Below are 114,110 nucleotides of genomic sequence, written 5' to 3'. Positions count from 1 at the left end.
GCGCCCGAACATCGCGTGGTTGGGGCCCAAGGGCTATACCGAGCTGCCGCTCTATGCCGGCGGCTGGGACGCGGCCTTGATGCCCTTCGCGATCAACGAGGCGACGCGTTTCATCAGTCCCACCAAGACCTCGGAATATCTGGCCGCGGGGCTGCCGGTCGTCTCGACCCCGATCGTCGATGTGATCCGCCATTATGGCGAGGTGGCGGGCGTGTTCGTCGCCGATGGTACGGAAGCCTTTGTCGACGCATGCGACCGGGCGCTGGCGCTGGCGCTGCGCGGGCAGGGCGAGGCATGGCGGTCCGAGGCCGACGCGCTGCTTGCCGAGCAGAGCTGGGATCAGGTCGCCGCGCGGATGCTGGGCCTGATCCTGCAGGTCGCCGAACCGGACAAGCCGCTGCGCAAGCCGGTTCGCAGCACGCGCTTCGACTATCTCGTGGTCGGCGCCGGCTTTGCCGGATCGGTGATGGCCGAGCGGCTGGCCGCCGATGGCGGCAAGCGCGTGCTGGTGATCGACAAGCGGCCGCACATCGCCGGCAACGCGTTCGACCATCGGGACGAGGCAGGCATCCTCATTCACCAATATGGGCCGCATATCTTCCACACCAGCAGCGCGGATGTTTTCGACTATCTGTCGCGCTTCACCGAGTGGCGCCGGTACGAACATCGCGTGCTGGCGGAGGTGCGCGGGCAACTGGTGCCGATCCCGATCAACCGCACGACGCTGAACAAGCTGTTCGGCCTGTCGCTACTACAATATGGATCAGGTGGTCGGGCAGGCGCTCGCCACCTATCGCCGCCATATCGCGGAGGAACGGGCGGCGGAGCCGGTACAGGCCGCGGCGCTGGCGGAGTAGCGGTCCCTTGCTCCCCTCCCGCAGGCGGGAAGGGAGCGAAGATCAGGCTGCCTTCGCTGCGTCGCCCGGCTTGGCGCCGGGCTGTCTGCCGGAGGCGATCTCGATGATCGGCCAGTGGGGCGCCTTGTCGTCCAGCGCGCGCAGCAAGCGGAGGAACTCTACCTCGGTATCGTCGTAGGGGACGTCGCCGACGTCGAAAATGTCATGAAACCACTTGTCCTTCAGGCCCGCCAGGTTCGGGTTTTCCCACGCCGCCCAGGGCAGGCGGGTCTGCGTCTTGCCGCGCATCAGGCCCCAGCAGAAGGCGCCGACATTATGCTCGCGCGCCACCGGCAGGATAGCCTCGAACGTGCTCCCTGCCGGGCGCGCCATGAATTCGGTGCACCATATCGGCCGACCGAAGACCTTGAGCCAGCCGATCCGCCGGGCGAAATCCTCGGCCGTGCCGTAGTTGTGGAACGAGATCACGTCCGACAGTCCGGTCTGCGCCTGCTGCAACGGGGTGAGCAGATCGGGCGACGACCAGTCGCCCAGCCAGATGCCGCTGGTGAGCGGCTGGACCGGGCGCATGCTGCGCGCCCAGGCGAAGGCGTCGACGAGCACCGGCAGGACGAGGTCCGCCTTGGCGTTCAGCGCACCGGCGTCGCACAGCGACACCTCGGGCCCGTTGTCGGGCTCGTTCCAGATGTCCCAGGCGAGCACCCGCCGGTCCTTGCGGAACCGCCCGACCACGCCCTTGATATAGGCCTCCAGACGCTGCCGCTGGGCGGGATCACGCAGCGCGGGGATGCCCGGCGACTGCACCCAGCCCGAATTGTGGACACCCGGCGTCGGCGTCGGCTGGGGGTCCAGCGCCGGATCGGGATGCCAGCAGCTGTCGAACAGCACCAGCATGACCCGGATGCGGAAGCTGTCCGCCACCGCCAGCATGGTATCGATCCGGTCGAGAAAGCCGTCGGGATCCTCGGCCCAGAGCAGATCGTGCAGATAGACGCGCACGGCGTTCATGCCGACATTGGCGGCCAGCGCCAGCTCGGCGCGGATCGCTTCGAGGTCGAACGTGTCCGCCTGCCACATCTCCAACTGGTTGATCGCGTTCGAGGGAGTGAAATTGCAACCCATCACCCAGGGCTGGCGAGCGAACCACGCCGTTGCCTCTGCTTCCGTCCAGCGCCCGACCATGGCCTCACACTCCGTCACCGGCTTTACCGACATCTCGTTCCAACCCTCGATAACAACTTGGTTTTTATAGGCGGAGAAGGGAATTGCGGATGTACCCGCTACGCGCTTCTTCGGAGGGGGCGGGCAAGGGTTTGCGACGAGCGGAGTGCGTCGGCTAATCCATGTTGGGTGCCCCCCCGCCGCATCCCATTGTTCTTGCAGCCTTTGAGGGGCCCGATTCCACCACTTGAACTCTGGGGCGGGGCCGAATGCACCGTCAACCGCGTCGGCGATCGGTTCCGCGATCAGGCCGTGGAAACCGGCCATCACGATCGGCTGGACGATATCGATCGGATCGCCGCGCTCGGCGTGCGTGCGGTTCGGTTTCCGGTGCTGTGGGAGCGGGTGTGCCCCGAGGATCCGGCGGTGTGCGACTGGGCGTGGAGCGACAGCCGACTTGCGCGCCTGCGGGGCCGGGGCATGCGGCCGATCGCGGGGCTGGTCCATCACGGCAGCGGGCCGCGGCGCACCGACCTGCTCGATCCCGACTTCGGCGCGAAGCTGGCCGACTATGCCGCGCGCGTCGCCGAGCGCTATCCCTGGATTGAGGACTGGACGCCGGTCAACGAGCCCCTGACTACCGCGCGGTTCGCGGCGCTCTACGGGCATTGGTACCCGCATGCCCGCATGGAGGGCAGCTTCTGGCGGGCGCTGGTGCACCAGGTGGAAGGCGTGGTCTGCGCGATGCGCGCGGTGCGCGGGGTGCGGCCGGACGCGCGGCTGATCCAGACCGACGATCTCGGCAAGACCTATGGCACGCCGCGCACCGAGGCGCAGCTGGTCCACGACAATCACCGCCGCTGGATGGGTTGGGATCTGCTCTGCGGCCGGGTGATGCCGGGGCATCCGCTATGGGATCGGCTGGCCGGCTTCGGGCTCGCCGCCAAGCTGGAGAGGCTGGCGCAGCATCCGTGTCCGCCGGACCTTATCGGCATCAACCATTATCTCACCAGCGATCGTTTCCTCGACGAGCAGATCGCGAGCTACCCGGCCGCGATGCGCGGCGGCAATGGCCGGATCGCCTATGTCGATACCGAAGCGGTGCGGGTGCTCGACCCTGCGCCGGACGGTCTTGCCACGGCGCTGGCCGAGGCCTGGGCGCGCTATCGCATCCCGCTCGCGGTCACCGAAGTCCATAATGGCTGCACCCGTGAGGAGCAGGTGCGCTGGATGCGCGACGCCTGGGCAGATGCCGAGGCGGCGCGCGCGGCGGGGATCGACGTGCGGGCGGTCACCGCCTGGTCGCTCTTCGGTGCCTCGGGATGGAACACGCTGCTCACCACGCCCGGCGTCTACGAACCCGGGGTGTTCGATCTGCGTGGCGGCGGGCCGCGGCCGACCGCGATGGTCCCGCTGCTGCAGGGACTGGCCAGCGGCGAACCACCTGCCCATCCCGCGATCCAGGGGGAGGGCTGGTGGCGACGCGATCTGCACGCTGGGGCAGGCGCTGGCGCGAACCTGCGCCCTCCGCGACCTGGCTTTCGTGCTGACCGACCGGGCCATGCTCGACCTGAGCGACGGCGCGTCGATCGCGGCGGCGCTCGACGCGCATCGTCCCTGGGCGGTGATCAACGCCGCCGGCTGGGTACGGGTCGACGAGGCCGAGGATGCGGAAAGCGCCTGCTTCGCCGTCAACTGCGTCGGTGCAACCGGACTCGCCATCGCCGCGTCCGCGCGGGGGATCCCCACGGTCAGTTTCTCCAGCGATCTGGTGTTCGACGGAACCCGCGACCGCTCCTACACCGAGGCAGACACCTGCGCGCCGCTCGGGGCCTATGGTCGCAGCAAGGCCGCGATGGAGGCGGCGATCGGCGCGTTGGCGGGGCAGAATCTGATTGTGCGCACGGCGGCCTTCTTCTCTCCCTGGGGCCAGCACAACTTCGCCGTGCATGCGGTGGAGGCGCTGGCGGCGGGCCGGCGCTTTGCCGCGGCCAAGGACCAGATCGTGTCGCCCGCCTATGTACCGGACCTGTGCAATGCGGTGCTCGACGAACGGATCGGCGGGACCGACGGCATCCTGCACGTCGCCAACCAGGGTGCGGTTCACTGGGCGGACTTCGCGGTTGCGGTGGCGGAGGCCTGCGGGCTGCTGGCCGCGCTCGTCGACCCGGTGCCGGGGGCGGTGTTCGGGTGGAAAGCGGCCCGCCCACCCCATGTTCCGCTGGCCAGCCGCTGCATGCCCTCGCTCGAATCGGCGCTGCAGGCCTTTGCCGCGTCTCCGGAAGTGCTGGAGCGGATCGCGCGGGCGGGGCAGTCGGCGAAGGCGTTGCAATCGGCCTGACGCGCCGGCTCCGGAACAGCCCCTCTTGCGCTGCGCTGCCGGAGCGCCGATGTTGGCGCGGGCAATAAACAACCACGAGATCATCCCACATGCATCCGCTTTCCGGTCAGATGACCATCGATCCCGTTACCGGCGCACTCGTTCCCATCGTTATCGAGCAGTCGAGCCGCGGCGAGCGCAGCTTCGACATCTATTCGCGCCTGCTGCGGGAGCGGATCGTGTTCGTGACCGGCCAGGTCGAAGACCATATGGCGTCGCTGATCACCGCCCAGCTGCTGTTCCTTGAATCGGAAAATCCGAAGAAGGACATCTGGATGTATATCAACTCGCCGGGCGGCGTCGTCACGGCGGGCATGGCGATTCATGACACCATGCAGTACATTCGTCCGCGCGTCGGCACGGTGTGCATCGGCCAGGCTGCGTCGATGGGCTCGTTCCTGCTGGCTTCGGGCGAGCCTGGCCTGCGCGTGGCGCTGACCAATGCCCGCATCATGCTCCACCAGCCTTCGGGCGGTGCGCAGGGCATGGCATCGGACATCGAGATTCAGGCCAAGGAAATCCTGCGGATCCGCGCGCGCATGAACGCGCTGTATGCAAAGTACACCGGCCAGCCGATCGAGAAGATCGAGACGACGATGGACCGCGATTCGTTCTTCGAAGCCGAGGAGGCCAAGGCCTTCGGGATCGTCGACGAGGTGTACGAGAAGCGTCCGGTGCCGAGCGAGGATGCGGCAGCGGCAAATTAAGACTATAAGACTATCCTCGACCGCCTGACGATTCCCGGTGCATGGAACGTCAGGCGGGCGGGGCGATTATGGATTGCCGGAACTTCGCCTGCGTGTAGGATAGCAGGCGAGCGTAGCGCGCCAGGGGCGCGAAGGATGGATTGAATGACCAAGCTCAGCGGCGGTGACTCGAAGAGCACGCTCTATTGCTCCTTCTGCGGCAAGAGCCAGCACGAGGTGCGCAAGCTCATCGCCGGCCCGACCGTATTCATCTGCGATGAGTGCGTCGAGCTGTGCAACGACATCATCCGCGAGGAAACCAAGTCCTCGCTGGTGTCCAAGAAGGACGGTGGCGTCCCTTCGCCGCAGGAAATCTGCGACGTGCTCGACGATTATGTCATCGGGCAGAAGAAGGCGAAGCGCGTCCTATCGGTGGCGGTGCACAACCATTACAAGCGGCTCAACCATGGTGCCAAGGGTGCCGATGTCGAGCTCGCCAAGTCGAACATCCTGCTCGTCGGCCCTACCGGCTGCGGCAAGACGCTGCTGGCGCAGACGCTGGCGCGCATCCTCGACGTGCCGTTCACCATGGCCGATGCCACCACGCTCACCGAAGCCGGCTATGTCGGCGAGGACGTGGAGAACATCATCCTCAAGCTGCTTCAGGCCTCGGACTACAATGTCGAGCGGGCGCAGCGCGGCATCGTCTATATCGACGAGATCGACAAGATCAGCCGCAAGGCGGAGAACCCGTCGATCACCCGCGACGTGTCGGGTGAAGGCGTGCAGCAGGCGCTCCTGAAGCTGATGGAAGGGACCACCGCGTCCGTTCCGCCGCAGGGTGGCCGCAAGCATCCGCAGCAGGAATTCCTGCAGGTGGACACGACCAACATCCTGTTCATCTGCGGCGGCGCCTTTTCGGGCCTTGAGAAGATCATCGGCGACCGTCTGCAGGGCAAGTCGATCGGCTTCGGCGCGCATGTCGCCGCACCCGACGAGCGCCGCACCGGCGAGCTGCTCCGCCAGACCGAGCCGGAAGATCTCCTGAAGTTCGGCCTGATCCCCGAATTCGTCGGTCGTCTGCCGGTGATCGCGACGCTCGAAGACCTCGACGTCGAGGCGCTGATCAAGATTCTGACCGAGCCGAAGAACGCCCTGGTCAAGCAGTATCAGAAGCTGTTCGACATGGAGGCGGTCAAGCTCGGCTTCACCGACGACGCGCTCACCGCCGTCTCGAAGAAGGCGATCGAGCGCAAGACCGGTGCCCGCGGCCTCCGCTCGATCCTCGAAGGCATCCTGCTCGATACGATGTTCGACCTGCCCAGCATGGACGGCGTCGACGAGGTCGTGGTCGACAAGGACGTGGTCGAGGGCCGCAAGGAACCGGTGCGCATCTACGCGAAGAAGGAAAAGACCGGCAGCGCCGCCTGATCCGATGGCGCGGCCGATCGCAACCCGTTCGGCCGCGCACGAAGACCGCGCGGGCATCGCTGCGATGCTCGGGCGGGCCTTCGCCGAAGATCCTGTCTTCGCCTATATTTTTCCGGACAAGGAGACGCGGCAGCGCCAGTTGCCGCGTCTTTTTGCATTGCTGGTCGAGTCCGATCTGAAGGGCGGCTATGGTGTGCTGGCGGGTGATGGCGCGGCGGTGACGCTGTGGCGGAATCCCGGGCGGGCGCAGGTCGGCTGGCTGGAGATGATCGCCAGCGCGCCGGGTCTGGTGCGTGCGCTTGGCGGTTCGCTGTTCCGGGCGCTGCGGGCGAGCGGCGCGGTCGAAGCGCATTTTCCGGACGAGCCCTTCCACTATCTCCACATCGCCGGCTGCGATCCGGCCGCGCAGGGGCAGGGGTTGGGCGGCGCCGCGATCCTGGCCGGGCTCGCTGCTGCACCGCAGGGCATCGGCTGCTATCTGGAAACCGCGACCGAGAGCAATCTCGGCCTCTACCAGCGTTATGGTTTTGTCGTGACCGGTAGCTGGCGGGTGCCGGACGGGCCGCCGCTCTGGTCGATGCGACGCGCAGCCGACTGATCACAGGGCTCCGCCGCCGATGCAAGCGGCGGCAGCGCACAGGCAGAGGTGGCAGCTCAGAAGAGCCCGGGTACGAACCGCTTCACGCGGGCGGCATAGGCGTCATACTGCTCGCCGAACCGGGTCCGCAGCAGGCGTTCCTCCTCCTCGACCCGGATCCAGGTGCCGATGGCGAACAGCGGCAGGGCAAGGACCAGCCCGCGCCAATGGCCGAAGGCGACCGCCATCGCCAGCAGCATCGCCAGCAGGCCGGTGTAGATCGGGTGGCGGATCGTCGCGAAGGGACCCCAGGTGACGAGGAGATGATCTGCGCGCGTCCGTGCAGCGAAACTCCAGTTGCTGCCCATCGCCGCGGCTGCGGACAGGAACATGGCGATGCACGTCCCCACGAGCAGCGCCACGGCCACGGCCTCGCCCAACGCTGCCGCGGATCCGGGGTGGAGGATCGGCCGCAACGGGCCCACCGCGACGAGGAAGAAGGCGACACCCTGGATCAGGATGCCGAGCCGCGAACGGCTGCCGATCTGTGCACCGGCTTCGCGGACCCGACCGCGACGCCAGCGCACGAACAGCAGGGCCGCGACGAAGCAGACCAGGCCGAGGAGCAGCATGACCAGGCCCGGGGTTCCCACCGGCGCAGGAGCGACGAGGCCGCTCATCGCTGCTGCATCCAGCGCTGGATGGCGTCCACCGATTCCGACTGGCGCAGGATGTGCGCATCGGGATCGAGGACGACATGCGCGGCTGCCGGCACGGCCAGCGTCGCGCTGCCGCCAGGCATCGCCACCTTCTGCAGCTTGCCGTCGATCGACACGTCGACCGGCAGCGGGAAAGGCTTGGTGGAGGGCGTCTTCCAGCGCAGCGTCAGCGTGTCGCCGCGTCGCTCGCTCACCAGCTCGGGCAGGCCTGCCCCGTAGAGGTAGACATCGAAGAACCATTGCAGGTCCTGACCGGTGACCTGCTTGGCAATCGCTATATACTCGGGGGTGGTGCCGAAGCGCGGCTTGAAGTTGCCGGGCTTGGGATCGGGCCGGCCATAGACGATCCGGCGGGTGATCTCGAAGAACTGCTGGTCCCCGATCAGGTAGCGCAGCGTGTGGAGGACCCAGGCGCCCTTGTAGTAGATGTCCTGGCCGGGACCGCCCTTGTCGTCCTCATACACTTCTTCCTCGGTGCGGATCTTGCCCGAGACGATCGGCGCCTTGTTGCGGATGGCGAGACGATACTGGTCCATCATCGTGGCGTAGCGGGCATCGCCCTCGCGCCATTGGCCGTAGAGCGGCTGCATATACTGGGTATAGCCTTCGTGCAGCCAGTAATCGTCCCAGTTGGCCGCAGTCAGCTGGTTGCCGAACCACTCATGGCCCAGCTCGTGCTGGAAGATCTCGTCGAAGCCCGACGGCGTCTTGCGATAGTTGTTGCCATAGGCGTTGATCGTCTGGTGCTCCATGCCGAGATGCGGCGTCTCGACGACTCCAAGCTTCTCGTCGCCGAAGGGGAACGGCCCGATCATGCTTTCGTAGAAATCGACGGTGGGGGCGAATTCGGCGAACAGACCCTTGGCCTTCTCCTCACGGCCCGGCAGGTACCAATAGTGCAGCGGGATGGTGTTGCCGAAGCGGCTTTTATACTCGGCGGTCAGCTCCTGATAGGGCGCGATATTGAGCGCTACGTCATAGGGATTGGGACTTTTCGCGCGCCAGTGCCAGGTGGTGCGGCCATCGGCGAGCGTCTCCACCCGCAGCAGCTTGCCGTTGGACGGGGCCTTGAGACCGGCCGGCACGGTGATGTGCAGATCGACCAGCGCCGGCTCGCCCTGCGGGAAATCGAGGCAGGGCCAGAACAGATCGCAGCCATAGCCCTCGGCGGTGGTGGCCACCCAGGGCTTCTTCTCGCCGGGCGTTGTCGCCCAGACCAGGCCGTCATCCCAAGGTGCGCGGACCGCTACATGCGGGGTGCCGCCATAGCGGATCTCCGCTGTCACCGTATCGCCGGCCTTGAGCGGGCGGGGCAGGGTGACGGACAGGCGGCCTTCCGGATTGCGCCACTGATCGGGCTGAAGCGGCTTGCCGTCGATCCGGATCGCGCGCACCGGCAGGTTCCGGTCCAGGTCGATCTGCAGGATCGATTGCGGCGCGCTGGTCCGCAGGGTGAGCGTGGCGGTGCCCTGGAGCGTGTAGCGCGACGGGTCTACCTCGATAGCGAGATCGGCATGTTCCAGGCGGAGCGCGGCGCGGGCCGGATCGATCGGCCCGCCCGAGGCCTGCGTCGTCGGCGTGATCGGCGGTTCGCCGCGCTTCTGCGCCTGCGCGCCGCCTGTCATTGCTGCCATCGCAGCCATGACAAGTGCGATCCTCGAAATGTTCAAAGCGACCCCCGAAATGCTTTGTCTCTATGGTGCACCGCCGAATCGACTGACGTCACGCGCTCATGATACCCATGCTGCCCGGGGAAGCGAGGGGGTGGATCGCCCGGCGCCCGCAGGCGTTTTCCACTGCAATCTCGGTTAATGCCCGTACGCGATTGATGCGTTCGTTTCAGGCCCCATATATAAGGGCTATGATGCCCCTGCGTGGGGCGGACCCGGAGTTTTCATGAAGCAGTCCTATCCCGTCCTTCCGCTTCGCGACATCGTCGTCTTCCCGCACATGATCGTGCCGCTGTTCGTCGGTCGCGATAAGTCGGTCGCGGCGCTGGAAGCGGCGATGGCTGCCGACAAGGAGATCTTCCTCGTCGCGCAGCTCGATCCGGCCGAGGACGATCCCGGCCGCGACGATCTCTATGATACCGGCGTTTCTGCCGAAGTGCTGCAGCTCCTCAAGCTGCCCGACGGCACGGTTCGCGTGCTGGTCGCGGGCAAGGAGCGCGGCAGCCTGACCTCGATCGAGGAAACCGGCGCCTATCTCACCGCCCATGTCGAGCCGGTGGAAGAAGGCGACGCGTCGCTTGAAGCCGCACAGGAAGGTGTCGACGAGGCGGTTTCCAAGCTGACGCCTGAAAATCTCAGCCCCGAGCTGAAGGCGCTGATGCGCTCGGTCGTCGACCAGTTCGAGAATTACGCCAAGCTCAATCGCAAGCTGCCGGCCGAGACCGCCGTGCAGCTGGGCGAGCTGGAGGATCCGTCGCGCCTCGCCGATGCGGTCGCCGCCAACATCTCGGTCAAGGTCGCCGACAAGCAGTCGCTGCTGGTCGAAACCGATCCGCAAAAGCGGCTCGAGATGGTGTTCGCCTTCATGGAGGGCGAGTTGGGTGTGCTGCAGGTCGAGAAGAAGATCCGCAGCCGCGTCAAGCGCCAGATGGAGAAGACGCAGCGCGAATATTATCTCAACGAGCAGCTCAAGGCGATCCAGCGCGAGCTGGGCAATGAGGGCGAAGAGGGCGAGGGCGACGAGGTCGCCGAACTTACCCAGAAGATCGCCACGCTCAAGCTTTCCAAGGAAGCGCGCGCGAAGGCGCAGGGCGAGCTGAAGAAGCTCAAGACGATGGCGCCGATGTCGGCCGAGGCCACCGTCGTGCGCAACTATCTCGACGTGCTGCTGGGCCTGCCCTGGGGCAAGAAGTCCAAGCTGAAGAAGGACATCGCCGAGGCGCAGGGTGTGCTCGACCAGGACCATTACGCCCTGGAGAAGGTGAAGGACCGGATCGTCGAATATCTCGCGGTCCAGGCGCGCACCAACAAGCTGAAGGGGCCGATCCTGTGCCTCGTCGGCCCGCCGGGCGTGGGCAAGACCAGCCTGGGCAAGAGCATCGCCAAGGCGACCGGTCGCGAGTTCATCCGACAGTCGCTGGGCGGCGTGCGTGACGAAGCCGAGATCCGCGGCCATCGCCGCACCTATATCGGCTCGCTGCCGGGCAAGATCGTGTCGAACCTCAAAAAGGCCGGCACCGCGAACCCGCTGTTCCTGCTCGACGAGATCGACAAGCTCGGCCAGGACTTCCGCGGCGATCCGGCCTCGGCGCTGCTCGAGGTGCTGGATCCGGAGCAGAACAGCAAGTTCAACGACCATTATCTGGAGATCGACATCGATCTTTCGGACGTGATGTTCGTGTGCACCGCCAACTCGCTCAACCTGCCGCAGCCGCTGCTCGATCGCATGGAGATCATCCGGCTGGAAGGGTACACGGAAGACGAGAAGGTCGAGATCGCCGAGCGCCACCTGATCGCCAAGCAGATTGACGCGCATGGCCTGAAGGAGGGCGAGTTCACGCTTACCAACGAGGGTCTCCGCGACCTGATCCGCTACTACACCCGCGAGGCGGGCGTACGCACGCTGGAGCGCGAGGTCGCGAAGCTCGCCCGCAAGAGCCTGCGCAAGATCCTCGAGGGCAAGGAGACCCAGGTCACCATCACCCCGGAGAATCTCGCGGACTATGCCGGCGTGCGGAAGTTCCGCTTCGGCGTGGGCGAGGAGGAGCACCAGATCGGTGCGGTCACCGGCCTCGCCTGGACCGAGGTGGGCGGCGAGCTGCTGACCATCGAGAGCGTGACCGTGCCCGGCAAGGGCGCGATCAAGACGACCGGCAAGCTCGGCGACGTGATGAAGGAATCGGTGGAAGCCGCGTTCAGCTTCGTTCGCGCGCGCAGCCCGAGCTACGGCATCAAGCCGAGCCTGTTCGCGCGGAAGGACATCCACGTCCACCTGCCCGAAGGCGCGGTGCCGAAGGATGGTCCGTCGGCGGGCATCGGTCTGGTTACCTCGATCGTCTCGACGCTCACCGGCGTGGCGGTCCGCAAGGACGTGGCGATGACCGGCGAAGTGACGCTGCGGGGGCGGGTGCTGCCGATCGGCGGCCTCAAGGAAAAGCTCCTCGCGGCGCTGCGCGGCGGTATCAAGACGGTGCTGATCCCGGAGGAGAATGAGAAAGACCTCGCCGAAATTCCTGCGAACATTCGCGAAGGTCTGGAGATTGTCCCGGTTTCGCACGTCGACGAGGTTTTGCGGCTTGCATTGACCGAGCCGCTTACCGCAATCGACTGGTCGGATGCGGACGAACTCGCTACCCAGCCGCCCGCCGGCGTGCCGGCGATCGGAGATGCTTTGCATCATTGACATTTCGTAACTTTTCTGACGCAATTCCGTCCGAAAGGCTTTGACTCCGGCGGCTCGCCCGTGCTCACTGGCACGTCAAGCGCAGCCGCCGCGACTCATTCGGCTATCCATCATAACCAACGCGGTATCCCGCACGATTTCAGGGGGTTTGCACCAGCATGAACAAGCAAGAGCTGATCGGTCAGGTCGCTGACGTATCGGGCCTGGCCAAGGGTGACGCGATCAAGGCCGTCGAAGCGGTATTCGACGTGATCACCGCGTCGCTCAAGAAGGGGGACGAGGTCCGTCTCGTCGGCTTCGGCACCTTCTCGGTCAGCAAGCGCAAGGCCTCGACCGGCCGCAACCCGCGCACCGGCGAGGAAATGACCATCAAGGCCTCGAACCAGCCCAAGTTCAAGCCGGGCAAGGTGCTGAAGGACTCGGTCAACTAAGCATCAAAAAATTCGGGCGAGGGTGTGAAACGGGGCTGGACAGGCCGCCAACCGCACCGTAAAGGCCCGCTTCCCGTTTCGGCCGACACGGTTTTCACCGCCAGGCCAATGGGCGCGTAGCTCAGTGGTAGAGCACTGTGTTCACACCGCAGGGGTCGCTGGTTCAATCCCAGCCGCGCCCACCATGTAGAGAAGCCCGTCGGACCCCGGTTCGACGGGCTTTTTCGTTGTGCGCTGCAGCAGGGCGCGATAGGCGCTTTACTACACCCGATCGCCGGACCCTACCGATCCCTGCGCCGGGCGTGCAGAGGAGGCGGTTTCGATGTTGTGGGCAGGGGCGACCATCGCGGCGGCGGCATTCCAGGTGGCGCGCAATGCCTTCCAGCGCGGCATGATGGCGTCGAGCGGCCCCTGGGGCGCGACGCTGGTGCGGTTCCTGTTCGGCCTGCCATTCTCGGTCGCGCTGATGCTCCTTGCCCTGCTCGTCGCGGGCCCGGCACAGCTGCATCCCCAGTTCGGCCTGGCCTTTTGGTGGCCTGCGCTGCTGGGCGCCCTGGCGCAGGTGCTGGCCACCGCCGCGCTGCTCCAGGCGATGCACCACGCCGGCTTCGCCGTCGGCACCGCGCTCCAGCAGAGTTCAGTGCCGCTCGCCGCACTCGCCGGGCTGATCGTGTTCGGCGACACGCTGAGCGTGGTCGGGTGGGTGGGCGTGGCGGTGACGACCGCGGGGCTTGCGGTACTGGTCTGGCCGCGGGACGTGGGCGGCCAAGGGCGTCTGCTGCCGGGTGTGGTGTTCGGCACGCTGTCGGGGCTGCTCTTCGGGCTGGCGCTGAACGGCTTCCGTCACGCCGGTCTCGCGCTTGAGCCGCGTCATCCGTTCTTCGCGGCAATGACCAGCGTGACCCTGGTGCAGGCGGTGCAGACGGCAGCGCTGGTGCTGTTTCTGCTGTGGCGGGATCCGGCGGCGCTACGGGCGGTGATCGCCGGCTGGCGAGGGTCGCTGGGGGCAGGGCTGTTCGGGGCGCTGGCCTCGTCGGGATGGTTCTTCGCGCTCAACCTCGCACCGGCCGCCGCGGTGCGGTCGCTCGGCGTTGTCGAGATGCCGATCGCCGCGGTCGCGGGACACCGCCTGTTCCGCGAGGCGCTGAGCGTGCGCCAGGCCATCGCCGGCCTGGCCGTGTGTCTTGGCGTGGTGCTGACGGCAGGCCTGTAGGCGACCGCCGTCCCGCGGCGGTACGGCTGGCGGCGCTGTCTTTTAGCTGTAACGCAAACGTCTCCGATCTGACTTGGACGTCGCATGCGGGCGTCATGTGTCGCGCCTAGCTGCCGGGCTGCGGCCGACGGGGGGAACTGCCGAGTCGATCCCGCACCGAATCGCATTCGCGCACAAGAACCGGCGTCGGCCGGAACGGAGACATTATGGCCAGCTTCAAACGCGTTGCCCTTATTCTAATGACGAGCTGCGCGGGTGCCGCGCTTTCGGCCTGCGACGGCGCGAACGACATCGCTTCGCCGGGTACCGGCGGCAACGTCATCATCAACAATCCCGCGCCGACCCCTGCGCCGACGCCGACGCCGACACCCACGGCGACGCTGGTCACCGCGGCCACCGGCTGCCCGACGATCGCCGACCCCAAGGGGCTGACCGACGACGGCACGATCACCGGCCCGACCGGCACCTGGCGCGTGTGCACGCTGCCCTCGATCGTATCGAGGAGCATCGAACTGCCGAAGATCGCCGGCCTGCTTTATCAGATTAAGGGTCGCGTCGACGTCGGCTGCGACGGCGGCTTCTCGGCGCCGACCAGCGGTGCGCCGCGCGCCAGCTCCACCGTGGGCTGCACCGCCGCCAACGGCTTCAGCCTGAACGGCAGCGGCCAGCTGACCGCGGACACGGGCGTCACGCTGACGATCCAGCCGGGCGTCATCATCTTCGGCGGCACGGGCACCTCCTGGCTGGCAGTCAACCGCGGCAACCGCATCAACGCGACCGGCACCGCCAGCGCGCCGATCATTTTCACCAGCCGTGACAACGTGCTGGGCATCAACAACGATTCGTCCTTCGGCCAATGGGGCGGCGTCGTGCTGCTGGGCCGCGCGCGCATCACGGACTGCAACACCGGCACCACCGCCGCCGGCACGTGCGAGCGCGCAACCGAGGGGTCGGCCGATCCGGCGGTCTTCGGTGGCAACGACGACAGCTACAATGCCGGCACGATGAAGTACGTCCAGATCCGCTATTCGGGCTATGTGCTCGGTGCGGATCGCGAGCTGCAGGCGCTGACCACCGAAGGCACCGGCAGCGGTACCACGCTCGACTATATCCAGAGCCACAACAGCTCGGACGACGGCATGGAGTTCTTCGGCGGGTCGGTGCGCTTCAAGCACTATATCGCCACCGGCGCCGATGATGACAGCCTCGACATCGACACCGGCCTGCAGGGCTTGTTCCAATATGTCCTGCTGATCCAGCGCCCGGGCAAGGGCGATACGCTGATGGAAGTCGACAGCAACGGCAACGAGGGCGACACGCCGCGCCAGAACACCAAGATCGCCAACTTCACGGCGATCCAGAGCCAGCTGAGCAGCGACAACGAAGCCAATGGCCAGGCCTCGATCCTGCTGCGCGGCAATGCGGACCTGACGCTGATCAACGGCCTTGTGATCTCGCCGAACAACGAGTGCCTGCGCATGAACGGCTCCGGCGCGACCCCGGCGACGCTGGTGGCCCGCTCGGTGGCGTTCCAGTGCAATGCCACCAAATATGTCGGCACCGGCACCTACAATGTAGCAGCGGTGACGGCGGCATTTGGCGCGGGCGCGAACAACAACACGGACAGCTTCATCAACACGCTGGCCACCCTGTTCGTGAACGGCACCGCGGAAACCGCGGTGACCGCGACCGACCCGAAGACGCTCGACTCGACCGGCTTCTTCGACACCACCACCTGGATCGGCGCCGTCCGCAACGCGCAGGACACCTGGTACGCCGGCTGGACCTGCAACTCGGGCTATGCCGCGTTCGACAACACGAGCGTGACCAGCCGTTCGTGCACCTCGCTGCCGACCAGCTGAGGCCAAGCCTGACCTGACCGGGGGGCGGGGCGTGGCCATCACGGGCACGCCCCGCCCTTTGCCGATAAAAGAACTAGGGGTTCACGATGACCAAGTCGTTGGGGCTTGCCAGCCTGCTGCTTCTCTCTTCCGCGCTCGTCGCGCCCGCGATCGCTTGCGCCCAGACCGCGCCCGTGCCCTCCGACCCGCAGGCGAGCCCGGCCACCGCCGCCGCTGCCCCGGAGGCGCAGCAGGAGGAGACGCCGGACGTTTCCGTCCCCGGCGAGATCGTCGTGACCGGACGGCGCGTGAACCTCACGCGCGATATCCCGCAGGTCGTCTCGGTGCTGTCCGCCGCCGATATCCAGCGGACGGGCGAGGGCGACATCGCCGGCGCGCTGGGCCGCGTCACCGGCCTCAGCGTGGTCGGCAACGGCTATGTCTTCGTGCGCGGCCTGGGCGATCGCTATTCGCTGGCGCTGCTCAACGGCTCCCCGCTGCCGAGCCCCGAGCCGCTAAAGCGGGTTGTCCCGCTCGACCTGTTCCCGACCAACGTCGTGTCCTCGTCGCTGGTCCAGAAGAGCTTCTCGGTGAACTATCCCGGCGAGTTCGGCGGCGGCGTCATCAACCTCACCACCAATGCCCTGCCCAAGCAGGGCTTCCTTACCGTGAGCGGCGGCATCGGCGGCAACAGCCGTGCGACCGGCCAGCTCGGCTATGTCTATGCCGGCGGCGGGCATGACTGGACCGGCTTCGACGACGGCAGCCGCGCCATCGCCCCCGCGCTCCAGGCCTATTTCGACAGCGGGGCGCGGCTGAGCTCCGGCACGGTCGATGGCGGGGCGATCGCCAAGCAGCTGGTCAACGGCAGGAACGCGCTGCTCCAGCGGAACCTCAACCTGCCGCCCAACTGGTCGACGAGCCTGTCCGCCGGCAAGTCATGGGACGTGGGCGACACCACGGTCGGCGTGATCGCCACCGCGGGCTACAGCAACAAGTGGAACGTGCGCGACGCGGTTCAGCAATACTCGATCACCCAGGACCTGTCGGTGCTGGAAAGCGATTTCCGCCGCGTGCTGACCGACAATCGCGTGGTGCTGAACGGGCTGGTCGGCCTCGGCTTCGAGTTCGGCGACAACAAGCTGCGCTGGACCAACGTGTACATTCGCGACACGCTGAAGAACACCCGGCTCGGCATCGGCAAGCGCGGCGGCAACGAGATTTCCGAGTTCCAGCAGCAGGATACCCGCTGGTTCGAGCGCCAGCTGGTCGATACGCAGCTGGTCGGCGAGTTCAAGCTGACCCCGACGCTGAGCCTCGATCTGCGCGGCAGCTACGCCAATTCCAAGCGCAAGTCGCCGAGCGAGCTGTTCTTCGAATATATTCGCACCAACGTCGATGCCGATCCCTATGGGAAGTTCTTCATCAATCGTCTCAACAACGGCAATGGCGGTGACGCGACGGTCAGCTATTCGGACCTCAACGAGAATCTCTACTCGGCCGGTGCGGACCTGACCTTCAAGCCGATCCCCGATCTGAGCCTGTCGGCCGGCTACAGCTACCTCAAGACCAAGCGGTTCAGCGCGCGCCGTGATTTCCAGTTCAGCGCGCCCAGCAGCTTCCCCAACGGGGTGGCGATGCTGCGGCCGGACCTGCTGCTCGGCAGCGCGATCATCGACTATTACAAGATCGCGCTGGTCGAGACCAACGAGGGCAATCCGGCGTTCAACGCCGCGCTGCGCAACCATGCCGGCTACGGCCGTGCGGTCTATCAGATCACGCCCAAGCTCTCGATCGACACCGGCCTGCGCTACGAGACGGCAAAGGAGACGGTGACCCCCGCGCAGGTGTTCAAGACCCCGGGCGCCAGCACGGCGGGCACCAATCTCGACAACAACTACTGGCTGCCGGCGGCGACGCTGACCTGGCAGTTCGAGCCGAAGATGCAGTTCCGCCTCAACGCCTCGAAGACGATCGCGCGTCCGCAGTTCCGCGAGCTGATCTACCAGTTCTATTTCGATCCCGAGACCAACCGCCAGTATCAGGGCAACCCGCTGCTGCAGGACAGCACCCTGTACAATGGCGAAGGCCGGTTCGAATGGTATATCGGCAACGACCAGCGCGTGTCGGCGGCAGCCTTCTACAAGCGGATCAACAAGCCGATCGAGACCTTCATCACCGGCAGCGACGTGCTGGTGACCAGCTTCGCCAATGCGCCCAAGGCCAATCTCTACGGCGCCGAACTGGAAGCGCAGAAGACGTTCGGGCTTGCCGACTGGCTGGGCGGCGCGTTCTTCACCGATCGCAGTCTGCTGGTGATCGCCAACTACACCTTCACCAAATCCAAGCTGCAGGTGAAGCAGGGCGACCGCACCGCGGTCTATGCCGCCTCCTCGACCAACGCGACCGACTATTTCCGCGACGGCGCCTCGCTCACCGGCCAGTCGGACCATCTGGTCAACCTGCAGCTCGGCATGGAGAAGGACGGGCTGCTCTCGCAGCAGACCTTCATCCTGTCCTATGCCAGCAAGCGCGTGACCAGCCGCGGCCTCGCCAACCAGAGCCAGCCTGACGTGTACGAATATCCGGGGTTCAACCTGGACTTCGTCGCGCGCCAGGGGGTGATGGTGGCCGGCCACCAGCTCGACCTGAAGCTGGAGGCGCGCAACCTGACGGGGCGCCTCTACAAGGAACTGCAGTCGAACGGCACGCGCACCGTGGTGTATAATCGTTATTCGCCGGGGACGACGGTGCAGCTGTCGCTCTCGACGACCTTCTGACGAAAAGGAAAGGCGAGGGGCCCGCCGCCGCACCGCCGGCGGACGGGCGCCCCGCTCACCAGCCCCAGGGCCGTTCGCGGAACCACTGGGTGATGACGTATTTGCACCCGGCGCGGACCTTCATCGCATGGTGGATGGTCGCGGGGTTTACGGTACCGTCGGGGCGAAGGTTGTTCCAGGCGAGCAGCTTGCCCGCCTCGGGCTGGACGATCTTGTCGATCGCCTTGAAGCGGGTGGCGCCGCCGGCCTCCACCTCGTTGAGATAGAGCATCACCGTCCAGGTGCGCTGACCGGCGACGCTGCAATATTTGTCGAAATCGACGCTGCCGGGATCGAAATAGTCGGTGTGCGCCTTGAACTCCTGGCCCACCGCGTAGCGCTGTCCCTGCATCGGCTCCGCATGATCGGGGTCGAGGCCGATCAATTCCAGGATGCGCGCCTTGAGGTCGATCGCCAGCGGATCCTCCGCCGCCAGGTCGCAGGTCTCGCTGGTGCGGAAGGCATAGTCGTCGCCGGCATTGGCGAGCGTGGAGGGGCGCCGATGTTCGTCGATTCGCGCCATCAGTGCCGCGCACTGCCCGGAATCGAGGAAATTGCGCGCCATGAACAAGGCGACCTTGGGGCTCGGCACCTTCTGGATGCCAGGATAGTCGAGAATGCGCTCGACAACGGGCTCGGAGGGGTGGCCGCTGCCGAGATGGGGGAGGGATACTGGCTGCATGGCGTGCTTGTGCCAAAGCTCGCCGGCTCTCGCCAGCATGACCCGTAACGGTCATGAAAATGCAGCCGATCTGTCATCAAGGGTGCGTAGCGCTGGGCGGCCCAACAGGGGGGACGAGGCGTGCAGATTGAGGCCGAACGGCATGTGAAGGGGCGGGCGGCGTCGCCATCGGCTCCGGCGGGGCTGCTGGACGCGCTGCTCGGCGACGCCGCGGCGGGCCAGGCCACCCATATCCATATCGAGACCGGACCGGCGGGAGCCGCGATCGCGCTGCGGGTTGCGGGGCGGATCCAGGCCCATCGCGCGCTGCCGCCGGAGCAGGGCGCGGCACTGGTGCAGGAGATCGGCGTGCGCGCCGGGGTGGCGCTGCCACCCGCCCAACCGGCGCGGGGCGAGCTGCGCTGGGGCAAGGAGCAGCTGTCGGCTGCGCTGCTGCCGATCCTGGGGGGGGTGCGCGTGGTGCTGCAGCGTACGCCGGACCGCACCGAGCATCGCGAGCTCGAGGCGCTCGGCATGCGGGCGGCGCTGGCGCAGGAGGTGCGCGCGGCATTGGCGCATACCGGGCTGGTCCTGGTCGCCGCGCCGCCGGGGCACGGCCGCAGCAGGACGCTGCGCACCCTGTTGGGGCTCGCCGCACATTCCGGCCGCCCCGGTCTGGCGGTGGTGCGGGCGGACGCGGACGGGGTGCCGGGCGTGGCCTGGCTGCGGGCCGGCGAGATCGGTGCGGCCGAAGCGCTTCGGGCCGGCGCGGTGCAGGACGTGGACGTGCTGCTGCTCGATTCGCTGGAGGATCGCGCGGCGGCGGCAGCGGCAGCGGACGCGGCGGCCAACGGGCGGCTGGTGCTCGCCGGGATCGAGGCGAGCGATGCCATCGCCGCGATCCAGCAGATGCGCAGCTGGCGGGTGGAGGCGTTCCAGCTCGCCTCCACGCTGTCGCTGGTGCTGGGCCAGCGGCTGGTGCGACGCCTGTGCGCATCGTGCCGCGAGCCCGTGCAGGCGACCGGCTCGGTCTCGGCGCTCCTCGGCTTCGATCCCGGTGCGATCGTCTATGCCGCGGTCGGCTGCGCGGTCTGCGACGGTAGCGGCTTTGCCGGGCGGACCGGGGTGTTCGAGGCGATTCGCGGCGACGCGACGATTCGGCGGCTGGTCAACGATGGCGGCGACGCGGCGATTCTCGCGCGCCACGCCTTCGTCACCATGCCCAATCTGGGCTCCGCCGCCCGTGCGCTTGCCCGCACCGGGGTGACGACGCCGGAGGAGGCTGTTAGAATTTCCCGCGGATGACGCGTAAGGATCTTGCGCTCCGCTTCGGAGCCCGCTAAGCGCGCACTCCTTCACGGCGACCATAGCTCAATTGGTTAGAGCGCTGGTTTGTGGTACCAGAGGTTGCGGGTTCAATTCCCGTTGGTCGCCCCACTTTCCCCCTTCATCACAGCGCGGATCCATCCATGATCACCGACTGGGGCTTTCCAGATTTCGACGACCACGAGGGCGTTCACCTCTTCTCGGATCGGGCATCGGGCCTTAGCGCGATCATCGCCGTCCACTCGACGGCCCTGGGCGCCGCTGCCGGCGGCGTGCGCTTCTGGCATTATGCCGATCACCGCGCCGCGATCACCGATGCGCTCCGCCTCTCGCGCGGCATGAGCTACAAGAACGCCATGGCCGATCTGCCGATGGGCGGCGGCAAGGGCGTGATCCTCGCGGACAAGCCGGGCGCGGAAGTGACCCAGGCGCAGCTGGAAGCCTTTGGCCGCGCGGTCGAATCGCTGAACGGCCGCTATGTGACGGCCGAGGATGTCGGCATGTCCGAGGCCCGCATGAAGGTCGTCGCGACCCAGACCAAGCACGTCTCCGGCCTGCCGGTGGCGGCGGGCAGCGCGGGCGGCGATCCGGGCCCGGTGACGGCGCGCGGCGTCTATCTCGGCGTCAAGGCAGCGGCGAAGCGCGGCCTCGGCGTCGACTCGATGGCCGGCGTTCGTGTCGCGATCCAGGGCGTCGGTTCGGTCGGCGGCGGGCTTGCCCGGCTGCTGGCGGCAGACGGCGCCAAGCTGATCCTGGCCGATGTGAGCGTGGACCGCGCCAAGGCACTTGCGGCCGAACTGGGCGCCGAGGCGATCGACGCCGATGCGATCCTGACCCACGAGGCGGACATTCTCAGCCCCTGCGCGCTGGGTGCGATCCTCACCGAACAGTCGATCGAGGCGCTGAAGGTGCGCGTCGTCGCCGGTGGTGCGAACAACCAGCTCGCCACGCGCGAGGACGGCCACCGCCTGCACGCGCGCGGCATCGTCTATGCGCCGGATTACGTGATCAACGCCGGCGGCATCATCAACGTGGCGCTCGAATATCTGGGGCAGGGTGACCGCTCCGAGGTGGACGCCCGGGTCGAGAAGATCCCGGTGCGCCTCAACCAGGTGTGGGACGAAAGCGCCGCGACCGGCGATCCCTCGAGCGAAGTCGCCGACCGGATCGCCCAGCGCCTGATCGGCCGCTAATCCAAGGACCCTCCCCATCGCGGGGAGGGTCTTTTGCTATCAGAGCCACCCCGCCGTCTGCGCCGCGAGCCACAGGCCGATCGCGACGAACAGCATTGCCGCGATGCGGTGCACGGTGGTCAGCGGCACCCGCTCGATCACCGCCTTGCCGAGGAACACCGCCGGGACATTGGCGAGCATCATCCCCAGCGTCGTGCCCGCCGTTACCGGCAGCACCGCATGGAAGCGCGCGCCGAGCGCGACCGTGGCGACCTGGGTCTTGTCGCCCATCTCGACCAGGAAGAAGGCGATCGCGGTGGTGAGGAACGCGCCGAACCGGGCGGGCCTGGGCGCTTCGTCTTCGTCGAGCTTGTCCGGGATCAGCGTCCACAGCCCCATCGCGACGAACGAGACGGCGATCGCGTAGCGGAACCACGGGCTGTCGAGCAGCCCGGCGACTTCGGCACCGACCAGCGCGGCGAGGAAATGGTTGGCGATCGTCGCGGCGAAGATGCCGCAGATGATCGGCACCGGCTTTTTGAAGCGGGTGGCGAGCAGAATGGCCAGCAGCTGGGTCTTGTCGCCGATTTCAGCGAGCGCGACCACCGCGGTGGAGGTGAGCAGGGCTTCCAAGAAATTCTCCGGGGCCGGGCGGGCACGAATCCAACGACATCGCATCTCCCCGCCCGGCACGAGCGGAGATGCGACGCCATTGGTCTCGCCCGAACCTTGCGGCTCCGCCTGCGCCATGGCCTCTCGACCAAGTATGTTGACGCGGGCGCCCGGTGCGCGCGGCACCGGCTGGCTACTCCCCAGATGACAGGGGCGGGGTAGCCGGACCTGCTTGGCTTTGCAACCCCATCCGCTGCAAGGCCAACGTGCGTGGAATCCCTGCTTGGATTCCCGCGAAAGCCGGCTAATTCTCCTCCCGTGCCGATGCTCCATGCCCTCGCCAACCCGGCGCGTTTCCTCAAGATCGCCCGACCGCTGACCCCGGCCCTGTTCTGGGTGGGGCTGGCGCTGACCCTGTTCGGCGCCTGGGCGGGGCTGACCCAGACGCCTGCCGACTATCTGCAGAAGGACAGCGTCCGCATCCTCTACATCCATGTGCCCACCGCGTGGCTGGGCATGGGCGGGTGGAGCGGGCTGGCGGCGGCGTGCCTCGCCTATCTGATCTGGCGGCATCCGCTGGCGATCGTCGCCGCGCGTGCGATGGCGCCGGCGGGCGCGGTGTTCGCCGCGATCTGCCTGATCAGCGGATCGATCTGGGGCCGCCCCACCTGGGGCACCTGGTGGGAGTGGGACGGGCGGCTGACCAGCATGCTGCTGCTGTTCTTCATCTACATCGCCTGGATCGCGCTCGCCCGTGCGGATGCCGAACGGAGCGGCGACGGGCGCATTCCGGCGCTGTTCGGCGTGGCCGGCACCGTGCTGCTGCCGATCATCCGCTATTCGGTGGTCTGGTGGAACACGCTCCATCAGGGCGAGAGCATCGGGCTGACCCGCAGCAGCATCGATGCCTCGATGCTGTGGCCGCTCTGGTTCACGCTCGCAGGATTCAGTCTGTTGTTCGGCGCCATCGTGCTGATGCGGATGCGCGCGCTGCTTGCCCAGCAGAAGGTAGAGGCACGGCTGCGGCGGAGGGCGGCGCAATGAATCACTGGTGGTTCGTCACCGCCGCCTATCTGGTGGCGGCACTGGGCACCGGCGGGCTTGCCGGTGCCAGCTGGTGGGCGATGCGCCGCGCCGAGGCGGCGGCCGACGCGCTGGGGCGCCGCGCGTGAAGGCAAAGCATCAACGGTTGACGCTGGCGTTGCTGGCGGTTGCGGCGATCGTCGGCGCGGCGCTGCTGGCGCTCTCCGCGCTCAAGGACCAGGCGGCGTTCTTCTATGCGCCCGGCGATGTTGCGGGAAAGCCGCTGCCGCTGGGCAAGGCGGTGCGTCTGGGGGGCATGGTGGAGAAGGGTTCGATCGTTCGCGCCGGGGACGGCGTGTCGATCGCGTTCAAGGTAACCGACGGCAAGGCGATGGTGCCGGTGCGCTTTCGCGGGGTGACACCGGACCTGTTCCGCGAAGGATCGGGTGTGGTCGCCGAGGGGCAGTTCCAGCCCGATGGCAGCTTCGCCGCCGACAATCTGCTCGCCAAGCATGACGAGCGCTACATGCCGCCCCAGATGGCGGGGAAGATGCACAAGAGCGAGTCGCTGGAGCCATGATCGCCGAAGCCGGGCTCGCGGCGCTGTGGCTTGCCACTGCCTTCGCCATCGCGCAGCTGCTGCTGGGTGCCGCCGCTGCGCGTGCGGGCGATCCTGGCGCGATGCTGCCGGGGGTGCGCAAGATCGCGCTGGTCCAGGCGCTCTTCGCGCTGGCCGCGTTCCTGATCCTGATCTGGCTGTTCGTCACCTCGGACATGTCCGTCCTGCTGGTGGCGGAGAACAGCCATTCGCAAAAGCCGATGCTGTACAAGGTCGCCGGCGCCTGGGGGAACCATGAGGGCTCGATGCTGCTCTGGGTCACCGTGCTGGCGGTGGCGGGTGCCGGCGTCGCGCTGTTCGAGCGGCGGCTGGTGGCGGAGACGCTGGCGGCGACGCTGGCCGCACAGGGCGCGATCGCGATCGGCTTCTACGCCTTCCTGGCCTTCGCCTCGAACCCCTTCGCGCGGCTGAACCCGGCGCCCGCGGACGGGCAGGGGCTCAACCCGCTGCTCCAGGACCCCGGCCTCGCCTTCCACCCGCCCACGCTCTATCTCGGCTATGTCGGGCTGTCGGTGGCGTTCAGCTTCGCGGTCGCCGCGCTGCTGATGCGCGATGTCGGCCCGGCCTTCGCCAAGGCGATGCGGCCCTGGGTGCTCGCCGCCTGGATCTTCCTCACGATCGGCATCACCGCCGGCAGCTACTGGGCCTATTACGAGCTTGGCTGGGGCGGCTGGTGGTTCTGGGATCCGGTGGAGAACGCCTCGCTGATGCCCTGGCTGGCGGCGACGGCGCTGCTCCACTCGGTCAATGTGCTGGCGACCCGTGACGGCCTGCGCGCCTGGACGCTGATGCTGGCGGTGGTGGCCTTCTCGATGTCGATGGTCGGCACCTTTCTGGTCCGCTCGGGCATCCTGGTCAGCGTCCATGCCTTTGCGGTGGATCCGACGCGCGGCAGCTTCCTGCTGGCGCTCCTCGGCCTCTATATCGGCGGGGCGCTGGCGCTGTTCGGCGCGCGCGTGGGGACGGTGACGCAAGGCGCGACCTTCCAGCTGGTCAGCCGCGAGGCGGCGCTGGTGCTCAACAACCTGCTGCTCAGCGTCATCCTGGGGATCGTGCTGATCGGCACCCTCTACCCGCTGGTCGCGCAGGCGATGGGCGTGCAGCTCTCGATCGGGGCACCCTTTTTCGAGAAGACCGCGGTGCCGATCGCGCTGTTCCTGATCGCGGGCACGGCGGCGGGGCCGCTGCTGCGCTGGCGCAGGGATTCGGCGCAGGCGCTGCTCGGGCGTCTGACCATCCCGGTGGCGATCACCGGCGTCGCCTTTGCCCTGTTCTTCGCGATGAGCGGTTTCACCTCGCCGATTGCGGTGCTGGCGCTGGCGCTTGCCCTGGGGCTCGCGGCCGCCAGCATCGCGCCGCTGTGGAAGCGCACGCTGCGCCGGACGCCGCTGCCGATCTACGGCATGGTCGTCGCCCATCTCGGCATCGCGGTGAGCCTGGCGGGCATGGCGGCGGACACGCTGTTCAAGCAGGAGCGGCTGGCGGCGGTCGCCATCGGCGACAATCTCACCGTCGGCCCGTTCAAAGTCACGCTGGCGGAGGTGCGACCGACCATCGGGCCGAACTGGTCGGCAATGGAAGCGCGGCTGCAGGTGCAGCGCGGAACCGGTCAACCGTTCGAGCTGCTGCCCCAGCAGCGCTTTTTCGCCAATCCGCCGACCAACACCAGCGAGGCGGCCATCGCCACGCTGTGGGACGGGCAGGTCTATACCGTGCTCGGTACGGCCGATGCCTCGGGGCGCTGGCAGCTTCGCCTGTGGTGGAAGCCGTTCGCGACGCTGATCTGGGCAGGGGGCGGGCTGATCGCGCTGGGCGGGCTTCTCTCCCTGCTCGGCCGGGTGCTGCGTGCCCGGCGGGATGCACGCGCACAGGAGGAATGGGCATGAAGAAGCTGCTGATCTGGCTGCCGCTCGCCCTGTTCCTGCTGGTGTTCGCGCTGGTGGTGAACGGGCTGATCGAGCCGAGCGATCGCATCGTCCGCTCCGCCATGGTGGGCAAGCCCCTGCCGGCGCTGCATCTGCCGCCGATGCTCGCCGACCGGCCGGGGATCGACACCAAGACCTGGCCCAAGGGCAAGCCGCGGCTGCTCAACGTCTTCGCCAGCTGGTGCATTCCGTGCGTGGCAGAGGCGCCGCAGCTGATGAAGCTGAAGGCGGCGGGCGTGCAGATCGATGCGATCGCGGTGCGCGACACCAATCCCGATGTGCTGGCCTTTCTCGCCCGCAACGGCGATCCCTATGCCCGTATCGGCGATGATCGCGCCATGCGGGCACAGCTGTCGCTCGGCTCGTCGGGCGTGCCGGAGACCTTCGTGATCGATTCCCGCGGCGTGATCGTCGACCAGCATGTCGGCGACATCCGCGAGGAAGACGTGCCCAAGCTGCTCGCCGCGCTGGAGAAGGCGAAATGAGGCGGGCGCTGGTCCCGCTCGTGCTGGTGCTCGCCGGCGCGGCACAGGCGGATTCGACCCTGCCGGCCTCGCCGCTCGCCTATACCCAGCTTGCCGATCCCGACCAGGAAGCGCAGGCCAAGGCGCTGATGGAGACGCTGCGCTGCCTGGTCTGCCAGGGCCAGAGCATCGCCGACAGCGATGCCGACATGGCGGGCGAGATGCGCGCGCTCGTCCGCCAACGGATTGCCGCCGGAGAACGCCCGGCGCAGGTCCGCAAATGGCTGATCGAGCGCTATGGGGATTATGTGACCTATGACCCGCCGCTCAGCTGGGTGACGGCGCCGCTCTGGATCATGCCGCTGCTGCTGCTCGGGCTAGGGGTGCTGCTCGCGCGGCGCCTGTTCCAGCGGAGGGCCGCATGATGGGGTGGCTCGTCTTCGGCGTCTTCGCGGCGGTGGCCATCGGGCTATTGCTACTCATTCGCTTTCCCTGGCGCTTCTGGACGGTGCCGGCGATGGCGCTGATGCTGGCCGCCGCGGGCTACGCCTGGCAGGGCCAGCCGGGCCTGCCCGATCACCCGGTGCAGGGCGTCGCCAGCGTGCGTCCGCTTGATCCCGATCTGGTTGCGGTGCGCGAGGGGCTCTTCGGCCGGTTCAACTTCGACTATAGCTATTTCATGGCGGCCGACGCGATGACCCGCGCGGGCGCGCCGCAGCTGGCCTCCACCATCATGCTGGGGGCGGTGCGCAAGGCGCCGGGCGATGCGGGGCTGTGGGCGGGGCTGGGCCTGGCGCTCACCGAGCATGACGGCGACCAGCTGTCGCCCGCGGCGAAGTTCGCGTTCGACAAGGCGGCGACGCTCAATCCCAGTCATCCCGGGCCGCCCTTCTATCACGGAATCGCGCTGGCGCGGTCGGGAGACGTGGCGGGGGCGAGGGCCGAATGGGGCAAGGCGCTCCAGCTGCTGCCCAAGGATGCGAGCTACCGCGACGGCATGGTCGCGGTGATGCTGAAGCTGGACCCCGGCCTGGCTGCCGCCGCCGCTGCCGCCGGATCGGCGCGGCCGGAAGCGCCGAACACCCCCTGATCCCCGAAACCGCTCTATATTGGGACGAGGGGCCGCCCGCGCGCGGCAATCGCTCGTGCGAGCGGAATCAGGGATCCGAGCCATGCATATCGTTTGCGGCAGCGCTGCCGAGCTTCTCGCCCAGGAGGCGGTGGCGGTGGATCCCGCCGCCTGATCCCAGGCGGAGGAGATGCTGTGGATCATGCTCGAGGACCTGCTGAAGCCGGAGGACCGGCCCGAGCTGTGGTCGGCCTTTCCGCAATTCCTCGCCGCCCTGCCGCTGTTTTCCACGGTCGTACGCGAGGTGCACAGCCGCGTGCTTGCCGGTGCGGCCAGCATCACCCGGCCCGTCGCGGTGGCGCTCGATGTGGTGCTGTCGATGTGCGATGCCCAAGAGAATGCGGCCTCGAACGCGCTTGCCCGACTGACCGAGCTTTATACCGCCGAGAACGGGTCGACGATGGTCGAGGGGGCGCTGTTCCACGTCCACGGGCTCCTCGATCCCGAAAACCCCAAATATCGTCTGGAGGGGCGGTTCTGCAGCAAGCCGTTCGTCGAGCTGCACGTGCTGGAAGGATCGACCCACCAATGCTGCGCCAGCTGGCTGCGCAAGTCGGCGGGCGATCTGACCGGCGCCGACTGGCAGGAGGTGTGGAACTCGCAGGCGGCCGAGGAAGTGCGTGCCAGCATCCACGACGGCAGCTTCCGCCACTGCAACAAGATGGGCTGCCCGGCTATCCAGTCCGGCACGCTGCCCACCAAGGAAGACGCGGCGGCGGAATGGCCGACGCTGTCAGCCTGGACGGGGCGTCGAAGGACACGCACGAAGCGCTGCGCCGCGGTTCGCGCTGGGAGGTGATGGAGGAAAATCTCCGCTTCGCCGCCGATCTCCATGCGCAGGGGCAGGTGGACCGGCTGTTTCTCACCTTCACGGTGCAGGCGGAGAATTTCCACGAGATGGGGGAGATGGTGACGCTGGCCGACCGGCTGGGTGCCACGGGCGTCTATTTCGGCAAGATCACCAATTGGGGGACCTTCTCGCCGCGGGACTATGCCGCCAAGGCGGTGTTCCTGCCGAGCCATCCGCAGCACCGCGCGTTCCTGGTGGCGATGGCCGATCCCCGGCTGCGGTCTCCCAAGGCCAATCTGAACAACCTGGTCGATTATCTGCCGGAGCATCAGGCGCGCGCCGCCTGAACCGCGTCCGCCGCCCTGGATCGTTCCTCCCGGGCGACGCGGCGGTACTCAGCCTGCCCAGGCCTCGAAGGGCAGGTTCAGCGCGTCGGCCACCGCCCGGTGGCGGATCTTGCCGCCCGAGACGTTGAGGCCGTTGGCGAGGTGGCGGTCCGCCGTCATCGCCGCTTCCGCGCCCTGGTTGGCCAGCTTCAGCACGAAGGGCAGCGTCGCGTTGTTGAGCGCGAAGGCCGAGGTGCGGGCGACCGCGCCGGGCATGTTGGCGACGCAATAATGGATCACGCCGTCGATCTCGAACACGGGATCGTCATGGGTGGTCGCGCGGCTGGTCTCGAAGCAGCCGCCCTGGTCGATCGCGATGTCGACGAGAACCGAACCGCGCATCATCGTCTTCAGCATGTCGCGGGTGACGAGCTTCGGCGCCGCCGCGCCCGGCACCAGCACCGCGCCGATCACCACCTGCGAGGTGCGCACCGCCTCGGCGATCGCGGCCTTGCTGGCATAGGCGGTCTTGATCTGGCTGCCGAAATGCATGTCCAGCTCGGCGAGGCGCTCGTTGTTGATGTCGTAGATCGTCACGTCGGCGCGCTGGCCGGTGGCCATCTGCGCGGCGTTGATGCCAGAGACGCCGCCGCCGAGGATCGCGACCTTGCACGGGGCCACGCCGGGCACGCCGCCGAGCAGTTCGCCGCGGCCGCCCTGTTCCTTTTCGAGATAGTGCGAGGCGACCTGGACCGACATGCGGCCGGCGACTTCGCTCATCGGCTTGAGCAGGGGGAGAGCGCCCGAGTTGGACGTGACCGTCTCATAGGCGATGCAGGTCGCGCCCGATGCCATCAGGCCCTCGGCCTGCGGCTTGTCGGCAGCGAGGTGGAGATAGGTGAACAGCAGGTGGCGCGGCTCCAGCAGCGCGATTTCCTGCGCCTGCGGCTCCTTCACCTTCACGATCATGTCCGAATTGGCGAAGACCGCCGCCGCGTCCGGCGCGATCTGCGCACCGACGGCGGTGTAGGCGTCGTCGTCGAAATCGATGCCCATGCCGGCCTTGGTCTCGACCAGCACGCTATGGCCGGCATGGACCAGCTCGGCCACCGAGGACGGGGTCAGGCCGACGCGATATTCGTGATTCTTGATTTCCTTGGGCACGCCGATGCGCATGGGAACTCTCCTAGCTTTTGTGAGCGCAGCGTATCGCATCCTGGGGGCGTAAATCCCTGCAAAGACGTGCAGCGCAAAGGCGGCCGGGTGCATGGATCTTGCGTTTTGGTCCTCGTTGCGCGCATTCCATGCGAGATGGATCGAATCGACACAGCAATCCTCAAGCTGCTGGCAGCCGATGCGCGCGCGCCGGTGAGCCAGGTGGCGAGCGCCGTGGGACTGTCGCAATCGGCCTGCACCCGGCGTATCCAGGCGCTGGAGGCGAACGGGCTGATCCGCGGCTATGGCGCGCGGCTGGACCATCGCCGGCTCGGCTTTCGGGTGACCGCGCTGGTCGACATCACGCTGGGCACGCAGAAGGAGGAGGATCTCGCCCAGTTCGAATCGGCGGTCGGCCGAATCGATGGGGTGGTGGAATGTGCGCTGGTATCCGGCGGGCAGGACTATCGCCTGAAGGTCCTGTGTCGCGATCTCGACGATTACGAGCGCCTGCACCGCGAACAACTCGGCCGGCTCCCGGGCGTGGTGACGATCAACAGCAGTTTCGTGCTGCGCGACGTCTCCACCAGGGGCGAGGCCGATGCATTGTTCGGTGCCGCGCGGGCATGATCTACCAATTTTGGAACAGGCGGGCCGCTGATGCGTCTTTGGGCGCTGACACGCTTGTTGATAGGGCATGTTGCGCATGCTAACGGCCCGCATCCTGATGATGATGAGAACACAGGTCTCTATGGCCAGGTCGGTTCGCTCCCTTCAGCGTCAGTCGCGACGGTGAACACCGCCGCGACCGGAGACGCTGCCGCGCTCCTCCCCGATTCGGAACCCCAGCACGGGCATGGCCATGGCCAGGATCCGACGTGGAAACTCGCGCTCGGTGCCATCGGCATCGTGTTCGGCGACATCGGCACCAGCCCGCTCTATGCCTTTCGCGAAACCTTCGCGAACGAGCATCACGAACTCCCGCTCGATACCCCGCATGTGCTGGGTGCGATCAGCCTGATGTTCTGGTCGATGATGGTGGTCGTGACGCTGAAGTACGTCACGATCATCATGCGGGCGGACAACAAGGGCGAAGGGGGCAGCCTGGCGCTGCTCGCGCTGATCTCGGGCCGGGGCGGCCAGCGCCGCTGGACCCAGGGGATCGTGCTGCTCGGCGTGTTCGCCACCGCGCTGTTCTATGGCGATTCGATGATCACGCCGGCGGTGTCGGTGTTGTCGGCGGTGGAGGGGCTGGCCGTCGCCGCACCCGGTTTCCACCGGCTGGTCGTGCCGATCGCCGTCGTCATCCTCGTCATGCTGTTTTCTATCCAGCGGACCGGCACCGCGCGCGTCGGCGCGTTCTTCGGGCCGGTGATGATGGTCTATTTCGTCGTCATCGCGACGCTGGGCGTACTCAGCCTGGTGCAGACGCCCACCGTGCTCGAGGCGCTGTCGCCGCACCACGCCGTGCATTTCTTCACCCTGGATCCGCTGCGCGCATTCCTGGCGCTCGGCTCCGTCGTGCTGGCGGTGACCGGGGCGGAGGCGCTGTATGCCGACATGGGCCATTTCGGCCGCAATCCGATCCGCGTCTCCTGGCTGTGGTTCGTGCTGCCGGCGCTGATGATGAACTATATGGGGCAGGGCGCGCTGCTGATCCGCGACGCGGAGGCACTGCGCAGCCCCTTCTATCTGCTCGCCCCCGAGGCGCTGCGGCTGCCGCTGGTGGGCCTTGCCACCGCTGCCGCGATCATCGCCAGCCAGGCCGTGATCTCGGGGGCCTTCTCGGTGACGCAGCAGGCGATCCAACTCGGGTTCGTGCCGCGTCTCCGCATCGACCATACCAGCGCATCGACCGCGGGGCAGATCTACATCCCGATCATCAACTGGGCGCTGATGGTCATGGTGATCCTGCTGGTGCTCAGCTTCCAGACCTCGTCGAACCTGACGGCGGCCTATGGCATCGCCGTGACGGGCGCGATGCTGATCGACAATTGCCTGCTGGCGGTGGTGCTGTTCAACCTCTGGCACTGGAAGAAGCGCTACGCGATCCCGCTGCTGGCGATCTTCTTCGCGGTCGACCTGGCCTATTTCGCGGCGAACCTCACCAAGGTGCCGGACGGCGGCTGGTTCCCGCTGATGGCGGGCTTCCTGATCTTCACCCTGCTCACCACCTGGGCGAAGGGCCGCAAGCTGATGATCGCCCGGCTGCGCGAGAGCGCGATGCCGATCCAGATCTTCATCGAATCGGCCGCCAATGCCGCTACCCGCGTGCGCGGCACGGCGGTGTTCATGACCTCGACGCCGGACGGCGTGCCGCATGCGCTGCTGCATAACCTCAAGCACAACAAGGTGCTGCACGACCGGGTGATCCTGCTGACCGTGAAGATCAGCGATGTGCCCTATGTGCCGGAGGAGAAGCGCATGGTGGTGGAGGATCTGGGCAAGGGCTTCCATCGCATGATCCTGTACTATGGCTTCATGCAGGAGGCGGACGTGCCGGCGGCGCTGAAGGCGGTCGACGCCTGCGGGGCCGAGTTCAAGATGATGGAGACCAGCTTCTTCCTCGCGCGCCAGACCCTGCTGCCGTCGTCGCGGCCGGGGATGATGATCTGGCGCGAGAAGCTGTTCGCTTGGATGCTGCGCAACGCCGAAAGCGCGATGGAATTCTTCCGTCTGCCCACCAATCGCGTTGTCGAGCTGGGCAGCCAGGTCGAGATTTGAGCGGGGCGCCGGCCCCGCTGATCGTGACCGCGCTGTTCGGACGCGGCGACCAGGCCTGGTTCGATTCGCTGCGACGTGCGCATTTCCCGCCCGAGCGGAACCAGCTCGATGCGCACCTCACGCTGTTCCACCACCTGCCGCCGTCGGTCGCGCCGGAGCTGAAGCACCGCCTCAGCCAGGAGACCCACGGGGTCCGGGCGCCGCCGGCGCGGGTGAGCGGACTCATGTCGCTGGGGCAGGGGGTCGCCTACCGAATCGAGGCGCCCGCGCTGGACGCGATTCGCCAGGGCCTTCTCGACGCGTTTGCCGTGCTGCTGACACCCCAGGACGCAGGCCGCTGGCGCCCCCACGTTACCGTCCAGAACAAGGTGCGTCCGGTATTGGCAAAGGCACTGCTGCGCGCGCTGGAAGCCGATTTCTCACCGAAAACCGTGGAAATAGCGGGGCTTGCGAGCTGGTGGTATCGCGGCGGCCCGTGGGAATTGCATTCGCGTCACATGTTCGCTTGACGGATCGAGCGCACCGACATAGATGGCCCACCTCGCTTCGGGGCGGAGTAGCTCAGTTGGTTAGAGCAGCGGAATCATAATCCGCGTGTCGGGGGTTCAAGTCCCTCCTCCGCTACCATCCCCAAGCCTTTGATTTAGCCGGTAAATTTCCGAGTTGAATGAGGGGGTCTGGGCGACGCGATTGCGCCAGTTGGGCGTTTAGTTGGGAAAATCAGCCGCTTTCGAGCTTCCGAATGGCCGATTCCGCCAGTGCGGGATCGCGGCTGAGGTAGTGCGAATCGAGGATCTGGTGGACGTCGCGCAGCGAGTGCCCCGTCACGGTTCCGATCTCGGGCGGCGTCGCTCCGGCCAATGCTAGTCGCGTCACCGCCGTGCCGCGCAGATCGTGGAAGGTCACGCCCTCAACTCCGGCCGCGATGCACGCCTTCCGCCAAGAGGCGCGGAAGCCGCTCTCCGTCCACGCGGTGCCGCGTTCGGTGAGCAGGATGTGCTCGCCCGCCGCCGGGCCGCGCGCGTCTCTCAGGGCATCCAGGCGCGCCTTTAGCGGGGCTCCCACGGGGATAACCACTCGCGTGCCGGCGTGGCCACGTTTCCGCCGAATTGTCTTCCGCTGGATCAGGCGCAGCGTCTTGCCGTCATACGCGCCCCAGGTGAGCGCCAGCAGGTCGCCTTGCCGCTGTCCGGTCCACAGGCCCTGCGCAGCGCCAGCGGGGGCATCCTACGCGCGCCCATCGGTTTACGCCCGAGCCCCACGTCTCATTGCAGAATCGTGACAAAATTAGCACGCTCACAGAATTTGCTGGTCCTACCCGGTCGCACCCTCTTCACGAGAGCTGATTTATACGATTATTGGGCGCTTGTGACTAGGGTAAGGGAAGGGACACCCATGAAGATCAACGGCGCGGTAAAGGCCGCGGCGAGCCTGCTTGCGATTGCGATCGCAAATCCGGCGTTCGCGCAGACGAATGCCCAATTGCAGGACGCCGTCACGCCGCAAGCGTCAGCCGCCGACGATCAAGATACGGCCGAAATTGTCGTCCAGGGCTATCGCGCTTCGCTGCGCACCGCGCTGCAATCGAAGCGCGATGCAGATCGCGTGCAGGAAACGCTCTCGGCCCAGGATCTCGGCAAGCTGCCCGAAGCCTCGATCGCCGAGTCTCTCGCCCGCCTGCCCGGCCTCGCCACCAACCGCGATCGCGGCAACGGCACGCAGATCTCGATCCGCGGCATGGGCCCCAACCTCGTCAACACGCTGCTCAACGGCCGCGAGGTCGTCTCGGCGGAAGCCAACCGCAACATCCGCTATGACGACTATCCGACCGAGTTGCTGAACGGCGCCTTCGTCTACAAGTCGCCGACCGCGTCGCAGGTCGAAGGCGCGATCGCCGGCCAGGTGAACCTGCAGACCGTCCGCCCGCTCGATTTCGGCAAGCGCGCGATCGCGATCAACCTGCGTGCGAGCTACAACGACCTCGCGCCCGACATCGCCGATGCCAAGCCCTGGGGCTATATCGGCAGCATCAGTTACGTCGACCAGTTCTTCGACAACACGCTGGGCGTCGCGCTCGGCTATTCGGGCCGCCGCCAGGCGAACGCGACCGCGCGCACCAACGTGTTTCGCTACACCAACAGCTTCGCCGACCTGAATGGCGACGGCAGGGGTGCGGCCGGCAACAGCGGCGCGCAGGACAACATCCCCTATGGCTATGAGGCGCTGGTCCGCGGCGGCGACGACATCCGCCACGGCGCACTCGCTGCGGTGCAGTGGAACCCGGGCCACGGCCTGTTCGAGCTGAACGGCGACTTCTTCTACAGCCATGTGAAGTTCACCGAGACCCAGCGCGGTCTTCGTGCCGAGGGCCTGCCCTTCGGCAACACCTTCTCCCGGCCCACCGTGGTCGACGGCAACGTCACCGGCATCACCGCGACCAACACCGGCGTCGATTACGGCCTCGGCGTGCGCAACGTGAACGAGAGCTTCTTCTTCACCGACGACCTGTACGCGGGCGGCCTCAACGGCAAATGGTCGAAGGACGGCTGGACCGGCATCCTCGACGCCGGCTATTCGACCACCCATCGCAGCCAGCAGTTCCTGACGCTGCGCACCGAATTTTCGGCGACCGCGAATGGCTTCACCTTCCAGGATCGCTGGGGTGTCGCCGGCACGTTCCTTGCCACGCCGGGTCAGGCGGCGAACTTCAGCTTCAACCGCTCGCTGACCGATCCGAACGTCAACCGGATCTCCGAATTTCAGATCCCGACGAATGGCGGCGGCGCGCCGCTGATCAACGACCACCTCTGGACGCTGAAGGGCGAGATCCAGCGCGAGTTCGACGGCGGCTTCGTCAAGCGGGTGATCGGCGGCGGCCGGTTCACCGATCGAGACAAGGACTATACCCAGCGCACCCAGTTCGGCTTCATCGATGCGGCCAACCGCGTCGCGATCCCGTCGAACCTGATCAACGGCACCGTCACCTTCCCCAGCGGCTTCGGCGGCGTGCCGCAGACGCTGTCGATCGACATCCCGGCCGCGATCACCCGCTATTTCGGCACGCTCGATCCGCAGCAGAGCTTCTTCGACCAGTCGTCGAGCTGGAAGGTGCGCGAATCGACCGTCGCCGCCTATGCCCAGGCCGATCTGGAAGGCACGCTGTTCGGCATCGCGGTCACCGGCAATGCCGGCGTGCGGATGGTGCACACCGACACCAGCTCACGCAGCACCCAGATCGACGGCCAGGGTGCGGTGGCCATCGCCACGCCGGTGCGGTTCGACAACGCCTTCACCGACTGGCTGCCCAACCTCAACCTCAACTTCAAGCTGACCGACAAGCTGCAGATGCGCTTCGGCGCCAGCAAGGCGATCGCGCGCGCGCCGCTCGACGATCTGAACGCGGGCGTGGGCGTGTTCACCAGCGGCGGCGCGCCCTCGGCCACCGGCGGCAACCCGCTGCTCGAGCCGTTCCGCGCCAAGCAGCTCGACCTCACCTTCGAATGGTATTTCGATCGCGACAGCGCGCTGACGATCTCGGGCTTCTACAAGGACCTCGACACCTTCATCGCCACCCAGACGACCACCCGCAACTTCACCGATGCGGGCGGCAACATCGTCCAGGGCACCTTCACCCAGCCGATCAACGGCCAAGGCGGCACGATCAAGGGCGTGGAAGTCGCCTTCCAGAAGACGTTCAGCTTCCTGCCGGCGCCGTTCGACGGCTTCGGCACCTATCTCAACTATTCGTACACCGACAGCGACATCACCGTGCAGGAACGTGACAACGCCATCGGTGCGACGGCGCTGCCCGGCCTGTCGAAGCATGTCGGCAACGCCTCGCTCTACTACAGCAAGCATGGATTCGAGGCGCGGATCGCTTATCGTTACCGCAGCAACTATGCGACCGAGCTCGGCGATACCGATCGCCTGCTCTACACCCGCAACGAAGGCGTGCTGGACTTCCAGACCTCGTACAAGTTTCAGAACGGTCCGCTCAGGAACGTCGAGCTGCTGTTCCAGGCCAACAACCTGACCGACGAGCCGTTCGAGACCTATTATGGCGATACCCGCCTGCAGGGCCGCTACGAACGCTTCGGTCGTCGCTTCCTCGCCGGTATGAGCTACAGCTTCTGATGCTGGGCCAGCTTCTCGCCGCTACAGCCCTCGCCGCCGGTGCGCCGGCGGCGAAGGACGACACGCTCTATCTGGGCGCGGACCTCAGCTATGTGAACGAGATGGAGGATTGCGGCGCGGTCTATCGGAATCGCGGCAAGCCCGTCGATCCGTTCGCGCTGCTGAAGGCCAAGGGCGGCAACATCGTCCGCGTGCGGCTGTGGAACGCGCCCGACTGGACCCGCTACAGCAACTATGACGACGTCCTGAAGACGATCCGCCGCGCCCATGCGGCGGGTCTCAAGGTACTGCTCGACTTCCATTATTCGGACGACTGGGCAGACGGCGAGAAGCAGCGCCCGCCCGCCGCCTGGGCCAAGCTCGATACCGATGCGCAGGTAAAGGCGGTCTACGACTATACCCGCGAGATCCTGGGCAAGCTAGCAGCACAAGGCCTGATGCCGGACATGGTGCAGGTCGGCAACGAAACCAATCCGGAGCTGATGGGCGGCGTGATCGGCGAGGCCATCCACTGGGAGCGCAACGCCAAGCTGTTCAACGCCGGCATCAAGGCGGTGCGCGACGCGGGCAAGGCCAGCGGCACCCGGCCGAAGGTGATGCTGCATATCGCCCAGCCCGAGAACGTGATGCCCTGGTTCGACCAGGCGACGATGGCGGGGGTGCTCGATTACGACGTGATCGGCATCAGCTATTACCGGAAATGGTCGAAGCTCGGCATCGACGGGCTCGGCATGGTGATCGCGGCGGCGAAGGATCGCTACAAGGCGGACGTGATCGTGGTGGAGACGGCCTATCCGTTCACCAATGACGGAGCCGATGCATCGCCCAACCTGCTCGGCCCCGACACGCTGATCCCCGGCTATCCGGCGACGCCGGACGGCCAGCGCCGCTACCTGATCGACCTGACCCAACAGGTGGTGACCAGCGGGGGCATCGGCGTGGTCTATTGGGAACCGGCTTGGGTTTCCACCCCGTGCAAGACGCGCTGGGGCACCGGCTCGAATTGGGAAAACGCGGCGTGGTTCGATCTCAAGAAGCACGAGGCGCTGCCCGCGTTCGATTTTTTGCGACATGCCTATCGGCGGGCGCAGAAGTAAGCTGTTTGCGCGCGGGGTTCCGCTGGCGCACCACAGCCGACCAGCGGGACTGCGTTCGGGTCTGTGCTGCGATGTGCTGCTGCCCGATGGAGAGCACCGTAGCTTCTGCACCTCGTCGGCCTTCGGCGGAATGAGCCCTTCCCGCCGCGGCCGAGGATTGACCGGCTGTTGTCGACTGTTGTCGATTTTTCGCGACACCGTCCGGCCATTCCGGCTACGCCGTTCGAAGTTGAGCGGCTGGTGCGAGGGCCATCTTAGATGACGACCTGAGACATCGGACAACCGCGGAATGGCCGACGGCCTAAAGCGGAGGAACCGACTCAAGTCTGAAACTCCAGCTTGATGGCGGTAGTGAAACCGCTGCGATCGTCCAGCTTGTGGCACGCCTCCTCCACAAGCCATGGCTGCATGTCGATGTCTGCCTTGAAGCCTTCCGCCTTGGCGGGCAGCTCTGGCGAAATGTCCCCGCGCCCGAGCGCAAGAATAAGGTCCAGGCTGCGCGGCGCGCGGCCGGCGCGCCTCGGCCTCGCTGGCGTAGACGCGGGAGAGCTTCCGCTCCGCGCCGTCGCCGCTGCCCACCTCCACCTTCTTCTTCCGCGCGCCCTTCCGATCGTGCCACTCGGCGACCACCTTGCCGACCGTCTCGCGCTTCTCGACGCGATAGCTGTGCCGATCGCCGTCGCGGCGGCGGATGGTGATGGCAGGCAGGGGCTTGCCGGTCGCGGTGATGCCGGCGCCGATCGGCGCGAAGATCAGGCACCCGGCGTTGATGGTCGCGACCGCGTCGTGTTCGCGCGCCAGGCGGCGCAGGAAGGCGATGTCGCTCTCGCGCTCCTGCGACAGCGCCTTGACCGCGACCGAGGCAAGCGCGGGCGTCCAGCCTGTTGCGGCCCGCCACCGCCCCCACGACGGCGCCAATCGTCGTGGCGTGCCAGCTCTGTTCGCGGCGGGTGGTAAGGCTGCTGGCGAAGTCGGCCGCGCTGGCCTTGATGACGACGGTGTCCGGCGGCCCGGAATGCTTCACCTCGTCCACCTTGAACCGCCCCTTGTCGACCAGGCCGATGGCGACGCCGTCGCCGGCCTTCCAGCCAAGCTGGACGGCGAGCACGGCGCCCTCGGTCGGCAGGGCGAGCCTGCCGTCGCTGTCGTCGAGCACCAGGTCGAGCTGGTCGGCGCACCGTGACCGGTGATCCTTCTCGTGGTCCAGCACCATCCGCACCGCGCGGGTGCGCACCTAGGGCGTTTTCACCTTGAGCGAAGACGCCCTAGGTTTTCGATTGCCGCATTTTCCGAGTCGTTGACCGTAAACGGTCAACTTGAAAATGCTCTAGGGCGAGAACTTGTTCGTCGTCTTGCTCGTCATAGACCCTTCCTCTCAGGCGTTGGGGCCTCCGACAAACCTGGCGCGGTTCACTTTCTGGTTCCATGAATACGACGCTGAGCGACGTGGTTGGGGCGATGTTGATCATTCCAAATTGTGGATCCACCGCCTAGCTTCGAAGCCTGCGGATCAGCCACTCCCACTGCTCCTCGGTACTCGGGACGCGGTTGGGCACAGTCGGTTCCTGGGCGCGAGCGACGGCGCGAGCCTGTTAGCACGGAGCTAACGCTTTTTTCCCATTATGCCTTAACAAGCCTGGCGCTATCCGCCTTTCCTAGAACATTGGCAGGGGAGACAGGCGTGCCGCTCGACAGGCGCTCCGGCGGCAGTTCGTCCATGGTTCGGGAGGAATGGTCGCGATGCCGTCGCTGAAGACGGTGCCCGCGCGAGATGTACGCCTGGGCATGTTCATCCACGGATTCGAAGGCTCCTGGTGGGAGCATCCCTTCTGGCGATCGCGATTTCTGCTGACCGATCCCCAGGACCTGTTGAAGCTGCGCCAGTTCCGCGGCGGGGTGATTGTCGACCTGGAAAAGTCGGAAGGGGCAGGCCATCCGGCCGGGGGGCCGGACGAGGGCCCCGAACCTGGCGAGGAGGCGGAGGCGCCTGCCGCGGCCAGCCCGGCGCTTCCCCGCGTCCGATCCACGGCTTCCCTGGGCCCGGCCGAGCTGCAGGCGCAGGAGGCGGAGGCCGCCAAGCTCGTAGCCGGCGCGCTGGATACGGTGCGGGGAACCTTCGACGATGTTCGGCTGGGTCGGGCGGTGTCGCAGGAGAAGATCGCGCGGCTGGTCGACGACATCGCCGCCCAGCTCGATTGCAACGCGCCGGCGCTGCTCCGCGTGCTTCAGCTGAAGAGCAAGCACCAATATACCTATCTCCACTCGGTCGCGGTGTGCACGCTGATGGTCAACCTCGCGCGGCATCTGGGGCTAGACGATGCGCAGGTCCGCGCGATGGGGCTTGCCGGCCTGCTGCACGATGTCGGCAAGGTTGCGATCCCCGATGCGGTGCTGGACAAGCCCGGCCGTCTCTCGGCCGAGGAACTGGCGCTGGTGCGCACCCATCCCGAGCAAGGTGCGGCGCTGCTCCGCGAGGATCCCACCATTCCGCCGCTGGCCGTGGAAGTGTGCCTGCACCATCACGAGCGCTGGGACGGCGCGGGCTACCCGGACCGCCTGGGCGGCGACGCGATCAGCCTGCCCGCGCGGATGGGAGCGATCTGTGACGTCTACGACGCGCTCACCTCACACCGCGCGTACAAGGGCGCCTGGTCGCCCACCCGCGCGCTGGGCGAGATGTGGGGGTGGGAGGGCCATTTCGATCGCGCCCTGCTGTTCGCCTTCATGCAGAGCATCGCGCTCTATCCGCCGGGCATGGTGGTGCGGCTGGCATCTGGTCGGCTGGCGGTGGTGCTCGACAATGGCAGGCGCGTTTCGCGTACCCGGCTGCTCGTCTTCTACGATGCCGTCCAGGGGACGAGCCTGCCGCCCGCCGTGCTGGTACTGGAGGGGGGCGAGGATGACGACGGCATCGTCGGGTTCGAGCGGGAAGAAGCGCTACCGGTGCCGGTCCCTGCGATGAACATCCAGCCGCCGGCGATGACGCCGGAGTCCGGCGCCATGCATTAGGCATAATCCCTGAACGGTACACTGCCGAAGATCGTCTATAACGAAAACAGGAAGAGGGTGATCTGAACGGAGTTGCGTTGATGCGTATGTTGCAGGAATTGCCGCCCGAGTTGGTCGAAGGCCGTGGCGTGGATCCGGCTGCGTCGCGCAGCCTGCTGCTGATGGCGATGGGCAGCGTGTTGTTCTGGGCCAGCGTGGCAGTCTGGATTCTCCGCTGAGCACCCCACCCAAGTTCGCCTTCGTGGCGGTACAGCTTTTCCGTTCCGGCACGGCGTTGCACCAATAGCCCGCGTCGCCATGTTGCTTCCGACGATGCCCTGTCCCTAGAAGCGGTATCGAAGATTCGTCGGAAAGCAGAGCATGACCGCCACCCATTCTACTCGCATGTTGATCCTGGGCTCGGGCCCCGCCGGCCTTTCGGCCGCCATCTATGGCGCGCGCGCCGGCCTTGCCCCCATCGTCGTCCAGGGCATCCAGCCCGGTGGCCAGCTGACCACCACCACCGATGTCGAGAATTATCCCGGTTTCCGGGAGGTCATCCAGGGCCCGTGGCTGATGCAGGAGATGCAGGCCCAGGCCGAGCATGTTGGCGCGCAGATGATGTGGGACACGATCGTCGAGGTCGACGTAACCCAGCGCCCGTTCCGCATGGTCGGCGACAGCGGCACCGTCTATACCGGCGACACGCTGGTGATCGCCACCGGCGCGCAGGCGCGCTGGCTCGGCCTCGATTCGGAAGAGCTGCTCAAGGGCAAGGGCGTCAGCGCCTGTGCTACCTGCGACGGCTTCTTCTTCCGCGGCAAGAAGGTGGCGGTGATCGGCGGCGGCAACACCGCGGTCGAGGAAGCGCTGTACCTCACCAACCACAGCCATGACGTGACGCTGATCCACCGCCGCGATACGCTGCGGGCCGAGAAGATCCTGCAGCAGCGCCTGTTCGCCAACGAGCGGATCACCATGGCGTGGAACAAGGAAGTGGTGCGCTTCATCGGCGGCGGCCAGCCCGAGGGCCTGGTCGCCATCGAGCTCAGGGACACGGTGACCGGCGCGCTTTCGACGCTGGAGGTGGACGGCGGCTTCGTGGCGATCGGTCATCATCCGGCAACCGAGCTGTTCCGCGGCCATATCGCGCTCGACGACGACGGCTATATCCAGGTCGAGAAGGGCACCACCAACACCAGCGTGCCGGGCGTGTTCGCCTGCGGCGACGTGATGGACAAGCACTATCGCCAGGCGATCACCGCTGCCGGCACCGGCTGCATGGCAGCGCTGGATGCCGAGCGCTTCCTCGCCGCGGCGGACTTCGAGACGGTCGCGCAGGCGGCCGAGTAAACGTCCCCCCGGCGTGACGGATCAGGGCGCTCGCTGCTCGGCGAGCGCCTCGATCACCCGCTCGTACAGCCAGGCCTTGTCGGCGGTGCCGGCGAAGACATGGCTGGCGGTATCGAACTGCTTGCGGCGGATGCGGGTGCCGGCGGCCGACAGGGCCGGCTTGTGCAGCGCATCCGCGAATGCCGCTGCGACCGTGTCCCGCGTCGCGAGCAGGACCGTGATCGGCACGTCCGCGTTCGTGAGCGCGGCTGCCAGCTCGGGAACGATGCTCTTCGTCGGCTCGTCGCGGCGCGCGCTGACGCGGCCGATCATCCGCCCCATCCAGCCGCGAGCGGGCGGCGCGTCCGCCGCCGGCTCCTCGGGAACGACAGACGGGCCGGTGGTCACCGGATTGGCCAGCAGCAGCGCATCGATGCGCGTCTGGCCGTGGAAAAGCGCCAGCGCCGATGCGGCGTCCCCATTGCCGAACGCCACCAGCCGGCGAAGCTGTGCCTCGCGCCGGAAGGTGGCGGCGGCCGCGGCGATGTCCGCTGCGCTGCCGAGAAAGCCTTCATTCGCGCCCGCCGAATCGCCGACGCCGCGCCGATCGAAGCGAAACACCGGATAGCCCGCCGCCGCGATCCGATGCGCCAGCTGGGCCATGCTGCGGTGCGGACCGCTGCGAATCTCGTTGCCGTTGGAGACGATCAGCAGGCCGGTATTGCCGGAGGCGCTGTCCAGCGTGCCGACCAACAGGTCCCCCAGGCACGGAAAGCCGATCAGGCTTCGCACGCACGCACCCAGGCGGCGAGGTCGTCGGCGAGCAACGCGGCGAGCGCGAGGTCGTTGTCGGGCGTGGCGTCGCGCCATAGCGGTCGGCCGGGCACGCGGTGGTCTGCCGGGCGCGTATCGCCGTCCAGGCGGACGGTGCGGGCCGGCTCGATATGGCAGTCCGGCAGCTCTTCCAGAAAGCTGTCCGGAAGGCGGTGGCCGCCATAGCCGGGCAGGTCGCCGTGGCGGTGGAGGCGGCGCAACGCCTTCAGCAGTTCCTCGCCGGTCTGGGGTGCGAAATGCCAGCGCCTGCGAAGCGCGACACTGCCGTCGAGCAGCGCACCGCTGCGAATGGCCATCGAATAGGCGCGGCCCCCGGCGGTGCGGGCGGCGGCGGCAAGGCCCGCGCGGAGGTCGGAAAGCGCGATGCGCTCGCTGGGGATCAGGCTTTCCCCGGTGCCGGGAAGTTCGGGCAGCACCCCGGCGATGCCGTGTTCGGCAAGCCCGCGCAGGATCGCCACCGCCAGCGCGCGCATGCGGTTTGCCTCCTCGAACAGGGGGAGCGCGACCACGACGACCGGGCCACTGCCGGGCCCGAAGCGCAGCATCGCTTCCCGGCCGCCAGCCCAGTCATAGGGTTCGATCACCCCAGCGCCTTCTGCGCCGCGAAGCGGGTGAGGGTGCCGAAGCTTTCGAGCATCTCGCCATCGACCTCGTCGTCCTCGATCAGGATGCCCAGGCGATCCTCGATCTCGGTCAGCACGCCCGCGACGGCCAGCGAATCCAGTTCGGGCAGGGCGCCGAACAGCGGCGTATCGGCGTCGAACGCCGCCACGCGATCGTCGCTCAACCCCAGCACGTCGCGCAGCACGCCGCGGACGGTGGTTTCGATGTCGAGCATGGCTTCAGGCCGCAATGAGGATCCCCTGCATAAAGTTTTGCGCTTCCGTAAGGCTTGGCGGCGGCGCTGCCAAGACTATGGGTGGTGGCATGATCGCGCTGGATCCCACCCCGCATCTTATAGACGCGCTGCCGCTGCGTGGCGCGCCGGACGCCGTTGCTTTGGAAGACAAGGCCGGAGCGCTCACCTATGCCGCGCTGGAGGCGGCGGTGGGCGGCATCGCGCATGCGCTGGCCGCGCACGGGCTGCCGCCGGGCGAACGCATGGCGAGCTGGCTGCCCAAGACGCGCGCCGCCTGCCTCCTGCCGCTCGCCGGGCCGCGCGCCGGGTTGGTGCATGTGCCGATCAACCCCGCGCTCAAGCGGGCGCAGGTGGCGCATATCCTGGAGGATAGCGGCGCACGGCTGCTGGTCACCCAGAAGGCGCGGTTGGCGGCACTCGCGCCGGGCGACGTCCCCGCCGATTGCCGGGTCGTCACCGAGGAGGAACTGGCCGGCACCGACGCTGTGATGCCGCCGGCCGGCGGTGACCCTGATGCGCTGGCGGCGATTCTCTACACCTCGGGCTCGACGGGGCGTCCCAAGGGGGTGATGCTCAGCCACGCCAATCTCTGGCTCGGGGCGATCAGCGTCGCACACTATCTGAAGCTCACGTCCGCGGACCGGGTGCTCGGCGTGCTGCCGCTGAGCTTCGACTATGGGCAGAACCAGCTCTTCTCGACCTGGGCGGCCGGTGCGCGCGTGGTGCCGCTGGACTATCTCACCGCGCGTGACGTGGTGAAGGCCGTGGAGCGCTTCGCGATCACCACGCTGGCCGGGGTGCCGCCGCTCTGGGTGCAACTGCTCGAGGCCGACTGGCCGACGGATATCGCAGGGAAGCTGCGGCGGCTGACCAATTCCGGCGGCGCGCTCACCCGGCCGCTGGTGCGGGACCTGCGCACCCGCTTCCCGGGCGCGGACCTTTATCCCATGTATGGCCTGACCGAGGCATTCCGCTCCACCTATCTCGATCCCGCGCTGGTCGATACGCGCCCCGAATCGATCGGCAGCGCCATTCCCTTCGCCGAGATCCTGATCGTCGATGCCGAGGGCAGGCGGGCCGTGCAGGGCGAACTGGTGCATGCCGGGCCGCTGGTCGCCAAGGGCTATTGGCGCGATCCGGAACGGACCGCGCGCCGCTTCCGGCCTGCGCCGGTCTTTGCCGAGCATCCGGGCATGGCGGTCTGGTCCGGCGACACCGTGGCGGAGGACGAAGACGGGCTGCTGCGCTTCGTCGGCCGTGACGACGAGATGATCAAATCCTCGGGCAACCGGATCAGCCCGACCGAGATCGAGGAAGCGGTGGTCGCCGGCGGCGAGACGAGCGAGGCGGTGGCATTCGGCGTCCCCGATCCCAGGCTGGGGCAGGCAATCCTGGTCGTCGCGCGGGGGGACGGCAGCCGGGAGGAGGAATTGCGCGCCCGGCTGCGGCGGGAACTGCCGAGCTTCCAGCAGCCCGCACGCTATGTCTGGCGCGACCGCCTGCCCCGCAACGCCAACGGCAAGCTCGACCGATCCGGGCTGAAGACGGAGATCCTATGAACGCGAAACCGATCGGCCCCATTCCGGCCGACTATGCCGGGCAGCCGGTGCTGCAGGTCGCCGGCCGCACCGCCGCCGACTGGGTAGCGACGGGGACGCCGCTGTATCTCTATGATTTCCTTGCCGTGCAGGCCCGGATCGCGCGCTTCCGCGCGGCGATGCCGACGCGGGTGGCGCTGCATTATGCGATCAAGGCCAATCCCTTCCCGCCGCTGATCGCTGCGATCGCGCCCAAGGTGGACGGCATCGACGTCGCCTCGTCGGGCGAGATGGACAAGGCGCTGGCCGCGATGTCGGCCAGGACGATCAGCTTTGCCGGGCCGGGCAAGCGCGACGCGGAGCTGGCGGCGGCGATCCGGGCCGGGGTGACGCTCAACCTCGAATCCGAAGGCGAGGCCGGACGCGCGCTGGCGATCGGCGAGCGGCTGGGCATCACCCCGCGACTCGCCGTGCGGGTGAACCCGGATTTCGAGCTGCGCGGATCGGGCATGAAGATGGGCGGGCGCGCCTCACCCTTCGGCATCGACGCGGCGCGGGTGCCCGCGCTGGTCCGGCGGCTGATCGCGGCGGGGGCCGACTGGCGCGGCTTCCACATCTATGCCGGGTCGCAGGCACTTTCCGCCGAGGCGGTGATCGAGACGCAGGCTGCCACCATCGGCCTCGCCGCGCGGCTGGCCGAGGAGGCGGGGGCGCTGCCGCCGCTGGTCAATCTCGGCGGCGGCTTCGGCATTCCCTATTTCCCGGGCGACCTTCCGCTGGACTTGGAGGCGGTCGGCGCCGCGCTGGCGGGCGAACTGGAACGGCTGGATACGCATTATGCGATCGAGCTGGGTCGCTGGCTGGTGGGGGAAGCAGGCATCTATCTCGCCCGCGTGATCGACCGGAAGGAAAGCCAGGGGGAGACCTTCCTGGTGGTGGACGGCGGCCTCAACCACCATCTCGCCGCGACCGGAAATTTCGGTACGGTGGTCCGCCGCAACTATCCGGTCGCGGTGGCGCACCGCATGCAGGATACGGCGGAGGAGGTGGTTACCGTCGTGGGGCCCTTGTGCACCCCGCTTGATCGGCTGGCGGATCGCGTGGCGCTCCCGCGCGCCGAGCTGGGCGACCTGATCGCGATTTTCGCCTCGGGGGCCTATGGCGCCAGCGCCAGCCCGCAGGGGTTCCTGGGTCATCCGCCGGTGCGCGAGCTTCTGGCAGGGGTCTGACGCCTAACGCTAAATTTACGCGTCCTGCGCCATAGCGGACCAACCGGCAGCGGCGTGCGGCATCCCCGCCTGCTGCCGTTTGGAGGCAAGCGAATGGCGGGTTCAGGACGGTTCAAGGCGGCGGCGACGCTGGCGCTGGCGGCATTGCTATCGGCATGCGGCGGCCAGGGCGCACGCCCCGAGCTGCCCGCCGCCGGCTTTGTCGGCGCGAAGCAGGCACCGAGCGACGAATACGTCATCGGCCCGCTCGACCAGCTGAGCATCTTCGTCTGGCGCAACCCGGAGCTGACCACCAAGGTGCAGGTCCGCCCGGACGGCCGCATCACCACCCCGCTGATCAACGACATGCCGGCGGTAGGCAAGACGCCCGCGATGCTGGCCGACGACCTGAAGCTCGCGCTCAGCGAGTTCATCAAGGACCCGATCGTATCGGTGATCGTGGAGAACTTCTCCGGCACCTTCGCCCAGCAGGTGCGCGTCGTCGGCGCGACCGAAAAGCCCGCCTCGCTGCCCTATCGTGCCAATATGTCGATCCTCGACGCGATGATCGCGGTGGGGGGGCTCAATGAATTCGCCGCCGGCAATCGCGCCCGCTTGGTCCGCTTCGATCCGCAGACCGGCAAGCAGCAGGAATACAAGTTGCGGCTGTCGGACCTGCTGAAGGGCGGGGACACCTCGGCCAATGTTCGGCTGGAGCCGGGCGACGTGATCATCATCCCGCAGAGCATGTTCTGATGGGCGGCCTGTTCGACGAAATCCGCAGCGCGATCCATGCGGTTTGGATGCGCCGGCTGTTGGCGCTGGCGATCGCCTGGGCCGTGTGCATCGTCGGCTGGGCGGCGGTGTCGCGCATCCCCGACACCTACGAATCCCGTGCACGCGTGCTGGTGGAACTGCGTCAGGTGCTGCCTAGCGACGGCGGGGCGGGCACTGCCGGCCAGCAGCAGGACATCGATCGCATCCGCCAGACGCTGACCAGCGCGGTGAACCTCGAAAAGGTCGTGCGCGGCACCGATCTCGCCAAGACCATCACCAAGCCGGCCGATCTGGGCGCGCGCGTGTCCGGGCTGCAAAAGGCGATCAAGCTCACCGCCCAGCAGGACAATCTGTTCGAAATTGCGGTCACCGGGGCCGATCCCGTAATCTGCCGACAGGTAGTGCAGAAGCTGATCGAGCTGTTCCGCGACAACAAGCTCGCCGACAGCCAGGACGAGAGCAGCCAGTCGCTGGCCTTTCTCGACCAGCAGCTCGCCGAACGGCAGCAGGCGCTGCAGGCCGCCGAGGCCAAGCGCGCCGACTTCCAGTCGCGTTTCCTCGGCAGCCTGCCGGGCACCGGCTCGCTCGACGATCGGATCGGGGCCGCACAGCAGCAACTCGCCCAGATCGAGGGCGATCTTGCCGCCGCGCAGAGCAGCCTCAATGCGGTCAACGCCCAGATGGCGGGCACGCCGGCGAGCGTGGCCGGGCAGGGCGGTATCGCCACCGGCGTCAGCCCGTCGCGGGCACGGCTGGCGGATCTGCAGGCGCAGCTTTCCGAACTGCGCGCGCGTGGCTTTACCGACGCGCACCCGGACGTGATCGCGCTGCGTCAGCAGATCGCGGGTGCGCAGGCAGCGGTCTCGCGGGAGCCCGGCGGCGGTGGCGGCAGCGGTGGCAGCAGCTTCGCCAACCCGCTCTATCTCAGCCTGCGCTCGATGCAGGCGGACAAGGCCGCGACGGTCGCGGCCCTCTCCCAGCGGCGCGCGCAGATCCAGGGCGATCTTTCCGCGCTCGGCGCCAAGCTCGGCCAGGCGCCGCAGGTGGCCGCCGAGCAGGGCCAGATCGACCGCGACTATCAGGTGCTGAAGGATCAATATTCCAAGCTGCTCGCCGATCGCGAACAGCTACGGATCAGCAGCCAGGCGCAGAGCCAGACCGACGCGGTGAAGTTCAGCGTGATCGATCCCCCGACCCAGCCGCGTGCGCCTGCGTCGCCCAACCGGCCGACGCTGCTGACCGCGGTGCTGATCGCGGGGCTCGGCGCGGGCGTGGCGGCGGCGTTCCTGCTGTCCAAGCTGCGCACGACGTTCGACACCGCGACGCGGCTGGAAAAGGCGAGCGGCATGCCGGTGATCGGCTCGATCGGCGAGGTGGTGACGCCGGTGCAGGCTGCGCTGCGCCGCCGCCAGCTGAAGCATTTCCTGGGGGCGGTCGCCGGGTTGGGGGCGGCCTATGCCGCGATCCTGCTCGTCGTGATGCTGCACCATGGCACGGGGGCCTGAGCGATGAACGACCATAGCCCCAAGAGCTTCTACGGGTCGCTGATCCAGCGCGCCGTCGCGATGATGCCGGGCCTTCCCGCCGCGCAGTCCCAGGCGCAGTCCCAACCTGCTGCGCCTGCGCCGGCGCCCGTTCGGTCAAAGCCGGATCGACCGATCGTGCCGATCGATCGCAAGCGCCTGTCCTCGGCCGGCATGCTGGTCCCGGGCGGGCCGATTACCCCGCTGGCGGAGGAGTTCCGCATGGTGAAGCGGCAGCTGCTGCTCACCGCGCGGGCCGTTTCCGGGGTGGACGCCGATCGGGCACGGATTATCCTGGTCTGCTCGGCCCAGCCCAATGAGGGCAAGACCTTCTGCGCGATCAACCTGGCGCTCTCGATGGCGGCCGAGAAGGACGTCGAGATCCTGCTGGTCGACGCCGATTTCGCCAAGCCGGACGTCTCCAAGCGGCTGGGCGTGGGCGAGGGGCCGGGCCTGCTCGACGCCCTCGCCGGCGCGATCGACGTGGAGGACTGTATCGTCGATACCGACGTGCCGCAGCTTGCCATCCTGCCCGCCGGCGCGCGCAGCGTCAGCGATACCGAACTGCTCGCCAGCGACGGCGCCCGCGCGATGCTGGACCGGCTGGCAGCCGCCAATCCGCGCCGCATCGTGATCTTCGATTCGCCCCCGGCGCTGGCGGCGTCGCCCGCCTCGGTGCTGGCGCTGCATGTCGGCCAGACGATGATGGTGGTGCGCGCCGATCGCACCAGCGAGGAGGATCTGCGCGCCGCCATCGCCGCGCTGGACGGGTGCGAGCATATCCAGCTGGTTCTCAACGCGGTGTCGTTCCAGCCCGCCGGGCGTCGCTTCGGCAGCTATTATGCGGAGAGCGGCCGGTGATTCGTGGCGCGATCGTGCTGGCCGTCTGCGCCGCTGCGATCGTGCCCGCGGCCGCCCAGCGCCGCGCGACCGTCACCCCGTACATCGAAGTCAGCCAGGTCGCCCTCGCCGAGCTGAACGGGGGGGAGTCGCTGACCTACACCCAGCTGGGGGCCGGGCTCGACGGCCAGATCCGCACGCGGCGGATGCAGGTGCAGGTCAGCTATCAATATCAGCGCCGCATCGCGGAAAAGGGCAGCCTGCCGGCGGGGGACAGCCATACCGGCCTCGCCCGCGCGCAGGTCAACGCGGCGCGCGGCCTGACGCTGGAGGCCGGCGCGATCGCCACCCGCACGCGCACCGATCCGCGCGGCGATGCGCTCACCGCCAACAACGGGAACGCCCGCAACCAGAGCCAGCTCTACGCGATCACCGCGGGCCCCAAGCTCGACACGCGGATGGGCCCGCTGTTCGTGCAGGCCGCCTATCGCTTCGGCTTCACCACGCTGGACGACGGCACCGCGACCGGCTTCGCCTCCACGCTGCCCAGCATCGACCGCTTTTCCCAATCGACCTCGCACGCGCTCAACGCCAGCGTGGGCGCCAAGCCCGGCGCGGTGCTGCCGATCGGCCTGAGCGCCACCGGCGGCCTGGTGCGGGAGGTGGCGAGCCAGCTCGACCAGCATTTCGCCAGCAGCTCGCTGCGCGGCGACGCGATCGCGCCGATCGGCCGCACCGTCGCACTTGTCGCGGGTGGCGGGTATGAGCGGATCACGGTTGAGCAGCGGGACCCGGTGCGCGATATCCGTACCGGCCTGCCGCTGGTCGATGGCGCCGGGCGGTACATGACCGATCCCGCTTCGCCGCTGCGGCTGGCCTATCGGTTTGACGGGCTGTTCTGGGACGGCGGCGTGGTCTGGCGGCCGAGCCGGCGCACCGCGCTGGAGATCCGGATCGGCCGGCGCTACGGGGCGATGCGCTATACCGGCAGCTTCACCTTCCAGCGGAACAGCGGCAGCGGCATCCAGGTCGCGGTCTATGACACGGTGGAAACCTATGGCCAGCAGGTCGGCAGCAGCCTGGCGGCGCTGCCGGTGGGGTTCGTGACCACCGCGGACCCCTTCGGCGTGCAGGCGGGGGCCTGTATCTACGGCACCAGCGGCGCGGCGGCAGGCGGATGCGTGGCCGGGGCCTTCTCCTCGGCGGCGACGGCGGCCTATCGCGGACGCGGTCTCACCGCCAACGCGGTATGGAGCCGGGGCGGCACCCGGCTGGGGTTCGGCGCCGGGCTGGCCCGCCGCGACTTCCTCACCCCCCTCAGCGGGGCGGCGACCGGCGGCAGCTGGGACGAGAGCCTGTACGCCCAGGCCTTCGCCCAGCTAGCGGCGGGCCGCGACGGCACCGTCGGGCTCAACCTGCTCGCCAGCTATTATGACGGGGACATACCGGGCAGCACCGCCGTGGTCGGCTGGGGCGCCAACACCGCCTACACCCGCCGGCTGGGCGCGCTCGCGCTCACCGCGACCGCGGGCATTTATGGCTCGATGCGCACCGGACCGGACCAGACATCCGCCCAGGCGCTGCTCGGCGCGCGCTATGGCTTCTAAAATGGAGGGAGCGGCGCCGCTCCGGAGACGGAAACGATGATGGACGATCACTACGGACTGAGCGGCCGGCCGTTTCAGCTGACCCCCGATCCGCGATTCTGGTTCGATACCGCGACGCACGGCAAGGCGATGGCCTATCTCGGCTATGGCCTCAGCCAGGGCGAGGGCTTTGTGGTCATCACCGGCGATCCCGGTGCGGGCAAGACCACGCTGATGGGCCATCTGCTCGCCGAGCTGGATGACGATAGGCTGAACGTCGTCAAGATCGTCTCCACCCATCTGCGCGCGGACGACCTGCTCCGATTGGTCGCGCAGGGGCTTGGACTGTCGGGCGACGGCGTGTCCAAGGCAGCACTGCTCTCGGCGATCGAGCAGGGACTGCACGCCATCGCGCGCGCGGCCCGCCGCACGTTGCTGGTGGTTGACGAGGCGCAGGCGCTGCCGGGCGAGAGCCTCGACGAGCTGCGCATGCTCTCCAACTTCCAGGCCGGCGGCTATCCGCTGCTGCAGATCTTCCTGCTCGGCCAGCCCGAGTTCCGCCTGGTACTGCAGCAGCCCGCCTTCGAGCAGCTTCGCCAGCGGGTGATCGCCATGCACCACCTCGCCCCGATGGAGGTGGAGGAGGTGGAAGCCTATCTGCTCCACCGGCTCACCTGCGTCGGCTGGCAGGGCCGCCCGCGCTTCACCGCCGAGGCGCTGGCGACGATGCACCGCTGGTCGGGCGGCATCCCGCGCCGGCTGAACCAGCTGGCCAGCCGGGTGCTGCTCTACGGCGCGGTCGAGCAGATCGAGAATTTCGGCGGTCCCGATGTCGCGGCGGTGATCGAGGACATCGAACAGGAACAGCAGATCGAGCCGGTGGCCGAGCCTGCCGCCGAGCCGGAACCCGCACGCCCGGGCCGGCTTGCCGAACGGCACGCGGCGCAAGCGGCAGCGGGCGACACGCAGGCGCTGGAGCGGCGCGTCGCCGAGCTGGAAGCGCAGGTGGCCAGCCAGGCCGAGGCGCTCCGGCGGGTGCTGTCGCTGCTGGTCGATTGGGCGGAAACCGATGCCGGGCGCAGCAGCATCGACCTCGATCGCCTTCGCGGCAACGTGGCCTGAGCGATGCCGGTGCGCAACGGCCTGTCGGTCGACGTCGAGGACTGGTTCCAGGTCGGCGCCTTCGAGACCACCATCCGACGCGAGGATTGGGACGGGCTGGCGCGCCGCGTCGAGGCCAATACCGATCGGGTGCTGGATCTGTTCGCACAAGGCGGGGTGCAGGGCACCTTCTTTACGCTGGGCTGGGTGGCGGCGCGGCATCCGGCGCTGATCCGCCGCATCGCCGAGGCGGGGCATGAGGTCGCCAGCCATGGCTGGGACCATGCCCGCGTTTTCACGCTGACCCCCAACGGCTTCCGCGAGGATCTCGCCCGCGCGCGCGCCGCGCTGGAGGATGCCGCGGGCGTGGCGGTGAACGGTTATCGCGCGCCGAGTTTCTCGATCGACCGCCGGACTCCCTGGGCGCACGCCGTGCTGGCGGAGGCGGGCTATGCCTATTCCTCCAGCATCGCGCCGATCGCGCATGACCATTATGGCTGGCCCGATGCCGCGCGCGTGCCGTTCCGGCCGCTGCCCGATGCCGGGCTGATCGAGCTGCCGATCACCATCGCGCGGGTGCTCGGCCGCGAGGTGACCGCCGGCGGCGGCTTCTTCCGGCTGCTGCCGCAGGGCGTGACCGATCGTGCGATCCGCGCGGCCAATGCGGGCGGCGAGGCGGGCATCTTCTATTTCCATCCCTGGGAAATCGATCCCGGCCAGCCGCGTGTCCGGAACGCGCCGCTCAAGTCGCGGCTGCGGCACTATGCCCGGCTGGGGGCGATGGCGGGCAAATTGCGAACGCTGATCGCGGCGCATGACTGGGGCCGGGTCGACGCCGTGGCCGCGCACGCGGCGGAGCGGCTGGCATGAGCGTCGCCATCCGGCCCGCCGACCTCTCCGATCTGCGCGAACAGGCCCGCCTGCGTGCCTGGATCGACGCGCAACCGGACGCCACGCCGTTTCACTTGCCCGAATGGAGCATCGCGGTGGCGCGGGGATGCCGGCAGACCAGCCGGTATCTGGTGGCCGAGACGGCCGATGGCGCGATCGCCGGGGTGCTGCCGCTCACCGAAATCGCGTCGCCGCTGTTTGGCCGCGCGCTCGTCTCGGCAGGGTTCGGCGTCGGCGGGGGTATCCTTGCCGGCAGTGCGGCGGTGGTTGCCCCGCTGGCGGAGGCGGCCTGGGATCTCGCCGTCCGGCTCCGCTGCCCCAGTCTGGACCTGCGCGGCGGTCCGAGCCCGGGCGAGGGCTGGCACCGCGATGATACCACCTATGTGGGGTTCGCCCGCGCGCTTGCGGCCGACGATGCGGCGGAGCTGCAGGCCGTGCCCCGCAAGCAGCGGGCCGAACTCCGCAAGGCGCTGGCCGCGGACCTCGCGATCGAGACCGGCAGCGATGCCGCAATGCGCCGGGCGCATCGCGCCGTCTATGGCGAAAGCGTCCGCAACCTCGGCACGCCCGTCTTCCCGGCGACGCTGTTTTCGGCGGTACTGGAGGCCTTCGGGCCGGAGGCGGATATCCTCACTGTGCGGTACCAGGGCGCGGCGGTGGCGAGCGTGCTCAGCCTCTACTGGCGCGGGACCGTCTATCCTTATTGGGGTGGCGGCACCGATGCGGCGCGGGGGCTGCGGGCCAATGACCGGATGTACTTCGCGCTGATGGCGCATGCCCGTGCGCGTGGCTGCACCCGCTTCGATTTCGGCCGCTCCAAGCTCGGCACGGGTGCGGCGGCGTTCAAGAAGAACTGGGGCTTTGTGGCCGAGCCTATGGTCTATTACTCCCGCCATGCCGAGGGCGCCGCGCCGCGCAGCATCAACCCGCTCGATCCCAAATACCGGCTGCAGATCGCGGCGTGGAAGCGGCTGCCGCTCTGGGCGGCGAATCGGGTCGGGCCGATCATCGCGCGGGGGCTCGGCTGATGGGCGAACTCCTGTTTCTGGCTCACCGCATCCCCTATCCACCGGATCGGGGCGACAAGATCCGCGCCTATCATCTGCTGCGCCATCTGGCGCGCGACCACCGCGTTCACCTCATCGGGTTCGCCGATGACGAGGACGACCTGCAGCGCAAGGGCGGGCTCGCCCCCTATACGGCCAGTCGCGAGATTTTCTGGCGGTCGCCGCCCAACGTCCTCACCGGGCTGCGCGCGGTGCTGCAATGCCGGCCGGTGTCGCTGGTCGCCTTCGCCGATGCCGAGATGCGGCAGGCCGTACGTCGCCTGCTGACGGAGCGGCCGATCGAGACGATCTTCGTCTTTTCCAGCCAGATGGCCCAGTATCTGCCGCCCAGGCCGCACCAGCGGGTGATCATGGACTTTGTCGACATGGATTCGGCCAAGTTCGCCGCCTATGCCGAAGCCGGGCGCGGGCCGATGGCTTGGGTGCATCGGCGCGAGGCCGCGCTTCTTCAGGCGCACGAACATCGGGTCGCGTGCGGGGTGGACGCGAGCCTCTTCGTCAGCGATGCCGAGGCGGCGCTGTTTCGCGAGCGCACGGGCGCTCCGCGGGTGCATGCGATCGAGAACGGCATCGACACCGGCCATTATGATCCCGGCCGGCGCTATCCGGCCGTGCTGGGGGAGGGGCCGCTGCTCGTCTTTACCGGGCAGATGGATTATCGGCCCAATATCGACGCGGTGATCTGGTTCGCCGATGCCGTGTTCCCCCGGGTGCGCCGATCGCATCCCACCGCCCGCTTCGCGATCGTCGGGCGCGCGCCTACTCCGGCCGTGCGGGCGCTGGCGCAGCGGCCCGGCATCCTCGTCACCGGCACCGTGCCCGATGTGCGCGACTGGCTTGCCGCCGCCGCGCTTGTCGTGGCGCCGCTCCAGCTGGCGCGCGGCATCCAGAACAAGGTGCTGGAGGGCATGGCGATGGCCAAGGCGGTGGTCGCCTCGCCCGCCGCGGCGGAGGGGATCGACCATGCCGGCACGCTGCGCATCGCAGACGGTGCGGACCTGTTCGGCGATGCCGTGCTGAGCCTGCTGGCGGAGCCCGAGATCGCCGCTGCCCTGGGCGCCGCCGGCCGCGCGCGGGTGATCGCCCGGTACAGCTGGGACGCGCGACTTGCCCCGCTTGACGCGCTGCTGGCCGGGTCGGCATGAGGCGTTGCAGTGCCGGGGTAGCGCGCGGCCGCCATGCTTGGTACCCGCCCGCGACCATGCGGATGAGAAACGGGAACAGGGTGCGGAAGCGCGATCGCGGGAGCCTCGGCTGATGTGCGGTATCGCCGGCCTGTTCCATCCTGGCCTCCCCAAGCCGATCGATCCCGCCCGAATCGTGGCGATGAGCGACGCGCAGGCGCATCGCGGGCCGGACGGCTCGGGCGTGTGGTGCGTGGCCGGCGTGGGCCTTGGCCATCGTCGGCTGGCGATCATCGACCTCGAAGGCGGCGTGCAGCCGATGGCGCTGCCCGACCAGAGCCTTGCCGTCACCTTCAACGGCGAAATCTACAATTTCCGCGAAATCCGCGCCGAGCTGGAGACGCTGGGCGCCCGCTTTCTGACCGACAGCGATACCGAAGTGCTGCTCCATGGCTGGCGCGCCTGGGGGCCGGACCTGCTCGCCCGACTGAACGGCATGTTCGCCTTCGCGCTGTACGACGCCGAGCGGCAGAGCCTGTTCCTCGCACGCGATCGCTTCGGGGTGAAGCCGCTCCATTATGCTGAACTGGCCGACGGGGCGATCGCCTTCGCCTCGGAGCTGAAGAGCTTGCTCGCCCACCCGCTGCTTCGTCGCGCCGCCGATTTCCGCGCGGTGGAGGATTATCTGGGGCTCGGCTATGTGCCCGACGACGCCTGCATCGTCGCGGGCGTGCAGAAACTGCCGGCAGGGCATTTCCTGCTGCTGCAGCGCGGGCGTCCGGTGCCGCAGCCGGTTCGCTGGTGGGACATCGACTTCACGAAGCGTGCGACCGGCAGCAACCGCGATCTCCAGGCCGAACTGATCGAGCGGATGCGCACCGCGGTCCGCTCGCGGATGGTCGCGGACGTGCCGCTGGGCGCGTTCCTCTCCGGCGGGGTCGACAGCTCGGCGGTGGTCGCGCTGATGGCCGAGCGCAGCAAGACGGCGGTGAAGACCTGTACCATCGGCTTCGACGAGGCCGGGCTGGACGAGACCGCCCATGCCGCCAAGGTCGCCGAACGCTTCGCCACCAGCCACCGCACCCGTACCGTCGGGCCCGAGGATTACGGCCTGATCGACACGCTGGTCGCCGCTTTCGACGAACCCTTCGCCGATGCCTCGGCGCTGCCGACCTACCGCGTCTGCCAGCTCGCCCGCGAAAGCGTGACCGTCGCTCTCTCCGGGGACGGGGCGGACGAGGCGCTGGCCGGCTATCGCCGCCATCGCTTCTTCGCGGCGGAAGAGCGGGTGCGCGGTCTGTTCTCGCCCGACCTGCGGACGCGCATGTTCGGGCGGCTGGGGGCGCTCTACCCGAAGGCGGACTGGGCGCCGCGTCCGTTTCGCGCCAAGACGACGCTGCTTGCGCTCGCCGAGGACGGCGCCGAGGCCTATGCCAAGGCCGTCGGCGTCACCACGCCCGCGCTGCGCAACCAGCTCTACAGTGCCACCGCGCGTGCGGCCCTGGACGGGCATCGGGCGGAGGTGCGCTATGTCGAGACGATGCGGGCGGCGCCGGCGCGCGACGCGCTCGACCGCGCGCAATATGCCGATATCCGGCACTGGCTGCCCGGCGACATCCTCACCAAGGTGGACCGCACCAGCATGGCTGTGGGGCTGGAGGCGCGCGAGCCGCTGCTCGACCACCGGCTGGTAGAGTTCGAAGCGTCCCTGCCGCCCTCGCTCCGCCTGCGCGGCGGGCAGGGCAAGTGGCTGATGAAGAAGGCGCTGGAGCCCTGGCTGCCGCGCGAGATCCTGTATCGGCCGAAGATGGGGTTCGTCACCCCGATCAGCGGCTGGTTCCGCCATGCGCTTGCCGACGAGGCCGCGGCCCTGGCGAAGTCGCCGCTCCTTCTCCAGAGCGGCTGGTTCGAACCGCGCACCATCGCTCGGCTCGCCGAGGACCATCGCGCCGGCCGCGCCGAGCATGGCAGGACTTTGTGGCAGCTGGTGATGCTGGAGCGCAGCCTGGCGCGACTGTTCGGCTGAGCTATTCCACCGGCGCCAGCGCCGCCTCCACCGCGCCGGCATAGCTGCTGCCGAACAGCCGCAGGTGCACGAGCAGCGGCCATAGCCGGTAGATCGGCTGCCGCGCCTGCCAGCCGGGCGGCAGCGCCAGCGCGTCGAAGAAGCGGGCCGGCGGCGCGTCGAACAGCGTCAGCATCGCAGCGTCAACCTCGCGGTCGCCATGATAGCAGGCCGGGTCGATCAGCGCGGTGACGCGGCCAGCCGCCACCAGGATGTTGCCGCCCCACAAGTCGCCGTGCAGCAGTGCCGGGGCGGGATTTGCAGGCAAGAGATCGGGCATGCGATCGGCGAGTCGCTCCAGCCGACGCGCGAGGGGCGCAGGCAGATGGGGCAGGTGACAGCGCAGGCGCCTATCGGCCCAGAAGCCCGGCCAGTCGCGGTTCGTCCCGTTGGGGATGGCGACGCGCCCGAAGGCGTAATCGGCGTGCCAGCCATAGCCTTGTCCGGTGGCCGCGTGGAGGGTGCGCAGCGTCGTCGCCAGACTGTCCCAGCTGGTGGCGAGATGGCCGTCATTCGGCATTTCCTCGATCAGCAGCAGGTCTTCGCCGACTCCGAGCACGGCGGGTGCCGGTGCCCCGCTCGCGGCGATGGCGGCGAGCATGTCGGCCTCGACGGAGACCAGTGGCCCCTGCTTGGCGATCGCGCTGCCGCCGTCCGCCAGCCGCAACCGATGGACGGCGGAAAGGTCCCCACCGGAAAGCGCTGCCGCAGCGGAGACGGGCGTGCCCAGCAGCGCTGCGGCGCGGTCGGCGAGGCTGGTCTGCATGGCGCGGCTCCGCTCAGGTGAGGTAGCTATGGACGATCGCGACCAGTTCCTCGGCCGCCTGCACCTTGGGATCGTCCGGCGGGGCATCGGGTTCCAGCATGTGCTCGCGGATATGGTCCTCGATTACCTCGGCGATGAAGCCGTTGAGCGCGCCCCGGCACGCGGTCGCCTGCTGCAGCACGCGCGCGCATTCGGCATCGGCATCCACCGCGCGCTCGATCGCCTCGATCTGGCCGCGCAGCCTTTTCAATCGGTTGAGCAGCTTCTGCTTCTCGCGCGCGACATGGCCCATCGTCGTCCTTCCGTTTCGCTTGCCTGATACCCCCCTAGGGTATAGTGGCGCCGCCGTCGAGTCGGCGATGTCCGCCGGAATTCGGGGTGCAGGTTCATGGTCCACGCCTTTCCCAGGTCGGCCGCCGCTGCGGCCGCGCTGCTCCTTCTGTTGCCGGTTGCGGCACGGGCGCAGGATACGGGAGACCCGCAGCCGCTTGCGGTGCACGGCCAGGCGACGATGGTGGTGCAAGGCGTGGGCGGCTTCGCCGATCCCTATCGTGGGTCCAACAGCCTGGCGCCGAAGCAGGTGCGCGAGACGATCGACGTGACGCTCTATGCCGGGGTGCGGCCCTGGGCGGGCGGCGAGCTGTGGGTGAACCCGGAGATCGACCAGGGCTTCGGCCTGTCCAACACGCTGGGCGTGGCGGGCTTCCCGAGTGCCGAGGCCTACAAGGTCGGCAAGGACGAGCCTTATCTGCGGCTCCAGCGGGCGTTCTTCCGCCAGACGATCGGGTTGGGCGGCGAGTGCAGCGCGGTGGCGCCGGCGATGAACGTGCTGGGCGGGACCCAGACCGCCAACCGGCTGGTGCTGACGCTCGGCAAGTTCGGCGTCGGCGACGTGTTCGACACGAACCGTTATGCGCATGATCCGCGCGGCGATTTCCTCAACTGGTCGGCGGTGGATACGGGCAGCTTCGACTATGCCGCGGACGCCTGGGGCTATACGACCGGGGTGGCTGCCGAATGGTACCAGGGCACCTGGACCTGGCGGGCGGGGCTGTTCAACCTCTCCAAGGTCCCCAACGGCGAGACGCTGGAGCGGGATCTGCGGCAATATCAGGTCGATCTTGAAGTCGAGCATCGCCACCTGCTCGGCGGCCGGCCCGGGGCGATCCGCGTCACCGCCTTCCGCAATCGCGGCCGCTTCGGCCGGTTCGACGATGCGCTGGCGCTCGGCGCGGCGCAGGGCCAGGCGGCGGATACCGCGCTGGTCCGCCAGCGCACCAGCCGGATGGGCGCGGACGTGAATGTCGAGCAGGCGCTAAGCTCGACGCTCGGGCTGTTCGCCCGCGCCGGCTTCGCCGACGGGTCGATCGAGCCCTATGACTTCACCGATATCGATCGTACCGCGCAAATCGGCGCCTCGCTCGGCGGCGCCGGCTGGGGTCGGGCGAACGATCGGATCGGGCTGGTGGGCATCGTCAACGGCATCTCGCGCGCGCATCAGCGCTATCTCGATGCGGGCGGGCTCGGCGTGCTCGTCGGTGACGGACAGCTGCCGCATCCGGGCAGCGAGGCGATCGCCGAGGCCTATTATGACTGGCAGCCGCGCAAGGGCTTCGACGTCACGCTCGATTATCAGTTCATCGCCAATCCCGGCTACAACCGCGATCGCGGCCCGGCCAATGTGCTGGCGCTGCGGCTCCACGGCGGGTTCTGAGGCGCGCTCAGAATACCGGCTGGTTGGCGTCGTCGTCGTCGCTGGTGGGGGTGTGGATGCCGCATTCGGTCTTGTCCCAGCCCCGCCAGCGACCGGCGCGCGGATCCTCGCCGGGCTTGACGATGCTGGTGCAGGGCGCGCAGCCGATCGAGAGATAGCCCTGCGCAACCAGCGGATGCGCCGGCAGCGCGTGTACCTCGAAATAGGCGTCGAGATCGGCCTTGCTCCAGTCCGCCAGCGGATTGATCTTCAGACGCTCGCCGTCGAGCTCGAAGCGGGGCAGCGCGGCGCGGGTGCTCGCCTGGAACGCCTTGCGGCCGGTGATCGTCGCGTCGATGCCGGCAAGGCCCGCGTCCAGCGGCAACACCTTGCGGATCTCGCAGCAGCCGTCCGGGTCATAGGACCAGCGCAGTTCGGTGGCGTCGCGCTTCGCCAGCAGCGCGGGATCGGGGCTGAGATTGCGGAAGTCGGTGAGGCCGAGCCGTTCGACCAGCAGATCGCGATAGGCGAGCGTCTCGGGAAAATGCTTGCCGGTATCGAGGAAGAGGACGGGCACCGAGCGATCGACGCTGGCGACGAGGTGCAGCAGCGCCGCCGATTCGGCCCCGAACGAGGATACGATGGCCGTCTCGCCGGTCAGCTTCTCGGCCAGCACCGCGCGCAGCATCTCCAGCGTGGGAATGCCGGCGAAGCGCGCGTTGAGGCGGAGCGCGTCCGCCTCGGTGAAGCGCGGCGCCACGTCGATCCGGTCGATCTGGCGCGCCGGTTCAGCCATGCCGCAGCTTCCACACCGGCGCGATCGGGTCCGCCGCCGCCTGATAGCGGAAATCGTAGCGATCGAGCGCGGCGGCCAGCGTCGTCTCGTCGATCGGCGCGTCGGGTGCGAAGCTGTCGAAGCCGCAGCGGCGCATCAGCGGGATCTGATCGACCAGCACGTCGCCCTGGGCGCGGAGTTCGCCCGTGTACCCCGCCTCGCGAAGGACGCGGGCCGAGGTGTAGCCGCGGCCGTCGCGGAAGCTCGGAAAGCTCACCTCGATCAGCGCAATCCGATCGAGGTGCGGCAGCAGCCCGCGGACATCCTCCCCGGATTCGATCCGCACCGCGGTGGCGTTCGACTGGCCGAAGAAGCTGTCGAGCGTGACGGCGGGCTCGTCATGCGCCTCGTCGTCGCGGTAGCGCAGGAACTCAACCATAAATGGCCTCCTTGAACGGTGCCATGCCGATGCGGCGATAGGTGTCGACGAAGCGCTCGCCGGGCGTGCGTTCGCGGACATAGACGTCCGTCGCGCGCTCGATCGCGTCGACCACGCCGTCCTCGCTGAAGCCGGGGCCGGTGATGTCGGCCAGGCTGACATCCTCCGCGCCCGATCCGCCGAGCAGCAGCTGGTAATTCTCGGTGCCTTTCCGGTCGACGCCGAGGATGCCGATATGGCCGGCATGATGGTGGCCGCAGGCGTTGATGCAGCCCGAGATCTTGAGCTTGAGCTCGCCCAGGTCGCGCTGGCGGGCCGGATCACCGAAGCGTTCGCTGATCTTCTGCGCGAGTGGGATCGAGCGGGCGTTGGCGAGGCTGCAATAATCGAGGCCCGGGCAGGCGATGATGTCGCTGATCAGGTCGAGATTGGCCTCGGCGAGGCCCGCCTCGCGCAGCGCGGTCCATACGGCGTAGAGATCGGCCTTGCGGACGTGCGGCAGCACGATGTTCTGGGCATGAGTCACCCGCAACTCGTCGAAGCTGTAGCGCTCGGCGAGATCGGCCATCGCGTCGATCTGGTCGGCCGAGGCGTCGCCGGGAATGCCGCCGATCGGCTTGAGGCTGATCGTGACCACCGCATAGCCCGGCGCCTTGTGGGCATGGACGTTCTGGTCGAGCCACACCGCGAAATCGGGGTCGCTGCGGTCCACGGTATCGACGGCGCCTGCCTCGAAGGCAGGCGGCGCGAAATGCGCGGCGATGCGGTCGAATTCGGCCTGGGGCGGATCGATGCCCAGCGCTTTCACCGCCTGGAACTCCTCTTCCACCTGGCGGGCATATTCTTCTGCGCCAAGGGCATGGATGAGGATCTTGATGCGCGCCTTGTAGATATTGTCGCGCCGGCCGTGGCGATTGTAGACGCGCAGGCACGCCTCCAGATAGCTGACGAAATCGGCGAAGGGCACGAAGTCCTTGATCAGATGCGCGATCATCGGCGTGCGGCCCATGCCGCCGCCGGCATGGATGCGCGCGCCGAGATCGCCCGCGTCGTTACGCACGATCTGGATGCCGATGTCGTGCAGCCGCATCGCCGCGCGATCGGTGTCGCTGGCGATGACCGCGATCTTGAACTTGCGCGGAAGGTAGCTGAATTCGGGGTGGAAGGTGCTCCACTGGCGGAGTAGTTCGGCCCAGGGGCGCGGATCGGTGACCTCGTCGGCGGCCGCACCGGCGAACTGGTCCGAGCTGATGTTGCGGATGCAGTTGCCGCTGGTCTGGATGGCGTGCATCTCCACCGTCGCCAGCTCGGCGAGGATGTCGGGCGCGTCCTCCAGCTTGATCCAGTTGTACTGGAGGTTCTGGCGGGTGGTGAAATGGCCATAGCCGCGATCATATTTGCGCGCGATGTGGGCGAGCATGTGCATCTGCCGGCTGTCGAGCGTGCCATAGGGCACCGCCACGCGCAGCATATAGGCATGGAGCTGCAGGTAGAGGCCGTTCATCAGCCGCAGCGGCTTGAACTGGTCCTCGGTCAGATGGCCGGCGAGGCGGCGCTGGACCTGATCGCGGAATTCCTCGACGCGTGCGGCGACGATGGAAGCGTCATATTCGTCGTACTTGTACATGGCTCAGATCACCCAGCTTCCGGCCTGCGGGTCGGCGGGCTTGAGGGTCAGGTCCGCGCGGACGGTGGGGCCGAGCGCGCGGATGCGGTCCTTGATGTGCGCAGGGCGCGGCCCTTCGGGGGTCGCCTCGGCGTCGATCACATAGGGCACGTTGACGCGGCGCGCGGCGACTTCGGTCGCGGCGATCAGGTCGCCCTTGTCGCCCACGTCGACCGCCTCGGCGACATGGCGCGACCAGCCTTCGCCGGTCCACCAGACCACGTCGCCGGTGGGAAGATCGTTTCCTGTCAACAGCTTCATGCCTGTTCTTCCCCCAAAATCTCGGCCGTGCGCGCCCAGCGGGACAACCGATCCTGCGCATCGGCCAGCAGCACCACTTCGCCCACGACGATGATCGCCGGGCTCTTCACGTCCTCCTGCTCGACCATCGGGCCCAGGTCCGCGAGCAGCGTGCGCAGCGCGCGGTGGCCTTCCAGCGTGGCGCGTTCCAGCACCGCGACGGGCATGTCGGGTGCGACGCCATCGGCCATCAGCTTGTCGGCGATCGCCGAGGCGGTAGCGACGCCCATGTAGATCACCAGCGTGCGGCCCTTGCCGGCGAGACCCGACCAGTCCTGGTCGGTCAGCCCCTTGCATTGGCCGGCGACGAAGCTGACCGCGCTCGACCAGTCGCGATGGGTGAGCGGCAGCATCGCCTCGGCGGCAGCACCCAGTGCGGCGGAAACGCCGGGGATCACTTCCACGGGCAGCCCGGCCGCGCGCACGGCTTCCACTTCCTCGCCGCCGCGGCCGAAGATGAACGGGTCGCCGCCCTTGAGGCGAACGACGACCGCGCCGGTTTTCACATGCGCGACGATCAGCGCGTTGATCGACTCCTGCGGCAGCGTGTGCTTGGAACGGCGCTTGGCGACCGAGATGCGGTGTGCCTGGGGCGCAAGATCGAGCACGCGATCGTCGACCAGCCCGTCATGCACCAGCACGTCGCAGATCTTCAGTGCCTCGACGGCACGAATGGTGAGGAGGCCGGGGTCACCAGGACCGGCGCCGACGAGGATCACGCGGCCGCGCGATAGGGGATCGAGTAGCGATGCCATGGTGCCGCACATGGCCCGATGCCGGCGGCGGAGCAATGGAGGATCGTTTGGCCTAGGGGTAGGGAAACTATGGGCGATCAGCCCTTGGCGTGCCAGTCGCCCGATTTGCCGCCGGTCTTGGCCAGCAGGCGGATGTCGCCAAGCACCATGCTCTTATCCAGCGCCTTGGCCATGTCGTACAGCGTCAGCAGCGTCACCGACACCGCGGTGAGCGCCTCCATTTCCACGCCCGTCTTGCCTTCGGTCGCGGCGGTCGCCGTGGCGGTGACGCCGCTGTCGTCGAGATCCAGCTCGATCGCGACACGGGTGAGGGGCAGGGGATGGCAGAGCGGAATCAGCTCGGACGTCTTCTTCGCCGCCATGATGCCGGCGATGCGCGCGGTGGCGAGCACGTCGCCCTTCTTCACGCTGCCGTCGCGGATCGCGGTAGCAGCCTGTGCCGACATGGTGATGCGGCCCCGCGCCACCGCCTCGCGCACGGTGACCGCCTTCCCGCCGACATCGACCATGTGCGCCGCGCCGGTCTCGTCGAGATGGGTAAGGCCGCTCATCCGACCAGCGCGCGCGTCGCTGCCTCCACGTCGGTCTGCCGCATCAGCGACTCGCCGATCAGGAAGCAGCGGATGTCGTGCTCGGCCATCGCATCCAGGTCGGCGCGGCTGTTGAGGCCGGATTCCGCGACGAACGTGCAGTCCTTCGGCGCGTGGCGAACGAGGTCGTACGTCTTCTGCACATCGACCTCGAAGGTCTTGAGATTGCGGTTGTTAACCCCGATAAGTCGGGACTTGAGCTTAAGCGCGCGCTCCAGCTCCTCGGCATCGTGGACCTCGACCAGCGCGTCCATGCCCTGTTCGATCGCCGCTGCCTCGATCTCGGCCATCTGCCCGTCGTCGAGCGCCGAGACGATGATCAGGATCGCGTCGGCGCCCATCGCGCGCGATTCCTCGACCTGCCAAGGGTCGATCAGGAAGTCCTTGCGGATCACCGGCAGGTCGCAGGCGGCGCGGGCGGCGACCAGATAGTCCTCATCGCCCTGGAAATAGTCCCGGTCGGTCAGCACCGAGAGGCAGGCCGCTCCCCCGGCGGCATAGGCACGGGCATGGGCGGGGGGATCGAAATCGGCGCGGATCAGCCCCTTGGAGGGGCTCGCCTTCTTGATCTCGGCGATCAGGCCATAGCTGCCGGCCGCGGCGCGCGCATCGAGCGCCGCCTTGAACCCGCGCGGCGCGCTGGGCGTGGACCAAGCGCGGGGGGCCGCCTTGCGGGCGGCGACTTCGGTGCGCTTGGTGGCGATGATCGTGTCGAGAATGGTACTCATGCGAAGGCGATCCAGCAGTCGAGAAGGGCGTTGGCAAGCCCGTTGTCGAGCATTTCGGCGGCTTCCTCTACCCCGTCCCGTAGGTCATCGGCGCGGCCTGCGACCATCAGCGCCGCGGCCGCGTTGAGCAGCACCGCGTCGCGATAGGCGCCGGGCTCGCCCTGCAGTAGGCGGCGCAGCGCGAGGGCATTGTAGGCGGGATCGCCGCCGCGGATGGCGGAGAGCGGATGACGGGACAGGCCGGCATCCTCGGGGGTGATGCGGGTCGGCAGCTTGGCGCGACCGACATTGACAACCACGCTCGCCGTCTCGGTCGAAAGCTCGTCGAGCGAGTCCTCGCCGGAGACGATTGCGGCAGCGTCGACACCGAGCTGCTCCAGCGCCTCGGCATAGACCGGCGCATAATCGGGGCGGGCGATGCCGATCAGCTGGTGACGGACATGGGCGGGGTTCGCCAGCGGGCCCATCAGGTTGAAGATGGTACGCCGCCCGATGCGCCGCCGAATGGGGGCGATGCGGCCGAGCGAGGGATGATGGTGCTGGGCGAAGAGGAAGGCGATGCCGATCTCGTGCAGGCTCTCCTCGGCCCGCGCGGCGGCGCGATCAAGGTTGAGCCCCAGTGCCTCCAGCGTATCCGCCGCACCCGCCTTGGACGAGGCGGCGCGATTGCCGTGCTTCGCCACCGGCACGCCCGCAGCGGCCACGACGAGGCTGACCGCCGTCGAGACGTTGAGGGTGTGGTGGCCGTCACCGCCGGTGCCACACACGTCGATCGCACCCTCGGGGGCGGTGACCGGGATCAGCCGGGCACGGAGCGCGCGGGCAGCCTCGGCGATTTCGATGCTGGTCTCGCCGCGATCGGACAGGGCGATCAGGAACGCCTCGATCTCCGCCTCGGGCGCGGTGCCGTCGAGGATATCGGCAAAGGCCTGCGCGGCGGTTTCGCGGGCAAGCGGCGAGGACGGATCGGGAAGCAGGCTGAGGCTGGTCACGCCGCCTCTATTCCGGGGCGCGGCCAGCCTGTCGAGCAAATCCTGCTTGGGCGCCCTCAGTTGCTCTTTTTCGGGCGGGTATAGGGCACGAATTCACCCAGCGAGAGGAAGCCCCGCGGGAAGAAGGAGTTGCGGTCGATCAGCCGAACGATGTCGATGCTGCACAGCTGCGCGCCGAAGGTGTTGGTCACCAGGATCGAATTGCCGTCGAGCTGGTCCGCGCCGCCGCGCGGCTCGTTCACGTAGAGCGTGTTGCCTACCGTGTAGACGATCGCCTTGCCGTCGACGACCTGGCTGGAGCCGGTCATGCTCAAGCTGATGCAATCGACCGGCTTGCCCGCCACGCGGCCCGCGAGCAGCTTGGCCAGCCGCTCGTCCGGCGTGGGGCGGTGGCGCTGGGCGTTGGCGACGGGTGCGGCGAGCAGCGCGGCACCGGCGAGCAGGGTGGCGAGGATCGTCTTCATGGGCCTTATCCTTGCAAAGCTGCGATGAACCGGTGCTGAAGAAGGTCAGGCGGTTGCCTTCGCCTCGATACCGGCCAAGCGCAGGAAGTTGGCGAGCATGGCGTGGCCATGTTCGGTGGCGATACTCTCGGGATGGAACTGCACGCTGTGGATCGGCAGCGACGCATGGCGGAAGCCCATCACTGATCCGTCCTCGGCGGTGGCGTTCACCACCAGGCTCTCGGGAATGTCGGTGACGATCAGGGAATGATAGCGCGTCGCGGTGAAGGGCGAGGGCAGATCGGCGAACAGCCCGGTGCCGTCGTGGGAGACCGGCGAGGTCTTGCCGTGCATCAGCCCGCCGCGGACCACCTTGCCGCCGAAATGCTGGCCGATCGACTGGTGCCCGAGGCACACGCCGAGCAGCGGCTTGCCGAGTTCGGCGCAGGCGGCGACCAGATCCAGGCTGATCCCCGCCTCGTTCGGCGTGCAGGGGCCGGGCGAGATCAGAAAGCCCTGCGCATTGCTGGCGATCGCGTCGTTCGCGGTCAGCGCGTCATTGCGGACCACCTGCACCTCGACGCCGAGATCCATCAGATAGTGGACGAGGTTCCAGGTGAAGCTGTCGTAATTGTCGAGAACGAGGATCATGGCGCAGACCTAGGGGCTCGCGCGCGGTTGCACAATCCGGCCTTGCGGTCGCCACAGTGCATCGGCAACCCGGGCGATGCAGGGACGTTGCCCGAATTCAGGAGTATCCGATGCTTAGCCGCTTGATGATTGCCACCGCCCTGCTCGCCGCCCCGGCCTTTGCGCAGACCCAGGACCAGACCGCCGCCGAGGGGCCTCCCAAGCGGGTGCGCAGCATCCTGCTCTATGGCGAGGAAAGCTGCCCCAAGCCGGCCGATCCGGACGAGATCGTCGTATGCTCGAATGCCGGCGACTCGCCCTATCGCATTCCCAAGCGCTTCCGCGACCAGCCCAAGCAGGATGCGCCCTCGACCAGCTGGACCCGCCGCATGGAGGTGGTGGAGCAGGTGAACAGCCGCGGTATGCCCAACAGCTGCTCGCCGGTGGGGACCGGCGGCCAGACCGGCTGCACCCGGCAGATGCTCCAGCAATGGTATCAGGACAAGCTCGACCGGGAAGTGAAGGCGTCGCGGGTTCCCTGATCGGAGCGATCGGCGGGCCGGCCTATTGGCCGAAGCCCGCCTCGCCTGCACGTGCGATTGCCTCGCGCGCGGCGGCGAACAGCGCGCCGGACTTCGCTTCGCATTCGCGCTGCTCATAGGCCGGGTCCGAATCGGCCACGATGCCGGCGCCCGCCTGGACGTGCATCACCCCGTCCTTCACCAGCGCGGTGCGCAGCACGATGCACGAGTCCATCGACCCGTCGGGTGAGAAATAGCCGACGCCGCCGGCATAGGGGCCGCGCGTTTCGGCCTCCAGCTCCGCGATGATCTCGCAGGCACGCACCTTCGGCGCACCGCTGACCGTGCCGGCAGGGAAGCCGGCGAACAGCGCATCAATGGCGTCCGCATCGCTGCGCAGCTGCCCCACCACGTTCGACACGATGTGCATCACGTGGCTGTAGAACTCCACCGTATAGCTGTCCGTCACCTTGACGCTGCCGGGTGCCGCGGCGCGGCCCACATCGTTGCGGCCCAGGTCGAGCAGCATCAGGTGCTCGGCGCGTTCCTTGGGATCGGCGAGGAGGGAGGTGCGGTTGGCCTCGTCCTCGGCGGCGGTGCGGCCGCGGGGCCGGGTGCCGGCGATCGGGCGGATGGTGATCTCGCCGTCGCGGGCACGGACGAGGATTTCCGGGCTCGACCCGGTGAGCGCGAAGCCCGGCAGATCGAGATGATAGAGGAAGGGCGAGGGGTTGATCCGCCGCAGCGCGCGGTACAGCTCGAACGGCGGCAGCGGGAACGGCGCGGTGAAGCGCTGCGCCAGCACCACCTGGAAGATGTCGCCTGCGGTGATGTACTCCTTCGCCGCGGCGACCATCTCGCCGTAGCGGCCTTCCGGCAGCACGGGGGTCGGCTGAAGTTCGATCGGATCGGCGCGGACCGGCGCGGGCAGCTTGGCGCTGGCGAGCTGTGCGGCAACGGCATCGATCCGCTCGGCCGCAGCCTGGGGATCGGCGCCCGGCCAGACGGGGGCGACGATGAACAACGTGTCGGCCAGGCGATCGAAGACGAGCAGCACGGTCGGACGGACGAAGATCATGTCCGGCACGCCGACCGGGCTCTGCGGCGGGCGCGGCAGTTTCTCGACCAGGCCCACCGTCTCATAGCTGAAATAGCCGACAAGGCAGGCCAGCGCGCGGGGGAGGACCGGCGGCACCTCCATCCGGCAGTCGGCGACCAGGCCGCGCAGCGCCGTCAGCGGATCGACGTCGAGCGTTCGGAAGGCGTCCCGATCGATCAGCCAGTCGCGGTTCAGCTCGCAGGCGGCGCCGGTTGCGCGGAACACCAGATCGGGGGCGAGCCCGACCAGGCTGTGGCGCCCGCGGACCGAGCCGCCTTCCACCGACTCCAGCAGGAAGTCGCCCCGGCCGGGCTCGATCAGCTTCAGCGCGGCGGCGACCGGGGTCTCGGTATCCGCGACCTGCTGGCGCCAGACCAGCGCGGGGCGGCCCGCTGCGAGTGCGGCGCGGGCGGCGTCGAGGCCCTGGATCACTGGCCGCCGGCGCCCTGGCGCTGCAGATCGGCCCGCAGCCGGGCGATCGCCGCTTCGTTGCGACGGACCTTGAGCGCGCTGACGACCGACGCGGCGAACTGGTTCTCATATTCCTGCGCGCTCAGCTGGCCGAGAGCCTGGGTGATCGACTGCAGGATCTGCGGGCCCTGCGGATCGGCCGCCGGATTGCCGGCCTGGATCGTGTCGACATAGACGACGTAATAGCCGGCGCGGTTGGGTGCCTCGACAAGGCGGGCGGTCTTGGCCGGCATGTCGAACGCCATCTGGATGAAGTTCTCCTTGCCGCGCAGTTCGCTCCGCTTGAAGTCGAACGGCTTGGGCGGCGCGCCCTTGGTGGCGCCCACTTCGGTCAGTGCCTGCGCCATCGGCACGCCCTTCTGCAGCTTGGGCAGCATCGCGGTGGCGGCGGTGCGCGCCTTGGCGAGTGCCTGGTCGAGCAGATAGTCGGCCTTCACCTTGTCGGTGATCTGGGCGAGCGGGCGGGGGGCCGCCGGCACGATCTTGTCCAGCGAGACGAGCGCGAAGCCGCCGTCCTGGCCGACGGGGATCACCTGGGGCTCGTCGCCGGCCTGTTCGAAGCCGAAACCGGCCTTCATGATCGCCGCGGTCGTGGCGTCGGGCTGGGCGTCGGCCTGGTCCGGGTTGGTGCCGGCGGCGGTCAGCGCCGAGGTGCTGGCGATGCTGAGCTTCGCCTTGGCGGCGGCCTCCTCGAAGGTGGCGCCGTCGCCGACGCCATCCTCGATCGACTGGCGCAGATCGGCCATCAGGGCGGCGAGCTTGCGCTTGCTTACTTCGTCGACCAGCTCGGTACGGACCTGGTCCAGGCTGCGCGCGGCGATATTCTCGACCTTGCTCACGCGGTAGACGAACCAGGCGCCGCCGAGCTGCACCGGACCCTGCAGGCCGGTGGCGGGGGCGGCGAAGGCGGCATCGGCGAACGGCGCGGAAACCTGCTTGGCGATCCCGGCCTTGTCGGCCGCGTCGATGGTGCGGGCCTCCAGGCCCGCGGCCTTGGCGGCGGCGGCGAGGTCACCGCCCTTGGCAGCCGCTGCGACCTTGGCCGCGACGGACTGGCTGATCGCCTGGACCAGCTGCAGCCCGCGCTTCTCACTGGCGGCGTATTTGGCGGCGTCCTTCTTGTAGGCAGCGGCGATCTCGGCCTCGGTCGGGGTGGCCTGGGCCTTCAACGTCTCGGGCTGGGCAAGGGCGAAGCGGACGATGCGGCGCTCCGGCACCATGTAGCGGCTGCGGTTCTGCGCATAATAGCCGGCAAGCGTATTGGCGTCTGGCGCGGGGCCGGGATCCATCGCCAGCGACTGGACGAAGCCGACGATGCCGGTGCGGCGCTCGAGCAGTGTCGCGACATAGGGGGTGACCACGCCGGCCGGGGCAGGGGCCGGGAGCGCGACGGGGCCGACCAGCCACACCGCGTAGCGCTGCGTCGTCATGCTGTCGCGGAACTGGGCCGGATTGATCCGGTTCTGGGCGAGCAGCGACTCGAAGGTTTCCTGGCTGAACTTGCCGTCCATGCCGGCGAACTGCGAATTGTTCGCGATCTCGCTGTCGATCAGCTTCTTGCCGACAGCCATGCCGTTCTGGTTGGCGAAGGCATGGAGCGCCGCCTGTTTGATCGTGTCGTTCAGCGCGGCCTCGAACCCGCCCTGCGCCAGCAGTTGCGCCATCGTCAGCGGCTGGCGCTGGGCCTGGGCGTTGCGGAGGATGCGGTCGATCCGGTCGCGCACCTCGCGCTCGGTCACGTCCTGACCGCCCACCGTCGCCAGCGTGCCGCTGTTCGCCCCACTGATCCCCTGGCGCATGCCGGTGACGTCACTCGCCGCAAAGGCGATCGCGAGCAGGCCCAGGAAGATGAAGACGATGATCAGGCCGTAGCGCGACTTGGTGAAGTTCCGGAAGGCGTTGAGCATGGAGAGCCGTTCGTTCGAGGAATTTGGGCCACGCTTTAGGGCGGTGTCCGTCCACCTTCAAGCTTGTGCCGCGCCGCGCAATCGGTATCGCCCGAGCGGAAACAAGATGGGGAGTGATGATGCGTCGGAAACTGGTGGCTGGAAACTGGAAGATGCACGGGATGCGGTCGCACCTGGTGGAGATCGATGCGATCGTCGCCGCCGCACGGGCGCACCCGCAGGTCGATACGCTGTTGTGCGTGCCCTTCACGCTGATCGCCGCGGCGGCCGAGCTTGCGGGCGACTTCACGATCGGCGCGCAGGATGTCCACGAGAATGATTTCGGCGCGCATACCGGCTGCGTTTCCGCGCAGATGCTGGCGGAGGCCGGCGCAAGGGTGGTGATCGTCGGCCATTCCGAGCGCCGTGCCGACCAGTCCGAGACCAGCCACCATGCCTGGGCGAAGGCGGCCGCGGCGCGCCGACACGGGCTGGGCGTGATCCTGTGCTGCGGCGAGACCGAGGCCGAGCACGATGCCGGCCGCGCCGAGCGCATCGTCCAGTCGCAGATCGAGAAGTCGCTGCCCGACGGTGCCGCGCCCGATTGGCTGACCATCGCCTATGAGCCGCGCTGGGCGATCGGCACCGGCAAGACGCCGACGCTGGACGAGATCGCGACCATGCACGCGATCATCCGCGCCAAGCTGCGCGGCATGATCGGCGCTTCCGCCAACGACATGCGCATCCTCTATGGCGGCTCGGTCAGCGCTGCCAATGCCGCCGCGATCCTCGCCGTGGAGGACGTCGACGGGGCCCTGGTCGGCGGTGCCAGCCTTACGGCCGAGAAATTCGTGCCGATCATTGAGGCGGCAGCGCATATTGCGGTTGGGTAGTTAACCACTTGGCGGGGGTCTCGCGCTACAAGGCCTCCATGCTGCACCGGATCAACCTCGTCCGATCGGGAAGGACCAAGCTCGACAGAGCCATCCTGACCGAACAATATCGGGTGCTGGGGCAGCAGATCCCGCTGATGTATACCCTCGTCTTCCTGGACGCGGTGTTCCTCGGTTTTGCGTCCTACGGGTCGGTATCGCCGCGACTCAGCGTGGTGGCGCCGGCCCTGCTGGGGGTGGCGGCGGCGGTGCGGAGTTTCCTCTGGCTTCGCCGGCGGCGGGATATGGTACCCAGCCTCCGGCGCATCCGGCGATATCTGAACGGCACGATCATCGCGGCCGCGATCCTCAGCCTCGCCTATGGCGGCTGGGCGCTGGTGCTGTTCTTCGAGGTCGATCTGGCGCGGCGGACCTCGATCGCGCTCTACATCTTCATCGGCGCGATCACCTGCTGCTATTGTTTGCAGACCTTCCCGATCGCGGCGTGGCTGGTGATGGGCTGCGGCGCCTATCCGGTCGTCGCATGTCTGCTCGCGTCCGGCGACTGGTTCCTGGTCGGACTGGGGGGCAACATCATCCTGGTGTCCGCGGTGGTGCTGCGGATGTTCGGCGCAAGCCACACGGTGTTCGTGGAGGTGCTGGCGTCGCGCGCCGAAATGGCCGCAGGCCAACGCCGCGCCAAGCTGGCCGAGCAGCGCGCGCACCGGCTCGCCTATCACGACCCGCTGACCGGCCTGCCCAATCGCCGCGCGCTGGCCGAGTATCTGCGCCGCGCCGAGCCTGCCCGCTTCGGCCTGATGCTGGTCGATCTCGACCGGTTCAAGTCGGTCAACGACGTGTACGGCCATCCGATCGGCGACCAGCTGCTGCGTGCGGTCGCAGGTCGGCTGCGCTGGGTGGTGGGGGAGAGCGGCCGCAGCTATCGGCTGGGCGGCGACGAATTCGCCATCTCGCTTCCCTATACGGAGGGCGAGGTGGACCGGGTGCGCGCCATCGCCCACGCCATCGTGCGCGAGGTCGCCCGGCCGTTCCTGATCGACGAGCGCATGCATCATATCGGCGCCAGCGTCGGCATCGCGCTGTTCCCGGACGATGCGGGCGACGCCGACACCCTGATGCGCCGCGCCGACGTGGCGCTCTACCAGGCGAAGGAAGCGGGGCGTGGCTGCTATTGCGCCTTCGCCGCGCAGATGGACGCGGAGATCCGCCGCCGCTCGACGATCGAGGCGGAGATGCGCGCTTCCCTCGACGAGGGGCGTTTCTACCCGCGCTACCAGCCGATCGTCGACCTGCGCACCGGCCGCGTTTCCGGATTCGAGTTGCTCGCCCGCTGGCGGAGGGAGGGGGCGGAGATCGGCCCGGACCAGTTCATCCCGATCGCCGAGGAATGCGGCTTGCTCAACACGCTGATGCTCGACCTGCTCGATCGTGCCTGCCTCGACATGCGCGAATGGCCGGCACCGGTCAGCATCGCGATCAACATCTCGCCCGGCCAGCTGCGCGACGACTGGCTGAGCCACAAGATCCTGTCCGTGCTTGCCCGCACCGGTTTCCCGGCCCAGCGGCTGACGGTGGAGATCACCGAAAATGCGCTGATCGTCGATGCCGAGAAGGTGCAGAACGCGATCGAATCGTTGAAAAACCAGGGCGTGCAGCTGGCGCTCGACGATTTCGGGACCGGCTATGCGTCGATCCAGCACCTGCGGATGCTGCCGTTCGACAAGATCAAGATCGATCGGTCGTTCGTCGATACGCTGGCCGAGGATCGCGAGGCGTTGCGCATCGTGCGGGCGATCCTGGGACTGGCCGGCACGCTGGACATGCCGGTCGTCGCCGAGGGCATCGAGACGCTGGAGACGGCCGAAATGCTGCGTGCGCTAGGCTGCGCGGAAGGGCAGGGCTATCTGTTCGGACGCCCGATGGCCAAGGACGAGGTCGAGCTGTGGCTCGCCGACGGCACGATGCCGCCGGCGGCCGCAGCGCTCATCCGCCGTAGCGGTCCTTGAGCACCTTCCAGGTGGCGCGCAGGCTGACCGCCTCGGCGCCCTTGGGCCGGCCCGGCTTGGCGCTGCCGTTCCAGCAGAAGATGTCGAAATGGGCCCATTGGGCCTTGGCCGGCACGAATTCCTTGAGGAACAGGGCTGCGGTGATGGCGCCGCCGAACGGGCCTTCCGCCGCATTGACCATGTCCGCCACGTCGGACTTCAGCAGATCCTTGTACGGATCGTAGAGCGGCATCCGCCAGATCGGGTCCGCCTCTTCCTCGCCGGCCGCGAGGATTTCCGCCGCAAGGGTATCGTCGTTCGAGAACAGCGCCTGGAGGTCGGCCCCCAGCGCGACGCGCGCGGCACCGGTGAGCGTCGCGAAGTCGAACACCAGCTCCGGGTTCTTCTCTTCCGCCTTGGTCAACGCGTCGCCCAGGATCAGGCGACCTTCGGCATCGGTGTTGCTGTTCTCGACGGTGATGCCCTTGCGCGAGATCATCACGTCGCCCGGCCGCGTCGCCTCGCCCGAGATCGAGTTCTCGACGGCGGGGACGAGCATGTGGAGGCGCACCGGCAGCTTGTTCTGCATCACCAGTTCGGCGAGCGCGAGGGCGTGGGCGGCACCGCCCATGTCCTTCTTCATCAGCCGCATGCCGGCGGCGGGCTTGATGTCGAGCCCGCCGCTGTCGAAGCACACGCCCTTGCCGATGATCGCGATGCGCGGATGCTCGGGGTTGCCCCATTCTAGCTCGATCAGCCGCGGCTCGCGGCCCTTGCCGGCGGCCTGGCCGACCGCGTGGAGCATGCCATAGCCCTGCTTCAGCTCGTCGCCCTTCACCACCGTGAAGGTGGCGCCGTACGCCTTGGCGAGATCGGCACCGGCGGCTTCCAGATCGGCCGGGCTCATGTCATTCGCGCCTGTGTTGATCCGGTCGCGGAGCTTGAAGGTGACGGCGGCCATGCGCACCGCCTCCTCCATCTTCACCGGGTCGGCGGTGAGCAGTACGCGCGGGCCCTGCGTCTTGGGATCGGCCTTTTTGTAGCGATCGAACCTGTACTGGGCGACGAGCCAGCCGTAGATTGCCTTGCCGGGTTCCACGCCGTCGACGCGGTAGCTGCCCTCGGGGAGCGTTTCGGCCAGCTTGGCGAGGCACCAGGGGCCAAGTTTCTCGACACTGGCGACGACCGAGACGACCGACCAGTCCTCGGGCGCGTCGCCCGGCAGGATCGCGCTGGAAAAGGCCGAGCCGCTGAGCTTCTGCGCGGCGGCGGCGGCGCGGTGGCGCGGCGGCTGGGCCGCGAGCCAGGCGTCATAGCCCTTGGCATCGATGATGTGGATGGTGCGAGCGGCCTGGCCGCGATCGGGCTGAACGAGCGTGTTGAGATCCGTCATGCGCCTGATCTAAGACGCGGGATGCCCCGCGCCTAGCCGTGACGCCATGGATTTTTGGGAAGCGTCGTCAGGACGCCCCCGCGCCGGACAGCAGCTTCTTCCACCGCGCATCGAGTTTCGCCCCCGCCTGGTCCCGCTTCACATGTGCTACCAAAGAGAGGCCGCGCAGGGTGAGGCTGTGACCGCTGAGGAACTTGCCGATGATGCTGTAGCCGAGATCGTACATCGCCACATCCTCGTGCGGCTCGCCGTCCGCCAGGAAACGGGTGACGATCACCACCGGCAGCCGCTCGTCGCCCCGGCTCGCATCCGGCAGATGCGCGTCGTTGCGGACGCGGATCAGCGCGTGTTCGAACCAGCCGGCATCGATGCGCGGTTCGCCCGTGGTTTCGGCGGGTGAGAGCTGGAGCGCGGGCGGGAACAGGATGGTCTGGCTCTGCACGGTCTGGTCGGCCGAGGCGGTCTTGAGCGCGAGTTCGTGCTTGCCCGTCTCGCCCGCGACCAGCACCAGCCGGCTCGCCTTGGTGGCGGCGCGCGAGGCCGTGGCAGCCTGCTCCGCCTTGGTCTCGCGGCGATCGTTCCAGTTGTTCCACAGCGTCAGGCCCGAAATGCCGACCGCGATGACGCCGACGATCTCGCCGAAGGTGATCCAGCGGCGGCGCGCGGCCTTGGCCTTTTCCTGCTGCTCGGCGCTGCTCATCGCGGCATCACCAGGAACTGCTCGAACTTGCCCTCGGCGCCGGGCTCGGCATAGGTCACCGCGACCAGATTGCGATCCTTGTAGCGGATCAGATAGTTGCGATTGACGAAGCCGCCGCGCAGCCGCGCCTTGCCGATGGGGGCGAAGGCAAGCGGCTCGCCCAGCGCGGTGAGGCTGGCGCTGTAGTCGCCCAGGACGGTCGCGTCGAAGAAGTAATTGGCATCTTCGGTCATCAGGCTGCGGTCGGGCGTGCCTGCGCGGAGCTGGTCGAACAGCCTGCGGGCGAGGGCGTCGCGCTGCTGGTCGAGCGTCGGCGCGGCTGCGGGCGTGGCGACCGGCAGCAGCAGATCGGTGATGCCCTGCGCGATGGCGTCGTGCGCGCCGCCGAAGTCCGCGTTGACCAGCGACACCACGGCGAACCGCTCTTCCGGGATGACGACGTTGCTCGACAGGAAGCCGACCGCCTCGCCGCCGTGCGAAACTTCCTTCTTGCCGCCATGCTCGCCGAGCGAGACGCCCAGCCCGTACCGGGTGGGTGCGCCGTCGATCAGCTTCACCTCGGTTTCTTGGGTTGCCCAGTCCTCGGGCGCGAGGATCTTGCGGTCGATCCGCGCGACGTCCCACTTGGCGAGATCGGTGGCGCTCATCGCCAGTTCGCCGGCCGCCCACAGCCAGCCATCGGCGGCAGGCTTTGCCGGCCGGACGGGCCCGAGTGCGTAGCGGTGCGTGCCTTGCGGAAAGCCCTTGCCGATCGCCTTGTCCTGGTCGATCGCCTTCATGCCCAGCGGCTTGAAGATCCTGGTCTCCAGATAGTCGAGCAGCTTCCTGCCGGAGGCCTTCTCGATGATCATGCCGGCGACGACATAGCCGGTGTTCGAATATTGCCAGGCGGTGCCGGGGGCGAAATCGAGCGGCTTCTTCGCCCAGCGATCGACGATCTGCTGCGGCGTCACCGCCGTCTCCATCGCCTTGAAGCTGTAATCCTGCGGCCAATAGTCCTGCAGGCCTGCGGTGTGGCTGAGCAACTGGCGGAGGGTGATCTTGTCGGCGTCGGTCACGTCCGGCACCCATTTCGACACCTTGTCGTCGAGGCTCAGCTTGCCTTCGTCCTCGAGCAGCAGCAGCGCGGCGGCAGTGAACTGCTTGGAGACCGAGGCAATCTGGTATTTCGCGTTGACGTCCGGGCCCTTGGCGATACCGGGCCCCTGGTCGCCATAGGCCTTGGTGAAAACGATCTTGCCGTCGCGCACGATCGCGATCGAGGCAGAGGGCACGCCGCTGCTCTTCAGCGCCTCGGCAACGATGGCATCGACCTTGGCGGTCTGGTCGGGGGTGAGCTGCTGTGCGGCGGCCGGCGTGGCGACCAGCAGGGTGGCGGCAAAAGCGGAACGGAACATCGGGCCTCCGGGAAAGGATCCCGGAGGCTTAGCGCTGCCTGCGCACCCTGCCAACGGCGATCAGCCCATGGGCACGCCGTAGAGATCGTGCTCGTCCGCGTCCTCGATCAGGACCGGCACGATATCGCCCTGTTCGAGATGCCCGGCGTCACGCAGGAAGACTTCGCCATCGATCTCCGGCGCGTCGGCCTGGCTGCGGCCGGTGGCGCCGCCTTCCTCGTCGACCGCGTCGATGATCACCTGGAGCTGCCGGCCGACCTTGGCCTGGAGCTTGGCCGCGCTGATCGCGGCGGTCTTTTCCATGATCCGGGCGTAGCGCTCTTCCTTGACCTCGTCCGGCACCGCGCCGGGGAGATCGTTCGCCGAAGCGCCTTCGACCGGCTCGAAGCGGAACGCGCCGACGCGGTCGAGCTGGGCTTCGTCGAGCCAGTCGAGGAGATACTGGAAATCCTCCTCGGTTTCGCCGGGGAAGCCGACGACGAAGGTCGAGCGGATCGTGATGTCCGGGGCGATTGCGCGCCAGCCGCGCAGCCGCTCCAGCACCTTGGCCTCGTTCGCCGGGCGCTTCATCGCGCGCAGCACGTTGGGCGCGGCGTGCTGGAACGGAATGTCGAGATAGGGGAGCACCAGCCCCTCCGCCATCAGCGGGATCACCTGATCCACATGCGGATAGGGGTAGACATAGTGCAGCCGCACCCAGGGCGCGATCTGGCCGAGCTCGCGGGCGAGGTCGGTCATGTGCGGCACCACCTCGCGGCCCTTCCAGGCGCGCGGCTCCTTGCGGATGTCGATGCCGTAGGCCGAGGTGTCCTGGCTGATGACCAGCAGTTCCTTGGTGCCGGCCGCGACCAGCTTCTCCGCCTCGCGCAGGATCGCGTCGGGGCGGCGGCTGACCAGGTCGCCGCGCAGCGACGGGATGATGCAGAAGCTGCAGCGATGGTTGCAGCCTTCCGAGATCTTCAGATAGCTGTAGTGGCGGGGCGTGAGCTTCAGCCCGCTGTCCGGCACCAGGTTGACGAAGGGCGAGGGCGGCATCGGCGCCGCCTCGTGCACCGCGCCGACGACTTCCTCATATTGATGCGCGCCGGTGACCGCGAGCACGTTGGGGAAGCGGGCGCGGATGACCTCGGCTTCCTTGCCCATGCAGCCGGTGACGATCACCCGGCCGTTCTCGGCGATCGCCTCGCCGATCGCCTCGAGCGATTCTTCCTTGGCGCTGTCGAGGAAGCCGCAGGTATTCACCAGCACGACGTCCGCGCCGGCATAGTCCGGCGACAGCGCATAGCCGTCCGAACGGAGCTTTGTGAGGATACGCTCGGAGTCGACCAGATTCTTGGGACAGCCGAGCGACACCATGCCCACCTTGGGGGCTTCGGGGAGTCGCGTTGCCATGATTGGTCGCGCACATAGGGGGCGCCGGCCCGAATTACCAGCGCCGGCGCTGTCCCGTCGCAGAACGACGCCGAATTTGGTGTCTTCCGGAAATCACCCGCGATGTTCCGGAGTTGTAAACTTCATCGGTTGCTTTTCGCAACGTTGAATCAGCTCGCCTGCTTAATTCCGTTTCCATATGTGCGCGCTAAAGCGTGACGGCGTGGCGTATGGATGTCATTGATAATGCAGTTGATTGGAATACTCTTGCACGGCGGAACACTGATTTTCATCAACGCTTTGCTATCGTTTCTTTCCAGCTTCGCCTTTCTTTTTGCCTATTGGATCCAGCCGCGCCTCGTGCCGCCGCGCAGCTTGTTGTGCTGGTGCATCGCCTATCTCAGCTTTGCGGTCGGGTTCGCGGTATTGATGCTGCCAGCCTTCGACATCGAGCCGCCCGGCATGCCTCTTTTCGGCAATCTCCTGATCGATGTCGGTGCCGCCCTGAACTTCGTCGCGATTGTCCTCTACCTCAAGCGTCCGCGTTCCGAGCTGTGGGTGCTGCTCCCGGCGGCGCTGCTGGCGCTGATCGAGGCCGGCTATGTCCTTTCGCATTTCGAGAATATGCGGGTGATGGTGGGGCTGGGGTGCGCGGCGCGGGGAATCCTGACCGTGGCGGCGGCGTTGGCGCTGTGGCAGTGCAATGATCCGTCCCGGCGGCCGGTCGCGCGGCTGGCCGCTGCCATCCACGGCGTCTGGGCACTGATGCTGCTGAGCCGGATAGCGTGGTGGCTGTTCAACCCCGCTGCCGAAGTCACGTTCGATCCCACGACGGCGTTCGGACTCACCACCAGACTCGTCCTGACCTGCGCGATCACCCCCTGTTTCCTGTGGATGCTCGCCCGGCAGCTCGATGCCGAGCTGCTGCGCTACGCCTCGCGCGATACCCTCACCGGGCTCGCCAATCGGCGCGTCGTCTGGGAGCAGGGGCAGGCGCGGCTGACCCAGGCGGCGCGTCAGCATCGGGCGATGGCGCTGCTGATAATCGATGTCGATCACTTCAAGAAGGTCAATGATGGCTGGGGGCATGCGGCGGGTGACGCGGTGCTGGCGGCAGTGGCACGCGCCCTGGCCGGGGCGGCCTCCGATGGTGATCTGGTAGGGCGGATCGGCGGGGAGGAATTCCTGGTATTGCCGGCGCATCCCGGTGCGGCGTTGGCGCTTGCGGAGCGGCTGCGCGCTGCGGTGGCGGGCCTGCAGATCGCGGTGGAGGGCGGCGCGGTTCTCCGCTGCACGATCAGTGTGGGCCATGCGGAGACGCGGGACGGAAGCGGTGCATGGCAGCGCCTGGTCAACGAGGCTGACCGCGCGCTGTATGCGGCGAAGCAAGGCGGCCGAAATCGCGTCGTCTCGGTGGCGATCACCGCCTCGCAAGGCGCGGACGGCGGCGCCGCCGTCGCGCCGGCCTGAAGCCTGCGGCCTTTACGGATACGAGCGCGTTCCCGATAGGTTTATCGCGTCACCAGCATTCCCCGGGAGATACCGTCATGACCGCGACCACCGCCGAGCCCGTCCAGCTGCCGACCCGTTCCGGGCTCGTCATCGACGTGCGCACCGTGCGCCCGGATGACGAGGCGCTGCTCAAGGACTTTTTCGACCATGTCTCGAACGAGGATCGCCGCTTCCGCTTCTTCACCGCCAGCCCGCATCTCCAGCCGCACCAGGCGGCGGCGCTGATCGACGTCGATCACCAGCAGACCGAGAGCTATCTCGCCTTCACCGCCGAGGGCGGTCAGCTGGTCGGCTCGGCGATGCTGGCGTGCGACGATGCGATGGAGACGGCCGAGGTTGCGATCTCGATCCGCGCGGACCGCAAGGGCCAGGGGGTAGGCTGGAGCCTGCTCAACTACATCACTGCCGAGGCCAAGGCGCGCGGCGTGCAGCGGCTGCAGTCGATCGAGAGCCGCGAGAACCACCTGGCGATCGAGCTGGAGCGCGAGATGGGATTCGTCGCGCGCGAGGTCGAGGGCGATCCGAGCGTGGTGCTGCTCGAAGTGGTGTTCTGAACCACTTTACCCTTCCACCCCTGCGGGCAGGGGTATCGCGTATGCCCAAGGGACAGTGTCATCCCGGCGGAAGCCGGGATCCATTGCCCTGTGCGCTGGGGGAAAGAACCGTAATTTCAGCGCCAATGGATCCCGGCTTTCGCCGGGATGACGATCGTTTTTGGGACGCCGCCATCCCTTCGTTTCAAATGTGATAGCCCTGCCCCCCCCCCAAGGGGAGAGGACTGGCCCGACATCACCGGAACGGCGGTTCGTTGAACGCGCGCAATTTCCGGCTGTGGAGCTTGGCGCCCTCGCGGCGGAGCTCCTCGCAGGCTTCGATGCCGATCTTGAGATGCTCGGCGATCGCCCGCTCGTAGAAGCGGTTGGCCTGGCCGGGCAGCTTGAGCTCGCCGTGCAGCGGCTTGTCCGACACGCAGAGCAGGGTGCCGTAGGGCACGCGGAAGCGATAGCCCTGCGCCGCCAGCGTCGCCGATTCCATGTCGACGCCCACCGCGCGGCTCAGCGAGAAGCGCAGCGCCGACTGCGAATAGCGCAGCTCCCAGTTGCGATCGTCGGTGGTGACGATCGTGCCGGTGCGTAGCCGCTGCTTGAGCTCGTCGCCCGACTGGCCGGAGACCGTCTCCGCCGCCCGCGCCAGCGCCTGCTGGACCTCGGCGATGGCGGGAATGGGGATTTCCGGCGGGAGCACGTCGTCCATGATATGGTCGTCGCGTAAGTAGGCGTGGGCGAGGACATAGTCGCCGATCCGCTGGCTGGGGCGCAGCCCGCCGCAATGGCCGATCATCAGCCATGCTTCGGGGCGGATGACCGCGAGGTGATCGGTGATCGTCTTGGCGTTGGACGGGCCGACGCCGATATTGACCAGGGTGATGCCGGTGCGGCCCTCGGCCATCAGGTGATAGGCCGGCATCTGGTGCCGCCGCCATGCGCCGTCGCTGACCAGTCGATCGGCGTCCGCCGCATCCTCGATCACGATCCCGCCGGCGCCCGACACGCCGGTGAAGCGGCTGTCCGGCCCCAGCTGCGCGCAGGCCCAGCGGACGAATTCATCGACATAGCGGTGATAGTTGGTGAACAGGATGTATTGCTGGAAATGCTCGACCGGCGTGCCGGTATAGTGCTTCAGCCGCGCCAGCGAGAAATCGGTGCGCAGCGCATCGAACAGCGCCAGCGGCCGCGTCTCGTCCTGGCTCAGCCAGATGCCGTCGGCGATCTCGTCGCCGATGTGCGACAGCTCGGTCGCCGGGAAATGGCGGCCGAGCTCGGTCGCGGATATATCGTCCAGGCTCAGGATCGTGTTGGGATCGAGCACATAGGGGAAGGGGATTTCCTGCCGTCCGGTGACCGCATGCACCTCGACGTCATAATCCTCGATCAGGAACGTGAGCTGCTCGGTGAGATAGTCGGCGAACATCGCCGGGCGGGTGACGGTGATGCGGTAATCGCCCGCTTCCACCAGTCGCCCGAACGAGCGGCGCGGGATCGGGCGGTTGATGCCGCCGCGATAGGTAACGCGCAGTTCCGGATAGGCAAAGCTGCCGTCGGTCCGTGTCTCGGGATCCGGCGTGGTGCCATCGGTGATGTAGCGGTTCAGCGCCTGCTGCAGTCGTTCGACCGAGGCGCGATAGAGCCGATCCAGATCGGCGACGATATCGGAGGCTTGAGTCATCTTCCATCGCTAAGCGCGGAAGATGACTCTGGCAAGTCGGCGAAACGAAATGCCCCCGCGCCGGGCGGGGGCACCCGGATCAGAGCTTGCTCAGCATATAGTCGGCCGAGCTGACCTCGAACGCGCCCGGCGCCTCGACGAACAGCTGCTCGACGACGCCGTCATTGACGATCATCGCGAAACGCTGGCCGCGCGTGCCCAGGCCGAAGGCGGAACCGTCCAGCGTCAGGCCGAGTGCTTCGGCGAAGCCGCCATTGCCGTCGGCGAGCATCGTCACCTTGTCGGCAACGCCATTGGCATCGCCCCAGGCCTTCATCACGAAGAAGTCGTTGACCGCGGTGCAGGCGATCTCGTCGACGCCCTTGGCCTTGATCTCGTCCGCCTTCTCGACAAAGCCCGGCAGGTGCTTGGCCGAGCAGGTGGGCGTGAACGCGCCCGGCACCGAGAACAGCGCGACCTTGCGGCCGGCGAAATAGGCGGGGGCGTCGATCTGGTCCGGGCCCTCGGCGGTGACCTTGACGAGCGTGGCGTCGGGGATGCGATCGCCGGTCTGGATCGTCATGCTGCTCTCTCCTTGTGCGAATCCTGCGGCCGCATGGCCGCCGGGCCTCCATCGCATCCCGCGAAACAAATTCAAGCGTGGCTCGTAAGGAGTGCAAACGATATGGTGGGGATCATGGATTCGGCGCCTTCACTGACCGGCCAGTTCCTGCTGGCCATGCCGGGAATCGGCGACCCGCGTTTCGAGCGCGCGGTCATCGCGATGTGCGCGCACGACAGCGACGGCGCGCTGGGCATCGGCATCGGTGCGACGATCGACGGGCTCGGGCTGCACGACCTGCTCGAACAGTTCGAGATCGATCCCGGCGACGTCCCCAACGTGCCGGTGCATTTCGGTGGCCCGGTGGAGCCGCGGCGTGGCTTCGTGCTCCATTCCGCCGACTGGAGCGGGCAGGACACGATCGATGTTGCGGGGCGCTGGCAGCTCTCCGGCACGATCGACGTGCTGCGTGCCATCGCAGAGGGGCGGGGGCCGAGCCAATGGCTGGTCGCACTGGGCTATGCCGGCTGGGGGGAAGGGCAGCTGGAAGAAGAGCTGACCCGCCATGGCTGGTTCAACACGTCCGCCGATATCGGCCTGCTCTACGACACCGACGTGTACGCGCGCTGGGCCGAAGGGTTCGTCGGCGCGGGCATCGATCCGCGGCTGCTTTCAAATAGTACCGGGACCGCTTGAATCTGCCCGGGCGGCATATAAAGATATCTTTATATTAACATTGCGCCCCTGATCCGAAGCGGCTAGGGGCGCGTTCATGCGGCCGGGAGGACTCCCGGTGCGCCTGCATTTTGCTTGAACTGGAGAAGCAGCCCGTGGCTACCAACGACTATGTCATCAAGGACATCGCGCTCGCCGATTTCGGCCGTAAGGAGATCGAGATCGCCGAGACCGAAATGCCCGGTCTGATGGCGCTCCGCAAGGAATTCGGCCCGTCGCAGCCGCTGAAGGGCGCGCGGATCACCGGTTCGCTGCACATGACGATCCAGACCGCGGTGCTGATCGAGACGCTGACCGCGCTGGGCGCGCAGGTCCGCTGGGCGACCTGCAACATCTTCTCGACGCAGGACCATGCCGCCGCCGCGATCGCCGCGACCGGCGTGCCGGTGTTCGCGGTGAAGGGCGAGAGCCTGGCCGAATATTGGGATTATGTCGGCGACATCTTCAACTGGGGCGCCGACGGTGACGGCACCACCGCCAACATCATCCTCGATGACGGCGGCGACGCGACCATGTTCGCGCTGTGGGGCGCCAAGCTCGAAGCCGGCGCGACGCTGGGCGAGCCGGAGAATGACGAGGAAGTCGAGTTCCAGCGCGCGCTGAAGGCGTTCGTCGCCAAGTATCCGGGCTACCTCACCAAGACCGTGCAGAACCTGAAGGGCGTCTCGGAAGAGACCACCACCGGCGTGCACCGCCTGTACGAGATCGCCAAGAAGGGCGAGCTGCCGTTCCCGGCGATCAACGTCAACGACAGCGTCACCAAGTCGAAGTTCGACAACCTCTATGGCTGCAAGGAATCGCTGGTCGACGCTATCCGTCGCGCCACCGACGTGATGCTCGCCGGCAAGGTTGCGTGCGTCGCCGGCTTCGGTGACGTGGGCAAGGGCTCGGCCCAGAGCTTGCGCAACGGCGGCGCCCGCGTGATGGTCACCGAAATCGATCCGATCTGCGCACTGCAGGCGGCGATGGAAGGCTTCGAGGTCGTCACGATGGACGAGGCCGTGAAGCGCGCCGACATCTTCGTGACCGCGACCGGCAACGCCGACGTGATCACCGCCGATCACATGAAGGCGATGAAGCCGATGTCGATCGTGTGCAACATCGGCCACTTCGACAGCGAGATCCAGATCGCCGCGCTGTCGAACTACAAGTGGACCGAAGTGAAGCCCGGCACCGACCTGGTCGAGTTCCCGGACGGCAAGCAGATCATCATCCTCGCCAAGGGCCGCCTGGTGAATCTGGGCTGCGCCACCGGCCACCCCAGCTTCGTGATGTCGGCCAGCTTCACCAACCAGACGCTGGCGCAGATCGAGCTGTGGACCCGCGGCGAGCACTACAAAAACGAAGTCTACGTCCTGCCGAAGCACCTCGACGAGAAGGTCGCGGCGCTGCACCTCGAAAAGCTGGGCGTCCAGCTGTCGAAGCTCAGCGAGAAGCAGGCGGCCTATATCGGCGTGAAGCCGGAAGGCCCGTTCAAGCCGGATCATTATCGCTACTGATCCGCAGCGGACATCGTAGCGCGAAGCAAGGCCGTCCCCGCAAGGGGGCGGCCTTTTTGTTCCAGCGATGTCTCCAGCACCACACCCGCGACCCCGGGTGTGTTGCGCCAGGGCAACGGTCGTGGAGAAACTGTATCATTTGTGTCGAACCGTGCGCCCCGGGCGGTGATTTGTGCGTTTTCGGAAACGGTCCAGCAAAACCGGCAAAATCCCAGATGCTTCAATGCGTTCGATCGGGGCAGGACCGTACCAAAGCGTACAGATAAGGGGTTCGTACATGCGTTTCGATGTTTCCGGCCGGCGTTTCGGCCTGCGTATCACCGCTTCCGCCGCTGCTCTCGCCTTTGCCCAGCTCGCCACGCCGGCGTTCGCCCAGACCAGCGCGCCTGCCGCCGGCCAGGACGACACCGCTGCCCAGGCCCAGGCACCCGCGCAGGAGTCCAACGAGATCGTCGTCACCGGTTCGCGCATCGCGCGTCCCGAGTTCGACACGGTGCAGCCGACCCAGGTCGTCGGCGCTGCCCAGATCGAATCGCGCGGCTATACCAATGTCGGCCAGGCGCTGAAGGAAATCCCGGCATTCGGCCCTCCGGGCAACAGCTCGGTCGGCGCCCAGTCGTCGTTCGGCCCGTCGCAGACCTTCGTCGACTTCTTCGGCCTCGGTACGCAGCGCACGCTGGTGCTGGTCAACGGCCGTCGCTTCGTCTCGTCGAACACCGCCAGCATCTTCGGACCCGTAAGCCCGGGTACCCAGGTCGACCTGAACAACATCCCGACCACGCTGGTCCAGCGGATCGAGACCGTCGCCGTGGGCGGCGCGCCGATCTACGGCTCGGACGCGATCGCGGGTACGGTCAACATCATCCTGAAGAAGGATTATCAGGGCCTCGAATTCGGCGGCCAGTACGGCATTTCCGAGCGTGGTGATGCGCCGGAAGCCCGCCTGAACGTGCTCGCCGGCAAGAACTTCGCCGAGGGTCGCGGCAACATCGTGGTGTCGGGCGAGTACAACCACACCACCGGCCTCGTCGCCAGCGACCGCGCGGTCACCGCGCAGGGCAATTTCTTCGGTACGCCCCCGGCGTCGGCCAATTCGCAGTTCCGTCGCCTGCTCTACCCGCAGCAGCGCTATTCGGCGTTCACCGCCGGCGGCGTGCCGTTCAGCGACGACGATTTCCTCGCCAGCCGCTCGGGCATCCGCAATGCGGCCGGCCAGCTGCTGCAGTTCGGATCCAACGGCACGCTGGTGCCGCTTGATCTCGGCAACGTGCTGCGTCAGGGCTATATCAGCAGCGGCGGCAACGGCTTCGACCTGCCGGCGCAGAGCAACCTGCTGACCAGCTCCGAGCGCTATATCGCCAGCGCGCAGCTGAACTATGAGTTCACCGACCATGTCCGCTTCTTCGGCGAAGGCTGGTACACCCATACCAAGGGCGTGAACCTGATCGACCAGCCGAACTACAATACCGGCCTGTTCGACGCCGCCGGCACGCCGGACGGCAACCTGATCATCTCGCTCGACAATCCCTATCTGAGCAGCGCCGATCGCGCGACGATCGCCGCCAATCTGCCTGCGGGCCAGAACCAGTTCTATGTCGGCCGTGCGCTGAGCGACCTGACGACGGGCCGCGCCGAAGCGCGCATCCAGACCTATCGCTTCGTCGGCGGGCTGGCCGGCGACTTCGGCGTGGGTGGCCGCAGCTTCGACTGGGAAGCCTCGGTCAACTACGGCCGTTCGCAGACCAAGGGCCGCAATTTCGAGCTGGACAACCAGAACTTCTTCAACGCGCTCGACGCCGTGCGCGACGCCAACGGCAACATCACCTGCCGCCCGGGCGTGGTGAACTCCACCGCCGACACGATCAGCAAGACCTGCGCGCCGCTGAACGTGCTGGGCATCGGCCAGGCCAGCCAGGCGGCGAAGGACTATATCTTCGCCATCGCCCGTCCGGTCTCGACCAACGAGCAGCTGGTGTTCAACGCCAACGTCACCGGCGCGATCGCGACGCTGTTCGGCAACGACGTCAGCATCTCGGCGGGCTATGAGCATCGCCGCGAGAAGACTTCGTTCGATCCCGGCAGCTTCTACTATGGCCAGGACAATGGCGACGGCACGCGCACCCAATATGGCCGCAGCATCCCGATCGACCCGCTGAGCGGCCGCTTCCACACCAACGAAGGCTTTGGCGAGCTCGTCATCCCGTTCGTCACCTCGAAGAACGGCATCAGCTGGCTGAAGACGGTCGAGTTCGACGGCGCCGCGCGCTATGTCGACAACTCGCTGTCGGGCGGCGACTGGGCATGGACCGCGGGAGGCCGCCTCGGCTTCATCTCGGACCTGACCTTCCGCGGCAACTACACCCGTTCGATCCGCTCGCCGGCGATCACCGAGGCGTTCAACCCGACCTCGCGCGCCTTCGACAGCGGCGCCGATCCGTGCGACCTCAACAACTACCAGAGCGGCCCGAATCCGGCCGTGCGCCAGGCCAACTGCCGCGCTGCGGGCATCGACTCGCCAAACTTCGTGTCGAACTACAGCAACTTCACCGTGCCGGTGACGGTCTCGGGCAATCCGGGGCTGCGCAACGAGGTGGCGGACAGCTGGACGGCCGGCGCGATCATCCAGCCGCGCTTCGCCAAGAGCCTGACGATCGCGGTCGACTGGGTCGACATCAAGCTGAAGCAGGCGATCGTCTCGCTCGGCGGCGACGACATCCTCAACGCCTGCTACGATTCGGCCAGCTACCCGAACAGCTTCTGCGGGCTCGTCACCCGCGACGCGACGGGGCAGATCACCACGATCCGCGAGGGCTATTACAACGCCTCGTCCTACGAGACGTCGGGCCTGACGGTGACGGCGGCCTATCGCCTGCCGCTGTCGCGCCTGGGCGTGTCGAACGGCGGCGTGGCCGGCCTCTCGGTAAACTATTTCTACCGGGACAAGCTGGAGACGCGCGTCGGCGTGGGTGACATCAACCACCAGGCGGGCGAGATCGGCTATCCGCGCCACTCGGGCACGGCGAACTTCACCTACGAGAGCGATCACTTCAACGCCCTGGTGCAGGCCCAGTACACCGGCAAGGGCGCCTATGACCTCGACGAGGCGCCGAACACCCGGAACATCGCCGGCGTGAAGGACTGGTGGATGATCAACGCGACGCTGGGCGTGCGGGTGAACCAGCAGTTCGGCCTGAAGCTGATCGTCGACAACGTGTTCGACGTCAGCCCGCCCTATCCGGCCCCAGCCGGTGGCGGCACGACCACCTACTTCTCGGGCATCCTCGGCCGCTATGCGCGGATCGCGGCCAGCGTGAAGTTCTGATCGTTTATCCAAAATCGATCGGGAAGGGGCTTGGCGGATGCCGGGCCCCTTTTCGTCTGCGCCCTGTTTCGCATAAGGGATGGAGGATGGTCAGTCGGCTCCCCCTCCTGTGATCGTTCTTTCGCAGAGCAGCGCGGCGATCGCGGGCGCGGTGCTGGCCTTTGTGCTGATCGCCGCGGTGTGGGCGCTCTATGCCGGGCTGGCCGCGCGCGCGGCGGCGCGCACCGCCTATGAGCAGAACCGCCGGCTGCTGCGCTTTTCGCGGACCTCGCCCGCGTTGCCGATGGTGGTCCGCGCCGACGGCCGGATCGAGATGTCGCCGCGGCTTGCCGCCTGGCTGGGGCTGGACGGTCCGGTCGAGTCCCTCTCGCGGCTGTCGCAGAAGGATGCCGGGCTCGAGGCCGAGGACGTCGCGCTGCTCTCCGAGCAGGTGGAGGCGGCACAGCGGGCCGGCCAGTCCTTTCGGCTGTCGCTGCCGGTGCGCGGCTCCGAGCGGATGCTGTTGGTGCTGGGCGAGCGCGCCTCGGAAGCGGTCGAGACGCCGGGCAGCGTGCTGCTCTGGGTGCTGGACGCGACCGACAGCCAGGCCGAAGTCGGCGCGCTGGAGCGTGAGGCGGATCGGCTGCGCGCGGCCTTCGACGCGCTGACCGCGCTGATCGAGGCGGCGCCGATGCCGATGTGGTATCGCGGGCCCGACCTGCGGCTGCTGATGGTCAACACCGCCTATGTCCGCGCGGTGGAAGGGCGCGATGCCGAGGACGTCGTGGCGCGCGGGCTGGAACTGGTCGACGGCGCCGGGCTGGGCGGTCCGCTCGCCAATGCCGCGATCGCGCGCGACACGCAGGAGCCGCAATCGGCGGCGATGCCCGCGACCATCGCCGGCGCGCGCCGGATGCTCCGCCTGCACGACGTGCCGCTGCCGACGGGCGGCATCGCCGGCTTCGCGGTGGATATCGAGGAGCTGGAACGCGCGCGCGGCGGGCTGAAGCGCTTTGCCGAAGCGCAGCGGGCGATGCTCGACCGGATGTCCGCCGGCGTCGCGCAGTTCGGCTCGGACCGCAGCCTGGTCTTCTGCAACCAGCCCTTCCGCCGCCTGTTTGCGATGAAGAACGAGTGGCTGGCCGATCGCCCCGAATTCGATCGCGTGCTGGAGCGGATGCGCGAGGCGCGCAAGCTGCCCGACGTGCGCGACTTTCCGCACTGGAAGGCGGAGCGGCGCGAGTGGTTCACCGCGCCCGAAGCGGTGGAGGAAAGCTGGAGCATCGGCACCACCCATCTGCGCGTCGTCGCGCAGCCGCTGCCCGAAGGCGGGCTGCTGCTGATCTTCGAGGACCAGACCCAGCAGTTCGAGCTGCAACGCGAGCATGGCGAGATGCAGCAGGTGCGCACCGCCACGCTCGACAGCCTGGCCGAGGCGGTCGCGGTGTTCGGAAAGGGCCGGCTGCAGCTGTGGAACCGCAAGTTCCGCCAGGTCTGGGGTTTCGAGGACGGCTTTCTCGACGGCCACCCGCAGATCGGCACCTTGGTCAAGACGGCGGGCGGCAAGCTGGTCAATCCGGCCCGGGCCGAGATCATCGGCGACCTGATCCGCCTGGCGGCGAAGGACCGCCAGCAGCGCGGATCGAGCATCACCTTCGCCAATGGCCGGCATTTCGATATCGCCGCGGTGCCGCTGCCCGACGGCAACGCGCTGGTGACGATGCTCGACACCACCGATCGCCAGCGGGTCGAGCGCGCGCTGCGCGACCGCAACGAGGCGCTTGAGGCGGCGGACCGCGTCCGCACCGCCTTCGTCGCCAATATGAGCTACGAGCTGCGCACGCCGCTGACCTCGATCAAGGGCTTTGGCGAGATGCTGCAGGGCGGGTTCGCCGGCAAGCTGAGCGCCGACGGCAAGGAATATGTCGAAGCCATCCTGATGTCGGTCGATCGGCTGGGCGGGCTGATCGACGACGTGCTCGACCTCACCCAGAGCGAGGGCCAGCCGATCGAGCGCGAGACGGTCGATGTCGAGCTGGCGGCGACCAGTGCGGCAGACGTGATCGCGCCGCTCGCCAAGGGCAAGGCAATCGAGCTGGTGATCGAGGATGCAGGTACGGCGGGCGTGGTGCAGGGCGATGCCCGTCGCATCCGCCAGACGGTGGAGCACCTGCTGCGCCATGCCGTGTCGCATACCCCGGAGGGGGGCCGCGTGCTGCTCCACCTCGACGGCAATGCGCGGGTGGCGCGGGTGATCGTGAGCGACGACGGGCCGGGCATGGCGCCGGAGGCGGTGGCGCGGGCCTTCGATCGCTTCGCGCAGGTCGGCACCTCGCGCGGGGGCGATCGGGCATTGGGCCTGGGCCTGCCGCTGGCCAAGCAGTTCGTCGAGGCGCATGGCGGGCGGATCGAGCTGATCTCCGAGCCGGGGCAGGGGACGCTCGTCACGGTGGAGTTTCCGCGCGGATGACCGGAGAAGGCATGACGCTCGCCTCGCTGGAGGAGGCGCTGGCGCTGGGCGAACGACTGGCGGCGCTGGTCGGCCCCGGCGACGTGATCGCGCTGTCCGGCCCGCTCGGCGCGGGCAAGACCAGCATCGCGCGGGGGCTGCTCGCGGCGCTGGGGCTGGAGGGCGAGGCGCCGTCGCCGAGCTTCGCCATCGTCCAGCCCTATGATCCGCCCGAGGTGCGGCTGCCGGTGCTCCACGTCGACCTCTACCGGATCGAGGATCCGGACGAGGCCGAGGAACTGGGGCTCGACGATGCGCGGATCGATTCGCTGCTGCTGGTCGAATGGCCCGAGCGGCTGGGCGAGGACTATTGGCACGACGCCTTGTGGCTGACGCTGGACGTCGCGGCCGACGGCACCCGTCGCTTGACAGCGCGCGTGCCCTCGGCATGGGAAGCCCGATGGCCGTTGACATGACTCCGCCGCTTGCGGCGCCCGCCTTTCTCGCCTCCGCCGGTTGGGACGGGGCAGACATCCTGCCCGTCGCGGGCGATGCCTCGTTCCGCCGCTATTTCCGCGTGGTGGACGGCGGCCGCAGCGCGATCCTGATGGACGCGCCGCCGCCGCACGAGGATCCGCGCCCCTTCCTCGCGGTCGCGCGCTGGCTGACCCGCAACGGCTTTGCCGCGCCCGCGATCCTGCACGAGGATCTGGCGCAGGGTCTGGTGCTGCTCGAGGATTTCGGCGACATGCGCTTGCGCGAGACCGTCGATGCCGAGCCCACGCGCGAGCAGGGCCTGTACGGCGCCGCCGTGGACCTGCTGGTGCGGCTGCACCAAGTGGAAGCAGCGGTCGAGGCGCCCTATGACCTCGCCGTCTATCAGCGCGAGGTGGCGCTGTTCGTCGAATGGTATTGCCCGGCGGTGGGGCTGGAAACTGATCTCGCCGGCTATCGCGATGCCTGGGACGCCGTGCTGGCGCCGCTCGCCGATGGTCATCGCCCCGTCACGGTTCTGCGCGACTACCACGCCGAGAATCTGATGCTGATCGAGGGTGGCGAGGGCTTGGGACTGCTGGACTTTCAGGACGCACTTGCCGGCCATCCCGCCTATGACCTCGTCTCGCTACTGCAGGATGCGCGGCGGGACGTGCCCGAGGCGACCGAGGCGGCGATGCTGGCGCGCTATCGTGCGGCGACCGGCGCGGGCGCGGCGTTCGACATCGCCTATCACGTGCTCGGCGCGCAGCGGAACGCCAAGATTATCGGCATCTTCACCCGGCTGTGGAAGCGCGACGGCAAGCCGCGCTACCCGTCGCTCTGCCCGCGAGTATGGCGCTATCTGGAGCGCGACCTGGCCCATCCGGCGCTGAAGCCGGTGGCCGACTGGTTCGCCGCCAACGTGCCCGCGGAGAAGCGCGGCGACCCGATGCAGGTGGCGGCATGACGATCTATTCGCTGCGCCCGCAGCCGGCGGCACCCGTGCCCAAGACCGCGATGGTGATGGCGGCGGGGCTCGGCAAGCGGATGCGCCCGCTCACCGTCACCCGCCCCAAGCCGCTGATCGACGTGGCCGGCAAGCCGCTGATCGACCATGTCTTCGATCGGCTGGGCGCCGCGGGCGTCGAGCGCGCGGTGGTCAACGTCCATTATCTCGCCGACCAGCTCGAGGCGCATCTGCGCGCGCGGGTGAAGGGCATGGAACTGCTGATCTCGGACGAGCGCCGCCAGTTGCTGGAGACCGGCGGCGGGCTGGTGCAGGCGCGGGAGATGCTGGGCGATGCGCCCTTCCTGTGCGTCAACAGCGACAATCTCTGGGTCGACGGCCCCAGCGATGCGATCCGCTTGCTCTCGGCACAGTGGGACGACGCCAGGATGGACGCGCTGCTGCTGCTCGTCCCGCAGGCGCGCGCCGCCTGCCATCGCGGCCAGGGCGACTTCCGCCTCGATGCCTTCGGGCGCATCACCGAGCGGCGCAAGCCGGGCCGGCTGGCGCCGTTCGTCTATACTGGCGTGCAAATCCTCTCGCCCCGTGTGATCCGCGACTGGCCGGAAGGGCCGTTCTCGACCAACCTGTTCTGGAACCGGGCGATGGAAGAAGGCCGGCTGTGGGGCGCGGTGCATCAGGGGCTGTGGTTCGACGTCGGCTCGCCCAAGGCCATCCGCGAGACCGAGCTGGCGCTAGCGGAGCTCTGATCAACCCCGTTTTTCACGCGAGCATAAGCGGGGGCGTACCCGCCGCACTTGCGGTCCCCGGGGGACGCTGGCAGTCCGACATGATGCGAAGAAGTGAGCCGGACGTGGCAGCTATCGACTGGTCAGCGGTGGAGCGGGTCACGTTCTTCAAGCGTGACGAACTGACGACCGACCTCGTCTGCTGCGAAATCGACGGGGGCACTCGGCAATGGCTCTTCCATGAAGAGATGCGGGGTTGGACTGTCCTGCAAGCGCGACTGGCGACGCTACCGGGATTTCGCGGCGACTGGTTCGTTCACGTATCGCAACCGGCCTTTGCGGCAAGTTCCTTCCTGGCATACGCGCGATGACCACGAACGCCCTCCACGTCTACACCATCCCGCCGCATCGCGCCTTTGCCGATGCGCTGGCGATCGGGCTGATCCGCCGCTTCGGCGGCGATCCCCTGCGGCTGGCGCGCGGTGTGGTGCTGCTGCCCAACAACCGCGCCAAGCGGGCGATGCAGGATGCGTTCGTGCGCGAGAGCGGTGGCGGGCTGCTGCTCCCCCGGCTGGTCGCGATCGGTGATCCCGAGCTGGACGAGGCGGTGTTCGAGACGGTGGACGATGCCGAGCCGGTGCCGCCGGCCGTCGATCCGCTCCAGCGGCGGATGATCCTGGCCCGGCTGCTCCAGGCGCACGACGCGCGGCTCGACGCGGCCGAGGCGGTGCGACTGGCGGGCGACCTGGGCACCACGCTCGACCAGCTGCTGGTCGAGGAAGTCGCGCCGCAGCGGCTGCGCAACCTGGAGCTGGCGCCCGAGCTTTCGGCGCATTGGGAGCGCTCGCTCGCGCTGTTCGAGATCGTGCTCACCCGCTGGCCCGCCGAACTGGCCGGGCTGGGCCGCGTCGACCTGCCCGAGCGGCGGCGGCGCCTGCTCGATCGGGTATCGGCCCGCTGGAAGGCGGCGGCGCCGGGCGGGTTCGTCTGCGCGGCGGGCATCACCACGGCGGCGCCGGCGATCGCACGGCTGCTGCGCGTGGTCGCGGGGTTGCCCGAGGGGATGGTCGTGCTGCCCGGCCTCGCCACCGCGATGGGGGACGAGGAATGGGGCGCGCTCGGGCCGCACAAGCCCGATCCCGTCACCGGCCGGCGGCGGCGCAACCTGGAGACGCATCCGCAATTCCACCTGAAGCTGCTGCTCGACCGGATGGGCGTGGGCCGCGGCGAGTTCCAGCAATGGCGCGTCGCCAGCGAGCTCGACGCGCCGCCGGCGCGCAGCAAGGCGATCGCCTCGGCGATGCAGCCGCCCGATCTCACCCACCACTGGACCCGCCTGCCTGCCGGCGAGCGGCGGCTGGACGGCGTTCGTGCGCTCGAACTGGCGACGCCGGCCGAAGAGGCGCAGGCGATCGCGCTGGCGCTGCGCGAGGCGCTGGAGACGCCGGCGCGCACTGCCGCGCTGGTCACGCCCGATCGCGCGCTCGCCCGGCGCGTGGCGGCGCATTGCGCGCGCTGGGGGATCGCGGTCGATGATTCGGCGGGCCAGCCGCTGTCGCTGACCCCGCCGGGCACGCTGCTGCTCGCGCTCGCAGATGCCGCAGCCCAGGCCTTCGCGCCGATGCCGCTGCTGACGCTGCTCAAGCACCCGCTCGTACGGCCGAACGATCGCGCGGCATGGCTGGACGGCGCGCGGGCGCTGGATCTCGCGCTGCGGGGCCCGCGGCCGGCGCCGGGGCTGGCCGGGGTCGACGGCCATCTCGCGGACCAGGGCGGGCGGGACGGGGCGCTGCGGCGCACCGCTGCCGGGTGGTGGGAGGCGGCGCGGACGCTGCTCGCGCCGCTGGAGAACGTGTTCGCGGGTGGACCGCAGCCTTTGGCGCGACTCGTCGCGGCACTGCGCGAAGCGGCGCAGGCGCTGGGTGGCGACATGCTGTGGAGCCGCGAGGACGGCCGTGCCGCCGCGCTGCTGCTCGACGATCTCGAGCGCGAGGCCGCGCACGGCCCGGCGCTCGCCGAGCCCGACAGCCTTGCGCCGATGCTCCGCACGCTGATGGACGAGGTGGCGGTGCGGCCGCCGCAGGGCGGGCATCCGCGGCTCGCGATCCTCGGCCTGATCGAGGCGCGGCTGCACAGCGCCGACCTGATGATCCTGGGCGGTCTCAACGAGGGCGTCTGGCCGGGCCTGCCCGCGCCCGACCCGTGGCTGGCACCGCGCATCCGCGCCGAGCTGGGGCTGCCGGGGCTCGAGCGGCGGATCGGCGTCTCCGCCCATGATCTGGCGATCGGGCTGGGGGCCAAGCAAGTACTGCTCACCCGCGCGCGCCGCGATGCGAGCGCGCCCACCATCGCCTCGCGCTTCTGGATGCGGCTGGAGGCGCTGTCGGGCGGCCTGGAGCGGGCGGACGATCTCGCCGGCTGGATGGCCGCGATCGACGCGCCGGGGGCCTTCGCGCCGGTCGCCCGCCCGGAGCCCGCGCCGCCCGCGAAGGACCGGCCCAGGGTCATCTCCGTTACCGAAGTCGACCGGCTGAAGGCGGACCCCTATGCCTTTTACGCCCGGCGGATGCTGCGGCTGCTGCCGCTCGATCCCGTCGATGCCGATCCCAGTGCCGCGTGGCGCGGCACCGCGGTCCATGACGTGCTCCAGAAATGGTTCGAGGAGGATGACTGCCGCCCCGATCTGCTGCGCGTGCGCGCCGAGGCGATGCTGGCCGACACCCGCACCCACCCGCTGATCCGCGCGCTGTGGCAGCCGCGGCTGATCGAGGCGATCGACTGGATCGCCGGCGAGCTCGCCGAACAGGGGGCCCGGGGCCGTACGGTGCTGGCGGTGGAGCAGGACGGTTCGATCGACTTTGCCGGCGTCACGCTGCGCGGCAAGTTCGACCGGGTCGACCGGCTGGACGAGGGCGCGCTGGCGATCGTCGACTACAAGACCGGCCAGCCGCCGAGCACCCGCGCGGTGAAGGCGGGGTTCAGCCTGCAGCTGGGACTGCTGGGGCTAATCGCCGAGCGCGGGGGCTTCAAGGGCATCGAGGGTGCGGCGCGGGCGTTCGAATATTGGTCGATGGCGCGCAATCCGAAGAGCGGCGGCTTCGGCTTCGTCGACTCGCCGGTCGATCCGAAGAAGCGCGAGCCGGTGCCGGCCGAGGACTTCGTCTCGATCGCCGCCGAGCATTTCACGACGGCGGCCGGCGAGTGGCTGACCGGGGATCGCCCGTTCACCGCCAAGCTGGTGCCCGAATATGCCCCCTATGCGGAATATGACCAGTTGATGCGACGCGACGAATGGTATGGGCGTGATTGAGCTTTTTCGTACTCCTGCGAAAGCAGGAGCCCAGGGCCACGACGGACTCCCTAGCGACTCCTGGGCCCCTGCTTTCGCAGGGGTGCGGGTTGGGGGAACCCGCCCATGAGCCGCAGCCCCGCCAAGCTCCACCCGCTGAAGGGCAACCAGAAGCGCGCCAGCGATCCCACGCGGCATATCTGGCTGTCCGCCTCGGCCGGCACCGGCAAGACGCAGGTGCTCGCCGCGCGCGTGTGGCGGCTGCTGCTCGCCGGCACCGACCCGTCCGCGATCCTTTGCCTCACCTTCACCAAGGCCGGCGCGGCCGAGATGTCCGAGCGGATCACCGGCCGGCTTGCGCATTGGGTGCGGGCGGACGATGCCGAACTGGTCGCCGATCTGGAGGCGCTGGGCGAGAGCATCGGGCCCGAGAGCCGGGCGGCCGCGCGCACGCTGTTCGCCAAGGTGCTCGATGCCCCCGGCGGCGGCATCCGCATCCAGACGATCCACAGCTTCTGCCAGTCGCTGCTCGCCGCCTTCCCGATCGAGGCCGGGCTGGTCCCCGGCTTCCGTCCGCTGGAGGCGCGCGAGGAGGCGGTGCTCGCCCGCGAGACGCTGGCCGAGATGCTGGTCGATGCGCGACGCGAAGGCCGCGAGGGCGTGATCGAGGCGATCGGCGCGCTCTCCTTGCGGCTGGGCGAGGGCGGGGCGGAAGGCTTTCTGCAGGAATGTGCGCGGGCTGGCGACGCGCTGGAGGCGCTGCCCAGCGGCATCCAGCCCTGGCTGCGACGGGCATTCGACTTGCCCGCCGGGGATATTCGAGAATCACTCGCAATAAGCTGTGGCGATGACGATTTCGATTTGCGAACGCTACGCAATATCGCTTCCGCCAATGCTGCCTGGGGCACCGCGCGCGGCCTAGAGCGCGCCGACGTGATCGCCGCCTGGCTGGCACGCTCGCCCGAGGCGCGGGCCGAGACGCTGGCCGATCTCCACCTCGTCTGGGCGACCGCCAAGGGCGATCCGCGCAGCTTCGCCAAGGGGCAGGCGCCGCAGGATCCCGACTATGCCGAGGCGGCGATGCGGCTGCACGGCCGCTGTGCCGACCTGCTCGCGATGCGGGTTCGCGCCGCCTATGCCGATCTGCTCGCGCGCGGGCTGGAAGCGGGCCGCGAGTATGCCCGCGCCTATGCCGCCGCCAAGCGCCGGCTGGGCGCGGTGGATTTCGACGACCTGATCGGCCGCACCATCGCGCTGCTGCGCGAGCCCGGCATGGGCGAATGGGTGCGCTACAAGCTCGATCAGGTGACCGAGCACGTCCTGATCGACGAGGCGCAGGATACCAATCCGCGGCAATGGGCGATCGTCTCGGCGATGGCCGACGAGTTTTTCGCGGGCGAGGGCGCGCGCGGCGAGCGGCTGCGCACGCTGTTCACCGTGGGCGACTACAAGCAGGCGATCTTCGGCTTTCAGGGCACCGATCCGATCTTCTTCCAGGCGGCGTTCGAGCGGTTCAAGCGGCTGGCCAATTTCCGCCCCGGCTATGAGGCCGAGGTGCGCGCACTGGAGTCGCTCTCGCTCACCCACAGCTTCCGTTCGACCCGGCCGGTGCTGGAGTTCGTCGATACCGCGCTCGGCCTGCTGCCGGCACCCGGCATGGGGCCGATGAGCGACAGCGAGCCGCACGCCAGCGAAGTGCCCGGCCCCGGCACGGTGACGCTGTGGCCGCCGGTGATCGAAGGCGGCAGCGACGCCGACGAGGAGGAATGGATCGGCGACGCCACCCGGGCGCTCGCCGCCCGCATCGCGCGGGCGATCAAGGGCTGGATCGGCACGCTGCCGCTTTCCGCCAAGGGGCGGATGCTCGCGCCCGGCGACGTGATGGTGCTGGTCAAGCGGCGCGGCGAGCTCGCCTCGCTGATCGTCGCACGGCTCTATGCCGAGGGGGTCCCGGTGGCCGGCGTCGACCGGCTGCGGCTCAACGCGCCGCTGGCGGTGCAGGACCTGCTGGCGGCGATCCGCTTCGCGCTGCAGCCCGAGGACGATCTGTCGCTGGCGTCGCTGCTGGTCTCGCCGCTGATCGGCTGGACCCAGGAGGAGCTGATGGCCGCGGCGGTGCGTCAGCGCGGCGGGCTGTGGCGCCACCTGCGCGAGACCCAGCCGGCCGAGCGGCTGGCGCCGCTTTACGATCTGCTGCGCCGTGCCGACCTCGCCACGCCCTATCGCTTCCTGGAGGAGATCCTGTCGGGCCCAATGCAGGGGCGGCGCAAGCTGCTGCTGCGCTTGGGCGAGGAGGCGCGCGATCCGATCGAGGAACTGCTCAACGCAGCCCTTACCTTCGAGACGCGGGCGACGCCGTCGCTCCAGCGTTTCCTCGACTGGTTCGATCGCGGCGATGTCGAGATCGTGCGCGATGCGGCGCAGCCGCAGCCGGCGGTGCGGGTGATGACGGCGCACGGCTCCAAGGGCCTGCAGGCGCCGCTGGTGATCCTGGCGGATGCGACGGTGGACCCGACGCGCAGCCCGCGCAGCTTCCTCAAATGGGCGCCGGAGGGCGAGGAGAAATTCCCGATCTTCCGTCCGCGCAGCGCCGAGCGCGGCGGCGCGCTGGCCGAGGCATTGGCCGAGGCCGATGCCCGCGAGCTGCAGGAGCATTGGCGGCTGTTCTACGTCGCGGCGACCCGCGCGGAGGAGCGGCTGGTGATCGCCGGCGCGCTCGGCCCCCAGGCCAGGGGCGAGCCGCCCAGGGCGAGCTGGTATGCCGCCAGCGCCGCCGCGCTCGATGCGCTGGGCGTGGCCGAGGACGAGGCGGGCGTGCGTGACTTTCACGGCGTGGTGCCGCAGGCCCCGGTCCGCCCGGTGGCGGCGCACGCCTCGCGCGCGGCGGCACCCGCGCCGGCCGTGCCCGGCTGGCTCCATGTGCGCGCGCCCGAAGAGGCGCGGCCCCCGCGACCGCTCGCCCCCTCGTCGCTGGGCGAGGATCGGGTGTCCGATCCGCCGCCGGGGCCGGCGCTGCGCGCCGCCGCCGAGCGCGGGCGGTTGCTCCACGCGCTGTTCGAGCGCCTGCCCGGCGTTGCGCCCGAGGCGCGGCGGACCTCGGCGGATCGCTGGCTGGCGGGGGCGTGCGCCATCGCCGATCCGGCCGAACGGGCCGCGCTGATCGACGCCGCCTTGGCGGTCACCGAAGACCCGCGCTTCGCCGAGCTGTTCGGCCCCGACGCGCTGGGCGAGGCGCCGATCGCCGCGGTGGTGGCGGACGGGGTCGTCGTCTCCGGCACCGTCGACCGGCTGGTGGTGCTGCCCGATCGCGTTCGGGTCGTCGACTTCAAGACCGGGCGGCGGGCGCCGGCCTCGCTGGGCGACGTGCCGCCCTATCATTTGCGGCAGATGTCGGCCTATGTCGCGGCGCTGCGGGTGATCTTTCCGGATCGCGCGGTGGAGGCGGCGCTGCTCTATTCGGCGGGGCCTTCCCTCTTTGTCCTGCCGGAGGATCTTCTCGACGCGCACAAGCCGGGCTACGGGGCCTAGCAGCAAAGTTTGGCCCGCCGCGCTTGAGCGGCGGGGCCGGCATCCATAGATTGCCGGTCGACACGATATTCAGGAGACTATGACATGGCCACTCTGGCGACCACCGACGCCAATTTCGAAACCGACGTGCTGCAGGCCGACAAGCCCGTGATCGTCGATTTCTGGGCGGAATGGTGCGGTCCGTGCCGCATGATCGCCCCGGCGCTGGAGGAGCTCTCGGAAGAGCTGGCCGATCAGGTGCAGATCGTGAAGATCAACATCGACGAGAATCCCGATGCGCCGACCAAATATGGCGTGCGCGGTATCCCGACGATGATCCTGTTCAAGAACGGCCAGCAGACCGCCACCCAGGTCGGCGCGCTGCCGAAGAGCGGCATCAAGCACTGGATCGAGCGCGAGCTCTGATCGCGTGCTCTGCGGCTCCCCGTCCGTTCGCGGGCGGGGAGCGCGGGCTTCAGCCGAACAGCAATGCCGTCGCGCGCTGGCCCAGTTCGGGCGTCGATGCCGCGACGATACCCACGCCCTCGTCATCGATGCGATAGGGGCTGCCGTCCCACCGCCCGACATAGCCGCCGGCTTCGGTGAGGAACAGCGCGCCCGGCGCGTGATCCCACACCAAGGTCCGCCGGAACACGGCGACATCATTCTGGCCGAGCACCAGTCGCGGATAATTCTCGGCGGCACAGCGCGGCAGCGGCACAATCTCGAACGCTTGCGCGAAGCGCGCGGCGCGGGCGGCATGCTCTTCCTCCGACTGTCCGACCTTCGACACCGCCGCGAGTGGGCGCGCGGCGCCGCTGGCGCGTGCGCGCACCGGCGCATCGTTCAGGAACGCGCCGCCGCCCAGCACCGCATGGCACATCCGCTCGGCGACCGGATCGTAGAGCCAGCCGGCCTGGGTCACGCCGTTTTCGACCAGCGCGATCATGATCCCGAAGGGCGGCTGGCCGGCGGCGAAATTGGCGGTGCCGTCGATCGGATCGATGATCCACGCGCGCGCCGCGGTCGCCTGCTCCATCAGCGCCGGATCGGCGGCACAGGCTTCCTCGCCGACGATCACCGCGTCGCCGTCGATCGCCGCAAGCCCCTCGGTCAGGCGCAGTTCGGCCTCGCGATCGGCGATCGTCACCAGTTCGCCGGGGGTCTTTTCCAGCACCTCCTCCGCCGCGAGGTTGCGAAAGCGAGGCATCACCACCGCCTCGGCCACGGAACGCATCAGCGCGGAGACGGCTTCGTGGTGGCGATGCATGGGCTCAGCTCCGATAGTCGGCGTTGATCGAGATATAGCCGTGCGTGAGATCGCAGGTCCAAACCGTCGCGCGGCCCTCGCCAAGCCCCAGGTCGACGCCGATTTCCACCTGCTGCCCCTTGAGGTGCGCGGCGACCGGCGCCTCGTCATAGCCCTCGACTGCGAGACCCTCGCGCGCCACCTGGGTGGTGCCGAAGCGGATCGCGAGCCTGTCGCGCTCGGCGGGTTCGCCGGCCTTGCCCACGGCCATCACGACGCGACCCCAATTGGCGTCCTCGCCCGCGATCGCGGTCTTCACCAGCGGCGAATTGGCGATGGACATGGCAATGCGGTGCGCGCTGCGGTCGCTCTCCGCGCCCTCGACGGTGATTGCGATCAGCTTCTGCGCGCCTTCGCCGTCGCGGACGACGAGCAGCGCGAGCTGGCGGCAGAGATCGGCGAGCGCGGCGCGGAAGGCGTCGGCGCCGTCATCCTCGTCGCTGGCGAGGGGGGCATTGCCCGCCTTGCCGGTGGCGAAGGCGAGGACGGTGTCGCTGGTCGAGGTGTCGCCGTCCACCGTGATGCACGAGAAGCTGGTGCCGTTGGCCTCGCTCAGCGCGCGCTGGAGGAACACCGGGTCGACCGCGGCATCGGTAAAGACATAGCCGAGCATCGTCGCCATGTCCGGGGCGATCATGCCCGATCCCTTGATGATGCCGGCCAGCGTGACGGTGCGGCCGTCGACTACCGCGGTGGTCACCGCGCCCTTGGCGAAGGTGTCCGTGGTCATGATCGTCGCGGCGGCCTGCTCCCAGCTGCACGGCTCGGCGACATAGGCGGCGTCGAGCCCGGCCTCGGCCTTGTCGATCGGCAGCGGCACGCCGATCACACCGGTCGAGGAGACGAACACGTCCGAGGGATCGCAGCCGAGATGCTGCGCGGTGCGGGCGGCGATCGCCTCGACGGCGGCGCGGCCGCGATTGCCGGTGAAGGCGTTGGAGTTGCCTGCATTCACCACCAGCGCCCGTGCCTTGCCGAGCGGCAGTGCCTTGCGGCACCATTCCACCTCGGGTGACGGGCATTTGCTGGTCGTCATCACCCCCGCGACGCTGGTTCCCTCGTCGAGCGTGACGAAGGTGAGGTCGCAGCGATCCCAGTTCTTGTACCGCGCCCGGGCGACGCGCAGCGTGACGCCGGGAATCGCGGGCAAGGCGGGGAAGGGGAGCGCGAGCGGGGAGGTGCTGGTGGACATGGAAATCCCTCCGGTTAAAGTGCGGCGCGTGCTTCGTGCATGGGGGGAGAAAGATCAATGCTTTTGGTGATGGCGCTGCTGGCGGCGCAGGCAACGACGGAAGCTTCTGTGAAGCCGATCCCTAGAGGTGATGCGCCATGGATCACCAACGACGACTATCCAGTGGAAGAGGCGCGCGCCCACCATGAGGGTGTCGTCGGGTTCGCACTGCAAGTGGATGTGCTCGGCCACGCGGTGAAGTGCGATGTGACCGCAACCAGCGGATATGTCGGCCTGGACAAGCAAACCTGCTTCCTGATGATGCGCCGAGCGCGCTTCAACCCGGCGCTAGAGAATGGGCGCGCGCTGGACTCGCGCGTGACAGGCAACTTCACGTGGCGCCTGGGCAACGCGCCGCCCTATCGCAATGGTGTTGATGGCGGCGTAGGCGTGGCAGCGCCGGTTCCGCCGGGTGCATTGCAGCTGACGGTGGAGAGGCTGCCATCGGATTATCGGCAGCCGGCGAGAGCGTCGGTATCGTTCGGGACCGACCAACGCGTGGTCGATTGTCGCGTCCTGGAGTCGAGTGGAAACAGTGCAATCGATCGTGCGGCCTGCGGGCAATTGCGGGCGCTCGCCACGGCGCCGTCCTTGAAAGCGGGAGCAGCGGCGGCCAAGACTGCGGAATACATCGTCTCATTCCGCGCCGACACGCCGGCCAAGCCCTAGCTTTTGATTAGACGAACCGTGCGTCGATCCCTATGTGTCGTGCGTTGCGGCTCATCGGTTGCGACATAATCACCGTGTAACACAGGGTTTCGCTTGGAACTGCTGCTGCTCCTTACTGCGCTTTTCGCGAGCCTGACCGGCGTGTCGGGCGAGCGTGGGCTGCGCGCCGTTCAGGGCGTGGCCGTGGTGCGCGTGGCGGAAGCGGCGCAGGCCTCCGTGCAGCCCTCGCGCGCCATCATGGCCGCCGCAGCCGCGCTGCCGGCCCTGCCGCTTGTGGCTTCCCTGCCGGTGTTCCACCGCGCCGCCGAACCGCGGCCTGGGCTTCGCCTCGCCTTCGAGCAGCGGCGCGAATAGCGTTTCCGGCCCGCATGCCGGGCCGTCCTCCCTTCCGTCGCCGCGCCTCGGTCGCGCGGCACGCCCCGTGATGGCTTCGCCGCTTTCGGCCGCCGTTGCGCACCCCCATCCAACAGGTCAGGATTTCGCATGTTCGGCGGTATTGCCAAGTCGCTTTTCGGTTCGTCCAACGATCGCTACGTCAAGTCCCTGAAGCCGATCGTCCAGAAGATCGCCAGTTTCGAGCCGACGCTCCAGGCGATGGACGACGACACGCTCGCCCAGCAGACGATCAAGTTCCGCGAACAGCTGGCCAACGGCGCCAAGCTCGACGACCTGCTGCCCGAGGCCTTCGCCACGGTGCGCGAGGCCGCCCGCCGGGTGATCGGCCAGCGCCATTACGACGTGCAGATGGTCGGCGGCATCGTGCTCCATCGCGGCGAGATCGCCGAGATGCGCACCGGCGAGGGCAAGACGCTCGTCGCGACGCTCGCCACCTATCTGAACGCGCTGCCGGGCAACGGCGTCCATGTCATCACCGTCAACGACTATCTCGCCCGCCGCGACGCCGAGTGGATGGCGCAGGTCTATGGCTTCCTGGGTCTCACCACCGGCGTGATCGTGCCCAACCTGTCCGACCAGCAGCGCCGCGACGCCTATGCCTCGGACATCACCTACGGCACGAACAACGAGTTCGGCTTCGACTATCTGCGCGACAACATGAAATATGATCGGGCGAGCATGGTGCAGCGCCCGTTCAACTACGCGATCGTCGACGAGGTCGATTCGATCCTGATCGACGAGGCCCGCACCCCGCTGATCATCTCCGGCCCGACCGACGACCGGTCCGAGCTCTACCTGAAGGTGGACGCCGTGGTGAAGCAGCTCGATGCCTCGACCTATGAGAAGGACGAGAAGCAGCGCACCATCGTGCTGACCGAGGAGGGCACCGAGACGGTGGAGCGGCTGCTCGAGGATGCCGGGGTGCTGGTCGGCGCCAACCTGTACGACTTCGAGAATACCCAGGTCGTCCACCACCTCAATCAGGCACTGCGCGCGAACGTGATGTTCAAGCGCGACACCGATTACATCGTCAAGGACGGCAAGATCGTCATCATCGACGAGTTCACCGGCCGCATGATGGACGGCCGCCGCTGGTCGGACGGCCTCCACCAGGCGGTGGAAGCCAAGGAAGGCGTGACCATCGAGCCGGAGAACCAGACGCTCGCCTCGATCACCTTCCAGAACTATTTCCGCATGTACCCGAAGCTCGGCGGCATGACCGGCACCGCCTCCACCGAAGCGGCCGAGTTCTACGACATCTACAAGATGAACGTCGTCACCATCCCGACCAACCTGCCGGTGCAGCGCGTCGACGAGGAGGACGTGTTCTACAAGTCGACCGAGGACAAGTTCGCGGGCATCGCCAAGACGATCAAGCAGCATGCCGAGCGCGGCCAGCCGGTGCTGGTCGGCACCGTCTCGATCGAGAAGTCGGAAATGCTGTCCGAGTTCCTGCACCGCGAAGGGGTGAAGCACGAGGTGCTGAACGCCCGCTTCCACGAGAGCGAGGCGCATATCGTGGCGCAGGCGGGCCGGCTTGGCGCGGTGACCGTATCCACCAACATGGCCGGTCGCGGCACCGACATCCAGCTGGGCGGCAACGTCGAGTTCCGGGTGGCGGACGAACTGCGCGACATGCCGGAGGGCCCGGAGCGCGACGCCGCGATCGAGCGGATCAAGGCGGAAGTCGCGGCCGAGAAGGAGCAGGTCAAGGCCGCCGGCGGGCTGTTCGTGCTCGGCACCGAGCGCCATGAAAGCCGCCGCATCGACAACCAGCTGCGCGGCCGTTCGGGCCGCCAGGGCGATCCGGGGCTCAGCCGCTTCTATCTCAGCCTCGACGACGATCTGCTGCGCATCTTCGGCTCGAACACGCTGTTCGCCCGCATGATGCGCTCCAGCCTGGAAGACGGCGAGGCGATGCCGCCGTCGCGCTGGCTGAGCAAGGCCATCGAGACCGCGCAGCGCAAGGTCGAGGCGCGCAACTATGACATCCGCAAGCAGGTCGTCGAATATGACGACGTGATGAACGACCAGCGCAAGGTCATCTACGAGCAGCGCGCCGACATCATGGATGCCGATACCGTCGGCACCGTGGTGGAAGACATGCGCCACGAGACGGTCAACGCGATCGTCGGCGAGGCCTGCCCGCCCAACAGCTATCCCGAGCAGTGGAACGTCGAGGGCCTGAAGACCCGCCTCGCCGACACGCTGAACCTCGACCTGCCGGTCGACCAGTGGGTGAAGGACGAGGAGGCGATCGATCCGGAGATCCTCGAAGAGCGCATCCGCGAGGCCGCCGATGCGGCGATCGCCGAGAAGGCGACGGACCTGGAGCCGGAGACCTGGACCTCGATCGAGAAGTCGATCCTGCTCCAGAACCTGGACCATCACTGGAAGGAGCATCTCGCGATGCTCGACGCGCTGCGCCAGGTCGTTCACCTGCGCGCCTATGCGCAGAAGACGCCGATCAACGAGTATAAGCACGAGGCGTTCTCGATGTTCCAGCGGATGCTCGACACGATCCGCGAGGATGTGACGCGCACCATGGCGTTCGCCCAGTTCCGCATGGCACCGCCGCCGGAACTGCCGGAGCTGCCGGCGTTCCTGACGACGCATATCGATCCGCTGACCGGCGAGGACAACAGCGCGGACTGGGACGGCGGCTCGGCCGGGCTGGTGACCACGCGCCTGCCGCAGCTGAGCATCCCGCAGCCGACCGGCGACGAGTTCGGCGCGGATCCCTCGCAGTGGGTCGGGCTGGTCAGCCGCAACGCGCCGTGCCCATGCGGCTCGGGGCAGAAGTACAAGCACTGCCACGGCCAGGTGGCGTAACCGCGATGCGCCCCCGCCCGGTTGCGGGAGGGGGCACAAAGGGAAAGGGCGGCGCCGGGGTCTCCGGCGCCGCCCTTTTTTGTATCCGCTTGCCCGCGATCAGCGGGTCTGCGGCATCTGGATCCGTGCGCCGAGGCGCTCCTTCACCGCGCGTGCGTCGAACGCCCGCACATTGTCGACCGGCTTGGGACCCTTGCCCATCACGATATCGGCAATGGCCTCATAGCGATCCACGGTGCGGATATCGAAGCCCGGACCGAAGAAGGGATCACCCCAGAAGGGATCCCAGCCGCGCCAGCCCCAGCCCGGATTGTGGAAACGCCAATAGGGCCCCCAGCCGCCGCCCCAGGCACCGAAGCCGCCGCCTGCCAGGCCGGGCGTGGTGTAGGTCTGCGTCTTCTTCTCGGTCTCGCGATCGGCGAGGACGAAATAGTCATAGCCGTTCTGCAACGTCAGCTCGGCCGCCCGGTAGAGCAGGTAACGCTCCACCGTTTCGCGCGAGGTCAGGCTGTTGCCGGAGAAGCTCACCCGGAAACGATTCTCTTCGATCTGTTCGTCCGAATAGCCGTTGCGGACCGATCCGCTCGCCGAGGCGGGCTGGTACGGCGTGGCGGTCATGCACGAAGCAAGCGAGAGGCTGCCTGCGACCGTGAGGCCGAGTGCTGCGAGACGCCGGCCCTTCTTTGATAAGATTGGCATTGTTCCTCCGAAACTTAACAAGCGAATACTCTCGCCTCGAGCCCCTCGAACGCACGGGCCGGCGAAACTCTCCCGCGCGCTCACGCGGTGAGGCGTGGCACAGCCACGATTGACCGTTGCTGAACGGGAGATGTCAACCTAGCCTTTCCGGCACTTCGCGCGCGTCCTTGTCGAGCGCGGCGTGCGGCGCCATCGCCTCCCACGGGAAGACGAACCAGTCCTTCTGAACGGTGCGGTCGATGGTCTGCGCGCCATACTCCACCCGCTGCGACGAGCGGACATTGTCCATCAGCACGGCGAAGCGGACCTGCTCGGCCACTGCGCCCTGATCGGCGAGTGCCGCGCGGAGCTCGCCGATCGTCTTGCCGCTGTCGTTGATGTCCTCGACGAACAGCAGCCGCTCGCCGTCGCGGGTACGCCGGGCGAGTACGGCGACCAGCTCCTCGCCGAACTGGGCGATGCGGGTGGAATGGTCGATCGAGACCAGCGGCAGTCCGATCCGGTGCGACAGATAGACCGCCGGGGTAAGCCCGCCGCGCCCGACACCGACCAGCAGGGTAGGGTGCCAGTCCGCCACCGCCTCGGCAATGGCGTGGACCCCGGCGACGAGCTGGTCATGGGTGAAGTGGGTGAAGACGATGTCGCCCATCACGCCGCCTCCGCAACCCAGGCGTCGATCGCCGCGCAGTGCGCCGCGACGGCCTCGTCGGGGAGGAAGGAGCCGAGGAAGCTGTTGCGAGCGAGCGTGGCGAGCTGTTGCTTGGTGAGGCCCCGGCCACGCGCTACCGCGCGGTAATTCTCGCCGACATAGCCGCCGAAATAGGCCGGGTCGTCCGAGTTGACGGTCGCGCGCAGGCCCAGTTCCAGCATCCGGTCGATCGGGTGGGCGTCGATGGTCTCCACGTTGCACAGCTTGACGTTGGACAGCGGGCAGACGGTGAGCGTCATCCCCGAGCGCGCCAGCCGCGCGACGAGCGCCGGATCGTCCAGGCTGCGATTGCCATGGTCCAGCCGGTCGACCTGGAGCAGGTCCAGCGCCTCGCGGACATAGTCGGCGGGGCCTTCCTCGCCGGCATGGGCGACGCGCTTGAGGCCCTTTGCGGCGGCAGCGGCGAAGACGCGGGCGAACTTGGAGGGCGGATGGCCCAGTTCGGACGAATCGAGGCCGACGCCGGCGATGCGGTCCAGCCAGGGCTCGGCGGCTTCCAGCGTGCGGAAGGCGTCTTCCTCGTCGAGGTGACGCAGGAAGCACAGGATCAGCTGCGAGGAGACCCCGAGCCGCCGCTCGGCCTCTGCCATGCCCGCCACCAGCCCTTCGACCACCGTGCCCATCGCGATGCCGCGGGCGGTGTGCGTCTGGGGATCGATGAAGATCTCGGCATGGCGCACGCCGTCCGCCGCGGCGCGTTCGAAATAGGCGATCGCGAGGTCGCGGAAATCGGCCTCGGTGCGCAGCACGTCGGCGCCGGCATAATAGATGTCGAGAAAGTCCTGCAGGTTGGAGAATTCATAGGCCGCGCGCACCGCCTCGACGCTGTCGAAGGGGATGGCCACGCCGTTGCGCCGCGCGAACTCGAACATCTGCTCGGGCTCAAGGCTGCCTTCGATGTGGAGATGGAGTTCGGCCTTGGGCAGGCCGGCGATGAAGGCGTCCAGATTTTCCATCGCCCGACCATCGCAGCGGCCACCGCGAGTCGCAAGCGCAACCCCGGACGGAGGCCTTGCATTTAGCGCACATGCCTTCGACCGTGATTCGCCAATGGTAATATGATTTGGATGCGCAGACGCAGCACGGAAGGTTCACCGGGATGAAGCGATGCCGGTATCTGGAGATGCCCGAGAATGTAGCGGAGGTGCGTGCCGCGGCGGGCTCGAAGGGAAGCTATTTCGACCGGCAGATCCGGGATTGCTCCGCCTTCGAACCGGCAGACGAGAGATGGCTCCCCGAGTAGGATTCGAACCTACGACCATTCGATTAACAGTCGAATGCTCTACCGCTGAGCTATCGGGGACCACTCTGGTCAACCCCTCGGCGGTGGGTCACCGCGTCGGGAGGCGCGCCTTTAGCACCGGGTTTTCGGAACGCGCAAGGGGTTTATGCAATAAATTGTTCCATCGTGATCCGGTCGTCCAATGCGTGCTCCGGATCGAACAGCAGCGTGAGGTCGCGCATGCGGTCGATCTCGACATGGACGTGCGCGACCTCGCGGATTTCGCGCTGATCGGCGACGGCGCTGACCGGCCGCTTTTCGGCCTCCAGCACGCGGATATCGATGCGGGTCTTCTCCGGCAGGATCGCGCCGCGCCAGCGCCGCGGGCGGAACGGGCTGATCGGGGTCAGCGCCAGCAGTGCGGAGCCGAGCGGGAGAATCGGTCCTTGAGCGGAAAAGTTATAGGCGGTGGAGCCGGCGGGCGTCGCGACGAGCAGGCCGTCGCACACCAGTTCGGGGATCACGATTCGGCCGTTGATCGTCACTTCCAGCTTGGCGGTCTGGCGCGTTTCGCGAAGCAGCGAGGCTTCGTTGATCGCGGGCAGGACGCAGGTCTCGCCCTCGACAGTGGTGGCGGTCATCGCCAGAGGCGCGACTCGGAAGGGCCGGGCACGCTCCAGGCGGTGGGTAAGCCCTTCCAGCCGCCAGTCGTTCATCAGGAAGCCCACTGTGCCGAGGTTCATCCCGAACACGGGCAGCAGCCGGCGACGTTCCAGCATCGCGTGCAGCGTCTGGAGCATGAAGCCGTCGCCGCCGAGCGCCACGATTTCCTCGGCCTCCTCGATCGGCACCCAATCGTACAGGTCGCGGAGTTCGCCGGCCGCGGTCTGCGCCGGGGGGGTGGGCGAGGCGAGCAGCGCCCGCGGCTTCGTCGCGCTCATCCGCCGGTCACGCTCATGTGGCGGGAGACGGCGGGGGCAGCGCCGGCCTCGATGCGGAAATCATGGCGTTCTGGTTTGGCGGCGAGCGCCCGGTCGATTTCGTCGTCCACGGCTTGCAGCCCCCCGCTGCGAATCGCTGCCTTCAAGTCCACCGAATCCTCATGCCCCAGGCACATGTGCAGCCGTCCGTCGGTCGAGAGCCGAACGCGGTTGCAGCTTGCGCAGAAATTGTTGGTAAGCGGCGAGATCAGCCCCAGCCGGCTGCCGGTGTCGCCCACGCGCCAGTAACGCGCCGGGCCGCCGCTGTCGTGCGAATCGGCAGTCAGGACGAACTGCGTCTTCAGCCGCGCCAGCACGTCGGGCAGCGGCAGAAAGCGATCGGCGCGGTCCTCGTCGATCAGACCCATCGGCATGGTCTCGATCAGCGAGAGGTCCATGTCGTTTTCGGCCACCCAGGCGAGCATCGGCGCGATCTCGTCCTCGTTGAGGCCGCGCAGGGCGACCATGTTGATCTTCACCCGCAGCCCGGCGTCCCGTGCGGCATTGATGCCTTCCAGCACCTGGCCCACATCGCCGTGGCGGGTAATGTAGCGGAACGTCTCGGGATCGCGGCTGTCCATGCTCACATTGATCCGGCGGACGCCGGCATCGGCGAGGCCCCGCGCATAACTGGCGAGCCGCGTGGCATTGGTGGTGAGGGTGAGTTCCTTCAGCCCGTCGCCGATCCGCGCGCCGAGCTGCTCGACCAGCGTCATGATGTTGCGGCGGACGAGCGGCTCGCCGCCGGTCAGCCGGATCTTGGTGACGCCGCGATCGATGAAGCGGCCGGCGATCGCCGCCAGCTCCTCCAGGCTCAGCACCGCCTCGCGCGGCAGGAACGTCATGTGCTCCGCCATGCAGTAGCGGCAGCGCAGGTCGCAGCGATCGGTGACGGAAATGCGCAGATAGCGGATCGCACGGCCGTGGCGATCGACCAGCGAGGGCGGCGTCGCAAGGGCGGGAGCGCTGGCCATGACAGGCGAGGTAAGGCGTTGGGCCCGCCCGCACAAGGCTTGGATGGCGGAGCGCGGTTCGAGCCGCTATCGGAGGGACATGGAAGAAGGCTTCACGATCGTCCAGAGTACTGCCCCGGTCCAGGAAGTGCCGGTCTTCGTACTCTCGTTCCGTCAGCGGGACGAGGTTGCGGCAGCGGCGGCGGGGGGCGGCTGGCGGGTCGTGGCTGCGCGGCGCAGCGAGGGGCTGGAAACACGCTTCCTGGCGAGCGGCGCCTCGGTGGCGGTGATCGACGCGCGCGGGGCGATGAGCGAAGGGCTGGATGCGGCACGGCTGCTCGGCCCCACGATCAAGGCCTATGGCGCGGCGTTGCTGATCCTCGTTTCGCAGAGCGACACGGTGCATATGGGCCGCTTCTACGATGCGGGGGCGACCCATTTTCTGGGCAGCCCGATGTCGTCTGCCGCCATCGCCCACGCGATCCGCTTCGCCGAACGCTATGTGGAGCGGCTGTCCGGCTGGGCCGGGCAGGGGACGAGCCTGGCCAACCCGCTGGGGTGGCGATTCGACCCCGCCTCCGGGTCGATCGAACTGACGCCGGCGCTGGCGCAACTGCTGGACCTGCCCGAGGCACCGGGGCCGCGCGCGCTGTTCGCCCGGCTTGAACTCTCCGACCGGCGGTTGGCCTGGGCGGCGCTGCGCCGGTTGCGCGAGGCGGGATCGACGGCGTTCGCGCACGACCTGCCGGGCAAGGGCCGGGTGGTGCAGCACCTCCAGTACGACGCGGAGACCGGCCAGATCGATGCCCTGGTCGAGCCGCTGGGCCTGGCGCCCGATGCCGGCGCCGCCGTGCGCGACGTGCTGACCGGCGCGCGCGATTCGTCCAGCGCCCGGCGCTGGATCGACCGGCTGCTGGAGAAGGGGCAGCGGATCGGGCTGGTGCTGGTGGGCCTTACCCGCTTCGACACGATCAACACCGCCTATGGCCGACCCGCCGGCGACGAGCTGCTGCGCGGCGTTTCGCGCCGGGTGGCGGAGGCGGCGCGCGAGACGCTCGGATCGGATGCGGTGGTCGCGCGAATCGGCGGATCCGACTTCCTTGCCGCTGCGGTCGACCCCGGGACGCCCGCGCTGCGCAACGCGGCACGGCGAATCGAGGAGGCACTGTCGCGCCCGTTCGTCGCGGCGGGCGAGCTGGTCCATCTGGGGGCCAAGGTGACGCTGACCGAAAGCGTGGCGGGCGACGGCGCCGCCAGCCTGCTGCGCCGCGCGAGCGAGACGCTGCTGGGCGAGGGGCCGGCCCGCCCGGGCAGCGGCCCGTCGATCGAATCGTTGATCGGCGACCTGCGACGGGGAATCGAGCGCGGCGAGATCGGCGTGCTGTTCCAGCCGCAGGTGGCGGTGGCCACCGGGCAGATCGTCGGCGTCGAGGCGCTGGCCCGCTGGCAGCATCCGCAGCACGGGGAGATCGGCGCCGAGCCGCTGTTCACCGCTGCCGAGCGGGCCGGGCTGGTCGGTGTGCTGAGCGAGCATGTCCAGCGCCGGGCATTGACCATCGCCGCGCATTGGCCGCGTTTGCTGGGCGAATTGCGCCTGTCGATCAACGTCACAGCCGGCGATGTCGGGCGAGCCGGTTTCGGCGAGAGCCTCTTGCGCTGGGTGGACGCGACCGGCTTCCCGCGCCACCGGCTCACGCTCGAGATCACCGAGAGCGGCATCATGGCCGATCTGAGCGAGGCGGCGCGGCTGCTCTCCGAACTGCGCACCGCCGGGTGCCGCGTGGCGATCGACGATTTCGGCACGGGCTATTCCAGCCTCGCCTATCTGAAGGCGTTGCCGCTCGATTACCTCAAGATCGACAAGAAGCTGTCGAGCGAGATCACCGGCTCCCCGCGCGACCGGATCGTGGTGCGCGGGGTGATCGACATGGCGCGCTCGCTGGGATTGGCGGTGGTTGCCGAAGGGGTGGAGACCGAGGCGCAGCTCGACATGCTGGCCAAGGAAGGTTGCCAGTATTTCCAGGGTTTCCTGTGTTCCGAGCCGATTGACGTGCCCGCACTGGCCGCCCTGGTGCGCGACTGGTGAGCGGAAACAGCGTTACCGGCGTCTGGTATGGGCGCTGGGCCTCGGACGATGGCGCGGTGGAACCGAACCGCTTCATCGCACTCCTCGAAGAGCAGGGCGGCGCGATCAGCGGTACCGTCAGCGAACCCGATCGGGGGGGCGGCCCGCCCGTCCACGCAACGCTGCGTGGCGCACGCAGCGGCGGCGCGATCCACTGGATCAAGCAATATGACGGTGCCGGCCCGTTTGCCCATGCCGTCCACTATTCAGGGGAGGTGCGCGACGATGCCACCCGCATCGCCGGCACCTGGCAGTTCGCCCACTATTCCGGCGCTTTCGTAATGGAACGGGAGACGTTCAGCGCCGAGGAACTGGCGGAGGAGATCGTGCTGGAAGTGCCGGTCGCCTAGCCGATCAGAGATCGGGACGGGTCAGCGCCGGTACCGCCGAGGCCGGCAGCGGGCGATAGCCGCCGAAGCGGGCGCCTGCCTTTTCGGTGCGGAACTGCGTTGCCAGGTTCGCGAGGTCGCTCACTTCCCGGGCGAGGTTCTGGGCGGCGGCGGAAGTCTCCTCCACCATCGCGGCATTCTGCTGGGTCGCGCGATCCATGTCGCCGATCGCGTGCGATATCTCGCTGATCGCGCTCGACTGCGCGCCATTGTCGGCGGACATGCTGCCGAGCAGGTCGTGCACATGGCTGACATCGCCGGAGATGTTGGCGAGCGCGCCGTCCACCTTCTGCACCGCGTCGACCGCCGTGACGATTTCCGCCTGGGTCATGGTCAGCTGCTCGCGGGCGCGGCCGGCTTCCTCTTCGGCACGCATCGCCAAGGCGGAGACGAGGTCCGCCACGACCGCGAAGCCGCGACCGGCTTCCCCAGCGCGACCCGCCTCGACGGCCGCGTTCATCGCGAGAACCCGGGTCTGGAAGGCGATCTTGTCGAGGCCCTCGATCACGCTGTC

The 114,110-nt window shown here is 68.1% G+C and carries 103 protein-coding genes, 4 tRNA genes and 1 riboswitch (1 of these 108 running past the window's edge); of the genes, 66 read left to right on the top strand and 41 right to left on the bottom strand.

Annotated features, from left to right (window positions below):
* Positions 1-964, top strand: partial view of an NAD(P)-binding protein gene (locus KK7_RS19965; RefSeq protein ID WP_237709112.1) — the 3' portion only. It extends 638 nt beyond the left edge of the window; 964 of the gene's 1,602 nt are visible here — the last part of the coding sequence; its start codon lies beyond the left edge, outside the window; the stop codon is at positions 962-964.
* Here the strand turns inward: KK7_RS19965 and KK7_RS19960 are convergent.
* From KK7_RS19960 to KK7_RS23865, 3 genes are all read right to left on the bottom strand, one after another.
* Positions 900-2,039 (bottom strand): cellulase family glycosylhydrolase, encoded by a 1,140-nt coding sequence (locus tag KK7_RS19960; protein ID WP_010543023.1) that lies wholly within the window; start codon positions 2,037-2,039, stop codon positions 900-902. The genes KK7_RS19965 and KK7_RS19960 overlap by 65 nt on opposite strands.
* An 888-nt stretch (positions 2,040-2,927) precedes the next feature.
* A complete protein-coding gene (locus KK7_RS23870) occupies positions 2,928-3,215 on the bottom strand; it encodes a hypothetical protein (RefSeq protein WP_474753598.1) in 288 nt (95 codons plus the stop codon).
* Complete coding sequence (locus KK7_RS23865) at positions 3,182-3,358, bottom strand: hypothetical protein (RefSeq protein ID WP_474753597.1); 177 nt, start codon at positions 3,356-3,358, stop codon at positions 3,182-3,184. The genes KK7_RS23870 and KK7_RS23865 overlap by 34 nt, the downstream gene beginning before the upstream one ends.
* Positions 3,359-3,561: 203 nt before the next feature.
* Here KK7_RS23865 and KK7_RS23320 point away from each other — a divergent pair, with 203 nt between their 5' ends.
* The 4 genes from KK7_RS23320 to KK7_RS0102255 all read left to right on the top strand — a co-directional run bounded on the left by KK7_RS23320 (position 3,562) and on the right by KK7_RS0102255 (position 7,113).
* Positions 3,562-4,359, top strand: a complete 798-nt coding sequence (locus KK7_RS23320; protein ID WP_029622669.1) for an SDR family oxidoreductase — start codon at positions 3,562-3,564, stop codon at positions 4,357-4,359.
* 89 nt (positions 4,360-4,448) lie between these two features.
* The gene (locus tag KK7_RS0102265; RefSeq protein WP_010543021.1) at positions 4,449-5,105 is read left to right on the top strand and encodes an ATP-dependent Clp protease proteolytic subunit; all 657 of its coding nucleotides are present in this window, start codon (positions 4,449-4,451) and stop codon (positions 5,103-5,105) included.
* Between the two features lie 144 nt (positions 5,106-5,249).
* A complete protein-coding gene (gene clpX, locus KK7_RS0102260) occupies positions 5,250-6,515 on the top strand; it encodes an ATP-dependent Clp protease ATP-binding subunit ClpX (RefSeq protein WP_010543020.1) in 1,266 nt (421 codons plus the stop codon).
* 4 nt (positions 6,516-6,519) lie between these two features.
* Positions 6,520-7,113 carry a GNAT family N-acetyltransferase gene (locus KK7_RS0102255; RefSeq protein ID WP_010543019.1) on the top strand — a complete coding sequence of 198 codons (594 nt, stop codon included), beginning with the start codon at positions 6,520-6,522 and terminating at the stop codon, positions 7,111-7,113.
* Between the two features lie 56 nt (positions 7,114-7,169).
* Here KK7_RS0102255 and KK7_RS0102250 read toward each other — a convergent pair whose 3' ends face one another.
* Positions 7,170-7,772 carry a methyltransferase family protein gene (locus tag KK7_RS0102250; RefSeq protein ID WP_010543018.1) on the bottom strand — a complete coding sequence of 201 codons (603 nt, stop codon included), beginning with the start codon at positions 7,770-7,772 and terminating at the stop codon, positions 7,170-7,172.
* Complete coding sequence (locus KK7_RS0102245) at positions 7,769-9,454, bottom strand: M1 family metallopeptidase (protein ID WP_010543017.1); 1,686 nt, start codon at positions 9,452-9,454, stop codon at positions 7,769-7,771. The genes KK7_RS0102250 and KK7_RS0102245 overlap by 4 nt, the downstream gene beginning before the upstream one ends.
* Positions 9,455-9,707: 253 nt before the next feature.
* On the opposite strand from KK7_RS0102245, the gene lon reads away from it, so the two are divergent.
* From lon to KK7_RS0102215, 6 genes are all read left to right on the top strand, one after another.
* Complete coding sequence (gene lon, locus KK7_RS0102240; protein WP_010543016.1) at positions 9,708-12,164, top strand: endopeptidase La; 2,457 nt, start codon at positions 9,708-9,710, stop codon at positions 12,162-12,164.
* A 158-nt stretch (positions 12,165-12,322) separates the two neighbouring features.
* Positions 12,323-12,595 carry an HU family DNA-binding protein gene (locus KK7_RS0102235; protein WP_010543015.1) on the top strand — a complete coding sequence of 91 codons (273 nt, stop codon included), beginning with the start codon at positions 12,323-12,325 and terminating at the stop codon, positions 12,593-12,595.
* Positions 12,596-12,705: 110 nt separating this feature from the next.
* A tRNA-Val gene (locus KK7_RS0102230) sits at positions 12,706-12,780 on the top strand.
* Between the two features lie 137 nt (positions 12,781-12,917).
* Entirely contained in the window at positions 12,918-13,808 is an 891-nt protein-coding gene (locus KK7_RS0102225) for a DMT family transporter (RefSeq protein ID WP_010543014.1), read from the top strand.
* Positions 13,809-14,014: 206 nt separating this feature from the next.
* Positions 14,015-15,670: a hypothetical protein gene (locus tag KK7_RS0102220; RefSeq protein ID WP_010543013.1), complete on the top strand. Its 1,656-nt coding sequence runs from the start codon at positions 14,015-14,017 to the stop codon at positions 15,668-15,670.
* Between the two features lie 86 nt (positions 15,671-15,756).
* Complete coding sequence (locus KK7_RS0102215; RefSeq protein ID WP_010543012.1) at positions 15,757-18,429, top strand: TonB-dependent receptor domain-containing protein; 2,673 nt, start codon at positions 15,757-15,759, stop codon at positions 18,427-18,429.
* A 55-nt stretch (positions 18,430-18,484) separates the two neighbouring features.
* Here KK7_RS0102215 and KK7_RS0102210 read toward each other — a convergent pair whose 3' ends face one another.
* Positions 18,485-19,150 (bottom strand): prolyl hydroxylase family protein, encoded by a 666-nt coding sequence (locus tag KK7_RS0102210; RefSeq protein ID WP_010543011.1) that lies wholly within the window; start codon positions 19,148-19,150, stop codon positions 18,485-18,487.
* Positions 19,151-19,270: 120 nt separating this feature from the next.
* Between KK7_RS0102210 and KK7_RS0102205 the strand changes: the two genes are divergently transcribed.
* The 3 genes from KK7_RS0102205 (at position 19,271) to KK7_RS0102195 (ending at position 21,648) form a co-directional block, all read left to right on the top strand.
* The gene (locus KK7_RS0102205) at positions 19,271-20,434 is read left to right on the top strand and encodes an ATPase, T2SS/T4P/T4SS family (protein ID WP_010543010.1); all 1,164 of its coding nucleotides are present in this window, start codon (positions 19,271-19,273) and stop codon (positions 20,432-20,434) included.
* 55 nt (positions 20,435-20,489) lie between these two features.
* Positions 20,490-20,566, top strand: a tRNA-His gene (locus KK7_RS0102200).
* 32 nt (positions 20,567-20,598) lie between these two features.
* On the top strand, positions 20,599-21,648 hold the full coding sequence (locus KK7_RS0102195) for a Glu/Leu/Phe/Val family dehydrogenase (protein ID WP_010543009.1): 1,050 nt from the start codon (positions 20,599-20,601) through the stop codon (positions 21,646-21,648).
* Between the two features lie 39 nt (positions 21,649-21,687).
* Here KK7_RS0102195 and KK7_RS0102190 read toward each other — a convergent pair whose 3' ends face one another.
* On the bottom strand, positions 21,688-22,260 hold the full coding sequence (locus KK7_RS0102190; protein ID WP_010543008.1) for a TMEM165/GDT1 family protein: 573 nt from the start codon (positions 22,258-22,260) through the stop codon (positions 21,688-21,690).
* A gap of 10 nt (positions 22,261-22,270) precedes the next feature.
* Positions 22,271-22,454, bottom strand: a riboswitch (yybP-ykoY riboswitch).
* Between the two features lie 109 nt (positions 22,455-22,563).
* Here KK7_RS0102190 and ccmC point away from each other — a divergent pair.
* From ccmC to KK7_RS0102150, 9 genes are all read left to right on the top strand, one after another.
* Positions 22,564-23,283: a heme ABC transporter permease CcmC gene (ccmC, locus tag KK7_RS0102185; protein ID WP_010543007.1), complete on the top strand. Its 720-nt coding sequence runs from the start codon at positions 22,564-22,566 to the stop codon at positions 23,281-23,283.
* Positions 23,280-23,411: a hypothetical protein gene (locus KK7_RS23575; protein ID WP_272941559.1), complete on the top strand. Its 132-nt coding sequence runs from the start codon at positions 23,280-23,282 to the stop codon at positions 23,409-23,411. The genes ccmC and KK7_RS23575 overlap by 4 nt, the downstream gene beginning before the upstream one ends.
* Positions 23,408-23,842, top strand: coding sequence for a cytochrome c maturation protein CcmE (gene ccmE, locus KK7_RS19950; RefSeq protein WP_040597374.1), 435 nt, complete (start codon positions 23,408-23,410; stop codon positions 23,840-23,842). Before KK7_RS23575 ends, ccmE begins: the two co-directional genes overlap by 4 nt.
* Positions 23,839-25,767 carry a heme lyase CcmF/NrfE family subunit gene (locus KK7_RS0102175; protein WP_010543005.1) on the top strand — a complete coding sequence of 643 codons (1,929 nt, stop codon included), beginning with the start codon at positions 23,839-23,841 and terminating at the stop codon, positions 25,765-25,767. Before ccmE ends, KK7_RS0102175 begins: the two co-directional genes overlap by 4 nt.
* Positions 25,764-26,291 (top strand): redoxin family protein, encoded by a 528-nt coding sequence (locus KK7_RS0102170; RefSeq protein ID WP_010543004.1) that lies wholly within the window; start codon positions 25,764-25,766, stop codon positions 26,289-26,291. The genes KK7_RS0102175 and KK7_RS0102170 overlap by 4 nt, the downstream gene beginning before the upstream one ends.
* Positions 26,288-26,695 carry a cytochrome c-type biogenesis protein gene (locus KK7_RS0102165; RefSeq protein WP_010543003.1) on the top strand — a complete coding sequence of 136 codons (408 nt, stop codon included), beginning with the start codon at positions 26,288-26,290 and terminating at the stop codon, positions 26,693-26,695. Before KK7_RS0102170 ends, KK7_RS0102165 begins: the two co-directional genes overlap by 4 nt.
* Positions 26,692-27,360 carry a tetratricopeptide repeat protein gene (locus KK7_RS0102160; RefSeq protein WP_100207490.1) on the top strand — a complete coding sequence of 223 codons (669 nt, stop codon included), beginning with the start codon at positions 26,692-26,694 and terminating at the stop codon, positions 27,358-27,360. Before KK7_RS0102165 ends, KK7_RS0102160 begins: the two co-directional genes overlap by 4 nt.
* Before the next feature lie 169 nt (positions 27,361-27,529).
* Positions 27,530-28,198, top strand: coding sequence for an SPASM domain-containing protein (locus KK7_RS0102155; protein ID WP_029622662.1), 669 nt, complete (start codon positions 27,530-27,532; stop codon positions 28,196-28,198).
* Complete coding sequence (locus KK7_RS0102150; protein WP_029622660.1) at positions 28,198-28,536, top strand: hypothetical protein; 339 nt, start codon at positions 28,198-28,200, stop codon at positions 28,534-28,536. Before KK7_RS0102155 ends, KK7_RS0102150 begins: the two co-directional genes overlap by 1 nt.
* Before the next feature lie 48 nt (positions 28,537-28,584).
* Here KK7_RS0102150 and ald read toward each other — a convergent pair whose 3' ends face one another.
* The gene (ald, locus tag KK7_RS0102145) at positions 28,585-29,691 is read right to left on the bottom strand and encodes an alanine dehydrogenase (RefSeq protein ID WP_010543001.1); all 1,107 of its coding nucleotides are present in this window, start codon (positions 29,689-29,691) and stop codon (positions 28,585-28,587) included.
* Positions 29,692-29,826: 135 nt separating this feature from the next.
* Here ald and KK7_RS0102140 point away from each other — a divergent pair, with 135 nt between their 5' ends.
* The 4 genes from KK7_RS0102140 (at position 29,827) to KK7_RS0102125 (ending at position 33,021) form a co-directional block, all read left to right on the top strand.
* Positions 29,827-30,300: an Lrp/AsnC family transcriptional regulator gene (locus KK7_RS0102140; protein WP_010543000.1), complete on the top strand. Its 474-nt coding sequence runs from the start codon at positions 29,827-29,829 to the stop codon at positions 30,298-30,300.
* A 162-nt stretch (positions 30,301-30,462) separates the two neighbouring features.
* Entirely contained in the window at positions 30,463-32,394 is a 1,932-nt protein-coding gene (locus KK7_RS0102135) for a potassium transporter Kup (RefSeq protein ID WP_010542999.1), read from the top strand.
* Positions 32,391-32,903: a 2'-5' RNA ligase family protein gene (locus KK7_RS0102130; protein WP_010542998.1), complete on the top strand. Its 513-nt coding sequence runs from the start codon at positions 32,391-32,393 to the stop codon at positions 32,901-32,903. The genes KK7_RS0102135 and KK7_RS0102130 overlap by 4 nt, the downstream gene beginning before the upstream one ends.
* A 41-nt stretch (positions 32,904-32,944) precedes the next feature.
* Positions 32,945-33,021, top strand: a tRNA-Met gene (locus tag KK7_RS0102125).
* A gap of 93 nt (positions 33,022-33,114) precedes the next feature.
* Here KK7_RS0102125 and KK7_RS19945 read toward each other — a convergent pair.
* Complete coding sequence (locus KK7_RS19945) at positions 33,115-33,594, bottom strand: tyrosine-type recombinase/integrase (protein ID WP_083836025.1); 480 nt, start codon at positions 33,592-33,594, stop codon at positions 33,115-33,117.
* 195 nt (positions 33,595-33,789) lie between these two features.
* Here KK7_RS19945 and KK7_RS0102115 point away from each other — a divergent pair, with 195 nt between their 5' ends.
* The 6 genes from KK7_RS0102115 (at position 33,790) to trxB (ending at position 41,966) form a co-directional block, all read left to right on the top strand.
* Positions 33,790-36,528 carry a TonB-dependent receptor gene (locus tag KK7_RS0102115; RefSeq protein WP_010542996.1) on the top strand — a complete coding sequence of 913 codons (2,739 nt, stop codon included), beginning with the start codon at positions 33,790-33,792 and terminating at the stop codon, positions 36,526-36,528.
* A complete protein-coding gene (locus tag KK7_RS0102110) occupies positions 36,528-37,625 on the top strand; it encodes a glycoside hydrolase family 53 protein (protein WP_010542995.1) in 1,098 nt (365 codons plus the stop codon). Before KK7_RS0102115 ends, KK7_RS0102110 begins: the two co-directional genes overlap by 1 nt.
* A 727-nt stretch (positions 37,626-38,352) precedes the next feature.
* Complete coding sequence (locus tag KK7_RS23315) at positions 38,353-38,808, top strand: hypothetical protein (protein WP_237709110.1); 456 nt, start codon at positions 38,353-38,355, stop codon at positions 38,806-38,808.
* A 557-nt stretch (positions 38,809-39,365) separates the two neighbouring features.
* Entirely contained in the window at positions 39,366-40,634 is a 1,269-nt protein-coding gene (locus tag KK7_RS19940) for an HD-GYP domain-containing protein (RefSeq protein ID WP_157999972.1), read from the top strand.
* A gap of 80 nt (positions 40,635-40,714) precedes the next feature.
* Positions 40,715-40,852, top strand: a complete 138-nt coding sequence (locus KK7_RS22790) for a hypothetical protein (RefSeq protein WP_157999971.1) — start codon at positions 40,715-40,717, stop codon at positions 40,850-40,852.
* 142 nt (positions 40,853-40,994) lie between these two features.
* Positions 40,995-41,966: a thioredoxin-disulfide reductase gene (gene trxB / locus KK7_RS0102085; RefSeq protein ID WP_010542992.1), complete on the top strand. Its 972-nt coding sequence runs from the start codon at positions 40,995-40,997 to the stop codon at positions 41,964-41,966.
* 21 nt (positions 41,967-41,987) lie between these two features.
* Here trxB and KK7_RS0102080 read toward each other — a convergent pair whose 3' ends face one another.
* From KK7_RS0102080 to KK7_RS0102070, 3 genes are read right to left on the bottom strand one after another with little or no spacing between them, the layout of a single operon-like run.
* A complete protein-coding gene (locus KK7_RS0102080; RefSeq protein WP_029622654.1) occupies positions 41,988-42,737 on the bottom strand; it encodes a serine aminopeptidase domain-containing protein in 750 nt (249 codons plus the stop codon).
* A complete protein-coding gene (locus KK7_RS0102075; RefSeq protein ID WP_010542990.1) occupies positions 42,725-43,363 on the bottom strand; it encodes a hypothetical protein in 639 nt (212 codons plus the stop codon). The genes KK7_RS0102080 and KK7_RS0102075 overlap by 13 nt, the downstream gene beginning before the upstream one ends.
* On the bottom strand, positions 43,360-43,617 hold the full coding sequence (locus tag KK7_RS0102070; RefSeq protein ID WP_010542989.1) for an acyl carrier protein: 258 nt from the start codon (positions 43,615-43,617) through the stop codon (positions 43,360-43,362). The genes KK7_RS0102075 and KK7_RS0102070 overlap by 4 nt, the downstream gene beginning before the upstream one ends.
* 89 nt (positions 43,618-43,706) lie before the next feature.
* Between KK7_RS0102070 and KK7_RS0102065 the strand changes: the two genes are divergently transcribed.
* From KK7_RS0102065 to KK7_RS0102015, 11 genes are all read left to right on the top strand, one after another.
* Complete coding sequence (locus KK7_RS0102065; protein ID WP_010542988.1) at positions 43,707-45,197, top strand: acyl-CoA ligase (AMP-forming), exosortase A system-associated; 1,491 nt, start codon at positions 43,707-43,709, stop codon at positions 45,195-45,197.
* Positions 45,194-46,405: a pyridoxal-dependent decarboxylase, exosortase A system-associated gene (locus tag KK7_RS0102060; protein WP_010542987.1), complete on the top strand. Its 1,212-nt coding sequence runs from the start codon at positions 45,194-45,196 to the stop codon at positions 46,403-46,405. Before KK7_RS0102065 ends, KK7_RS0102060 begins: the two co-directional genes overlap by 4 nt.
* 93 nt (positions 46,406-46,498) lie before the next feature.
* On the top strand, positions 46,499-47,140 hold the full coding sequence (locus tag KK7_RS0102055; RefSeq protein ID WP_010542986.1) for an XrtA/PEP-CTERM system exopolysaccharide export protein: 642 nt from the start codon (positions 46,499-46,501) through the stop codon (positions 47,138-47,140).
* A complete protein-coding gene (locus KK7_RS0102050) occupies positions 47,140-48,666 on the top strand; it encodes an XrtA system polysaccharide chain length determinant (RefSeq protein ID WP_010542985.1) in 1,527 nt (508 codons plus the stop codon). The genes KK7_RS0102055 and KK7_RS0102050 overlap by 1 nt, the downstream gene beginning before the upstream one ends.
* A 3-nt stretch (positions 48,667-48,669) precedes the next feature.
* Positions 48,670-49,545, top strand: coding sequence for an AAA family ATPase (locus tag KK7_RS0102045; protein ID WP_010542984.1), 876 nt, complete (start codon positions 48,670-48,672; stop codon positions 49,543-49,545).
* Positions 49,542-51,131 (top strand): porin family protein, encoded by a 1,590-nt coding sequence (locus KK7_RS0102040; protein ID WP_010542983.1) that lies wholly within the window; start codon positions 49,542-49,544, stop codon positions 51,129-51,131. Before KK7_RS0102045 ends, KK7_RS0102040 begins: the two co-directional genes overlap by 4 nt.
* Positions 51,132-51,167: 36 nt before the next feature.
* Complete coding sequence (locus KK7_RS0102035) at positions 51,168-52,232, top strand: AAA family ATPase (RefSeq protein ID WP_010542982.1); 1,065 nt, start codon at positions 51,168-51,170, stop codon at positions 52,230-52,232.
* 3 nt (positions 52,233-52,235) lie between these two features.
* On the top strand, positions 52,236-53,081 hold the full coding sequence (locus KK7_RS0102030; RefSeq protein ID WP_010542981.1) for an XrtA system polysaccharide deacetylase: 846 nt from the start codon (positions 52,236-52,238) through the stop codon (positions 53,079-53,081).
* A complete protein-coding gene (locus KK7_RS0102025; RefSeq protein WP_010542980.1) occupies positions 53,078-54,130 on the top strand; it encodes a FemAB family XrtA/PEP-CTERM system-associated protein in 1,053 nt (350 codons plus the stop codon). The genes KK7_RS0102030 and KK7_RS0102025 overlap by 4 nt, the downstream gene beginning before the upstream one ends.
* Positions 54,130-55,314, top strand: coding sequence for a TIGR03087 family PEP-CTERM/XrtA system glycosyltransferase (locus tag KK7_RS0102020; protein ID WP_029622650.1), 1,185 nt, complete (start codon positions 54,130-54,132; stop codon positions 55,312-55,314). Before KK7_RS0102025 ends, KK7_RS0102020 begins: the two co-directional genes overlap by 1 nt.
* Before the next feature lie 112 nt (positions 55,315-55,426).
* A complete protein-coding gene (locus KK7_RS0102015) occupies positions 55,427-57,319 on the top strand; it encodes an XrtA/PEP-CTERM system amidotransferase (protein WP_010542978.1) in 1,893 nt (630 codons plus the stop codon).
* A 1-nt stretch (position 57,320) separates the two neighbouring features.
* Here KK7_RS0102015 and KK7_RS0102010 read toward each other — a convergent pair whose 3' ends face one another.
* Together KK7_RS0102010 and KK7_RS0102005 are read right to left on the bottom strand one after the other, a co-directional pair.
* Positions 57,321-58,124 (bottom strand): fructosamine kinase family protein, encoded by an 804-nt coding sequence (locus KK7_RS0102010; protein ID WP_010542977.1) that lies wholly within the window; start codon positions 58,122-58,124, stop codon positions 57,321-57,323.
* Positions 58,125-58,137: 13 nt separating this feature from the next.
* Positions 58,138-58,416 carry a metal/formaldehyde-sensitive transcriptional repressor gene (locus KK7_RS0102005; RefSeq protein WP_010542976.1) on the bottom strand — a complete coding sequence of 93 codons (279 nt, stop codon included), beginning with the start codon at positions 58,414-58,416 and terminating at the stop codon, positions 58,138-58,140.
* 96 nt (positions 58,417-58,512) lie between these two features.
* Between KK7_RS0102005 and KK7_RS0102000 the strand changes: the two genes are divergently transcribed.
* Complete coding sequence (locus KK7_RS0102000; protein WP_010542975.1) at positions 58,513-59,838, top strand: carbohydrate porin; 1,326 nt, start codon at positions 58,513-58,515, stop codon at positions 59,836-59,838.
* Positions 59,839-59,845: 7 nt separating this feature from the next.
* Here the strand turns inward: KK7_RS0102000 and KK7_RS0101995 are convergent, their stop codons facing one another.
* From KK7_RS0101995 to KK7_RS0101950, 10 genes are all read right to left on the bottom strand, one after another.
* Positions 59,846-60,613: a phosphoadenylyl-sulfate reductase gene (locus tag KK7_RS0101995; RefSeq protein WP_010542974.1), complete on the bottom strand. Its 768-nt coding sequence runs from the start codon at positions 60,611-60,613 to the stop codon at positions 59,846-59,848.
* The gene (locus KK7_RS0101990) at positions 60,606-61,031 is read right to left on the bottom strand and encodes a DUF934 domain-containing protein (RefSeq protein WP_010542973.1); all 426 of its coding nucleotides are present in this window, start codon (positions 61,029-61,031) and stop codon (positions 60,606-60,608) included. Before KK7_RS0101990 ends, KK7_RS0101995 begins: the two co-directional genes overlap by 8 nt.
* A complete protein-coding gene (locus KK7_RS0101985) occupies positions 61,024-62,658 on the bottom strand; it encodes a nitrite/sulfite reductase (RefSeq protein WP_010542972.1) in 1,635 nt (544 codons plus the stop codon). The genes KK7_RS0101990 and KK7_RS0101985 overlap by 8 nt, the downstream gene beginning before the upstream one ends.
* Before the next feature lie 3 nt (positions 62,659-62,661).
* Positions 62,662-62,958 carry a DUF2849 domain-containing protein gene (locus KK7_RS0101980; RefSeq protein WP_010542971.1) on the bottom strand — a complete coding sequence of 99 codons (297 nt, stop codon included), beginning with the start codon at positions 62,956-62,958 and terminating at the stop codon, positions 62,662-62,664.
* Positions 62,955-63,752 carry a uroporphyrinogen-III C-methyltransferase gene (gene cobA, locus KK7_RS0101975; RefSeq protein ID WP_029622648.1) on the bottom strand — a complete coding sequence of 266 codons (798 nt, stop codon included), beginning with the start codon at positions 63,750-63,752 and terminating at the stop codon, positions 62,955-62,957. Before cobA ends, KK7_RS0101980 begins: the two co-directional genes overlap by 4 nt.
* A 77-nt stretch (positions 63,753-63,829) precedes the next feature.
* Positions 63,830-64,303 carry a cyclic pyranopterin monophosphate synthase MoaC gene (moaC, locus tag KK7_RS0101970; protein ID WP_010542969.1) on the bottom strand — a complete coding sequence of 158 codons (474 nt, stop codon included), beginning with the start codon at positions 64,301-64,303 and terminating at the stop codon, positions 63,830-63,832.
* Positions 64,300-65,070, bottom strand: coding sequence for an indole-3-glycerol phosphate synthase TrpC (trpC, locus tag KK7_RS0101965; protein ID WP_010542968.1), 771 nt, complete (start codon positions 65,068-65,070; stop codon positions 64,300-64,302). Before trpC ends, moaC begins: the two co-directional genes overlap by 4 nt.
* Positions 65,067-66,062 carry an anthranilate phosphoribosyltransferase gene (gene trpD, locus KK7_RS0101960; protein WP_010542967.1) on the bottom strand — a complete coding sequence of 332 codons (996 nt, stop codon included), beginning with the start codon at positions 66,060-66,062 and terminating at the stop codon, positions 65,067-65,069. Before trpD ends, trpC begins: the two co-directional genes overlap by 4 nt.
* A gap of 56 nt (positions 66,063-66,118) precedes the next feature.
* The gene (locus KK7_RS0101955; protein ID WP_010542966.1) at positions 66,119-66,526 is read right to left on the bottom strand and encodes a hypothetical protein; all 408 of its coding nucleotides are present in this window, start codon (positions 66,524-66,526) and stop codon (positions 66,119-66,121) included.
* Positions 66,527-66,571: 45 nt separating this feature from the next.
* Positions 66,572-67,156, bottom strand: a complete 585-nt coding sequence (locus KK7_RS0101950) for an anthranilate synthase component II (RefSeq protein ID WP_010542965.1) — start codon at positions 67,154-67,156, stop codon at positions 66,572-66,574.
* 110 nt (positions 67,157-67,266) lie between these two features.
* On the opposite strand from KK7_RS0101950, the gene KK7_RS0101945 reads away from it, so the two are divergent.
* Entirely contained in the window at positions 67,267-67,677 is a 411-nt protein-coding gene (locus tag KK7_RS0101945) for a hypothetical protein (protein WP_029622646.1), read from the top strand.
* A 22-nt stretch (positions 67,678-67,699) separates the two neighbouring features.
* On the opposite strand, the gene KK7_RS0101940 is transcribed toward KK7_RS0101945, so the two are convergent.
* Together KK7_RS0101940 and KK7_RS0101935 are read right to left on the bottom strand one after the other, a co-directional pair.
* Entirely contained in the window at positions 67,700-69,187 is a 1,488-nt protein-coding gene (locus KK7_RS0101940) for an anthranilate synthase component I (protein WP_010542963.1), read from the bottom strand.
* Positions 69,184-71,133, bottom strand: a complete 1,950-nt coding sequence (locus tag KK7_RS0101935) for a peptidylprolyl isomerase (RefSeq protein ID WP_010542962.1) — start codon at positions 71,131-71,133, stop codon at positions 69,184-69,186. The genes KK7_RS0101940 and KK7_RS0101935 overlap by 4 nt, the downstream gene beginning before the upstream one ends.
* Before the next feature lie 116 nt (positions 71,134-71,249).
* On the opposite strand from KK7_RS0101935, the gene tpiA reads away from it, so the two are divergent.
* Both tpiA and KK7_RS0101925 read left to right on the top strand, forming a co-directional pair.
* Positions 71,250-72,005 carry a triose-phosphate isomerase gene (gene tpiA / locus KK7_RS0101930; RefSeq protein ID WP_029622644.1) on the top strand — a complete coding sequence of 252 codons (756 nt, stop codon included), beginning with the start codon at positions 71,250-71,252 and terminating at the stop codon, positions 72,003-72,005.
* A gap of 8 nt (positions 72,006-72,013) precedes the next feature.
* Positions 72,014-74,011: a putative bifunctional diguanylate cyclase/phosphodiesterase gene (locus KK7_RS0101925; RefSeq protein ID WP_010542960.1), complete on the top strand. Its 1,998-nt coding sequence runs from the start codon at positions 72,014-72,016 to the stop codon at positions 74,009-74,011.
* Here the strand turns inward: KK7_RS0101925 and KK7_RS0101920 are convergent.
* The 4 genes from KK7_RS0101920 to rimO all read right to left on the bottom strand — a co-directional run bounded on the left by KK7_RS0101920 (position 73,989) and on the right by rimO (position 78,872).
* On the bottom strand, positions 73,989-75,383 hold the full coding sequence (locus KK7_RS0101920; protein WP_010542959.1) for a leucyl aminopeptidase family protein: 1,395 nt from the start codon (positions 75,381-75,383) through the stop codon (positions 73,989-73,991). The genes KK7_RS0101925 and KK7_RS0101920 overlap by 23 nt on opposite strands.
* A gap of 67 nt (positions 75,384-75,450) precedes the next feature.
* On the bottom strand, positions 75,451-76,083 hold the full coding sequence (locus KK7_RS0101915; RefSeq protein WP_010542958.1) for a hypothetical protein: 633 nt from the start codon (positions 76,081-76,083) through the stop codon (positions 75,451-75,453).
* Positions 76,080-77,480 carry a serine hydrolase domain-containing protein gene (locus tag KK7_RS0101910; RefSeq protein WP_010542957.1) on the bottom strand — a complete coding sequence of 467 codons (1,401 nt, stop codon included), beginning with the start codon at positions 77,478-77,480 and terminating at the stop codon, positions 76,080-76,082. The genes KK7_RS0101915 and KK7_RS0101910 overlap by 4 nt, the downstream gene beginning before the upstream one ends.
* 60 nt (positions 77,481-77,540) lie before the next feature.
* Positions 77,541-78,872: a 30S ribosomal protein S12 methylthiotransferase RimO gene (rimO, locus tag KK7_RS0101905; RefSeq protein ID WP_010542956.1), complete on the bottom strand. Its 1,332-nt coding sequence runs from the start codon at positions 78,870-78,872 to the stop codon at positions 77,541-77,543.
* Positions 78,873-79,151: 279 nt separating this feature from the next.
* Here rimO and KK7_RS19935 point away from each other — a divergent pair, with 279 nt between their 5' ends.
* Together KK7_RS19935 and KK7_RS0101895 are read left to right on the top strand one after the other, a co-directional pair.
* Positions 79,152-80,321, top strand: coding sequence for a GGDEF domain-containing protein (locus KK7_RS19935; RefSeq protein ID WP_010542955.1), 1,170 nt, complete (start codon positions 79,152-79,154; stop codon positions 80,319-80,321).
* 77 nt (positions 80,322-80,398) lie between these two features.
* Positions 80,399-80,917 (top strand): GNAT family N-acetyltransferase, encoded by a 519-nt coding sequence (locus KK7_RS0101895; RefSeq protein ID WP_010542954.1) that lies wholly within the window; start codon positions 80,399-80,401, stop codon positions 80,915-80,917.
* Positions 80,918-81,152: 235 nt separating this feature from the next.
* On the opposite strand, the gene KK7_RS0101890 is transcribed toward KK7_RS0101895, so the two are convergent.
* Together KK7_RS0101890 and KK7_RS0101885 are read right to left on the bottom strand one after the other, a co-directional pair.
* A complete protein-coding gene (locus KK7_RS0101890) occupies positions 81,153-82,589 on the bottom strand; it encodes an AMP nucleosidase (protein ID WP_010542953.1) in 1,437 nt (478 codons plus the stop codon).
* Positions 82,590-82,668: 79 nt separating this feature from the next.
* A complete protein-coding gene (locus KK7_RS0101885; RefSeq protein WP_010542952.1) occupies positions 82,669-83,151 on the bottom strand; it encodes a peroxiredoxin in 483 nt (160 codons plus the stop codon).
* 114 nt (positions 83,152-83,265) lie between these two features.
* Here KK7_RS0101885 and KK7_RS0101880 point away from each other — a divergent pair, with 114 nt between their 5' ends.
* The 11 genes from KK7_RS0101880 (at position 83,266) to trxA (ending at position 100,508) form a co-directional block, all read left to right on the top strand.
* Positions 83,266-83,826, top strand: coding sequence for a YqgE/AlgH family protein (locus KK7_RS0101880; RefSeq protein WP_029622642.1), 561 nt, complete (start codon positions 83,266-83,268; stop codon positions 83,824-83,826).
* Positions 83,827-83,945: 119 nt separating this feature from the next.
* A complete protein-coding gene (gene ahcY / locus KK7_RS0101875) occupies positions 83,946-85,364 on the top strand; it encodes an adenosylhomocysteinase (RefSeq protein WP_193377984.1) in 1,419 nt (472 codons plus the stop codon).
* Between the two features lie 277 nt (positions 85,365-85,641).
* Positions 85,642-88,686 (top strand): TonB-dependent receptor domain-containing protein, encoded by a 3,045-nt coding sequence (locus KK7_RS0101870; protein WP_010542949.1) that lies wholly within the window; start codon positions 85,642-85,644, stop codon positions 88,684-88,686.
* A gap of 109 nt (positions 88,687-88,795) precedes the next feature.
* Positions 88,796-91,135: a sensor histidine kinase gene (locus KK7_RS0101865; protein ID WP_010542948.1), complete on the top strand. Its 2,340-nt coding sequence runs from the start codon at positions 88,796-88,798 to the stop codon at positions 91,133-91,135.
* 11 nt (positions 91,136-91,146) lie between these two features.
* Positions 91,147-91,590, top strand: coding sequence for a tRNA (adenosine(37)-N6)-threonylcarbamoyltransferase complex ATPase subunit type 1 TsaE (gene tsaE, locus KK7_RS0101860; RefSeq protein WP_010542947.1), 444 nt, complete (start codon positions 91,147-91,149; stop codon positions 91,588-91,590).
* The gene (locus KK7_RS0101855; protein ID WP_010542946.1) at positions 91,587-92,558 is read left to right on the top strand and encodes an aminoglycoside phosphotransferase family protein; all 972 of its coding nucleotides are present in this window, start codon (positions 91,587-91,589) and stop codon (positions 92,556-92,558) included. Before tsaE ends, KK7_RS0101855 begins: the two co-directional genes overlap by 4 nt.
* Complete coding sequence (locus tag KK7_RS0101850) at positions 92,555-93,307, top strand: nucleotidyltransferase family protein (RefSeq protein WP_010542945.1); 753 nt, start codon at positions 92,555-92,557, stop codon at positions 93,305-93,307. The genes KK7_RS0101855 and KK7_RS0101850 overlap by 4 nt, the downstream gene beginning before the upstream one ends.
* 104 nt (positions 93,308-93,411) lie before the next feature.
* Complete coding sequence (locus KK7_RS0101845; RefSeq protein WP_138983903.1) at positions 93,412-93,657, top strand: hypothetical protein; 246 nt, start codon at positions 93,412-93,414, stop codon at positions 93,655-93,657.
* Positions 93,654-96,596 carry a double-strand break repair protein AddB gene (gene addB / locus KK7_RS0101840; RefSeq protein WP_010542943.1) on the top strand — a complete coding sequence of 981 codons (2,943 nt, stop codon included), beginning with the start codon at positions 93,654-93,656 and terminating at the stop codon, positions 96,594-96,596. Before KK7_RS0101845 ends, addB begins: the two co-directional genes overlap by 4 nt.
* Before the next feature lie 105 nt (positions 96,597-96,701).
* Entirely contained in the window at positions 96,702-100,103 is a 3,402-nt protein-coding gene (gene addA / locus KK7_RS0101835) for a double-strand break repair helicase AddA (protein WP_010542942.1), read from the top strand.
* Positions 100,104-100,187: 84 nt separating this feature from the next.
* Complete coding sequence (gene trxA / locus KK7_RS0101830; RefSeq protein WP_010542941.1) at positions 100,188-100,508, top strand: thioredoxin; 321 nt, start codon at positions 100,188-100,190, stop codon at positions 100,506-100,508.
* A gap of 49 nt (positions 100,509-100,557) precedes the next feature.
* Here trxA and KK7_RS0101825 read toward each other — a convergent pair whose 3' ends face one another.
* Entirely contained in the window at positions 100,558-101,352 is a 795-nt protein-coding gene (locus tag KK7_RS0101825; protein ID WP_010542940.1) for an inositol monophosphatase family protein, read from the bottom strand.
* A 4-nt stretch (positions 101,353-101,356) separates the two neighbouring features.
* Positions 101,357-102,583 (bottom strand): bifunctional glutamate N-acetyltransferase/amino-acid acetyltransferase ArgJ, encoded by a 1,227-nt coding sequence (argJ, locus tag KK7_RS0101820; protein WP_010542939.1) that lies wholly within the window; start codon positions 102,581-102,583, stop codon positions 101,357-101,359.
* 57 nt (positions 102,584-102,640) lie between these two features.
* Here argJ and KK7_RS21435 point away from each other — a divergent pair, with 57 nt between their 5' ends.
* From KK7_RS21435 to secA, 3 genes are all read left to right on the top strand, one after another.
* Positions 102,641-103,291: an energy transducer TonB gene (locus tag KK7_RS21435; RefSeq protein ID WP_010542938.1), complete on the top strand. Its 651-nt coding sequence runs from the start codon at positions 102,641-102,643 to the stop codon at positions 103,289-103,291.
* Positions 103,292-103,384: 93 nt separating this feature from the next.
* Positions 103,385-103,645, top strand: a complete 261-nt coding sequence (locus tag KK7_RS0101810) for a hypothetical protein (protein WP_010542937.1) — start codon at positions 103,385-103,387, stop codon at positions 103,643-103,645.
* Between the two features lie 129 nt (positions 103,646-103,774).
* The gene (gene secA / locus KK7_RS0101805; RefSeq protein WP_010542936.1) at positions 103,775-106,519 is read left to right on the top strand and encodes a preprotein translocase subunit SecA; all 2,745 of its coding nucleotides are present in this window, start codon (positions 103,775-103,777) and stop codon (positions 106,517-106,519) included.
* Between the two features lie 99 nt (positions 106,520-106,618).
* On the opposite strand, the gene KK7_RS0101800 is transcribed toward secA, so the two are convergent.
* The 6 genes from KK7_RS0101800 to moaA all read right to left on the bottom strand — a co-directional run bounded on the left by KK7_RS0101800 (position 106,619) and on the right by moaA (position 111,103).
* The gene (locus KK7_RS0101800) at positions 106,619-107,218 is read right to left on the bottom strand and encodes a CC0125/CC1285 family lipoprotein (RefSeq protein WP_029622638.1); all 600 of its coding nucleotides are present in this window, start codon (positions 107,216-107,218) and stop codon (positions 106,619-106,621) included.
* A gap of 133 nt (positions 107,219-107,351) precedes the next feature.
* On the bottom strand, positions 107,352-107,867 hold the full coding sequence (locus KK7_RS0101795; protein ID WP_010542934.1) for a phosphoribosyltransferase: 516 nt from the start codon (positions 107,865-107,867) through the stop codon (positions 107,352-107,354).
* On the bottom strand, positions 107,867-108,883 hold the full coding sequence (locus KK7_RS0101790; RefSeq protein WP_010542933.1) for an adenosine deaminase: 1,017 nt from the start codon (positions 108,881-108,883) through the stop codon (positions 107,867-107,869). Before KK7_RS0101790 ends, KK7_RS0101795 begins: the two co-directional genes overlap by 1 nt.
* 272 nt (positions 108,884-109,155) lie before the next feature.
* A tRNA-Asn gene (locus KK7_RS0101780) sits at positions 109,156-109,230 on the bottom strand.
* An 83-nt stretch (positions 109,231-109,313) separates the two neighbouring features.
* On the bottom strand, positions 109,314-110,090 hold the full coding sequence (locus KK7_RS0101775; protein ID WP_010542931.1) for an NAD kinase: 777 nt from the start codon (positions 110,088-110,090) through the stop codon (positions 109,314-109,316).
* On the bottom strand, positions 110,087-111,103 hold the full coding sequence (gene moaA / locus KK7_RS0101770; RefSeq protein ID WP_010542930.1) for a GTP 3',8-cyclase MoaA: 1,017 nt from the start codon (positions 111,101-111,103) through the stop codon (positions 110,087-110,089). Before moaA ends, KK7_RS0101775 begins: the two co-directional genes overlap by 4 nt.
* Positions 111,104-111,182: 79 nt before the next feature.
* Between moaA and KK7_RS0101765 the strand changes: the two genes are divergently transcribed.
* Complete coding sequence (locus tag KK7_RS0101765) at positions 111,183-113,168, top strand: putative bifunctional diguanylate cyclase/phosphodiesterase (RefSeq protein ID WP_010542929.1); 1,986 nt, start codon at positions 111,183-111,185, stop codon at positions 113,166-113,168.
* On the top strand, positions 113,165-113,557 hold the full coding sequence (locus KK7_RS19925; protein WP_010542928.1) for a hypothetical protein: 393 nt from the start codon (positions 113,165-113,167) through the stop codon (positions 113,555-113,557). Before KK7_RS0101765 ends, KK7_RS19925 begins: the two co-directional genes overlap by 4 nt.
* Positions 113,558-113,561: 4 nt before the next feature.
* On the opposite strand, the gene KK7_RS19920 is transcribed toward KK7_RS19925, so the two are convergent.
* Positions 113,562-114,110 (bottom strand): methyl-accepting chemotaxis protein (locus KK7_RS19920; protein WP_010542927.1); only part of this gene is annotated, 549 nt, incomplete at its 5' end.

Source organism: Sphingomonas elodea ATCC 31461, from assembly GCF_000226955.1.
Classification (GTDB): domain Bacteria; phylum Pseudomonadota; class Alphaproteobacteria; order Sphingomonadales; family Sphingomonadaceae; genus Sphingomonas; species Sphingomonas elodea.
Note: the sequence above shows the minus strand (reverse complement) of the source record. Positions and strands in the feature narration are given on the sequence as shown.

Coding starts and splice junctions, on each gene's coding strand:
- KK7_RS19960 (WP_010543023.1), bottom strand. CDS start 2,039: ATGGTCGGGCGCTGGACGGAAGCAGAGGCAACGGCGTGGTTCGCTCGC.
- KK7_RS23870 (WP_474753598.1), bottom strand. CDS start 3,215: ATGGACTTCGGTGACCGCGAGCGGGATGCGATAGCGCGCCCAGGCCTC.
- KK7_RS0102265 (WP_010543021.1), top strand. CDS start 4,449: ATGCATCCGCTTTCCGGTCAGATGACCATCGATCCCGTTACCGGCGCA.
- clpX (WP_010543020.1), top strand. CDS start 5,250: ATGACCAAGCTCAGCGGCGGTGACTCGAAGAGCACGCTCTATTGCTCC.
- KK7_RS0102255 (WP_010543019.1), top strand. CDS start 6,520: ATGGCGCGGCCGATCGCAACCCGTTCGGCCGCGCACGAAGACCGCGCG.
- KK7_RS0102250 (WP_010543018.1), bottom strand. CDS start 7,772: ATGAGCGGCCTCGTCGCTCCTGCGCCGGTGGGAACCCCGGGCCTGGTC.
- KK7_RS0102245 (WP_010543017.1), bottom strand. CDS start 9,454: ATGGCTGCGATGGCAGCAATGACAGGCGGCGCGCAGGCGCAGAAGCGC.
- lon (WP_010543016.1), top strand. CDS start 9,708: ATGAAGCAGTCCTATCCCGTCCTTCCGCTTCGCGACATCGTCGTCTTC.
- KK7_RS0102235 (WP_010543015.1), top strand. CDS start 12,323: ATGAACAAGCAAGAGCTGATCGGTCAGGTCGCTGACGTATCGGGCCTG.
- KK7_RS0102225 (WP_010543014.1), top strand. CDS start 12,918: ATGTTGTGGGCAGGGGCGACCATCGCGGCGGCGGCATTCCAGGTGGCG.
- KK7_RS0102220 (WP_010543013.1), top strand. CDS start 14,015: ATGGCCAGCTTCAAACGCGTTGCCCTTATTCTAATGACGAGCTGCGCG.
- KK7_RS0102215 (WP_010543012.1), top strand. CDS start 15,757: ATGACCAAGTCGTTGGGGCTTGCCAGCCTGCTGCTTCTCTCTTCCGCG.
- KK7_RS0102210 (WP_010543011.1), bottom strand. CDS start 19,150: ATGCAGCCAGTATCCCTCCCCCATCTCGGCAGCGGCCACCCCTCCGAG.
- KK7_RS0102195 (WP_010543009.1), top strand. CDS start 20,599: ATGATCACCGACTGGGGCTTTCCAGATTTCGACGACCACGAGGGCGTT.
- ccmC (WP_010543007.1), top strand. CDS start 22,564: ATGCTCCATGCCCTCGCCAACCCGGCGCGTTTCCTCAAGATCGCCCGA.
- KK7_RS23575 (WP_272941559.1), top strand. CDS start 23,280: ATGAATCACTGGTGGTTCGTCACCGCCGCCTATCTGGTGGCGGCACTG.
- KK7_RS0102175 (WP_010543005.1), top strand. CDS start 23,839: ATGATCGCCGAAGCCGGGCTCGCGGCGCTGTGGCTTGCCACTGCCTTC.
- KK7_RS0102170 (WP_010543004.1), top strand. CDS start 25,764: ATGAAGAAGCTGCTGATCTGGCTGCCGCTCGCCCTGTTCCTGCTGGTG.
- KK7_RS0102165 (WP_010543003.1), top strand. CDS start 26,288: ATGAGGCGGGCGCTGGTCCCGCTCGTGCTGGTGCTCGCCGGCGCGGCA.
- KK7_RS0102160 (WP_100207490.1), top strand. CDS start 26,692: ATGATGGGGTGGCTCGTCTTCGGCGTCTTCGCGGCGGTGGCCATCGGG.
- KK7_RS0102155 (WP_029622662.1), top strand. CDS start 27,530: ATGCTGTGGATCATGCTCGAGGACCTGCTGAAGCCGGAGGACCGGCCC.
- KK7_RS0102150 (WP_029622660.1), top strand. CDS start 28,198: ATGGAGGAAAATCTCCGCTTCGCCGCCGATCTCCATGCGCAGGGGCAG.
- ald (WP_010543001.1), bottom strand. CDS start 29,691: ATGCGCATCGGCGTGCCCAAGGAAATCAAGAATCACGAATATCGCGTC.
- KK7_RS0102140 (WP_010543000.1), top strand. CDS start 29,827: ATGGATCGAATCGACACAGCAATCCTCAAGCTGCTGGCAGCCGATGCG.
- KK7_RS0102115 (WP_010542996.1), top strand. CDS start 33,790: ATGAAGATCAACGGCGCGGTAAAGGCCGCGGCGAGCCTGCTTGCGATT.
- KK7_RS0102110 (WP_010542995.1), top strand. CDS start 36,528: ATGCTGGGCCAGCTTCTCGCCGCTACAGCCCTCGCCGCCGGTGCGCCG.
- KK7_RS23315 (WP_237709110.1), top strand. CDS start 38,353: ATGCCGGCGCCGATCGGCGCGAAGATCAGGCACCCGGCGTTGATGGTC.
- KK7_RS19940 (WP_157999972.1), top strand. CDS start 39,366: ATGCCGTCGCTGAAGACGGTGCCCGCGCGAGATGTACGCCTGGGCATG.
- KK7_RS22790 (WP_157999971.1), top strand. CDS start 40,715: ATGCGTATGTTGCAGGAATTGCCGCCCGAGTTGGTCGAAGGCCGTGGC.
- trxB (WP_010542992.1), top strand. CDS start 40,995: ATGACCGCCACCCATTCTACTCGCATGTTGATCCTGGGCTCGGGCCCC.
- KK7_RS0102070 (WP_010542989.1), bottom strand. CDS start 43,617: ATGCTCGACATCGAAACCACCGTCCGCGGCGTGCTGCGCGACGTGCTG.
- KK7_RS0102065 (WP_010542988.1), top strand. CDS start 43,707: ATGATCGCGCTGGATCCCACCCCGCATCTTATAGACGCGCTGCCGCTG.
- KK7_RS0102060 (WP_010542987.1), top strand. CDS start 45,194: ATGAACGCGAAACCGATCGGCCCCATTCCGGCCGACTATGCCGGGCAG.
- KK7_RS0102055 (WP_010542986.1), top strand. CDS start 46,499: ATGGCGGGTTCAGGACGGTTCAAGGCGGCGGCGACGCTGGCGCTGGCG.
- KK7_RS0102050 (WP_010542985.1), top strand. CDS start 47,140: ATGGGCGGCCTGTTCGACGAAATCCGCAGCGCGATCCATGCGGTTTGG.
- KK7_RS0102045 (WP_010542984.1), top strand. CDS start 48,670: ATGAACGACCATAGCCCCAAGAGCTTCTACGGGTCGCTGATCCAGCGC.
- KK7_RS0102035 (WP_010542982.1), top strand. CDS start 51,168: ATGATGGACGATCACTACGGACTGAGCGGCCGGCCGTTTCAGCTGACC.
- KK7_RS0102030 (WP_010542981.1), top strand. CDS start 52,236: ATGCCGGTGCGCAACGGCCTGTCGGTCGACGTCGAGGACTGGTTCCAG.
- KK7_RS0102025 (WP_010542980.1), top strand. CDS start 53,078: ATGAGCGTCGCCATCCGGCCCGCCGACCTCTCCGATCTGCGCGAACAG.
- KK7_RS0102020 (WP_029622650.1), top strand. CDS start 54,130: ATGGGCGAACTCCTGTTTCTGGCTCACCGCATCCCCTATCCACCGGAT.
- KK7_RS0102015 (WP_010542978.1), top strand. CDS start 55,427: ATGTGCGGTATCGCCGGCCTGTTCCATCCTGGCCTCCCCAAGCCGATC.
- KK7_RS0102010 (WP_010542977.1), bottom strand. CDS start 58,124: ATGCAGACCAGCCTCGCCGACCGCGCCGCAGCGCTGCTGGGCACGCCC.
- KK7_RS0102005 (WP_010542976.1), bottom strand. CDS start 58,416: ATGGGCCATGTCGCGCGCGAGAAGCAGAAGCTGCTCAACCGATTGAAA.
- KK7_RS0102000 (WP_010542975.1), top strand. CDS start 58,513: ATGGTCCACGCCTTTCCCAGGTCGGCCGCCGCTGCGGCCGCGCTGCTC.
- KK7_RS0101995 (WP_010542974.1), bottom strand. CDS start 60,613: ATGGCTGAACCGGCGCGCCAGATCGACCGGATCGACGTGGCGCCGCGC.
- KK7_RS0101990 (WP_010542973.1), bottom strand. CDS start 61,031: ATGGTTGAGTTCCTGCGCTACCGCGACGACGAGGCGCATGACGAGCCC.
- KK7_RS0101985 (WP_010542972.1), bottom strand. CDS start 62,658: ATGTACAAGTACGACGAATATGACGCTTCCATCGTCGCCGCACGCGTC.
- KK7_RS0101980 (WP_010542971.1), bottom strand. CDS start 62,958: ATGAAGCTGTTGACAGGAAACGATCTTCCCACCGGCGACGTGGTCTGG.
- cobA (WP_029622648.1), bottom strand. CDS start 63,752: ATGGCATCGCTACTCGATCCCCTATCGCGCGGCCGCGTGATCCTCGTC.
- moaC (WP_010542969.1), bottom strand. CDS start 64,303: ATGAGCGGCCTTACCCATCTCGACGAGACCGGCGCGGCGCACATGGTC.
- trpC (WP_010542968.1), bottom strand. CDS start 65,070: ATGAGTACCATTCTCGACACGATCATCGCCACCAAGCGCACCGAAGTC.
- KK7_RS0101955 (WP_010542966.1), bottom strand. CDS start 66,526: ATGAAGACGATCCTCGCCACCCTGCTCGCCGGTGCCGCGCTGCTCGCC.
- KK7_RS0101950 (WP_010542965.1), bottom strand. CDS start 67,156: ATGATCCTCGTTCTCGACAATTACGACAGCTTCACCTGGAACCTCGTC.
- KK7_RS0101945 (WP_029622646.1), top strand. CDS start 67,267: ATGCTTAGCCGCTTGATGATTGCCACCGCCCTGCTCGCCGCCCCGGCC.
- KK7_RS0101935 (WP_010542962.1), bottom strand. CDS start 71,133: ATGCTCAACGCCTTCCGGAACTTCACCAAGTCGCGCTACGGCCTGATC.
- tpiA (WP_029622644.1), top strand. CDS start 71,250: ATGATGCGTCGGAAACTGGTGGCTGGAAACTGGAAGATGCACGGGATG.
- KK7_RS0101920 (WP_010542959.1), bottom strand. CDS start 75,383: ATGACGGATCTCAACACGCTCGTTCAGCCCGATCGCGGCCAGGCCGCT.
- KK7_RS0101915 (WP_010542958.1), bottom strand. CDS start 76,083: ATGAGCAGCGCCGAGCAGCAGGAAAAGGCCAAGGCCGCGCGCCGCCGC.
- KK7_RS0101910 (WP_010542957.1), bottom strand. CDS start 77,480: ATGTTCCGTTCCGCTTTTGCCGCCACCCTGCTGGTCGCCACGCCGGCC.
- rimO (WP_010542956.1), bottom strand. CDS start 78,872: ATGGCAACGCGACTCCCCGAAGCCCCCAAGGTGGGCATGGTGTCGCTC.
- KK7_RS0101895 (WP_010542954.1), top strand. CDS start 80,399: ATGACCGCGACCACCGCCGAGCCCGTCCAGCTGCCGACCCGTTCCGGG.
- KK7_RS0101890 (WP_010542953.1), bottom strand. CDS start 82,589: ATGACTCAAGCCTCCGATATCGTCGCCGATCTGGATCGGCTCTATCGC.
- KK7_RS0101885 (WP_010542952.1), bottom strand. CDS start 83,151: ATGACGATCCAGACCGGCGATCGCATCCCCGACGCCACGCTCGTCAAG.
- KK7_RS0101880 (WP_029622642.1), top strand. CDS start 83,266: ATGGATTCGGCGCCTTCACTGACCGGCCAGTTCCTGCTGGCCATGCCG.
- KK7_RS0101870 (WP_010542949.1), top strand. CDS start 85,642: ATGCGTTTCGATGTTTCCGGCCGGCGTTTCGGCCTGCGTATCACCGCT.
- tsaE (WP_010542947.1), top strand. CDS start 91,147: ATGACGCTCGCCTCGCTGGAGGAGGCGCTGGCGCTGGGCGAACGACTG.
- KK7_RS0101855 (WP_010542946.1), top strand. CDS start 91,587: ATGACTCCGCCGCTTGCGGCGCCCGCCTTTCTCGCCTCCGCCGGTTGG.
- KK7_RS0101850 (WP_010542945.1), top strand. CDS start 92,555: ATGACGATCTATTCGCTGCGCCCGCAGCCGGCGGCACCCGTGCCCAAG.
- addB (WP_010542943.1), top strand. CDS start 93,654: ATGACCACGAACGCCCTCCACGTCTACACCATCCCGCCGCATCGCGCC.
- addA (WP_010542942.1), top strand. CDS start 96,702: ATGAGCCGCAGCCCCGCCAAGCTCCACCCGCTGAAGGGCAACCAGAAG.
- trxA (WP_010542941.1), top strand. CDS start 100,188: ATGGCCACTCTGGCGACCACCGACGCCAATTTCGAAACCGACGTGCTG.
- KK7_RS0101825 (WP_010542940.1), bottom strand. CDS start 101,352: ATGCATCGCCACCACGAAGCCGTCTCCGCGCTGATGCGTTCCGTGGCC.
- argJ (WP_010542939.1), bottom strand. CDS start 102,583: ATGTCCACCAGCACCTCCCCGCTCGCGCTCCCCTTCCCCGCCTTGCCC.
- KK7_RS21435 (WP_010542938.1), top strand. CDS start 102,641: ATGCTTTTGGTGATGGCGCTGCTGGCGGCGCAGGCAACGACGGAAGCT.
- secA (WP_010542936.1), top strand. CDS start 103,775: ATGTTCGGCGGTATTGCCAAGTCGCTTTTCGGTTCGTCCAACGATCGC.
- KK7_RS0101800 (WP_029622638.1), bottom strand. CDS start 107,218: ATGCCAATCTTATCAAAGAAGGGCCGGCGTCTCGCAGCACTCGGCCTC.
- KK7_RS0101795 (WP_010542934.1), bottom strand. CDS start 107,867: ATGGGCGACATCGTCTTCACCCACTTCACCCATGACCAGCTCGTCGCC.
- KK7_RS0101790 (WP_010542933.1), bottom strand. CDS start 108,883: ATGGAAAATCTGGACGCCTTCATCGCCGGCCTGCCCAAGGCCGAACTC.
- KK7_RS0101775 (WP_010542931.1), bottom strand. CDS start 110,090: ATGAGCGCGACGAAGCCGCGGGCGCTGCTCGCCTCGCCCACCCCCCCG.
- moaA (WP_010542930.1), bottom strand. CDS start 111,103: ATGGCCAGCGCTCCCGCCCTTGCGACGCCGCCCTCGCTGGTCGATCGC.
- KK7_RS0101765 (WP_010542929.1), top strand. CDS start 111,183: ATGGAAGAAGGCTTCACGATCGTCCAGAGTACTGCCCCGGTCCAGGAA.